At 71.4% G+C, this 92683-nt stretch carries 78 protein-coding genes and 2 pseudogenes; 52 read left to right on the top strand and 28 right to left on the bottom strand.

Going from position 1 to position 92683, the window contains the following annotated elements; genetic code table 11:
- Together ACTOQ1_RS36590 and ACTOQ1_RS36595 are read left to right on the top strand one after the other, a co-directional pair.
- Positions 1–99: pseudogene (locus tag ACTOQ1_RS36590) on the top strand (succinate--CoA ligase subunit alpha); the annotation flags it as partial.
- A gap of 256 nt (positions 100–355) precedes the next feature.
- The gene (locus ACTOQ1_RS36595; protein WP_440072558.1) at positions 356–2017 is read left to right on the top strand and encodes a cell division protein PerM; all 1662 of its coding nucleotides are present in this window, start codon (positions 356–358) and stop codon (positions 2015–2017) included.
- 87 nt (positions 2018–2104) lie between these two features.
- On the opposite strand, the gene ACTOQ1_RS36600 is transcribed toward ACTOQ1_RS36595, so the two are convergent.
- Positions 2105–2515, bottom strand: coding sequence for a hypothetical protein (locus ACTOQ1_RS36600; protein ID WP_440072559.1), 411 nt, complete (start codon positions 2513–2515; stop codon positions 2105–2107).
- A 79-nt stretch (positions 2516–2594) separates the two neighbouring features.
- On the opposite strand from ACTOQ1_RS36600, the gene purN reads away from it, so the two are divergent.
- From purN to ACTOQ1_RS36620, 4 genes are all read left to right on the top strand, one after another.
- Positions 2595–3215, top strand: coding sequence for a phosphoribosylglycinamide formyltransferase (purN, locus tag ACTOQ1_RS36605; RefSeq protein WP_440072560.1), 621 nt, complete (start codon positions 2595–2597; stop codon positions 3213–3215).
- 46 nt (positions 3216–3261) lie between these two features.
- A complete protein-coding gene (purH, locus tag ACTOQ1_RS36610; RefSeq protein ID WP_440072561.1) occupies positions 3262–4806 on the top strand; it encodes a bifunctional phosphoribosylaminoimidazolecarboxamide formyltransferase/IMP cyclohydrolase in 1545 nt (514 codons plus the stop codon).
- Positions 4807–4956: 150 nt separating this feature from the next.
- On the top strand, positions 4957–5139 hold the full coding sequence (locus ACTOQ1_RS36615) for a hypothetical protein (protein ID WP_362678706.1): 183 nt from the start codon (positions 4957–4959) through the stop codon (positions 5137–5139).
- A gap of 66 nt (positions 5140–5205) precedes the next feature.
- Positions 5206–6066: a bifunctional methylenetetrahydrofolate dehydrogenase/methenyltetrahydrofolate cyclohydrolase gene (locus ACTOQ1_RS36620; RefSeq protein WP_440072562.1), complete on the top strand. Its 861-nt coding sequence runs from the start codon at positions 5206–5208 to the stop codon at positions 6064–6066.
- A gap of 26 nt (positions 6067–6092) precedes the next feature.
- On the opposite strand, the gene ACTOQ1_RS36625 is transcribed toward ACTOQ1_RS36620, so the two are convergent.
- A complete protein-coding gene (locus ACTOQ1_RS36625) occupies positions 6093–6749 on the bottom strand; it encodes an FHA domain-containing protein (protein WP_344749230.1) in 657 nt (218 codons plus the stop codon).
- Positions 6750–6930: 181 nt separating this feature from the next.
- On the opposite strand from ACTOQ1_RS36625, the gene ACTOQ1_RS36630 reads away from it, so the two are divergent.
- The 3 genes from ACTOQ1_RS36630 to ACTOQ1_RS36640 all read left to right on the top strand — a co-directional run bounded on the left by ACTOQ1_RS36630 (position 6931) and on the right by ACTOQ1_RS36640 (position 9708).
- Positions 6931–8052, top strand: coding sequence for a citrate/2-methylcitrate synthase (locus tag ACTOQ1_RS36630; protein WP_440072563.1), 1122 nt, complete (start codon positions 6931–6933; stop codon positions 8050–8052).
- Positions 8053–8086: 34 nt separating this feature from the next.
- Entirely contained in the window at positions 8087–8374 is a 288-nt protein-coding gene (locus ACTOQ1_RS36635; RefSeq protein WP_440072564.1) for a hypothetical protein, read from the top strand.
- Between the two features lie 116 nt (positions 8375–8490).
- Positions 8491–9708 carry an NADP-dependent isocitrate dehydrogenase gene (locus ACTOQ1_RS36640; protein ID WP_440072565.1) on the top strand — a complete coding sequence of 406 codons (1218 nt, stop codon included), beginning with the start codon at positions 8491–8493 and terminating at the stop codon, positions 9706–9708.
- Positions 9709–9974: 266 nt separating this feature from the next.
- Here ACTOQ1_RS36640 and ACTOQ1_RS36645 read toward each other — a convergent pair whose 3' ends face one another.
- Positions 9975–11525, bottom strand: coding sequence for an RNA polymerase sigma factor (locus ACTOQ1_RS36645; RefSeq protein WP_440072566.1), 1551 nt, complete (start codon positions 11523–11525; stop codon positions 9975–9977).
- A 275-nt stretch (positions 11526–11800) separates the two neighbouring features.
- On the opposite strand from ACTOQ1_RS36645, the gene ACTOQ1_RS36650 reads away from it, so the two are divergent.
- The 3 genes from ACTOQ1_RS36650 to ACTOQ1_RS36660 all read left to right on the top strand — a co-directional run bounded on the left by ACTOQ1_RS36650 (position 11801) and on the right by ACTOQ1_RS36660 (position 16608).
- On the top strand, positions 11801–14266 hold the full coding sequence (locus tag ACTOQ1_RS36650) for a protein kinase domain-containing protein (protein WP_440072637.1): 2466 nt from the start codon (positions 11801–11803) through the stop codon (positions 14264–14266).
- A gap of 220 nt (positions 14267–14486) precedes the next feature.
- On the top strand, positions 14487–15464 hold the full coding sequence (locus ACTOQ1_RS36655) for a malate dehydrogenase (protein WP_440072567.1): 978 nt from the start codon (positions 14487–14489) through the stop codon (positions 15462–15464).
- A 304-nt stretch (positions 15465–15768) separates the two neighbouring features.
- Complete coding sequence (locus ACTOQ1_RS36660; RefSeq protein WP_440072568.1) at positions 15769–16608, top strand: hypothetical protein; 840 nt, start codon at positions 15769–15771, stop codon at positions 16606–16608.
- A gap of 87 nt (positions 16609–16695) precedes the next feature.
- Here ACTOQ1_RS36660 and galE read toward each other — a convergent pair whose 3' ends face one another.
- Positions 16696–17655 carry a UDP-glucose 4-epimerase GalE gene (gene galE, locus ACTOQ1_RS36665; RefSeq protein WP_440072569.1) on the bottom strand — a complete coding sequence of 320 codons (960 nt, stop codon included), beginning with the start codon at positions 17653–17655 and terminating at the stop codon, positions 16696–16698.
- A gap of 122 nt (positions 17656–17777) precedes the next feature.
- On the opposite strand from galE, the gene ACTOQ1_RS36670 reads away from it, so the two are divergent.
- The 5 genes from ACTOQ1_RS36670 (at position 17778) to ACTOQ1_RS36690 (ending at position 22958) form a co-directional block, all read left to right on the top strand.
- On the top strand, positions 17778–19091 hold the full coding sequence (locus ACTOQ1_RS36670; RefSeq protein WP_440072570.1) for a hemolysin family protein: 1314 nt from the start codon (positions 17778–17780) through the stop codon (positions 19089–19091).
- A 165-nt stretch (positions 19092–19256) separates the two neighbouring features.
- Complete coding sequence (trpS, locus tag ACTOQ1_RS36675) at positions 19257–20261, top strand: tryptophan--tRNA ligase (protein WP_440072571.1); 1005 nt, start codon at positions 19257–19259, stop codon at positions 20259–20261.
- A 184-nt stretch (positions 20262–20445) separates the two neighbouring features.
- Positions 20446–21378: a YihY/virulence factor BrkB family protein gene (locus ACTOQ1_RS36680; RefSeq protein ID WP_440072572.1), complete on the top strand. Its 933-nt coding sequence runs from the start codon at positions 20446–20448 to the stop codon at positions 21376–21378.
- A gap of 64 nt (positions 21379–21442) precedes the next feature.
- Positions 21443–21796 (top strand): PadR family transcriptional regulator, encoded by a 354-nt coding sequence (locus ACTOQ1_RS36685; protein WP_440072573.1) that lies wholly within the window; start codon positions 21443–21445, stop codon positions 21794–21796.
- Positions 21797–21905: 109 nt separating this feature from the next.
- Complete coding sequence (locus tag ACTOQ1_RS36690; RefSeq protein WP_440072574.1) at positions 21906–22958, top strand: hypothetical protein; 1053 nt, start codon at positions 21906–21908, stop codon at positions 22956–22958.
- 87 nt (positions 22959–23045) lie between these two features.
- Here the strand turns inward: ACTOQ1_RS36690 and ACTOQ1_RS36695 are convergent, their stop codons facing one another.
- Positions 23046–24317, bottom strand: a complete 1272-nt coding sequence (locus tag ACTOQ1_RS36695) for a D-alanyl-D-alanine carboxypeptidase family protein (protein WP_440072575.1) — start codon at positions 24315–24317, stop codon at positions 23046–23048.
- 87 nt (positions 24318–24404) lie between these two features.
- Here ACTOQ1_RS36695 and ACTOQ1_RS36700 point away from each other — a divergent pair, with 87 nt between their 5' ends.
- The gene (locus tag ACTOQ1_RS36700; protein ID WP_362678763.1) at positions 24405–24623 is read left to right on the top strand and encodes an SCO4848 family membrane protein; all 219 of its coding nucleotides are present in this window, start codon (positions 24405–24407) and stop codon (positions 24621–24623) included.
- Here ACTOQ1_RS36700 and ACTOQ1_RS36705 read toward each other — a convergent pair.
- Entirely contained in the window at positions 24582–26024 is a 1443-nt protein-coding gene (locus ACTOQ1_RS36705) for a peptide ligase PGM1-related protein (protein ID WP_440072576.1), read from the bottom strand. The two genes, ACTOQ1_RS36700 and ACTOQ1_RS36705, sit on opposite strands and share 42 nt — an antisense overlap.
- 536 nt (positions 26025–26560) lie before the next feature.
- On the opposite strand from ACTOQ1_RS36705, the gene ACTOQ1_RS36710 reads away from it, so the two are divergent.
- From ACTOQ1_RS36710 to ACTOQ1_RS36740, 7 genes are all read left to right on the top strand, one after another.
- Positions 26561–27802 carry a M20 family metallopeptidase gene (locus tag ACTOQ1_RS36710; protein WP_440072577.1) on the top strand — a complete coding sequence of 414 codons (1242 nt, stop codon included), beginning with the start codon at positions 26561–26563 and terminating at the stop codon, positions 27800–27802.
- 300 nt (positions 27803–28102) lie between these two features.
- Positions 28103–29182 (top strand): BMP family lipoprotein, encoded by a 1080-nt coding sequence (locus ACTOQ1_RS36715; protein WP_440072578.1) that lies wholly within the window; start codon positions 28103–28105, stop codon positions 29180–29182.
- Between the two features lie 100 nt (positions 29183–29282).
- Positions 29283–30806 carry an ABC transporter ATP-binding protein gene (locus ACTOQ1_RS36720; RefSeq protein WP_440072639.1) on the top strand — a complete coding sequence of 508 codons (1524 nt, stop codon included), beginning with the start codon at positions 29283–29285 and terminating at the stop codon, positions 30804–30806.
- A 79-nt stretch (positions 30807–30885) separates the two neighbouring features.
- Entirely contained in the window at positions 30886–32034 is a 1149-nt protein-coding gene (locus ACTOQ1_RS36725) for an ABC transporter permease (protein WP_440072579.1), read from the top strand.
- Positions 32031–33311 carry an ABC transporter permease gene (locus tag ACTOQ1_RS36730; protein WP_440072580.1) on the top strand — a complete coding sequence of 427 codons (1281 nt, stop codon included), beginning with the start codon at positions 32031–32033 and terminating at the stop codon, positions 33309–33311. The genes ACTOQ1_RS36725 and ACTOQ1_RS36730 overlap by 4 nt, the downstream gene beginning before the upstream one ends.
- A gap of 95 nt (positions 33312–33406) precedes the next feature.
- Positions 33407–33814, top strand: a complete 408-nt coding sequence (locus ACTOQ1_RS36735; protein ID WP_362849937.1) for a cytidine deaminase — start codon at positions 33407–33409, stop codon at positions 33812–33814.
- A 2-nt stretch (positions 33815–33816) separates the two neighbouring features.
- Positions 33817–35097 carry a thymidine phosphorylase gene (locus tag ACTOQ1_RS36740; RefSeq protein ID WP_440072581.1) on the top strand — a complete coding sequence of 427 codons (1281 nt, stop codon included), beginning with the start codon at positions 33817–33819 and terminating at the stop codon, positions 35095–35097.
- 68 nt (positions 35098–35165) lie between these two features.
- Here ACTOQ1_RS36740 and ACTOQ1_RS36745 read toward each other — a convergent pair whose 3' ends face one another.
- Entirely contained in the window at positions 35166–35603 is a 438-nt protein-coding gene (locus ACTOQ1_RS36745; protein WP_440072582.1) for a MarR family winged helix-turn-helix transcriptional regulator, read from the bottom strand.
- Positions 35604–35690: 87 nt separating this feature from the next.
- On the opposite strand from ACTOQ1_RS36745, the gene ACTOQ1_RS36750 reads away from it, so the two are divergent.
- The 5 genes from ACTOQ1_RS36750 (at position 35691) to ACTOQ1_RS36770 (ending at position 40633) form a co-directional block, all read left to right on the top strand.
- Positions 35691–37226, top strand: a complete 1536-nt coding sequence (locus ACTOQ1_RS36750; protein WP_440072583.1) for an MFS transporter — start codon at positions 35691–35693, stop codon at positions 37224–37226.
- Positions 37227–37485: 259 nt separating this feature from the next.
- Positions 37486–38097 (top strand): AMIN-like domain-containing (lipo)protein, encoded by a 612-nt coding sequence (locus ACTOQ1_RS36755; RefSeq protein ID WP_440072584.1) that lies wholly within the window; start codon positions 37486–37488, stop codon positions 38095–38097.
- Between the two features lie 120 nt (positions 38098–38217).
- Positions 38218–38574: a cupin domain-containing protein gene (locus ACTOQ1_RS36760; protein ID WP_440072585.1), complete on the top strand. Its 357-nt coding sequence runs from the start codon at positions 38218–38220 to the stop codon at positions 38572–38574.
- 203 nt (positions 38575–38777) lie between these two features.
- Positions 38778–39857 carry an adenosine deaminase gene (locus ACTOQ1_RS36765; protein WP_440072586.1) on the top strand — a complete coding sequence of 360 codons (1080 nt, stop codon included), beginning with the start codon at positions 38778–38780 and terminating at the stop codon, positions 39855–39857.
- Between the two features lie 32 nt (positions 39858–39889).
- A complete protein-coding gene (locus ACTOQ1_RS36770; RefSeq protein WP_440072587.1) occupies positions 39890–40633 on the top strand; it encodes a PH domain-containing protein in 744 nt (247 codons plus the stop codon).
- Between the two features lie 153 nt (positions 40634–40786).
- On the opposite strand, the gene ACTOQ1_RS36775 is transcribed toward ACTOQ1_RS36770, so the two are convergent.
- The 3 genes from ACTOQ1_RS36775 to ACTOQ1_RS36785 form a co-directional block, all read right to left on the bottom strand.
- On the bottom strand, positions 40787–42430 hold the full coding sequence (locus ACTOQ1_RS36775; protein ID WP_440072588.1) for a phospho-sugar mutase: 1644 nt from the start codon (positions 42428–42430) through the stop codon (positions 40787–40789).
- Positions 42431–42505: 75 nt separating this feature from the next.
- The gene (locus tag ACTOQ1_RS36780; RefSeq protein WP_440072589.1) at positions 42506–43309 is read right to left on the bottom strand and encodes a purine-nucleoside phosphorylase; all 804 of its coding nucleotides are present in this window, start codon (positions 43307–43309) and stop codon (positions 42506–42508) included.
- Between the two features lie 251 nt (positions 43310–43560).
- On the bottom strand, positions 43561–44013 hold the full coding sequence (locus tag ACTOQ1_RS36785; RefSeq protein WP_440072590.1) for a gamma-glutamylcyclotransferase: 453 nt from the start codon (positions 44011–44013) through the stop codon (positions 43561–43563).
- Positions 44014–44166: 153 nt separating this feature from the next.
- Here ACTOQ1_RS36785 and ACTOQ1_RS36790 point away from each other — a divergent pair, with 153 nt between their 5' ends.
- Positions 44167–45561: an NAD(P)H-quinone dehydrogenase gene (locus ACTOQ1_RS36790; RefSeq protein WP_440072591.1), complete on the top strand. Its 1395-nt coding sequence runs from the start codon at positions 44167–44169 to the stop codon at positions 45559–45561.
- Positions 45562–45573: 12 nt separating this feature from the next.
- Here the strand turns inward: ACTOQ1_RS36790 and ACTOQ1_RS36795 are convergent, their stop codons facing one another.
- On the bottom strand, positions 45574–45906 hold the full coding sequence (locus ACTOQ1_RS36795) for a nuclear transport factor 2 family protein (protein WP_440072592.1): 333 nt from the start codon (positions 45904–45906) through the stop codon (positions 45574–45576).
- A 155-nt stretch (positions 45907–46061) separates the two neighbouring features.
- Positions 46062–46349, bottom strand: a pseudogene (locus ACTOQ1_RS36800) (SDR family NAD(P)-dependent oxidoreductase); the annotation flags it as partial.
- A gap of 83 nt (positions 46350–46432) precedes the next feature.
- Here ACTOQ1_RS36800 and ACTOQ1_RS36805 point away from each other — a divergent pair.
- Positions 46433–46951 (top strand): winged helix-turn-helix transcriptional regulator, encoded by a 519-nt coding sequence (locus tag ACTOQ1_RS36805; RefSeq protein WP_440072593.1) that lies wholly within the window; start codon positions 46433–46435, stop codon positions 46949–46951.
- 62 nt (positions 46952–47013) lie between these two features.
- Here the strand turns inward: ACTOQ1_RS36805 and ACTOQ1_RS36810 are convergent, their stop codons facing one another.
- Positions 47014–48282, bottom strand: coding sequence for a M20 metallopeptidase family protein (locus tag ACTOQ1_RS36810; RefSeq protein WP_440072594.1), 1269 nt, complete (start codon positions 48280–48282; stop codon positions 47014–47016).
- Between the two features lie 82 nt (positions 48283–48364).
- Complete coding sequence (locus ACTOQ1_RS36815; RefSeq protein ID WP_440072595.1) at positions 48365–49156, bottom strand: alpha/beta fold hydrolase; 792 nt, start codon at positions 49154–49156, stop codon at positions 48365–48367.
- 164 nt (positions 49157–49320) lie between these two features.
- Here ACTOQ1_RS36815 and ACTOQ1_RS36820 point away from each other — a divergent pair, with 164 nt between their 5' ends.
- Together ACTOQ1_RS36820 and ACTOQ1_RS36825 are read left to right on the top strand one after the other, a co-directional pair.
- Complete coding sequence (locus tag ACTOQ1_RS36820) at positions 49321–51609, top strand: AAA family ATPase (protein WP_440072596.1); 2289 nt, start codon at positions 49321–49323, stop codon at positions 51607–51609.
- 75 nt (positions 51610–51684) lie between these two features.
- Complete coding sequence (locus ACTOQ1_RS36825) at positions 51685–51885, top strand: alpha/beta fold hydrolase (protein WP_440072597.1); 201 nt, start codon at positions 51685–51687, stop codon at positions 51883–51885.
- Positions 51886–51959: 74 nt separating this feature from the next.
- Here ACTOQ1_RS36825 and ACTOQ1_RS36830 read toward each other — a convergent pair whose 3' ends face one another.
- Entirely contained in the window at positions 51960–53156 is a 1197-nt protein-coding gene (locus ACTOQ1_RS36830; protein ID WP_440072598.1) for a pentapeptide repeat-containing protein, read from the bottom strand.
- Between the two features lie 93 nt (positions 53157–53249).
- Positions 53250–54449, bottom strand: a complete 1200-nt coding sequence (locus ACTOQ1_RS36835) for a cytochrome P450 (RefSeq protein WP_440072599.1) — start codon at positions 54447–54449, stop codon at positions 53250–53252.
- Between the two features lie 298 nt (positions 54450–54747).
- On the opposite strand from ACTOQ1_RS36835, the gene ACTOQ1_RS36840 reads away from it, so the two are divergent.
- From ACTOQ1_RS36840 to ACTOQ1_RS36855, 4 genes are all read left to right on the top strand, one after another.
- Positions 54748–57909: a BTAD domain-containing putative transcriptional regulator gene (locus ACTOQ1_RS36840; RefSeq protein WP_440072600.1), complete on the top strand. Its 3162-nt coding sequence runs from the start codon at positions 54748–54750 to the stop codon at positions 57907–57909.
- Positions 57910–58145: 236 nt separating this feature from the next.
- Positions 58146–58559 (top strand): SgcJ/EcaC family oxidoreductase, encoded by a 414-nt coding sequence (locus ACTOQ1_RS36845; RefSeq protein ID WP_440072601.1) that lies wholly within the window; start codon positions 58146–58148, stop codon positions 58557–58559.
- Between the two features lie 15 nt (positions 58560–58574).
- Entirely contained in the window at positions 58575–59477 is a 903-nt protein-coding gene (locus ACTOQ1_RS36850) for an alpha/beta hydrolase (RefSeq protein ID WP_440072602.1), read from the top strand.
- Positions 59478–59506: 29 nt separating this feature from the next.
- Positions 59507–60502 carry an RNA polymerase subunit sigma-70 gene (locus ACTOQ1_RS36855; RefSeq protein WP_440072603.1) on the top strand — a complete coding sequence of 332 codons (996 nt, stop codon included), beginning with the start codon at positions 59507–59509 and terminating at the stop codon, positions 60500–60502.
- 189 nt (positions 60503–60691) lie between these two features.
- On the opposite strand, the gene ACTOQ1_RS36860 is transcribed toward ACTOQ1_RS36855, so the two are convergent.
- Positions 60692–62698, bottom strand: a complete 2007-nt coding sequence (locus ACTOQ1_RS36860; protein ID WP_440072604.1) for a beta-galactosidase — start codon at positions 62696–62698, stop codon at positions 60692–60694.
- A 240-nt stretch (positions 62699–62938) separates the two neighbouring features.
- Here ACTOQ1_RS36860 and ACTOQ1_RS36865 point away from each other — a divergent pair, with 240 nt between their 5' ends.
- The 7 genes from ACTOQ1_RS36865 to ACTOQ1_RS36895 all read left to right on the top strand — a co-directional run bounded on the left by ACTOQ1_RS36865 (position 62939) and on the right by ACTOQ1_RS36895 (position 73088).
- Positions 62939–63643: an RNA polymerase sigma factor gene (locus tag ACTOQ1_RS36865; protein ID WP_440072605.1), complete on the top strand. Its 705-nt coding sequence runs from the start codon at positions 62939–62941 to the stop codon at positions 63641–63643.
- Entirely contained in the window at positions 63636–64493 is an 858-nt protein-coding gene (locus ACTOQ1_RS36870; protein WP_440072606.1) for a permease-like cell division protein FtsX, read from the top strand. The genes ACTOQ1_RS36865 and ACTOQ1_RS36870 overlap by 8 nt, the downstream gene beginning before the upstream one ends.
- Before the next feature lie 124 nt (positions 64494–64617).
- Positions 64618–66948 carry a TIM-barrel domain-containing protein gene (locus tag ACTOQ1_RS36875; RefSeq protein WP_440072607.1) on the top strand — a complete coding sequence of 777 codons (2331 nt, stop codon included), beginning with the start codon at positions 64618–64620 and terminating at the stop codon, positions 66946–66948.
- A gap of 10 nt (positions 66949–66958) precedes the next feature.
- Positions 66959–68263 carry an ABC transporter substrate-binding protein gene (locus ACTOQ1_RS36880; protein WP_440072608.1) on the top strand — a complete coding sequence of 435 codons (1305 nt, stop codon included), beginning with the start codon at positions 66959–66961 and terminating at the stop codon, positions 68261–68263.
- Between the two features lie 84 nt (positions 68264–68347).
- Entirely contained in the window at positions 68348–69232 is an 885-nt protein-coding gene (locus ACTOQ1_RS36885) for a carbohydrate ABC transporter permease (RefSeq protein ID WP_440072609.1), read from the top strand.
- Positions 69229–70044 carry a carbohydrate ABC transporter permease gene (locus ACTOQ1_RS36890; RefSeq protein WP_440072610.1) on the top strand — a complete coding sequence of 272 codons (816 nt, stop codon included), beginning with the start codon at positions 69229–69231 and terminating at the stop codon, positions 70042–70044. The genes ACTOQ1_RS36885 and ACTOQ1_RS36890 overlap by 4 nt, the downstream gene beginning before the upstream one ends.
- Positions 70045–70136: 92 nt before the next feature.
- A complete protein-coding gene (locus ACTOQ1_RS36895) occupies positions 70137–73088 on the top strand; it encodes a glycoside hydrolase family 3 C-terminal domain-containing protein (protein ID WP_440072611.1) in 2952 nt (983 codons plus the stop codon).
- A gap of 57 nt (positions 73089–73145) precedes the next feature.
- On the opposite strand, the gene ACTOQ1_RS36900 is transcribed toward ACTOQ1_RS36895, so the two are convergent.
- Positions 73146–74267 (bottom strand): FAD-dependent monooxygenase, encoded by a 1122-nt coding sequence (locus ACTOQ1_RS36900; protein WP_440072613.1) that lies wholly within the window; start codon positions 74265–74267, stop codon positions 73146–73148.
- Positions 74268–74393: 126 nt separating this feature from the next.
- Here ACTOQ1_RS36900 and ACTOQ1_RS36905 point away from each other — a divergent pair, with 126 nt between their 5' ends.
- Positions 74394–75032, top strand: a complete 639-nt coding sequence (locus ACTOQ1_RS36905) for a TetR/AcrR family transcriptional regulator (protein ID WP_440072614.1) — start codon at positions 74394–74396, stop codon at positions 75030–75032.
- A 56-nt stretch (positions 75033–75088) separates the two neighbouring features.
- On the opposite strand, the gene ACTOQ1_RS36910 is transcribed toward ACTOQ1_RS36905, so the two are convergent.
- The 3 genes from ACTOQ1_RS36910 to ACTOQ1_RS36920 form a co-directional block, all read right to left on the bottom strand.
- The gene (locus ACTOQ1_RS36910; RefSeq protein WP_362678882.1) at positions 75089–75373 is read right to left on the bottom strand and encodes a MoaD/ThiS family protein; all 285 of its coding nucleotides are present in this window, start codon (positions 75371–75373) and stop codon (positions 75089–75091) included.
- 8 nt (positions 75374–75381) lie between these two features.
- A complete protein-coding gene (locus ACTOQ1_RS36915; RefSeq protein WP_362678885.1) occupies positions 75382–76497 on the bottom strand; it encodes a WD40/YVTN/BNR-like repeat-containing protein in 1116 nt (371 codons plus the stop codon).
- Positions 76498–76890: 393 nt separating this feature from the next.
- Complete coding sequence (locus tag ACTOQ1_RS36920; protein ID WP_440072616.1) at positions 76891–77292, bottom strand: hypothetical protein; 402 nt, start codon at positions 77290–77292, stop codon at positions 76891–76893.
- 306 nt (positions 77293–77598) lie between these two features.
- On the opposite strand from ACTOQ1_RS36920, the gene ACTOQ1_RS36925 reads away from it, so the two are divergent.
- A complete protein-coding gene (locus ACTOQ1_RS36925) occupies positions 77599–78465 on the top strand; it encodes an aldo/keto reductase (protein WP_440072617.1) in 867 nt (288 codons plus the stop codon).
- Between the two features lie 96 nt (positions 78466–78561).
- Here the strand turns inward: ACTOQ1_RS36925 and ACTOQ1_RS36930 are convergent, their stop codons facing one another.
- Together ACTOQ1_RS36930 and ACTOQ1_RS36935 are read right to left on the bottom strand one after the other, a co-directional pair.
- Entirely contained in the window at positions 78562–79131 is a 570-nt protein-coding gene (locus ACTOQ1_RS36930; RefSeq protein WP_440072618.1) for a protein-tyrosine phosphatase family protein, read from the bottom strand.
- Positions 79132–79167: 36 nt separating this feature from the next.
- Complete coding sequence (locus ACTOQ1_RS36935; RefSeq protein WP_440072619.1) at positions 79168–79752, bottom strand: CGNR zinc finger domain-containing protein; 585 nt, start codon at positions 79750–79752, stop codon at positions 79168–79170.
- A gap of 304 nt (positions 79753–80056) precedes the next feature.
- Between ACTOQ1_RS36935 and ACTOQ1_RS36940 the strand changes: the two genes are divergently transcribed.
- Together ACTOQ1_RS36940 and ACTOQ1_RS36945 are read left to right on the top strand one after the other, a co-directional pair.
- Positions 80057–80512, top strand: coding sequence for an Hsp20/alpha crystallin family protein (locus ACTOQ1_RS36940; RefSeq protein WP_440072620.1), 456 nt, complete (start codon positions 80057–80059; stop codon positions 80510–80512).
- A 144-nt stretch (positions 80513–80656) separates the two neighbouring features.
- Positions 80657–80983 carry a MerR family transcriptional regulator gene (locus ACTOQ1_RS36945; protein ID WP_440072622.1) on the top strand — a complete coding sequence of 109 codons (327 nt, stop codon included), beginning with the start codon at positions 80657–80659 and terminating at the stop codon, positions 80981–80983.
- A 4-nt stretch (positions 80984–80987) separates the two neighbouring features.
- Here the strand turns inward: ACTOQ1_RS36945 and ACTOQ1_RS36950 are convergent, their stop codons facing one another.
- From ACTOQ1_RS36950 to ACTOQ1_RS36960, 3 genes are read right to left on the bottom strand one after another with little or no spacing between them, the layout of a single operon-like run.
- Complete coding sequence (locus ACTOQ1_RS36950) at positions 80988–81887, bottom strand: carbohydrate ABC transporter permease (RefSeq protein ID WP_440072624.1); 900 nt, start codon at positions 81885–81887, stop codon at positions 80988–80990.
- On the bottom strand, positions 81884–82918 hold the full coding sequence (locus ACTOQ1_RS36955; RefSeq protein ID WP_440072625.1) for an ABC transporter permease: 1035 nt from the start codon (positions 82916–82918) through the stop codon (positions 81884–81886). Before ACTOQ1_RS36955 ends, ACTOQ1_RS36950 begins: the two co-directional genes overlap by 4 nt.
- Positions 82911–84605: an extracellular solute-binding protein gene (locus ACTOQ1_RS36960; RefSeq protein WP_440072626.1), complete on the bottom strand. Its 1695-nt coding sequence runs from the start codon at positions 84603–84605 to the stop codon at positions 82911–82913. The genes ACTOQ1_RS36955 and ACTOQ1_RS36960 overlap by 8 nt, the downstream gene beginning before the upstream one ends.
- A gap of 212 nt (positions 84606–84817) precedes the next feature.
- On the opposite strand from ACTOQ1_RS36960, the gene ACTOQ1_RS36965 reads away from it, so the two are divergent.
- The 3 genes from ACTOQ1_RS36965 to ACTOQ1_RS36975 all read left to right on the top strand — a co-directional run bounded on the left by ACTOQ1_RS36965 (position 84818) and on the right by ACTOQ1_RS36975 (position 90257).
- A complete protein-coding gene (locus tag ACTOQ1_RS36965; protein ID WP_440072628.1) occupies positions 84818–86023 on the top strand; it encodes an ROK family transcriptional regulator in 1206 nt (401 codons plus the stop codon).
- Positions 86024–86442: 419 nt separating this feature from the next.
- Positions 86443–89256, top strand: a complete 2814-nt coding sequence (locus tag ACTOQ1_RS36970) for a glycoside hydrolase family 3 C-terminal domain-containing protein (RefSeq protein ID WP_440072630.1) — start codon at positions 86443–86445, stop codon at positions 89254–89256.
- 11 nt (positions 89257–89267) lie between these two features.
- A complete protein-coding gene (locus tag ACTOQ1_RS36975; protein ID WP_440072631.1) occupies positions 89268–90257 on the top strand; it encodes a LacI family DNA-binding transcriptional regulator in 990 nt (329 codons plus the stop codon).
- A gap of 172 nt (positions 90258–90429) precedes the next feature.
- Here the strand turns inward: ACTOQ1_RS36975 and ACTOQ1_RS36980 are convergent, their stop codons facing one another.
- Together ACTOQ1_RS36980 and ACTOQ1_RS36985 are read right to left on the bottom strand one after the other, a co-directional pair.
- Positions 90430–91767, bottom strand: coding sequence for a hypothetical protein (locus ACTOQ1_RS36980; protein WP_440072633.1), 1338 nt, complete (start codon positions 91765–91767; stop codon positions 90430–90432).
- Positions 91768–91912: 145 nt separating this feature from the next.
- On the bottom strand, positions 91913–92683 hold a 771-nt coding region (locus tag ACTOQ1_RS36985; protein ID WP_440072635.1), incomplete at its 5' end, for a biotin/lipoyl-containing protein.

The raw sequence follows: 92683 nt of genomic DNA on the forward strand, positions 1-92683 counted from the left end.
CAGGCCAAGAAGGACGCCCTGGAGAAGGTCGGCGTCCGCGTCGGCAGGACCCCGAGCGAGACCGCCCGCCTGATGCGCGAGGTCGTCAAGTCGCTCTAGCGCACGGCGCCGGGGCCATGGCCCCGGGAACGGGCGAACGCGGCGCGTCACCCCGGAGCACGCTCCGGGGTGACGCGCCGTCGCGGTTTCCCACCGGTGGTCGTCCGATGGTCGCATGTCCTTCTCCGGGGAGGGGACGCGAGCGGTTCCCGTTCCGGCGCGGCCCGGATACCACAGGGGACTCCTGTCACACGGTGCGCGACACGCGGGCGCGGGAGTCCCTTCCGCACCGAAGATCCTGAGACCATCGACTACTGTGACGGCCCTTTTCGATCAGCTACGGACGGCTCCCCGCAACGTCCTCAGCCGTATCCCCCTGCCCGGCCTCACGGGTGACGACGATGACGTCCGCCGGCCGCTTCCCGTCTCCGGGATGCTCGCCGCCGCGTGGACCCTCGGCGTGGGGCTGGCGGTGCTCACCACGCTCACCCTGGTCGGCTGGATCGCCGCCCCCCGCGGCGCGCTCGGCGCGGGCCTGCCCGCGGTGTTCCGCACCGCGTCGCAGCTCTGGCTGGCCGCGCACCACGCGGGCTTCGCGATACCCGGCGGCTCGGTGGGGCTGCTCCCGCTCGGGCTGACGGTCCTGCCCGCCTTCCTGCTGTACCGCGCCGGGATGTGGATGGCCCGCGACGCGGACCTGCGGCTCCGGCTGCCCGCCCGGCTGCCCAAGAACACCCCGAAGGAGGTGTCCAACGCCCGCCGCAGGGCGCAGCTGGTCCTGATCGCGCAGGCGGGCATCTCGCTGGCGGCGCCGTACGCGCTGCTGGCCGGGCTGATCGCGCTGGTCACCAGGAACGAGATCACCCAGCCCTTCCTCGGCGACGTGCTGGTCAGCCATCTGGCGCTGGCCTTCATCGCGGGCTCCGTGGCCGTCGCCAGGACGATCGGGCCCTGGCGGTCGATGCTGCGCCTGCTGCCCGAGCGGCTGCGCTCGGTCGTGGTCGGGACGTCCGCCGCACTGGCGATCATGCTCATGGCGGGTGCCGTCATGGTGCTCGGGGCCGTCGTGGTCAACTTCGGGCAGGTCCAGGAGCTGTCCGGGATCCTGGCACCGGGGTTCGTCGGCGGGATGCTGCTCCTGCTGGTCCAGGGGCTCTACCTGCTCAACGCCGTCATCTGGGGGCTGGCCTACATCGCGGGTCCCGGTTTCGCGGTCGGCACCGGCACGCTGGTCGCGCCGACGGGCGTGCAGCTGGGCACGGTGCCGAGCCTGCCGATCCTGGGCGCGCTGCCCGAGGCGGGCCCGACCCCGGCCTGGGTGATGATCGTGATCGCGGTGCCGTTCGTGGCGGGGGCCGTGGCGGGCATCCTGGTCGTCCGGATCTCGCCCTCCCCCTCGTACGAGGGGGCGCCGCTGTGGGGGTTCGTCTGCGGGCTGGCGACCGGGGCGACGGCGGGCCTGCTCGCGGCGCTCTCCGGCGGCTCGCTCGGCGGCGCGCGGCTGTCCGCGCTGGGCCCCGCGGGGTGGGAGGTGATGCTCTCGGTGACCCTGGAGGTGGGTGTCGCGGCGGGGATCTCCGCCGGGCTGGCCAACTGGTGGCTGATCTTCCGTGGACACAACACGGCCGTCACCAAGGCGGCGGCCAAGGTCGGCACGGCCACCGCGCCGGTGCGCAAGGCGGGTGTCAAGATCGCCAAGGCGGCGGCCTCGGCGGCCGGCAAGGTCGGCTTCGCCGAGCCGGAGGAGCTCCAGAAGCTCCCCGGCTACTGGCTGGACGCCACGGAGTGCGACACCCAGCCGATCCCGGTCATCAGGGACGACTGGGAGGACGAGCACGCCTCGGCCGCGGCGGAGAGCTCGCAGAAGGCCCGCCGCCCCGACCCGCCGCGCCCGCCCCGGCGCGACATCGTCGACGAGACCGACGACAAGGGCGGCCACGTCATCTACGTCGACCCCTACGCCTGGGACCGCGACTGAGAACCGGGCCTCTGCGTTCCGCGCACCCGAGGCTGTGACATCGCCACCGGCGGCCGGTCATGGCGGGGAGGGGAGGGGAGGGGCCGGTCAGGGCGGGAAGGGGAACTGCACCTGGCCCGGCTGGAGGAAGGGCATCTTCTGCTCCATGGCCCGTTCGAGCTGCTCCACGCACTCGTTCTGCGACGCGATGGTGCCCGCGCCCCTGCCGCACTCGGTGTAGGCGGCCAGCTCGTCACCGAAGTAGAACTGCAGCGCCGTCACCGCGATCGAGATCAGCAACGCCCCGGCCGACAGCACGACGCCCACCACGGCGGTGCCGGCCGGCTTGGGGATGGCGCGGAGCGTCCGGATCGCGCGGATCGAGGTGATGAGGGCGAAGATCGCCATGACGATTCCCGCGAGGGGGAGCACCAGCGTCATCACCGCCGCGGCGACCGCGAGCCACAGCGCCCTCCGACCGGCGCTCTCAGCGGGCCGGACCTCGACCGGTAGTGTCACCTGACCTCCTTGCATCGTTCGTACGGACAGGCCGATACCCTTGCAGCGGCGTGAGTCCCCGTCCGAATGGAGTGCGTCGGTGTCATCCCAGGCCGTTCGGCTTGTGGTTCTCGTGTCCGGTTCTGGAACCAACCTACAGGCCCTGCTGGACGCTGTGGCAGACGAAACCTACGGTGCCCGGATCGTGGCCGTGGGTGCCGACCGCGCCGGTGTCGAGGGCCTGGCCCGCGCGCAGCGCGCGGGGGTGCCGACCTTCGTGGAGAGGCTCGCCGACCACCCCACCCGCGAGGAGTGGGACGACAGGCTCGCCGCCCGCATCGCCGAGCACCGGCCGGATCTCGTGGTCTGCGCGGGGTTCATGAAGATCCTCGGCGCGCCGACGCTGGAGGCCTTCCCGGTCCTCAACACCCACCCCGCCCTGCTGCCCTCCTTCCCCGGCGCGCACGGCGTCCGCGACGCGCTCGCGTACGGCGTGCGCGTCACCGGCTGCACCGTGATGCTCGCCGACGCGGGTGTCGACACCGGGCCGATCATCGCCCAGGAGGCCGTGCCCGTGCTGGACGGCGACGACGAGGCGGCCCTGCACGAGCGCATCAAGACCGTCGAGCGTCACCTGCTCGTCGACACCGTCGGCCGGATGGCCCGCGAGGGCTGGACCGTGACCGGCAGGACTGTCCGATTCGGACGACCCGGTGAATGAGCCGGGCGCCTCGGAGAAAACCGGAACCAACCAGGAGGAGCACGAAGTGACCCGCATCGCCATCCGGCGCGCGTTGATCGCGGTGTATGACAAGAGCGGGCTGGAGGAACTGGCCCGCGGGCTCGACGCCGCGGGCGTGGAGATCGTCTCCACGGGGGGCACCGCCGCGAAGATCGCCTCCTTCGGCGTCCCCGTCACTCCTGTCGAGTCACTGACCGGCTTCCCCGAGTGCCTCGACGGCCGGGTCAAGACGCTGCACCCGCGCGTGCACGCCGGGCTGCTGGCCGACAGCGGCAACCCGTCCCACGTCAAGCAGCTCGAAGAGCTGGAGATCGAAGCGTTCGAGCTGGTGGTGGTCAACCTCTACCCGTTCCAGGAGACCGTGGCCTCCGGCGCCTCCGACGCCGAGTGCGTGGAGCAGATCGACATCGGCGGCCCCGCCATGATCCGGGCCGGTGCCAAGAACCACGGCACCGCCGCGGTCGTGGTCGACCCCGCCTCCTACGGCGACGTGCTCGCCGCGGTCGCCGCGGGCGGCTTCACCCTCGTCGAGCGCCGCCGCCTGGCCGCCGCCGCGTACGCCCACACCGCCTCGTACGACACCGCGGTGGCCTCCTGGTTCGCGAGCGTCTACGCCGCCGAGGACGGCGCGTGGCCGCGTTACATGGGCGCGGCCTGGGAGCTGCGGGCGCCGCTGCGCTACGGCGAGAACCCGCACCAGGGCGCCGCCCTGTACTCGGGGCAGAAGGACGGCCTGGCCAACGCCGAGCAGCTGCACGGCAAGGAGATGTCCTACAACAACTACCTCGACGCCGACGCCGCCTGGCGGGCAGCCTGGGACTTCGACGGGCCCGCCGTGGCGATCATCAAGCACCAGAACCCGTGCGGCATCGCGGTCGGCGCCGACGTCGCCGAGGCGCACCGCAAGGCACACGCCTGCGACCCCGTCTCGGCGTACGGCGGCGTGATCGCGGTCAACGCGGAGGTGACCGGGGAGCTGGCGCGGCAGATCGCCGAGGTGTTCACCGAGGTCGTGGTGGCCCCCTCCTTCACGGAGGAGGCGCTGGAGGTGCTCACCGCCAAGAAGAACATCCGGCTGCTGTCCTGCCCCGCGGGGCCGTCCAACCCGGCGGAGTTCCGCCGGATCGACGGCGGCCTGCTGGTGCAGACCGCCGACCGGGTCGACGCCCCGGGCGACGACCCGTCCGCCTGGGAGCTGAAGGCCGGGCCCGCCGCCTCCGCCGAGGTCCTCGCCGACCTCGCCTTCGCCTGGAAGGCGTGCCGCTCGGTGAAGTCCAACGCGATCCTGCTGGCCTCGGACGGCGCGAGCGTGGGCGTCGGCATGGGCCAGGTCAACCGGGTCGACTCGGCGCGGCTCGCGGTCTCCCGGGCGGGCGAGCGCGCCTCGGGGGCCGTGGCGGCCTCCGACGCGTTCTTCCCCTTCGCCGACGGCCCGCAGATCCTCATCGACGCGGGAGTGAGGGCGATCGTGGAGCCGGGCGGTTCGATCCGGGACGAGGAGGTCGTCGCGGCGGCCGAGGCGGCCGGGGTGACCCTCTACTTCACCGGCACCCGTCACTTCTTCCACTGACCCGTTCCCGGTGTGCGGCCGCCGTACGGCTGTGGCGGCCGCACACGGGAGATAAGAAAGTGGCGGATTAGACAGGACTCCCTGGGTGAAAAAGGTTTGACCTGCGGTTAGTCTGAAGCATCCCTTTCGTCCCAGTCGTGGAGCTCCCCTATGCCCCTGCTCGACCACGCCCTGTACGCCTTCGTGATCATGCATGGTTTCTGGATCAGCCCCTGGATGATGATCATCATCGCGCTCGGCGCGGCCTACCTCAGCGGGCGGGCCATGGAGTGGATTCCCTTCACCCGCAGGATCATCGAGCGAAGGGAAGCGAGGGAGGCGGAGCGCGGCTGATCTCAGAGGGGCGGCCGATCCCGGCGGGCCCGCCGCTCCCGCCGATCCCGTGAGAGGGTTGTCCGCATGAGCGCGCGGATTCTCGACGGCAAGGCCACGGCGGCGAAGATCAAGGCAGACCTCACGGCGCGGGTGGCCGCGCTGAGGGAGCGGGGCGTCGTCCCCGGGCTCGGCACCGTCCTGGTGGGCGGTGATCCCGGCAGCCAGATCTACGTGGCCGGCAAGCACCGCGACTGCGCGGAGGTGGGCATCTCCTCCATCCGCAGGGACCTGCCGGAAAGTGCCACCCAGGCCGACGTCGAGGCGGTCGTCGACGAGCTCGACGCCTCCGCCGAGTGCACCGGCTACATCGTCCAGCTCCCGCTGCCCCGCCACCTCGACACGCAGGCGCTGATCGAGCGGATGGACCCGGCGAAGGACGCCGACGGCCTCCACCCGGTCAACCTGGGCCGCCTGGTCCACATGGTCGACGCGCCGCTGCCCTGCACGCCGTACGGCATCGTCACGCTCCTGCAGGCGTACGGGGTGCCGGTCAAGGGGACCGAGGTCGTCGTGGTCGGCCGCGGCATCACCGTGGGCCGCTCCCTCGGCCTGCTGCTGACCCGCCGCTCGGAGAACGCCACCGTCACCCTCTGCCACACCGGCACCCAGGACCTCGCGGCCCACACCCGGCGCGCCGACATCGTCGTCGCCGCGGCCGGGGTGCCGCACCTGATCACCGCGGAGATGGTGAAGCCGGGCGCCGCCGTGCTCGACGTCGGCGTCTCCCGGGTCGACGGGAAGATCGCCGGTGACGTGGCCCCGGGCGTCGAGGACGTCGCGGGCTTCCTCACTCCCAACCCCGGCGGCGTGGGCCCGATGACCCGGGCCATGCTGCTCACCAACGTGGTCGAGGCCGCCGAGCGGCGCGCCCGCGAGCGGGGCTGATCCCGCTCGCGGGGGCCCGCGGTCCTCTACGAGGCCCTGCGGTTGGCGGTGGTGGACGACGCCGTCTGAGGCTCCGGGGAACCGGCCGCGCGCTGCGGCGGCACCACGGGGGTGGGCCTGACCAGCCCCAGGGCGACGACCTCGTTCGCCAGCCTGGTGCGCCGGTTGGTCCCCTCGGGGATGCGGAACTTCTGGTAGAGGCGCAGGAGATGCTGCTTGACAGCCGCCTCCGTCACCACCAGATCGTCGGCTATCTCCCTGGCCGTGGCCGGTGCGACGAACGCCTCGTCCGACAGCGCCGGACGGCACAGCGACGTCAGGACATCAACCTCCCGCCTGGTCAGCTCCGGTGCCGCGGCGCGGCGGAGCTCGACCTCCGGTGCGAAGTCCTCGCGAGGCACTCCGCCGATCCTGCCTCGTGCCGCGCCGAAGGACACCACGTCGCCGTCGTCAAGCACCCTCCGGGCGATCGGCCGGCCGTTGACCCGAGTGCCGTTGCGGGACAGGCCCAGGTCAACGACGTACAGGTAGGGTCCGCGCCGGACGAATTCCGCGTGCAGCCGGGAAACACTCGGATCGGTGAGCCGGATGTCCACTCCCCGGCCACGTCCGATCGTCGTGATCTCGGGGCGCAACGGGACCACCTCGCCAGTGTCCTCGATGCGTATGAACGGCCCCTCCACGGCAGTTCCTCCCCAGGTAGCCCGCCGTAACTATTCCTACAGCTCCGGCTTACCCAAACGAGGTGATGGGGAATCGCCTTTGCCAGAAGGAGAATCCTTCGTGAAATTGGTCTGTACCTCTCGGGAGGGTTTCCGCTGCTCACAGGTAGACTTCGGGCACAGATAAGCGGAGGAAACACTCATGGCGGACAAGCCCACCAAAGGTCTCGCCGATGTCGTAGCCGCGTCCACAGCGCTCAGTGACATCGACGGTCAGGCCGGTCGCCTCTTCTATCGTGGCTACGACATCCACGATCTGGCCGGCCGCACCACCTTCGAAGAGACCGCCCACCTGCTCCAGTACGGCACCCTCCCCACGCGAGAGCAACTGCTGACGTACGGTGAGGAACTGGTCCGAGGGCGCACGCTCGGCACGCTCGCCGAGGCCAACATCCAGGAGATCGCGGAGAAGCAGGCCCCCATGGAGGCGCTGCGCACGCTGGTCTCGCTGGCCGGGGGTGACGATCCGGACAAGGGCACCAACGCTCCCGAGGCGAACCTGCGCAAGGCCGCCAGGCTGACCGCGCAGCAGCCGATCCTCGTGGCCCGCTACCACGCGGCCAGGACCGGGGCCACCGTGCCCGATCCGGACCCCGAGCTGAGCGTGGCGGCGAACTTCCTGCTCCAGATCACCGGCCGTACCCCCGGTGAGCGCGAGGTCGAGATCTTCGACGCCTGCCTGGTCCTGCACGCCGACCACACGATGAACGCCTCCACGTTCGCCGCCCGCGTCTGTGCCGCGACCCTGTCCGACATGCACTCGGCGGTCGTGGCGGCGATCGGCACCCTCAAGGGCCCCCTGCACGGCGGTGCCAATGAGCAGGTCATGCGCACCCTGGAGTCGCTCGACGCGGGTTCGGTGGCCCAGGCCGTCCGGGACAGGCTCGCCGCAGGCGAGAAGATCATGGGTTTCGGGCACCGCGTCTACAAGACCGAGGACCCGCGCGCCACGCACCTGCGCAAGATGTCGCAGGAACTCGGCGAGGCCTCCGGCGACGACACGTACTACCGGATGTCCAAGGAGATGGAGGAGGTCGTCTTCGAGACGAAGGGCCTCTACCCGAACGTCGACTTCTACGCGGCGACCGTCTACCACTATCTCGGCATCCCGACGGATCTGTTCACTCCGGTCTTCTCGGTCAGCCGCATGTCAGGATGGACCGCACACGTCATCGAGCAGCACGCCGACAACCGGCTGATCCGCCCGGACAGCGAGTACATCGGCGAGCGCGACCAGAAGTGGAAGCCGATCTCCGAGCGATGAGCCGACGTCAGGGGCGAGAGCGGGTGGTGGGCCGGTGAACGCGCGAGCGGTCGAGGCGAACAGGGAACGTTGGGGGGCCTACCCCCTGGTGGTGGGCGGCGCGCTCGTCGCGCTGGTCCTCGCCGTGCTGCTTGGCCTGCCCTACTGGGGCGGAATCGCCATGGGCGCCGTCATGATGCTGGGGGCGCTCGCCCGGCTGGCCGGGGGCGGGCGGCTCGCCGTCCGCCGCAAGGCCACCGACGTCGTCACGCTGGGAGGTCTCGGCGTCGTGCTGGCGGTGGCCGGGATCATCCTTGAGTTCAAGGACCACATACCGATGTGACGGGTCGGATGACCGGGTGCGCCGCGAGGGGATCGACCACGTCCGATAGCCTCAACGGCCAGTGAGCCTCAAAAAGGACTGTCTGGCCAATTTAGTTCAGAAGGGGAACCACACGCATGCCCAAGATCAAGGTAGAGGGCCCCGTCGTCGAGCTTGACGGCGACGAGATGACCCGGATCATCTGGCAGTTCATCAAGGACCAGCTGATCCTTCCCTACCTCGACGTCGACCTGAAGTACTACGACCTCGGGATCGAGCACCGCGACGCCACCGACGACCAGGTGACGATCGACGCCGCGAACGCGATCAAGCAGTACGGCGTCGGCGTCAAGTGCGCCACGATCACCCCTGACGAGGCTCGGGTGGAGGAGTTCGGCCTCAAGAAGATGTGGAAGTCCCCGAACGGGACCATCCGTAACATCCTCGGCGGTGTCATCTTCCGTGAGCCGATCATCATGTCCAACGTGCCGAGGCTCGTCCCCGGCTGGACCAAGCCGATCATCATCGGCCGTCACGCGTTCGGCGACCAGTACCGCGCCACCGACCTGAAGATCCCCGGCGAGGGCAGCCTCACCCTCACCTACACCCCCAAGGACGGCTCGGAGCCGATCGAGCTCGACGTCTACGACTTCCCCGGCCCCGGCGTCGCGATGGCGATGTACAACCTGGACGAATCGATCCGCGACTTCGCCCGCTCCTCCATGCGGTACGGCCTGTCGCGCGGCTACCCGGTCTACCTCTCCACGAAGAACACGATCATGAAGGTCTACGACGGCCGCTTCAAGGACATCTTCGCGGAGGTCTTCGAGACCGAGTTCAAGGCCGACTTCGACGCCGCCGGGATCACCTACGAGCACCGTCTCATCGACGACATGGTCGCCGCGGCGCTCAAGTGGGAGGGCGGATACGTCTGGGCCGCCAAGAACTACGACGGCGACGTCCAGTCCGACACCGTCGCGCAGGGCTTCGGCTCGCTCGGCCTGATGACCTCGGTCCTGCTCACCCCCGACGGCCGGACCGTCGAGGCCGAGGCCGCCCACGGCACGGTGACCCGCCACTACCGCGAGCACCAGAAGGGCAACCCCACCTCCACGAACCCGATCGCCTCGATCTTCGCGTGGACCCGGGGCCTGCAGCACCGCGGCAAGCTCGACAACACCCCCGCGCTGATCGACTTCGCCGACAAGCTGGAGCAGGTCTGCGTCGAGACCGTCGAGGGCGGCCAGATGACCAAGGACCTCGCCCTGCTGGTCGGCGGCGACGCCAAGTGGCTGACCACCCAGGACTTCCTGGCGGCCCTGGACGAGAACCTGAAGAAGAAGATGAGCCTGTAAGGCCGTCCGTCGAATTCGGCCTCCGCCCGCACTCGCCGTGCCAGGCGGAGGCTGTTTCCTCGGACGATCCGCCGTTGGACGTCCCGGGGTGAGGGCCGCGGCCGGGAAACGCCCCCATGGCGCGCCGGTGACCGAAGACGGGGCCGCGAAGACGGGGCGGTGCGATCTCGCGCGGAAGGCGGGCGGTCCCTCACCGCGCTCGTGGAGCCCCGGCCCGGCCGCGGCCCGGCCACTTCCGGGTCGTCGTCACGGCGCCGGGCGGCCGGTCACGGTGCCGCCACGGCCCCCAGGACGAGGGGGGCGTCCGCCGGGAGGCCGGGCACGCGGTGCGACCGCCCGGTGACGGCGTCCACCCGGTAGAAGCCGAGAAGGCCGCCCCCGGCCTTGGCGTTCATCCGCACGACCACCTCGCGGTTGCTCAGCCAGCCCACGACCTCGGCCGTGGCGGGCCGCCTCGTCTCGGGGAGCGGGAGCCGCCTGAAGACCCGTCGCGACGCGGCGTCGATGACGTGGAGGCTGTGGAGGTCCTCGCCCTTCCCGGCGACGACCGCGGCGGAGTGTCTTCCGCCGGGAGAGTCGGCCCAGGTCCCGTACCTCTTCTGGAGCCAGGTGGCGATCCGCTGCGCCGGAGGCATCTGTCCTGCGGGCACAGATGTCAGGGCGCCGGTCGTGAAGTCGGTCCGCAGCCGCCGCTCGCCGAGGGCGACGGTGAAGTGGCGGCCGTTGGCGGAGACGCTCACCAGCGTGCCGTTCTCGGTGTCGGCGGGGGCGAGGACCGGTGACAGGTAGCGCTTCACGCCGCTGCCGAGGTCGTGGGCCACGTACCGTCGCTCCGCCGCGCTCAGGTAGGCGATGCGGCGCCCGTCGCGGCTGATGGCGGGGGCGAGCCGCGGACGCTCCCCCCCGTCGCCGTGCGCGAGGCGCTGGGCGGCGTCGGGGACGCGCAGCGTCGCCTCGCAGGGTTCGCGGCCCTCGCACCCGGCGAGGCCGGGAGCGGGGCTCTCGGGGCCGCCGGAGGCCATCGTCAGCGTCCAGCCCGCGCAGGTGACGTCTCCGGCGCGCGCGGGAGGTGTCCCGACGGGGGCGTCGGGACACGGCCCGGGGACCGCGTAGCGGATCACCGAGGAGGTCCGCGGGGCCTGCCACGGTGCCGGGACGGCGCCGGGTTCCTCGCCGCCCGGCCCCGAGCCGCCCGGTTCCGGGCTGGAGACCGCTCGTACGGGCTCCTGGGCCTGTGCGGCGTGCGGCCGGCTGCGCTCGCCCAGCGCCGAGTTCCACACCTCGCCCTGCTGGGACACGACGAAGGCGGCGATCAGGCCGACCGGCACGAGCGCCGCCGCCACGGCCAGGAGGGCACCCCTGGCGCGACGCCGCCTGAGCGTGCGCATGGACCGGACGGTGAGATCGGGGACCGAGGCCTCACCCGCGGCCGTGGCCATCCTGGTGATCAGACGGCTCTCGCTGCCCTTGGTGAGGGTGTCGACCGCCGCGGCGATCTCCGACTTCACGGTCTCCTCCGGGAGCCCGAGAAGGGAGGCCATCTCCGCGCGGGACCTGCCGTCGTGCAGGCAGGCGACCACGAGGAGCCGCTGCCGGGGTGGGATCCGTACCAGGGCCGTCGGGCCGGCGGCGCTCGGCCGCTGGAGGAAGCGGCGGTAGAGCGCGATCTGGGCGTGCGTGGTGGGGTTCTCCCACAGCGGCGGCGGCCAGGAGAGGGCGACGGTGTGGAAGGAGCGCAGGGTGAGGCGGATGGCCTGCTCGTGGCTGCCGGTGAGGAGAAGGGCGGTGCCGACGAGGGAACGCTGATCGCGCTGCACGAACTCGCGATAACCGATATATCGGCGCATGGAAGTTTTAGCTCCGGCTTGCCTGAGGGACGTACAACGGTAGCGATCTAAGCGGCTGGAGCGCCAGATTGGGGTGAATGTCGGAGATTGGGGGGTGAGGGCGTCTGCCGTTTTTCATCGCGATACGGGCGGGAGGCGGGTCGTCGTCATGAGAGATGTGAGGTCACGTCGGGATAACAGGGGGAGAGGGCGGGTCATGGCGCCGTAAAGTTTGCCACGTCGAAGATTACGAGACCGTGGGGACGATGATGCCGGAGATCGCGCCACTGGAAGCGGGAGAGCCGCGCCAGCTCGGGCCGTTCCGCGTCGTCGGGCGGGTCGGCGAGGGCGGACAGGGCATCGTCTACCTGGGGATCAACGCCGCGGGGGAGCGGGCGGCGATCAAGCTGCTGCACGTGAAGTTCTCCGGCGACGCCGTCGCCAGGTCCCGGTTCGCCAGGGAGGCGAGGGCGGCCCAGCGGGTCGCCTCGTTCTGCACGGCGGGCGTGATGGACGCCGACCTCGAAGGCGACACCCCCTACATCGCGAGCGAGTACATCGAGGGCAGGTCGCTGCGCGAGGTCGTGGAGACCGACGGCCCCCTCAAGGGCGCCCCGCTGCAGCGGCTGGCGATCGGCACGGCCACCGCGCTCACCGCGATCCACCACGCCTCGATCGTGCACCGCGACTTCAAGCCGGACAACGTGCTCATCGCGGCCGACGGCCCGAGGGTCGTCGACTTCGGCATCGCCCGCATCCTCGACTCCACCGGCACGATCACCAGCCGGGCCATCGGCACCCCCGCGTACATGGCGCCGGAGCAGATCTCCGGCTCCGAGGTCGGACCGCACACCGACGTCTTCGCCTGGGGGGCGACCATCGCGTTCGCCGCGACCGGCGAGACGATCTTCGCCGGGAGCTCGATCGCCGTGGTGCTCAACCGCATCCTCAACCACGAGGTCGAGCTCGGCACGCTGCCGGAGCCGTTGCGCGGCGTGGTCGGCTCGGCGCTGGCCAAGTCGCCCGCCACGCGCCCCTCGGCCGACCAGCTCCTGCTCCGGCTGCTCGGCCACCCGGAGACGGTGAACGCCTCGCCCGCGATCCTCACCCAGGGTGCCAAGGTCGCCGTCCCCGAGCCGCCCCGCGACGAATCCCGATTCCGGGAGCGGGACCGTGATCAGGGCCGGGAGCGGGACCGTGATCAGGGCCGTGATCAGGGTCGCGACCGGGGACACGCCGACGACGGCGATCAGGGCCGCGACAACGACGCCACCAGTCCCATGCGCACCCCGAAGCCCCGGACGGGCGGCGTCTCGGGCGAGCTGCCCCTCCCGTCCACGGGATTCCAGGCCCGGCACCCCGTCCACGACCAGGGCTCCCACCCCGTCCACGACCAGGGCTCCCACCTCCTCCACGACCAGGGCTCCCACCCCGGGCGGGGCGATCAGAGCGGCCGGAGCGGCCAGGGGGTTCACCGGGAGACCGGGCCGGGCCAGGGCGAGCGTCGCGCACCCGCCGCCCACGGCGGGCCGTCGCACACCCCCGCCCCTCCTCCCGTGGAGCATCCGTCCTTCCTCGACCAGCGCTTCCCCGACCAGCGTTTCCCGGACCAGCGCTTTCCCGAGTCGCGCCCCGAGGACCGTCGCCTCCCGCGGCAGAGCCCCCCGGATCAGCTCTCTCCGGATCGCCGCTCACCGGTGCATCGCGGCCACCCCTCGTCGCCGGACTACTGGGACCACCCTCCGCCTCCCGCGTACGGCGACGGCACGGGGTACGCGGAGCACGGGGGCGAGGTGCCGCCGCCCAGCTGGCAGGCGTCCACGACCCTCGTCGGGGCCCCGGAAACGCCGCCGCGCCCGCGCAGGGGGCGCTGGATCGCCGCCGCCGTGGCCGTGCTGCTGCTGATCGCCGGCGGGGCCGCCGCGGTCCGCTGGTGGCCGGGGGCCGATCCGGAGAGCGGGCCGGGGGAACCCGTCCCCGCCGCGTTCACCTCCGTGGTGGACAAGGCCGCCAAAACAGGCAGGCTCGTCGTCGGTGTGCGCGACTTCCTGCCCGGTATCGCCCTGCAGAACCAGAGCAGGTGGAGCGGCTTCGAGATCGATCTCGCCCTGGAGATCGCCAAGGCGCTGGGAGTGCCGGCGAGCGGTGTCACCTTCCGGGGCACCGGCCGCCCCGAACGGCCGAAACTGCTGGCGGACGGAGACGTCGACCTCGTCCTGGCGACGTACTCGATCAACGACACCGACGACGTCACCTTCGCCGGGCCGTACTACCTCGCCCACGTCGACGCCCTCGTCAAGGACGGTTCGCCGATCGTGGACCTGAAAGGCCTGGAGGGCGGCCGGATGTGCCAGCCGGCCTCCAGCGCGGCCGTGGCCGTCCTGCAGGGCGCGGTCGAACAGCTCAGGCTGGTCGCCGCCGAGACATACTCCGAGTGCGTCAACATGCTGCAGGCCGGCGAGGTCGACGCGATCCCGGGCGACGACCTGCTGCTGGCCGGTTTCGCCAACCGGGAGAGCATCCGCTACAAGCTGCTCGGCCTGAAGCTCACCGACGAGCGCTACGCGGTGGCCCTCAAGAGGGGCGACGTGCGCACCTGCGAGGCCGTCAAGGGGGCGATCGCCGACCTCTACCGGAGCGGCACGATCCGCACGCTGCTCGACAAGCACTTCTCCAGGGTCGAGTTCCCGGGAAGGGAGAACGACGCCCCCACCATGGCCGCCTGCACCTGACCGTGCCAGGGCCCCCGCGGAGACCTCCGCCGGGATCCTGGCACGGGGCCGGGTGCCAGGGCCGTGCCTCGCCGTCGAGGGGCGTTCGTCCTGCTCGCCCTGCCGGTCGACCGCCGGTCCCGCCGCCCGGCGCGCGGATCGGGGCACTCGCCGGACGGCCGTCCACCGTGGACGGGTAGCATCCGAGCGTCACAATTCATCCTTCGAGTGGGGGAAGGTCATGGCCCAGACTCCCGTAAAGGTCACCGTCACCGGCGCCGCCGGTCAGATCGGCTACGCGCTGCTTTTCCGCATCGCCTCGGGCCAGTTGCTGGGCGCCGACGTCCCGGTCACGCTGAGCCTCCTGGAGATCCCGCAGGCCGTGAAGGCCGCCGAGGGCACCGCGATGGAGCTCGACGACTGCGCGTTCCCGCTGCTGAGCGGCATCGAGATCACCGACGACCCGAACGTGGCCTTCAACGGCGCCAACGTCGCGCTGCTGGTCGGTGCCCGTCCCCGGAGCAAGGGCATGGAGCGCGGCGACCTCCTCCAGGCCAACGGCGGCATCTTCGGCCCGCAGGGCAAGGCGATCAACGACAACGCGGCCGACGACATCCGCGTGCTGGCGGTCGGCAACCCGGCCAACACCAACGCGCTCATCGCCCAGCAGCACGCCCCGGACGTCCCGGCCGAGCGCTTCACCGCGATGACCCGCCTCGACCACAACCGCGCGCTGTCCCAGCTCGCCGCCAAACTGCGGGTACCGGTCACCGAGATCAAGAAGATGACGATCTGGGGCAACCACTCCGCCACTCAGTACCCCGACCTCTTCCACGCCGAGGTCGGTGGCAAGATCGCCGCCGAGCTGGTCGACGAGGCCTGGCTGCGCGACACCTTCATCCCCACCGTCGCCAAGCGCGGCGCCGCGATCATCGAGGCCCGGGGCGCGTCCTCGGCCGCCTCCGCCGCCAACGCGGCGGTCGACCACGTCTTCGACTGGGTCAACGGCACCGCCTGGACCTCGGCCGCGATTCCCTCCGACGGTTCGTACGGCGTGCCGGAGGGGCTCATCTCGTCCTTCCCGGTCACCTCGCGCGACGGCAAGTGGGAGATCATCCAGGGCCTGGAGATCGACGCCTTCTCCCGCGAGCGCATCGACGCCACGGTGCGCGAGCTGGAGGAGGAGCGTGCCGCGGTGCGCGAGCTCGGTCTTATCTGAGCCATCCTGGTCCGAGCCGTCCTGATCCGAGCCGTTTTGATCTGAGCCGTTCTGATCTGGGTCGCCACGCGAAAGGGGCCCCGGAGTGCCGGGGCCCCTTTCGCGTTCCCGGCCTCCCGGGTTCCGGCTCGTTCGGGTTCCCGGGTTCCTGGGATCCCGGGAACCGGCCCTCCCGACCTCCCGGCCTCCCGGTCTTTCGCGGCTCCCCGGCCCTCTCGCCGCGCGGGCGGCGGGGGGAAGACGGAGGAAAAGGCGGCGTGTCGATCATCGCGGAGCGGCGCGACCCGGCGTTCAATGATCACTTGTGGTCGGGGGATCGGTGTTCAGGGAGTACGCCGCGGTGCGGATCGTCGCCGGGATGATCTGTCTCGCGCTCGTGGCGACCCCCCGGGGGGCGCTCGCCTCCCCCGACGACGACGGCTGGGGCGGCGCCGACCTGTCGGTGCGGCTGACGGTCTCCCCGAAGCGCGCGCAGCCCGGGCGGCCGCTGACCTACCGGGCCGAGGTGCGCAACGACGGTCCCGGCGACGCGGTGCTTCCGCTGCTCACCGTACGACTGCCCGAGAAGGTGGCGGTGGTCGGCGTCAACGTCGCCGAGTGCCTTCCCGGCGCCGCGGCCGGAGAGGTGATCTGCCCCTCGCCGACGGACGTCCTGGCCGGTCAGACCGGCGGGGTGACGATCATCGGGATGGTGGGGTCCGACGCGCGGGGCCCGTTGAGGGCGAGCGCCACGCTCTCTTCCGAGGTCGTGGACGACGACGAGACGGACAACTTCTCCGAGACGCTCACCGAGGTGGACGAGGGTGCGGACCTGGCCGTCAGGCTGTCGCGCGCGACGCGTGCGGGCCGCCTGGTCACGGTGGCCGCCGTGGTGCGCAACCGCGGGCCGCGGCGCGTCCACGACGCCGGGGTCCTCTTCGACACCGGCGGGGCGCGTCTCGTGTCGGCGAGGGGCGCGCGGTGCGACTCCCACCCCGCCTACGTCGGGTGCAGGCTTCGTACGGTCGGCGCGGGCCGGCGGGTGAGCTTCACGCTCGCCTTCGTGGCCCGCGCGCACGCGCCACGGGCCGAGGCGACCGTCTACTCCCTCCGGCTGGGCGACCGCCGCCCGGCCGACAACACGGCCCGCTTCAGCCTGGGGTAGGCGCGGCCGGCCGGTTCGCGCCCGGCCCCGGTCGCAGGTTTCCGAGACCGGTGGCGCGGCCGGGGCGGCGGAGCGGAGCGGGTGGTGTCAGCCGAGCATGGCGGCCCAGGCGTCGGCGACGACGTCGCGGACCGACGGGTGCTCGGGCTTCCAGCCGAGCTCGCGCTGGATCTTGTCCGACGAGGCCACCAGCACGGCCGGGTCACCGGCGCGGCGCTCGCGCACGACCGCGGGGATCTCGTGGCCGGTCACCTCGCGGCAGACCGACAGCACCTCCTGGACCGAGAAGCCCGTCCCGTTGCCCAGGTTGTAGATCTTGTGTTCGCCCGGCGAGCAGGCGTCCAGCGCCAGCAGGTGGGCCCTGGCGAGGTCGGCCACGTGGATGTAGTCGCGCACGCATGTGCCGTCGGGAGTGGGGTAGTCCGTGCCGAACACGCTGACCGACTCGCGACCGCCGAGCGCGACGGCGAGGATGTTAGGGATCAGGTGGGTCTCCACGGTGTGACGTTCGCGGTAGACCCTGCCGTCTCCGGCGGTGTAGGCGCCGCCCACGTTGAAGTAGCGCAGGCTCACCGCGGCCAGGCCGTACAGCCCGGCGAACGCGCTCAGCGCGGTGTCGACGGCGAGCTTGGACGCGCCGTAGGGGTTGGTCGGCCGGGTCGGGTCGGTCTCCTCGATCGGGGAGCGCTCCGGCTCGCCGTACGTCGCGGCGGTGGAGGAGAAGACGATCCGGCCCACCCCGGCGCCCCGCATGGCGTCGAGCAGGGCCAGGGTGCCGCCGAGGTTGTGCGTCCAGTAGAGGCCGGGCCGCTCCACGGACTCGCCGACCAGGGACTTCGCCGCGAAGTGGAGCACGGCGTCCGTGCCGGGCAGCAGGCCGGCGGCCTCGGTGATCGACCCCTCGACGAAGCGGGCACCCGGCGGCACCGCGTCGGCGTGGCCGGTGGAGAGGTCGTCCAGCACGGTGACCTCGTGGCCCGCCTCGACGAGTTGCGCCGCCACGACCCCGCCGATGTATCCGGCGCCTCCGGTGACGAGCAGCTTCACGGAGCCTCCTGTTTGATGATGTTTGTACTTGTTTACTTTTGTAAGTCTATCGCCAGCATATGCTGGTACATCAAATATCGGCCACCGCCGGAACAGGCGACCGCCATGACGGAGACGATCTCGTGAACAGCGTCCTGGCGAACATCGCCTTGGTCATGCTCTTCGTACTGATCGGGGGGTTCTTCGCCGCGGCCGAGATGGCCATGGTCTCCCTCAGGGAGAGCCAGGTCGCGCGGCTGAGCACCCAGGGTCGCAGGGGGGCGAGGGCGGCCAAGCTCGCCCGCGACCCCAACCGTTTCCTGTCCGCGGTGCAGATCGGCGTCACCGTGGCGACGATGCTCTCGGCCGCCTTCGGCGCCGACACCCTCGCCCAGGACCTCGTCCCCGTGGTGACCGGCTGGGGGGTGCCGGAGGCCGTGACGGCCCCGCTCTCCCTGGTGCTGGTGACGCTGGCGATCTCGTACGCCTCGCTGGTCTTCGGCGAGCTGGCCCCCAAGCGGATCGCCAGGCAGCGCGCCGAGGGGATCTCCCTGCTGGTCGCGCCGTTCCTCGACCGGATGGCCGCGCTGTCGCGGCCGATCATCTGGGCGCTGTCCAAGTCCACCGACGGGGTCGTCAAGCTGCTCGGCGGCGACCCCGACGCGGACCGCGAGGAGATCTCCACCGAGGAGCTGCGCGACATGGTGGTGGGCCACCAGGAGCTCACCGCCGACGAGCGCCACCTGATCGGGGAGGTGTTCGCGGCGGGCAAGCGGCAACTTCGCGAGGTGATGCTGCCGCGCACCGAGGTGGAGTTCATGTCCGCCGACACGCGGCTGGCCGAGGCGGCGGTCCTGGCCGCGGCCATGCCGCACTCCCGCTTTCCCGTCTACCGTGACTCCTACGATGACATCGTGGGCTTCGTCCACATTCGCGACCTGCTCGACCCGGTGCTGACCGGGTCCATCGAGCCGATCAGCGAGCTGGTGCCGATCCGCCCGGTCAAGCTGGTCCCCACCAGCAAGCGGCTGATGGCCACGCTGTCGGAGATGCGCAGGGAGGGCCACCACCTGGCGATCGTGGTCGACGAGTACGGCGGCACGGCGGGCATCGTCACCCTGGAGGATCTCGTCGAGGAGCTGATCGGCGACATCCGCGACGAGCACGACGTGGCGGACGAGCACGTCGCGCTGCCCGCCGGGGAGGTCGAGCTCGACGGGCTGGCCAACCTCGACGAGGTGGCGACCGAGAGCGGGATCCGCCTGGCCGACGGCCCGTACGAGACCCTCGGGGGGTTCGTCATGTGGGCGCTCGGCCACCTTCCCGCGCTGGGGGAGCGGGTGGAGATCCCGGGGTTCGACCTGACGGTCACCGAGATGGACGGGCGCAGGGTCGCCCGGGTGAGGATCAAACGGAGCACGTCGCGGCCGGAGGCGCCGCCCGCGCCCGAGAGCTGACGGGGAGCGCCCCGTGTGAGCGGGATGCCGTGATCGGGGTTCTTCGGGGAGGCCGTGGGCGGGGTCCGTGATCGGGGTTCTTCGGCGAGACCGCGAGCGGGGCCGTGGGCGAGGTGCCGTGATCGGCGCGCCAACCACTCCCGGTAGCTGACAGAATTGGCTGCTATGGCCAGTCCTCGTGTCCTGTCGGGAATCCAGCCCACCGCAGACTCCTTCCACCTGGGAAACTACCTCGGTGCCATCAGGCAGTACGTCGCCCTGCAGGAGGGGTACGACGCCTTCTACTGCGTCGTCGATCTGCACGCGATCACCGTGGACTACCAGCCGGACGTGCTGCGCAGGCGTTCCAGGGTCGCCGCGGCCCAGCTCTTCGCCGCCGGTCTCGACCCCGAGCTCTCCACGGTCTTCGTGCAGAGCCACGTCCGTGAGCACACCGAGCTTGCCTGGGTGCTGATCTGCCTCACCGGCATGGGCGAGGCCGGGCGGATGACCCAGTTCAAGGACAAGGCGGCCAAGGCCGGTGAGAGCTCGGCGAGTGTCGGGCTGTTCACCTACCCGATCCTGCAGGCGGCCGACATCCTGCTCTACCAGGCCAACCGGGTTCCGGTCGGCGCGGACCAGAAGCAACACCTGGAGCTCACCCGCGACCTCGCGCAGCGCTTCAACCACCGCTTCGGCGAGACCTTCACGCTGCCGGAGCCGCACATCGTCAAGGGGGTCGAGAAGATCACCGACCTCCAGGAGCCCACGGCGAAGATGTCGAAGTCCTCCTCCTCGCCCACAGGGATCATCGACCTGCTGGAGCAGCCGGGGCCGCTCCGCAAGAAGATCATGCGCGCGGTCACCGACACCGGCTCCGAGGTCCTCGCCGACGACGAGAACAAGCCAGGCGTCACCAACCTGCTGCGCATCCAGTCCGCGCTGAGCGGCGTCCCGATCCCCGAGCTGGAGGCCCGCTACGCCGGGCAGGGGTACGGCACGTTCAAGAAGGACGTGGCCGAGCTCGTGGTCGACACCTTCACCCCGATCCGCGAGCGCACCGAGAAGCTGCTCGCCAACGAGGCCGAGCTCGACCGGATGCTCGCCGTCGGGGCCACCCGGGCCCGCGCGGTGGCCGCCGAGACCATGGCCAGGGTGCGCGACCGGGTGGGGTTCCTGCCCACCCCGTGATCCTCCTTCGCGCGGCCCGGGCGGGGTTCCCGCCCGGGCCGCGACGTTCTCCCGTACGGCCGGAGTCTCCTTCGCGGTAGGGCTCCGGCGGTCTCCCGTCCGCTCCGTGGCCCCCCGTGCGCGCACGGCTGCTTTTCCGCCGCCGTCCACGGTCGGGACGGCGGTGATTGGGTAGGGGGCGCACGTGACAAGCGTGCTGGAACGTATCCAAGCGGCCCGTGAGCGGTTCGGAAGGACACTCGGCACGGCCCGGGTCAGGTGGCACTGGCTCGATCACCTGGTCAGGACCTTCCAGCGCTACCAGATCCAGTCCGGCGACCGGCTCGCCGGAGCGGTCAGCTACTTCGCCTTCCTGTCGTTCTTCCCGATCATCGCGCTGGCCTTCGCGGTCTTCGGCTACTTCCTCTCCACCAGGCCCGAAGCCACCCAGGCCCTGCAGACGGCGATCAACCAGTACCTGCCCGGCCTCGCCGACAAGCTGCCGATCAAGCAGATCGCCGACTCCCGGACCAGCGCCGGGATCATCGGCCTGCTCGGGCTCCTCTACGCCGGGCTCGGCGCGATCGACGCCCTGCGCGGCGCGCTGCGCGAGATCTCCATGACGACCGAGGCGCCGCTCAACTTCGCCCTGGCCAAGCTGAGAGACCTGGCCGCACTCGTGACCGTCGGCACGACGATGGTGGCCTCGGCGCTGGTCGCCGGTTTCGCCACCCAGGCCAGCGGGGTCGTGGCCGGATGGCTCGGCCTGTCGGGGTCGGCGGTGGCCACCGCCACGATCTGGCTGGCCGGGCTGGCGGTCAGCGTGCTCACCGACGTCGTCGTCTTCCTGGTCATCCTGCGGGGGCTGGGCCGGTCCAGGCAGCCGTGGCGGGTGCTGCTGCGCGGAGCCCTGCTCGGCGCGGCCGGTTTCGCCGTGCTCAAGCAGCTCGCCGCACTGATCCTCTCGGGCACCCTGAACAACCCCGTCTACGGGGTGTTCGCCGTGGTGGTCGGCCTGCTGGTCTGGATCAACTTCTCGGCCCGGGTGATCATGTACGCCGCCGCCTGGACCGCGACCGCCTCCCTGGGCCCTCCGCCCGACCCCACCCCGGTCCCGGAGACCGCGATCCGCGCCTGAACGCCCGGCGTCACGCGATACCCACCCCTCGGCATATCCTGCTTTCCGATATATGCTGCGAAGCATGACTCCAAGGACGATGACGGAGCCCGCGTTCCTCATCCTCACCGCGCTGGTCGACGAGCCGTGTCACGGCTACGGCATCGTGCGGGAGGTCGAGCGGCTGTCCGGCGGGCGGGTCCAGCTCAAGGTCGGCACGCTCTACGGCGTGCTCGACCGGCTGGCGGGTGACGGGCTGGTGGCCCTCGACCGCGAGGAGGTCCAGCAGGGGCGACTGCGTCGCTACTACCGGCTCACCGACTCCGGTTCGCGGACACTGGAGGCCGAGGCCGTCCGGCTCGCGGAGAACGCCAGGACCGCCGTCGACCGGCTCCGCGCCCGGCACGGCCGGACGGCCGCCGCCGGAGGCCCCGCGTGAGGGCGGATGTGAAGTCCCGTGTGAGGGCGGATGTGAAGTCCCGTGTGAGGGCGGGCGTGAGGTTCCGCGTGATGGCGAGTGAGGGGACGAGCGGGAGGGCGGCGCGCCGATGAGCCTGCTGGAGGAGCGCTACCGCCACTGGCTGCGCCTGCTGCCCGCCTCCTACCGCGCAGAGCGGGAGGAGGAGATGGTCTCCGTGTTCCTGGAGGGCTCGCCGGGCGTCTCCGACGCCGACGGGCCCCGGCCTCGCTGGTCGGAGATCGCCAGCGTCGTCGCGCTGGCGGTCCGGGTCCGTCTCGGGGGAGCGGGGCACACGGCGCCGAGGTTCCTCGCGTGGGGGGAGACGGTCCGCCTGGCGGCCCTGCTGGGGGTGGGCCTGCAGGCGTTCCTCGGAGCCCTGGCCGTCACGAGCACCCTGCGCGCGTACGGGGTGATCGGCGAGGCCGCGCCCCTGCTCGCCCAGGCGGCCGGGCCCCCGGGATCGCCCGAGCGGCTCGCGGCCATCCTGGGAGGCCTCGCGGGCGCCCTCTGGTTCGCCCCGCTCGCGGCGCTCCTCGCCGGGCGTCCGCGCGCCGCCAGGGCGCTCGCGCTCCTCGCGCTCGTGCCGGAGCTGCCGGGCCTGGTCCAGGTGCTCCTGACCGCATTCCCCGGGCCCGCGCCGGTCGGCCTGCTGCCGCCCCTGGTCACGGTGCTGGCCCTGTGGACCGGTTTCCACCGGGACGCGCGGCCCGTGCGCCGGCCGCTGTGGCTCCTGCTGCCTCCCCTCGCCGCCGGTGCCGCTCTCGTCGCGCTGTACGAGGCGGTCGCGTCTCCCACGACCGCCGCCTGGATATGGCCGTGGCTGGACGATCCCGGCCTGGCGAGCGCGCTCATCCTGGGTGCGGGCGTCGCGTACGCCTGCGTGCACGTGTACGCGCCCGCGCGGCGCACCCCGTCGTGGCCGCTGGCCCTGGCGATCCTGGCGCTGCCGGTGCTGTGCGTCCGTCTGGCCGGGCTGAACCACGGCGCCGACCTCGCCGACGAGACGAGCCGGATCATCACACTCGGCATGTTCGGCCAGGCGGCTCTGCTCCTGGCCTTCGCCGCCTGGAGCGCCGTCCTGGGGGTCAGGACACTCCCGGCCGCACCGGCCAGGAGCCGCGGGGGACCGGCCGGGGGGTGACCGGGCCGCCGGGGGCGGGGGAGCCGTCGCGGCGGGGCGTCCACCCGGCCCGGGACGGGCGCCCCGGGCGCGGCGAGGGCGCCCGGATCACCGCTCCCGGCGGGAGCGCCCGCGCAGGCCGTACGCCAGCCAGGTCAGGCCGCCGAGCAGGGCGGCGCCGAGGGCGTAGTAGCCGATCGGGACGCCCTCGTCGGCGGGCCTGGCGGCCGCGGCCGGGTCCTGCGCGGAGACGGGGGCCGGGGCGGCGGGGGTCGCCGAGGCGGCGGGCCCGGTGGGCAGCGGGGCGGGCTCGGGGACCGGGTCGACCAGCTTTCCGACCGGGAGGACCTTGCCGCGGTTGGCGAAGCCCCAGTCGAGCAGGTCGGCGACCTCCTCCCAGAAGTAGCCGTCGTGACGCATGATCGACACGATGACGGTGTGGCCGTTGCGCTTGGCCGCGCCGACGAAGCTGCCCAGGGCCTTGGACGTCCAGCCGTTCTTGACGCCGATCATGCCCTTGTAGCGCCAGAGCAGCTTGTTGTGGTTGCCGATCTCGTAGTAGCCCTTGGGAGCCGGGAATTTGTCAGTCTTTGTGCTGATATATCGCCGAAAATCGGCGTTGGCCAGGCCGGCGCGGGCGATCAGCGCCAGGTCGTAGGCCGAGCTGCTCTGACCCGGCTTGTCCAGCCCGCTCGGGGTCTTGGCCACCGTGTCGAACGCCTGCAGGCGCTTGGCCTCGGCGTTCATGTCCGCCAGGGTCGTGGCCAGCCCGCCGTTGGCCTCGGCCAGCGCCATCGCGCAGTCGTTGCCCGAGACGAGCATCAGCGCCTTGAACAGGTCCTCGACGGTGTAGAGGGGCTTGGGGACCAGGCCGACCGCGCTGCCCTCCTCGTTCACGGCGCGCCTGCTCGGCGTGATCTTCCGGTCCTTGTCCAGCTTCGGGATCAGGGTGAGGGCGGTCAGCGCCTTCAGCGTGCTCGCGGGAAGGTAGCGCCCGTGGGCGTCCTTGGCGGCCAGCACCTCGCCGCTCTCGGCGTCGGCGATCACGTACGCCTTCGCGGCCGTCTTGGGAGGGGCCTTCACACCCGCGGGGACGACGAGGCCCCGCCCCCCGAGCCGGGTGCCGCCGACCGGCTCCCGCTCGCGGCGCGTGCGCGGGCCCGCCGCGGAACCGGCATCCGTGCGCGCGTCCGCCGGACCGGCACCGGTGCGCGAATCCGGTATACCGGCCCTCGTACCCGCGTCCAGCGGACCGGCGCCCGCGCGCAGGTCGAGCCCACCGTGCGCGGGCACGTTCGCGACCCGGGCCTGTGCGGGCGCGCCGAGAAGGGCGGTCGCCGCGAGCAGCACCCCGACGGGCGCGACATGTTTGATCCCCATGATGATCTCAGGGTAGCTTCGTACCGGTTCGCATGGAGTTACAGGTGCCCTGACCAGGTAAGAGCCACTCGGCGGAATACTGACATCATGCAAATAACGCGAAAGACGGCCGTTTTTCTGATCGGCCTTGCCGCTTTCATGATCTTCGAATGGATCACCCTTGGCTTCAACCTCGCGGACGGTCATCCGACGGCCTTCTACGTGGTCCACGGAATCCTGATCGCCGTCAACCTCGTGCTGGCGGCCGTGCTCGGCGTGATCGGCCTACGCTGTCTGGCGCAGCGTGGCCAGCGTCCTCCGGTGTAGCTCGGCGGCCTCCTCCGCGGAGTCGCCGATGCTGGTGAAGCCGAGCTTGCCGTACTTCGGGATCCCGCCCAGCATGTGCAGCACGTTCCCGGTGCGGCGCTCGCGGTCGAAGCCGAGGCCCTCGTCGTGGACCAGCTTGACCACCTCCCCGGGAGTGCGGCCCCGCAGGGCGGGCGCGGCGCAGTTGTCCGTCGCCACGTAGTACTTCGGCCGGCCCGCGTGCACGAGCGTGCCGGTCCCCGGGTCGTACGACGCGCCGGTGGTCAGGACCGCGGCGCCGAACGGGTGGGTGGTGCCGCCGATGCGCAGGTTGATCTCGCACATCAGCGTGCGGTAGCCGCCGTCGGTCTTGACGGCGAAGAAGTCGATGCCGAACAGTCCCACCACGCCGCGGCCCGCGAGGATCCTGGCGATCCGCTCCGCGTGCGCGCCCAGCTCGGCCCGGTACTCCTGCCGGGCGGGGAAGGTGCAGCCCTGGTAGACGTCGCCGTTGGGGCCGCCGAGGATCTGCTCGTGGGTGGCGACCACGTCGTACACGCCGCCGGGGGTGATCCGTGCCAGCGCGCTGGGGGAGTACAGGGGCCGGTCCTCGATGAACTCCTCGATCACCGCTCCCCGCTCGGCGACCTTCTCGGCGAACGTCGTCCAGTTCTCGCCGGACGCGGAGAAGCTCGTGGGGCAGGAGACGAGCGGCCGGTCGTCCTTGGTCACGATGGCGTTGCCGAGTCCCGAGTAGCTGTTGTTGAGCTTGACCATCAGCTTGCTCGTGGGGCCCATCGCGCGGGCGGCGTGCTCCACCTCGATCAGCGAGCGCAGGTCGCCGAAGCCCCTGACCAGCGGCACCCCGGCCTCGTCGCCGATCGTGCGTCCGCCGCTCTTGGAACCCAGGTGGGCCAGGGAGGTGGCGGGGCCGTACACCGGCAGGGAGAGGATCCCGGCGAGGCGCTCCTCGTACTCGCTCACCACGAACGGCACCATCCAGGCGGCCCTGCCGTTGCCGCCGTTGCCGCCGTTGCCGCCGTTGCCGCCGTCCCCGGCGGTGGCGTCGCCCTCCCGGTGGCCGCCGAGGGCGGCGCGGATGCGCGCGATCGCGTCCGGGCGGCGCAGGAGCGCCTCGGTGAGCGGGTGCGTGTCGGGATCATCCAAACTGATCATTTGCAGGCGCGTGCGGGCCTCGTCGGGATCGTCGAGGAAGCCCAGGTAGTAGTCCACGACCGCACTGTCCACCGGCGTCGAGGTGAGGTAGACGACCTCGACTTTCGGCTTCCTCAGGGTGAGGAGGAGAAACAGCAGACGCTCCTCGTAGCAGAGGGGACCGGTGATCCTGCGCAGCTCATCCTGGGGAAGCGACAACGAGGGGAGGACCACCAGGGTGCCCTCGTCCGGTTCAAATATGCTCAAACGCGACTGCCTCTCCCCGAATGGGATGTTAGTGATCATGTGAGGAGTGAAACACGCATTCCTCCCGTTTGCATCACTCCGCCGGGTTCGATGACCGGCACCTGAGGTCACGTAAATTGCCAGGTCGGCGACGTTTGGAAATGGCCCGGGGGCTACCGCCTACCGGATCGTCCGCCCCCCTACCTAACCATCGTCTCATAGTCAATTTGGGCTATCTTTCCTGGTCCTCCCGGGTCGGAAGATGTACGAGTGGGGCATGGGGTGACAAAACATTTGGCCTGGATGTCGGCGAGCTGCTCGGAGGGAGAGATAAAGTCGTTGTCATCGCCAACGCGACGGCTCCGCCGGGTCACCGGCCTGCCGTTTTCGCGTCGGCGACCGACCAGCCCGCGCTGACGCGGCCCGTGAGACCCCACTCCGGCCCGTCGGTGCGGCGATCGCTTTTTTTCGAGACTGCCTCATGGGTTTCGAGATCCTGGGCAGTGGCACGGTGCGTCGAGGATCCAGGCCCGCCGGCGCGGATGGGACGGTGAGCAATGCGGGGGCGTAATTTGCGGGGAGAACTCGACACGTTCCTCGCCGGTCGCGAGCAGGAACTGATCAATTTCCGTCGAGACCTGCACATGCATCCCGAGCTCGCGTTCGCCGAATACCGCACGACGCAGCGTGTCGCCGAGCGCCTGACCGCCGCGGGGCTGGTCCCCTCGGTGCTGCCGCGCGGCACCGGCCTGCTCTGTGACGTCGGCAGCGGCGACGGCCCGACCGTGGCGCTGCGGGCCGACATCGACGCGCTGCCCGTGCCGGACGAGAAGGACGTCTCCTACAGCTCGACGGTCCCCGGCGTGTGCCACGCCTGCGGCCACGACGTGCACACCGCGATCCTGCTCGGCACCTCGCTCTTCCTCGCCCAGCAGGCCGAGGCCGGTCTGCTGCCCGGCCGGGTCCGGCTGATCTTCCAGCCCGCCGAGGAGCTTCCCGGCGGCGCGCTGGAGGTGATGGCCTCGGGCGGCATCAGCGGCGTCGACCGCATCTTCGGCCTGCACTGCGACCCGCGGCTGGACGTCGGCAAGGTCGGCCTCAAGGCCGGTCCCATCACCTCGGCCTGCGACAGGGTCACGATCAGGGTGAGCGGTCCCGGTGGGCACACCGCCCGGCCGCACCTCACCGCCGACCTCGTCTTCGCGCTCGCCAAGATCCTCACCGAGCTGCCCGCCGCGCTCTCGCGCCGGATCGACCCCCGCTCCTCGCTCAGCCTGGTCTGGGGCCGGGTCGAGGCGGGCTCGGTGGCCAACGCCATCCCGGACGACGGCGTCGCCGAGGGCACCGTGCGCTGCCTGGACGAGGCGGCCTGGCACGCTGCCCCCGACATGATCAAGTCGCTCCTGGAGTCGGTCGCCGGCGCGTACGGCGTCGAGGCCGAGATGGAGTACGTGCGCGGCGTGCCGCCGGTGGTCAACGACAAGGTCAGCGTGCAGATGCTGGCCGAGGCCGCGGAGGGCGTGCTCGGCGAGGGCGCTCCGGTGCCGACGGAGCAGAGCCTGGGCGGCGAGGACTTCGGCTGGTACCTGGAGTCCATTCCCGGCGCGTTCGCCAGGCTCGGCACCCGCGAGCCGGGGTCGACGCACCTGGCCGACATCCACCAGGGCACTTTCGACGTGGACGAGACCGCCATCGGCGCCGGGGTGCGTTTCCTGGCGGCGACCGCGCTGACGGCCCTGTGGGAGGGGCAGCGTCCCCTCGCGGGCGAGCCGCTCATGGCCCTGAACGCCGACAACTAGTGAGTCCTGACATCTAGTCAGCCGAAAAGTCCGGACATATCCTGAGGAACCGGTCGATGATCCCCGAAGGCGATCGTCGACCGCCGGACAGGAGTGCCGACGCCAGGCCGTGGCGGCCATCCAGTGCTACCGGCGGGTAGTCCCGCGCCGCCTCCCGGGTCACAAGGTGGCGTGAGCTGGATAACGGACCTGTTGCGGACTTGTGTGCTGGTTTGGTCAACCCTGATGGACCAACTATCTTCCGTGCAGGGTTGCCGTGCGTCTCTTCGCGCGTGCACTGAAACGCGAAGGGAGTCCATCTTGCTTCAGAACCGATTCGGCAAGCTGGCCGCGACCGCACTGGCGGGCAGCATGCTCATGGGAGCTGCCGCGTGTGGTGGAAGCGAGGAACCGGCCACGTCGGCTCAGCCGAGCGGGGCCGCCAGCAGTGCGGCGCCGGCCGCGACGGGACCGAAGGTCGGTCTCGCGTACGACATCGGCGGGCGTGGCGACCAGTCGTTCAACGACTCCGCGGCGGCGGGCATCGACAAGGCCAAGGCCGAGCTGGGCCTGGCCGAGGTCAGCGAGCTGGAGGCCGGTAACGGCGAGACCGAGGCGGCCAAGGAGGAGCGGCTGCGCCTGCTCGCCGACGGCGGCTTCAACCCGATCATCGCCGTGGGCTTCGCGTACTCCAACCCGGTCAAGAAGGTCGCGACCGAGTTCCCCGACGTCAAGTTCGCGATCGTCGACGACGCGGCCGCCGCCGCCCCCAACATCTCGAACCTGCTGTTCGCCGAGCACGAGGGTTCCTTCCTGGTCGGCGCCGCCGCGGCGCTGAAGAGCAAGAAGAACCACGTGGGCTTCGTCGGCGGCGTCCAGGTGCCGCTGATCAACAAGTTCGAGGCCGGATTCGCCGCGGGCGCCAAGGCGGTCAAGTCCGACGTGAAGATCGAGGTCAAGTACCTCACCCAGCCGCCGGACTTCACCGGCTTCAGCGACCCGGCCAAGGGCAAGACCGCGGCCGAGGGCATGTTCGACGCGGGTGCCGACGTGGTCTACCAGGCCGCGGGCGGCTCCGGTGGCGGCGTGTTCGAGGCGGCCAAGGCAGCCAAGGGCCTGGCCATCGGCGTCGACTCCGACCAGGCGAAGACCGCCGCTCCCGAGCTGCAGAGCGTCATCGCGACCTCGATGCTCAAGAAGGTCGACGTCGCCGTCTTCGACTTCCTGAAGAGCTTCACCACCAACTCCGTGAAGTCGGGCAGCACGATCTACGACCTCAAGGCCAATGGTGTCGACTACTCCACCACCGGTGGCCAGGTCGACGACATCAAGGCCAAGCTCGACGAGTACAAGCAGAAGATCATCTCCGGCGAGATCACCGTTCCGGACAAGACCTCCTGACCTGGTACTAATGAGGGGCCCGGTGGACATTTCCCCCGGGCCCTTTGTCCTCTCTGACCACCACGTTCCGTATCGGGGCATCCGTACGGAGGAGGCCGTCATCAGCACCTCGGCACCGGCCGTCGAGCTCGAGGGAATCACCAAACGATTCCCCGGCGTCGTCGCCAACCGCGACATCTCCCTATCCGTACGGCAGGGGCACGTGCACGCCGTCGTCGGCGAGAACGGCGCGGGCAAGTCCACCCTCATGAAGATCCTGTACGGCATGCAGCGCCCGGACGAGGGGCGGATCCGCGTCAACGGCCAGGACGTGAGCTTCCGCTCCCCCGGGGAGGCGATCGCCGTGGGCATCGGCATGGTCCACCAGCACTTCATGCTGGCCGACAACCTGACCGTGCTGGAGAACGTGATCCTCGGCAGCGAGCCCCGCAAGGGCGGGATCGCCCTCGACTTCGGCGCCGCGCGGAAGAGGATCCGGGAGATCTCCGACTCCTACGGCCTCGGCATCGACCCCGACGTCACCGTCGAGGACCTGGGCGTCGGGGCCCGCCAGCGGGTGGAGATCCTCAAGGTCCTCTACCGGGGCGCCCGGATCCTCATCCTGGACGAGCCGACCGCCGTACTCGTGCCGCAGGAGGTCGACGAGCTCTTCGCCAACCTGCGGGAGCTGGTCCGCGAGGGACTGACGATCATCTTCATCTCACACAAGCTGGACGAGGTGCTCTCGGTCGCCGACGCCATCACCGTCATCCGGCGCGGCACGACCGTGGCCAGCGTGAATCCCAAGGACGTGACCGCCAGGCAGCTGGCCGAGCTGATGGTCGGCAGCGAGCTGCCCAGCCCGGAGACCCGCGAGTCCACCGTCACCGACGTGGTGGCGCTGTCGGTGCGCGGCCTGAGCGTCCACTCGGCCGAGGACCGCTGCGTCGTGGACGGCGTCACCTTCGACATCCGCAAGGGCGAGGTGCTCGGCATCGCCGGGGTCGAGGGCAACGGCCAGGCCGAGCTGGTCGAGGCCATCATGGGCATGCGCGCGGCCGAGGGCGAGATCCGCCTCGGCGAGCACGACATCTCCGCCTGGACGACGCTGCGCCGCCGCGAGGCCGGCATCGGCTACATCCCCGAGGACCGTCACCGGCACGGCCTGCTGCTGGAGGCCCCGCTCTGGGAGAACCGGATCCTCGGCCACCAGACCCGGCGGCCCAACGTCAGGGGCCCCTGGATCGACCGCGCGGGAGCGCGCGAGGACACCCGGCGCATCGTCGAGGAGTACGACGTGCGGACCCCGGGCATCGACGTGGACGCCTCGGCTCTGTCCGGCGGCAACCAGCAGAAACTGATCGTCGGCCGGGAGATGAGCGGGGAGCCGGTCTTCCTGATCGCGTCTCACCCGACGCGCGGCGTCGACGTGGGCGCCCAGGCCGCGATCTGGGACCACCTGCGCGCGGCGCGCGCCGCGGGCCTGGCGGTCCTGCTGATCTCGGCCGACCTCGACGAGCTCATCGGCCTGTCGGACACCCTGAAGGTGATCCTGCGCGGCCGGATCGTCGCCGAGGTGGATCCCAAGGACGTGACACCCGAGCAGCTCGGTTCGGCCATGACGGGTGCTGGAGAGGCGGCATGAACACCCACGTAGCGCACACGCCCCCGGGGACGCGCGGCATGAACACCCCCGTAGCGCACACGCCCACCGGGACGCGCGGATGAGCCGGGAAAAGTCCACCTTCGCCGACCGGCTGCTCGGAAGGGTCTCGCCGGCGGGGCTGCTCTCGCTCGCCGCCCCGCTCGTCGCCATCGTGTTCGCGGCGCTGATCACCATGGTCATCCTGTCGATCACCGGTGCCCCGCCGCTCGACACGCTGGTCATCATGGGCGAGTACGGCGTCCGGCCGCGCTCGATCGTGCTCACCCTGAACGCCGCGACGACCTACTACCTGTCCGCGCTCGCGGTGGCGATCGGGTTCAGGATGAACCTCTTCAACATCGGCGTCGACGGCCAGTACCGCCTGGCGGCGCTCACCGCCGCGGCCGTCGGCGGCGCGGTCACCCTGCCCGCCCCGCTGCACGTCGCGCTGATCATCTTCGTCGCCGTGCTGGTCGGCGCCGGATGGGCGGCGATCGCCGGGCTGCTCAAGGTGCGGCGCGGGGTGAGCGAGGTCATCTCCACGATCATGCTGAACGCCATCGCCACCGCGCTCGGTGCCTGGCTGCTCAACAAGGAGCGTCTCGCGGTCGAGGTCGCGGGCAGCAACAACATCGGCACCAAGCCGATCGGCCCCTCCGGCCAGGTGCCGGGGCTGGAGATCGTCGCCGGCACCCAGACGAAGGTGTTCGGCCTGATCATCCTGTCGGTCGTGATGGGCGTCCTCTACCACGTGGTGATCAACCGGACCCGCTTCGGCTTCGACCTGCGCGCCACCGGCCGCTCGGAGTCGGCCGCGGTGGCCAGCGGCGTCAACGTCAAGCGGATGATTCTCGTCTCGATGATCCTGTCCGGCGCGGTGGCGGGCCTGGTCGGCATGCCGCAGCTGCTCGGCGCCTCCTACAGCTACAGCCTGGACTTCCCCACCGGGCTCGGTTTCACCGGCATCGCGATCGCGCTGCTCGGCCGCAACCACCCGGTCGGCATCGCGTTCGGCGCCCTGCTGTGGGCCTTCCTCGACACCTCCGCGGGCATCCTGCAGATCCAGAAGATCTCCCCGGACATCGTCACCATCATGCAGGGAACGATCGTGCTCTCGGTGATCATCGCCTACGAGCTGGTCCACCGCTACCAGATCTCCGCCGAGCAGCGCCGGGTGAGCCGCCAGCTGGCGGGCACCACCCCGACCAGGGAAGGAACGCCGGCATGAGCCAGGGCGCCCTCACCACGCCGGAGGCTCCCTTCGTGGAGCCGAAGACCCCCGCCCGCAGGTTCAGGGTCACCTGGCGGGTCCTGCTGCTCGCCCTCGGCGCGCTCGTCCTGCTGCTCTCCTTCGCGCGGACCGTCACCGGCGCCGTCGACCTCACCTCAGCGGGCGCGATCAACGCCTCCGTCGCGCTGGCCATCCCCATCGGCCTGGCCGGGCTGGGCGGCCTGTGGGCCGAGCGGGCCGGAGTGGTCAACATCGGCCTCGAAGGCATGATGATCCTGGGCACCTGGTGCGGTGCCTGGGGCGCCATCCAGTTCGGCAACCCGTGGGCGGGCGTCGTCGCGGGCGCGATCGGCGGGGCCCTGGGCGGCCTGCTGCACGCGATCGCCACCGTGACGTTCGGCGTCGACCACATCATCTCCGGTGTCGCGATCAACATCCTGGGCCTGGGCGTCACCCAGTTCCTGTCCAAGGTCACCTTCGCCGAGATGCCGGGCGGCGGCGACTCCCAGTCGCCCCCGGTGCCCAAGCCCGGCGTGGTGAGCGTGCCGTGGATCGGGGACCCGCTCAGGACGCTGGAGGCCAAGCAGTGGTTCCTGCTGTCGGACGTCGCGGGCATCCTGCGCGGCCTGACCACGAACGTCTCGCTGCTGACGATCCTGGCGATCCTGCTCGTCCCGCTCTCGTACTACCTGCTGTGGCGTACGGCGTTCGGCCTGCGCCTGCGCTCCTGCGGGGAGAGCCCGGTGGCCGCGGAGTCGCTGGGCGTCAACGTCTACACCTACAAGTACATCGCGGTGCTCGTCTCCGGCGCCCTGGCGGGCCTGGGCGGCGCGTTCCTGGCGCAGGTGGCCTCCAGCGCCTACCGAGAGGGGCAGACCGGCGGGCGCGGCTTCATCGGCCTCGCCGCGATGATCTTCGGTAACTGGCGGCCGGGAGGGCTGGCCGGGGGCGCCGTGCTGTTCGGCTACACCGACGCGCTCCAGCTGCGCAGGGGTGGCGAGTCGGTGCACGCGCTGCTGCTCGTGGTGACGATCCTGCTCGCCGCGGTCGCCGTCTACCAGCTCGTACGGCAGAACCGGACGCGGGCCGCGCTGATCACCGGGGTCGCGGCGGTCGCCGTGTTCGTGGTGTTCGCGCTGACCGACTCCATCCCCTCGGAGTTCACCTCCGTCACCCCGCACATCACCACGCTGCTGGTGTTGTCGCTGGCGGCGCAGCGGCTCCGCCCGCCGGCCGCCGACGGCGTGCCGTACCGCAGGGGACAGGGTAAGTGACCATCACGCGGCACCTCACGAGCGGATCTGATTCGATGGGCACCGAGACGGGCAATGAGACGGGCGCCGAAGCGGGTGCCGAGACGGGTGGTGAGATGAGCACCGGGACGGGCATCGACTGGGCGGCGCTGAAGGCCGAGGCCGTGCGGGCCATGGGCCACGCCTACGCCCCCTACTCCAAGTTCCCGGTCGGTGCCGCCGCGCTGGTGGACGACGGGCGGATCGTGTCCGGCTGCAACGTCGAGAACGCCTCCTACGGCATCGGGCTGTGCGCCGAGTGTGGGCTGGTGTCCTCGCTGCAGGCCACCGGCGGCGGCCGTCTCGTCGCGTTCACCTGCGTCGACGGGCACGAGGAGCTCCTCATGCCGTGCGGCAGGTGCCGCCAGCTCCTGTACGAGTTCGGCGGCCCGGAGCTGCTGCTGGAGACCATCGACGGCCCGAAGCCGATGGCGGAGATCCTTCCCTACGCCTTCGGGCCCGACGACCTGAGCCGGGGGGCCTGAGCATGGACGCGATCGACGTCATCGTCACCAAGAGGGACGGCAGGGAGCTGTCGGCGGAGCAGATCGACTGGGTGATCGACGCCTACACCAGGGGTGTCGTCGCCGACGAGCAGATGTCCGCGCTCGCGATGGCGATCCTGCTCAACGGCATGAACCGGCGGGAGATCGCCGAGTGGACCCAGGCCATGATCCGATCCGGGTCCAGGATGGACTGGTCGTCGCTGCCGGGGGCCACCACCGACAAGCACTCCACCGGCGGCGTCGGTGACAAGATCACGCTGCCGCTGGCGCCGCTGGTCGCCGCGTGCGGGGGGTACGTGCCCCAGCTGTCCGGCAGGGGGCTCGGCCACACCGGCGGCACCCTGGACAAGCTGGAGTCCATCCCCGGCTGGCGGGCGTCCCTGTCCAACGACGGGATGCTCGACGTGCTCGGCAAGGCCGGAGCGGTCATCTGCGCGGCCGGCGACGGCCTCGCCCCCGCCGACAAGAAGCTGTACGCGCTCCGCGACGTCACCGGCACCGTCGAGGCGATCCCGCTGATCGCCTCCTCGATCATGTCGAAGAAGATCGCGGAGGGCACCGGCGCGCTCGTCCTGGACGTCAAGGTCGGCTCCGGGGCCTTCATGAAGAACGTGGAGCAGGCCCGCGAGCTGGCCACGACCATGGTCGAGCTCGGCACCGACGCCGGGGTCAACACCGTCGCGCTGCTGACCGCGATGGACCGGCCGCTGGGCCGGGCCGTGGGCAACGCCCTGGAGGTCACCGAGTCGGTCGAGGTGCTCGCCGGAGGCGGGCCCGCCGACGTGGTCGAGCTGACCGTGCGGCTGGCGCGGGAGATGCTCCAGGCGGCGGGCCTGTCCGGGGGCAAGGACCCCGAGCGCGCCCTTGAGGACGGCTCGGCGATGGACGCCTGGCGCCGGATGATCGCCGCTCAGGGCGGCGACCCCGACGCCCTGCTGCCCAGGGCCGCCGAGACGATGGAGATCACCGTGCCCTCGTCCGGCGTGCTGTCCAGGCTCGACGCGTACGGCGTGGGCCTGGCGGCCTGGCGGCTCGGCGCGGGCCGGGAGCGCAAGGAGGACCCGGTGTCGTTCGGGGCGGGCATCGTGCTGCACGCCAAGCCGGGGGACCTGGTCCGCGCGGGGCAGCCGTTGATGACGCTGCACGCCGACGAGACCGCGCGCTTCGAGCGGGCGCTCGCCGCCCTGGAAGGTGCCTACACCGTCGGCGAGGCCGCCGACCCGGACCTGCTGCCCCTGGTGATCGACCGCGTCACCGCCTGACACCGGCGGCCGGAACACTCTCCCGGTCCGTCTCGCGGGCCGGGGCACCTTCCGCTTCGCCTGGCGGACTAGCGGGCCGGGACGCCCTTTTGCTCCGCATGGCGGGCCGGTGGGCTTTGCTCCGCGTGGCGGGCCGGTGAGCCGAAGATCTCGCCGATCACGGCGCGGTGGGTGGGCAGGGCGGTCGAGTGGCGCTCGCGGCCGTCCTCGGTGATGCCGACGAAGATGCCGCGCCGGTCGTCCTCGCAGATGCGGCGGGTCACCAGGCCCGCCTTCTCCAGGCGGGCGATCAGCCGGGAGCAGGCGCTCTGGCTCAGATGGACCGCGTCGGCGATCTCCTGGACCCGGTATTTGCCCTGGCCGCCCTCGACCATCCGCTCCAGGACCTCGAACTCGCTCATGCCGAGCCGGTGCCGTTCGGAGAGCTCGCGTTCCAGCGCGCAGGCGGTCGTGGCGTACTTGGCGAGCGCCTCACGCCACGCTCGGACCGGGTCCTCCTCGTTCATGCCGCGGATCGTACCATGCGTGAACATTAAATGCACAGGCATTAAATGCTTTTGCATTAGATGCGCTTGCATGTATTGTCGGACGACATGACCTCTTCATCGACCTCGACGGCTCCACCCGATCCGTCGGTCGCACCCGTTCCAACCGCTTCACCTGCCGCTTCTGTTCCCCGGGTTCCGCCGGTTCCGCCGGTTTCGCCGCCCGACGAGCGCTGGGGCGCGGGCCTGTGGGCCGCGCTCACCGTGCTCTGCGCCGTGATCTTCCTCGACGCGCTCGACGTCTCGATGGTGGGGGTCGCCCTGCCGTCCATCCAGGCGGACCTGGGACTGTCCACCTCCTCCCTGCAGTGGGTGGTCAGCGGCTACGTGCTCGGCTACGGCGGGCTGCTCCTCCTCGGCGGCCGGACCGCCGACCTGCTCGGGCGTCGCAGGGTATTCCTGGTCGCCCTCGCGGTCTTCGCCGTGGCCTCGCTCCTCGGCGGCCTCGTCAACGACGGCACGCTGCTGATCGCGGCCCGCTTCGTCAAGGGCGTCAGCGCCGCCTTCACCGCGCCCGCCGCGCTCTCCATCATCACCACGACCTTCGCCGAGGGACCTGCCCGCAACAGGGCTCTCAGCGTCTTCACCGCCTCCGGCGCCAGCGGCTTCTCCCTGGGCCTGGTCATCTCCGGATTCCTGACCGAGCTCGGCTGGCGCTGGACGTTCCTCATGCCCGTCCCCGTCGCGATCATCGCGCTGGTCGCGGCCCTGAAGTTCCTCCCCAAGCATCGGGAGGAGCGCGCCGAGGGCGGCCACGACCTCATCGGCGCCGTCACCATCACCGGCTCCATGCTGCTGCTCGTCTACGCCGTGGTGGAGGCGCCCGACGCGGGCTGGGGCTCGCCGCGCACGATCGCCTCGCTGCTGGGAGCCGCCCTGCTGCTGGCCGTCTTCGTCCTCACCGAGCAGCGCGTCAAGCACCCGCTGGTACGCCTCGGCATCCTGCGCTCCGGCCCGATCGTCCGCGCCAACCTGGGACTCGTGATCCTGTTCGGCTCCTACGTCGGCTTCCAGTTCGTCGCCATGCAGTACTTCCAGAACTTCCTGCACTGGTCGGCCCTGGAGACCGCGCTGGCCTTCCTGCCCGCCGGACTCCTGGTGGCGGTGACCTCCACCAGGATGGGCAAGCTGGCCGACCGGTTCGGCACCGCCCGGCTGATCGTGATCGGCTCGGCCGCGCTGGCCGCCGGGTACGCGTTCTTCCTCCGGATCAACGGCGAGCCCAGCCTGGCCACGCTGATCATCCCCGGCATGGTCCTGCTGGGCATCGCGTTCGCCCTGTCCTTCCCCTCGCTGAACATCCAGGCCACCAACGGGGTGGCCGACGACGAGCAGGGCCTGGCCTCGGGGCTGCTCAACACCTCCGGGCAGGTCGGCGGGGCGGTCGTGCTGGCCGTCGTGACGGCCGTCCTCACCTCGGGTACGGGCGCCGACCCGATCGGCGCCTTCCGTGCCGCGATCACGGTCTCGGGGATCCTCGCCGTGGTCGGCCTGCTGATCGCCCTCACCGGCCTCCGTGCCCGCCGCACGTCCGCCGCGGCCGAGGGGGAGAGGGAGAGGGAGAAGGCGCTGGAGACCGTCTAGGTCCGGTGCGCCACTCGCGTCACCGTCCCGCACGGGGACGGGGACGGGGACGCGAGCCCCGCGGGTCGCGAGGAGGCGCCGCCGCCGGATACCGGGGCCCGGCGGCGGCCCTCCTCGCGACCCGCGGCACTCCCCGCCACGACCGGGGTGCTTGACTCTCCCCTCGACAAGGTGTCACGATCCGGCCAGGGCGCATGTGGACGGCCGGGAGGTGAACCTCTCCGGAGACCTGAGCATCTAACGGGGCAGGAGGCTCACCATGAACCGCACCCTCGTTTCCCTCGCGCTCGTCCCCTCGTTCCTGTTCGCGGCCGGCTGTGGCTCGACCACGCAGACCGCGACCCCGTCCCCGGCGGGCCCGGTGACCACGGCCCCGGCCCCGGTGGATCCGGTGACCACACCGCCCCCCACGCCCTCCGCCGTCGCGGCCGGGCTGCTCCCTCCGACGAGCACCAAGGAGATCGAGGTCGACCGCCCCATCGACACCCAGCCGACCGTCACCGGAGCCCGGTTCGGGGAGCACCGGGGGTTCGACCGGGTGGTGATCGACCTCAAGGGCGATCTGCCCGGCTACACCGCGCGGTGGGTGTCCAAGCTCGTCCAGGACGGCTCGGGAGATCCGGTCGACGTCAAGGGCGGCGCCTACCTGCAACTGACGATCACCCCGGCCGTCGCGCACACCGAGGCGGGCAAGTCCACCTGGACGGGCGGCCCGATCTTCCAGGCCAAGCTGGGCAACGTCCAGAACGTGGTCAAGACAGGTGACTTCGAGGGCGTGGTGAGCGTGGGCGTCGTCCTCGACCACAAGGCGCCGTTCCGGGTGCTGGAGCAGAAGAGCCCGAACCGGCTGGTCATCGACATCGCGCACTAGTCACGTGCCGGGGGCGCACCGAGAGCGCCGAGGGCGCTGAGGGCGCACTGGGGGCGCACTGAGGGCGCTGAGGGTGCGCTGAGGGCGCCATCTCCCCGAGACCGGTGACAGACTGGTCCGATGGTACGCAAAATCGACAGTGCGACACGGATTCCCGTGCCCGGTGGCAAGACGATCGACGAATACGTCGGTCTGGCCAACACCGGTGACGCCGGGATCTCGATCGCGCACATGAAGGCCCCGGCGGGGTGGGACGAGCCCGCCCAGACACCGGAGTTCGCCGAGTACACGCTGGTGCTCAAGGGCACCGTCATCGTGGAGCACGACGGAGGCACGACCGAGGTCGGCGCCGGGCAGGTGTTCGTGTGCGAGCCGGGGGAGCGGATCCGCTACAGCTCCGGCCCCGACGGCGCCGAGTACGTCGCCGTCTGCCTGCCCGCCTTCTCCCCGGAGACCGTCAACCGCGACGGCGGGTGACGGGACGACGCGTGACAGGATGACGAGTCACGACCGGCGACGACCGGTGACGGCTCGTCGCACGCCGATCCCGGCGTCTTCGTGCCGGGGTCGGCGCGACGTCCCCCGGGAGGGGACGCCCGCGTAGAACAATCTTGAGGCCGGGCCGTGGCGGCGTCTCCGTGCGGGCCGGCCGGTCAGGCCCCTGACGGTAAGGTTGCGAAATGAGTCAGCTACCCACTTTCGAGCAGATCCGCCTGGCTCCGAAGGTGTTGCTCCACGACCACCTCGACGGTGGCCTGCGGCCGGAGACCATCATCGATCTGGCCCGCGAGTCGGGCTACGACAGGTTGCCCGCGACCGAGACGGAGAGCCTGCGCGCCTGGTTCAGGGAGTCCGCCGACTCGGGCTCGCTGGAACGCTACCTGGAGACCTTCGACCACACGGTCGGCGTCATGCAGACGCGAGAGGCGCTGGTCAGGGTCGCCGCCGAATGCGCGGAGGACCTGGCGGAGGACGGCGTCGTCTACGCCGAGGTGCGTTACGCGCCCGAGCAGCACACCTCCACGGGCCTGAGCCTCGAAGAGGTCATCGAGGCCGTGCAGGAGGGCTTCGCCGCCGGTTCGGAGGGCCGTGGCATCCGGGTGGGCACCCTGCTCACCGCCATGCGCCACCAGGCCAGGTCCATGGAGATCGCCGAACTCGCGGTCCGCTACCGCGACGCCGGGGTGGTCGGGTTCGACATCGCCGGAGCGGAGGCGGGCTACCCTCCCACCCGCCATCTGGACGCCTTCGAATACCTCCAGCGGGAGAACGCCCATTTCACCATCCACGCGGGCGAGGCGTTCGGCCTGCCGTCGATCTGGCAGGCGATCCAGTGGTGCGGCGCCGACCGGCTCGGCCACGGCGTCCGGATCATCGACGACATCTCCGTCCAGAGTGACGGGGAGCCCAAGCTGGGCCGTCTGGCGGCCTACGTCCGCGACAAGCGCATCCCGCTGGAGATGTGCCCGACGTCCAACCTGCAGACCGGCGCGGCGGCCTCCATCGCCGAGCACCCGATCGGCCTGCTGCGCCGCCTGAACTTCCGGGTCACGGTCAACACCGACAACCGGCTGATGAGCGGTACGTCCGTCTCCGAGGAGTTCGCCAAGCTGTCGGAGGCGTTCGGCTACGGCTGGGACGACATGCTGTGGTTCACCGTCAACGCCATGAAGTCCGCGTTCCTGCCGTTCGACGAGCGCCTGTCGCTCATCAACGGCGTCATCAAGCCCGGTTTCGCGCGCCTCAAGTGGCAGGCGTGACCGGGCTCGTACGAGTGAAGTGAGCTTTCCCGATGAAGCAGGTGTTCCGCTCCACCCTCGCGACGGTCGTCGGCTGGGTCTGGATGGCCTTCGCCGCGTTCAACGCGGTCGACCTGATCGCCCGCTACAGCGGGCAGGCGTCGATGGTCGCCGCGGCGGTGCTGGGGGTGCTGACCGCGCTGGTCTTCGTCACCTGCCTGCGCCCGGCGGTCATCCTGTCCGAGGACGGCGTCCGGGTCCGCAACCCGCTGAGGAACGCCTTCGTGCCCTGGCGGGCCGTGGACGAGGTCACGGTCTCCCACTCGATCACGATCATCTCCGGCGGTGGGAGGGTCCGCTGCTGGGTGCCGCAGGCCTCGGCCCGCGAGCGGGCGGCGGCCGCGCGCAGGGGGCGGTCCGCGTCCGCGCCCGTGCCCGCGCGGGGCCGTTTCAGGACCGAGCCGGTCCGCTCGAAGGGCGAGCGGGCCGCCGCCGAGGCGCTGGCGGGAAAGACCCACGCCGACTGGGTGGCCGAGCAGATCACCGAACGCGCGGAGGCCGCCAGGCGCGCGGCCTCGATGGCCGAGGCCTCGAAGGCGGCCGGGGCCTCGACGGCACCGGGAACTCCTGCGGCGACCGGGACTCCGGCGGAGCCCGGGGCCGGGACCACTGCCGGCGTCGAGGCGGGAACCGGCACCGGGACGGGGGCCGGCGCGCTCAAGGTGACCTGGGCGCCGAGCGCCCTGGCGGCCTTCGCGGTCGCGGCCCTGCCGGTGGTCGCCGCCTTCCTCGCCTGATCGTGGCCGGCCGCTGAGGGCGCCCCCCCGCGACCGTGCCGGTGATCGTGGCCGGCCGCCGACCGGGCACCGGACCCCGCTGGCCGTGCCGGTCGCGGGCCGCGCCTACAGCCGGCCGTGCCGCAGGCGCCTTCTCGCGCCGGTCCCGGCTGGTCAGAGGCCGAGCGCCCCGGTGAGGTCGGCCTTCAGGGCGTCGAGATCCCGTACGGCCAGCGCGCGGGCGGCGGAGACCTCGCCGGTCACCGGGACCACGACCTCCAGGTAGCACTTGAGCTTGGGCTCGGTGCCCGAGGGGCGGACGACGACCCGGGCGCCTCCGGCCAGGTGGTAGCGGACGCCGTCGGTGGGCGGCAGCCCGCCCGCGCCGAGGCTCAGGTCGTCGGCCGCCTCGACCTCGCGACCGCCGAGCCGCGCGGGCGGCGTGGCCCGCAGGCGGGCCATGGCCCCGGTGATCAGCGACAGGTCGGCCACCCGGAACGACAGCTGGGACGTGGCGTGCAGGCCGTGACGGCGTGCCAGGTCGTCCAGGAGGTCGAGCAGGCCGCGACCCTCCAGCTTGGCCCGCGCGGCGATCCCGGCCACGGTCAGCGCCGCGCCGATGCCGTCCTTGTCGTGCACGGGCAGCCCGAGGTCGGAGCCGACGCTGTATCCCAGCGCCTCCTCGTACCCGAACAGCAGGCCATCCCCGGCCTTCATGATCCACTTGAAGCCGGTCAGGGTCTCGGCGTAGCGCACCCCGTACCCGGCGGCGATCTTGCCGAGCAGGGACGAGGACACGATGGTGGTCGCCACCAGGCGGCCGTCGCCCGAGGTCTGCCGGATCACGTGTTCGCCCAGCAGGGCGCCCACCTCGTCGCCGGTCAGCATCCGGTAGCCGCCGCCGGGCAGCGGCACGCCCACCGCGCAACGGTCCGCGTCGGGGTCGTTGGCCAGGATCAGATCGGCGCCGACCCGCTCCGCGAGCTCCAGCGCGAGGTCCATCGCGCCGGGCTCCTCCGGGTTGGGGAAGGCGACGGTGGGGAAGTCGGGATCGGGCTCGGCCTGCGCCCCGACGATCGCGGGCGCGTCGAACCCGGCGGCGACGAAGGCCCTGACCAGGGTGTCGCCGCCCACGCCGTGCAGTGGGGTGTACGCCACCCGCAGGTGCCGTGCGCCGCCGATCGGGAGCGCGGTCACCGCCTCCAGGTAGGCGGCCACGATGCCGTCGTCCAGCTCGCTCCAGGCCGGGTCGCCGGGGGAGCCGAGGGGCAGCTCGGAGACCGGACCTGTCGCGTCGATGGCGGCGGAGATCTCCGCGTCCACCGGCGGCACGATCTGGGAGCCGTCGCCCCAGTAGACCTTGTAGCCGTTGTCGCGGGGCGGGTTGTGGCTGGCGGTGACGGTCACGCCCGCGTCGGCGCCGAGGTGGCGGACGGCGAAGGCCAGCACCGGGGTGGGCAGCGGACCGGGGAGGAGCGAGGCGCGCAGCCCGGCCCCGGTGAGCACGGCCGCGGTGTCGCGGGCGAAGGCGTCCGACTTGTGCCGGGCGTCGTAGCCGATCACGACGTGTCTGCCGGGACCGAGAACGCGGGCCAGCCCGGCGGCGGCGCGCATGACCGTCACCCGGTTCATCCGGTTGGGGCCGGCTCCCAGCTCGCCCCTGAGCCCGGCGGTGCCGAACTCCAGCCTGGAGCCGAACCGCTCGCGCAGCGCGTCGCCGTCGCCGCTCTCCAGCAGCTTCTCCAGCTCCGCGCGCGTGTCGGGGTCGGGGTCCTGGGCCAGCCAGGAACGGGCGAGCCCTGCGAGATCGCTGCTCATCGTCACCTCTCGGGGCCGGGGCCCGTCCGCTCGCCGGGCCCGCCTCCTGTTGATCCCTGAAACCAGTCCGCCGGCTTACAGCTTGCCGACGACGGCGGCCAGCAGGCCGCCCATGCGGGTGGCGGTGGCCCGGCCGACCTCCAGCACCTCCTCGTGGTTGAGCGGCTCGCCCACCAGCCCGGCACCCGGGTTCGTGACCAGGGAGATGCCCAGCACGTCGGCGCCGCCCTCGCGGGCCGCGATGGCCTCCAGCACGGTGGACATGCCCACCATGTCGCCGCCGAGGATGCGGCACATGCGGACCTCGGCCGGGGTCTCGTACGTCGGGCCGCGGAAGGCCACGTAGACGCCCTCGGTCAGCGACGGGTCGGCCTCGCGGGCCAGCTCGCGCAGGCGCGGGGTGTAGACGTCGGTGAGGTCGACGAAGGTGGCGCCGGTGATCGGGCTGGCACCGGTCAGGTTGATGTGGTCACTGATCAGCACCGCCTCGCCGACCTCCTGGGTCTCGGGGCGCAGGCCCCCGGCGGCGTTGGTCAGCACGACCGTGCCCACCCCGGCCTTGATCGCGGTCCGTACGCCGTGCACGACCGGCTCCACGCCGCGGCCCTCGTAGAGGTGGGTGCGGCCGAGGAAGATCAGCGCGTTCTTGCCCGACTCGGTCCTGACGGCGCGGATCCGGCCCGCGTGGCCCTGCACGGCGGGCGGCGCGAAGCCGGGCAGGTCGGTCACCGGGATCTCGGCGACCGTCTCGCCGATCGCGTCGGCGGCCGGGACCCAGCCGGACCCCATCACCAGCGCGACGTCGAAGGAATCCACGCCGACGGCGCTTCTCAGCGCGTCCGCGGCGTCGGTGGCGAGTACGTATGGGTCATTGGTCACGTCACCGAGCGTACCGGTCGTCCGCCTTCGCACCGCGCCGTGTCTCCTGCGAGCGGCGCGCTCGACTCTTCCGGGAGCGGCGCGCTCGACCAGGCCCCGGCCCGATCCGGCCGGTGCTCCCGGTGGGCCCTCCCCGGCGAACGTCCGCCTTCCGCGCGTGCTCGCGCGCGGCCGGTGACGAGCGGCGCCCCCGGCTTCCCGGGAGTTCCCGAAGCCTCCGGCTCCCCGGGAGTTCCCGGGGAAGGTCGCCCTCAGCTCCCCAGGGAGGTGCAGGGACGGCCGCGCAGCTCCCTGACGTAGTCGTCGGGGGCACCCGCGCGCTCGGCGGCCTCGGCCAGGATGCCGAGGTAGCGGGCCGAGGGCAGCCCGCCCTCGTACCCGTCGAGCACGTAGAACCAGGCCACGATCTCGCCCTCCATGGTCTGCACCCGGAGTTTGACCTTGTGGTAGAGGCCGCGGGCCGCGCCCTCCCACTGGTCGAGAGAGCTCTCGTCCCACTCGGGCACGTCGTAGAGGACGACGAAAACCTGGTGGGCGGCGTCCTCGACGATGGAGGCGAGCGCGCCCTCCCAGCCGAGGTCGTTCCCGCCGAAGGTCAGGCGCCAGCCCTGGAGCCAGCCCGTCCCCCTGATCGGGGAGTGAGGGGCCCGCTGGGCCATCTGCTTCGGGTCCATGTTGCTGCCGTAAGCGGCGTAGACAGGCACGGAGACAAACACTAATCCAAGATCCGCGAGACGCTCACCCGGCTTCGAAGCCACGCCGATGTCTCGTGGAATCCCGGTGGTTTTGTGAGGGTTTCGTGGTTTAGGAGGGATGCCGAGCGATGTCCGGTCCCACCATGCGGGAGAATGGGCTATGTGACGAGGATAGTGATCATCGGTGGCGGTCCCGGCGGATACGAGGCGGCACTGGTCGCCGCCCAACTGGGAGCGCAGGTCACCGTGGTCGAACAGGACGGCCCCGGCGGGGCCTGCGTCCTCACCGACTGCGTACCGTCCAAGACGCTGATCGCCACCTCGGTGCGCAAGCAGGCGCTCCTCGACGCCAGCATGCTGGGGGTCCACTACACCGGCGGCCCCGACGGCGACGTCGGCGGTGTCATCGCCGACATGCCGCTGGTGAACAGGCGCGTCAAGGATCTCGCCCGCGCGCAGTCCGCCGACATCGCCGCCCGGCTGGCGGCGGAGGGCGTCGAGGTGATCAAGGCTCCGGGGCGGCTGGTCGACCCGCAGGTGGTCAGGGCCGGAGACCGGACGATCCGCGCGGACGTCGTCATCGTGGCGACCGGCGCGACCCCGCGCATCCTGACCGGCGCCGAGCCCGACGGCGAGCGCATCCTCACCTGGCGCCAGCTGTACGACCTGGAGGAGCTGCCCGAGCACCTCATCGTGGTCGGCTCCGGCGTCACCGGCGCGGAGTTCGCGGGCGCCTACCGCTCGCTGGGCTCGGAGGTCACGCTCGTCTCCTCCCGTGACCGGATGATGCCCAACGAGGACGCCGACGCCGCCGAGGTCCTCGAAGAGGTCTACCGGCGCCGCGGCATGAACGTCATGGGCCGTTCCCGCGCCGAGTCCGTCAAGCGCACCCCGGACGGCGTGGTCGTCACCCTGGAGGACGGCCGGACCGCCGAGGGCAGCCACTGCCTCATGACGGTCGGCATGGTCCCCAACACCGCGGGGATCGGCCTTGAGGAGGCCGGGATCACCCTCGACAGGGGCGGGTTCATCCAGGTCGACAAGGTCTCCCGCACCTCCGCGCCCGGCGTCTACGCGGCCGGGGACTGCACCGGGGTCCTGATGCTCGCCTCGGTCGCCGCCATGCAGGGCCGGATCGCCGTCTGGCACGCCCTCGGCGAGGCCGTGCACCCGCTCCGCCTGGCCACCGTCGCCTCCGCCATCTTCACCGACCCCGAGATCGCCGCCGTGGGCATCGCCGAGCGGGCGATCGAGAACGGGGAGATCGAGGCCAACATCGTCAAGCTGCCGCTGGCCACCAACGCCCGCGCCAAGATGCAGGGGTTCAACGACGGCTTCGTGAAGCTGTTCTGCCGCCCGAACACCGGCATCATCCTGGGCGGCGTCGTGGTCGCCCCCCGCGCGTCGGAGCTGATCCTGGCGGTCTCGGTCGCCGTCCAGCAGCGGCTGACGGTCGACCAGATCGCCCACACCTTCGCGGTCTACCCCTCCCTGTCCGGCTCCGTCACCGAGGCCGCCCGCCGCCTCATGCAGCCGATGACCCCCAGCGGCATCTGACCGCCGCAGGAGTCAGGGACGGATGCGCAGGACGCGGATGCGCCCGTCGTCGCCGTACTCGAAATGGAACCGCAGGGTCACAGGGCTGCCGGGGAAGTCGCCGGAGATGTCCGCGGTGACCAGGGTGGCGCCGTCGCCGGTGAGGTCGACGCCGGTGACGGTGTAGGTGACGGTGGGCACGCTGGTGCGCCAGGCGCGGATCGCGGCGATGCCGTGGTGCTCGGCGCCCTCGTCCTCCACGGTCGCGTCGTCCGCGAACAGCGCGAAGTAGGCGTCCTGGTCGGGCAGGGCGGCCAGCTCGAAGTAGCGGCGGACGGTGCTCGGGACGGTGGGTGCGTCGGACATGTGAGTGTTTCCTTCCGTGTCGGTGAGTGAGATCGGTCGGGCCGGACGGCCGGACCGGTGGGATTGGTTGGGTCAGGCGGCCCGATCGGCGGGTGGGACCGGTCGAGCGCCTCGTCGTCCAGGGAGGCGAAGCCCCCGGAGGGCGCGTCGGAGCCGCCGAGGTTGTGGACCAGGATGTCGACGCCGCCGAGGCGGTCGAGGACCTGCTCGACGACACTGTCGGTGCCCTCGCGGGTGGAGACGTCGGCCGCGACGAACAGCTTGGGGTCGATGTCGTCCGGCCGGGTCCTGGCGGTCACCAGCACCGTGGCCCCGGCCCGCGTGAGCCGCCTGGCGATGGCGGCGCCCGTGCCCTTGGTGCCGCCGGTGACCAGGGCGCGCCTCCCGTCGAGGGAGTCGCTGATGAAGGTCTCCACGGTGTGCTCCGTCCCGGGTGCGGACATGCCGAGGCCCGCACCCCCAGTAACTGCTAAAATAGGAGTGAGTCACTTCGACTTTAGCAGTGACTATTCGAGGAGGGGTAACGGTGGCGAGCCGGATCAGACTGGAAGATCGGGAATGCCCGCTGTCGACGACGGTGGCTCACGTCGGGGAGTGGTGGACGCTGCTGATCCTGCACGACGCCTTCGACGGCTACACCCGCTTCGACGAGTTCCAGGAGAACCTGGGCATCTCCTCCAGCATGCTGACCAGCCGCCTGAAGACCCTCGTCGCCGACGGGTTGCTGGAACGCCGTGCCTACCAGAGCAACCCCACCCGCCACGAGTACGTCCTGACCGAGCTGGGCCGGTCCCTGCGCCCGGTGCTCGTCGCCCTGGCGGCCTGGGGCAACTCCAGGCTCGACCCGTCGCAGCGCGCCATGATCCTCGTCGACGCCGCCACCGGCCAGGAGGTCGAGCCCGCCGTCGTCGACGCCGCCACCGGCCGCCGCCTCGACTCCAGCGAGGAGTTCGTCTTCGCCGCCGGTCCGGTCGCGAGCGAGATCATGCGCGCCCGCTACGCCCGCACGCCCGAGAACGGCGGTGTCAGCCGAAGCCGGGTCTGACGTGGACGGGTTCGTGGTCCGCCGCACCGGTGCGCGCCGTGCTCCCACTTCCCGTAACGCCGTCAGGAGGTGCCACGCGGGGCGGCGGGCGACCGCCGCCCCGCGTGCCGGCGCAGTGCCCGGATCGCCAGCTCCGCGTGAACCAGTGCGCCGTCGGAGAGCACTCCGTCGTCGAACACCGCTCGCGGGCTGTGGTTGCTCGGCGCCGTGGCCGGATCGTCCGCGGCGCTCGCGCCCAGGATGAGATAGCAGCCGGGCACCTTGTCGAGCACCTCGGAGAAGTCCTCCGCGGCGCTCACCGGGGACGCCATCGGGACGAACCGTTCCGTGCCGAGCACCTCGGAGACCACCGTACGGGCGAACTCGTACTGCTCCTCGTCGTTCACCGTCACCGGGTAGCCCTCGACGTAGTCGACCTCGGCGGTCAGCCCGTACGCCTCGGCGATGTGCAGGCACAGCCGGGTGACCTCGCCAGGCAGCCGCGCCTGGTTCGCCGGCGAGAAGGTGCGTACCGTGGCGTCGATCGAGGCCGTGTCGGGAATGGTGTTGGACTTGGTCCCGGCATGGATGGAGCCGACCGTGACGACCACCGGGTCGAAGACGTCGAAGCGCCGGGTGACCAGGGTCTGCAACGAGGTCACGATCTCCGCCGCCACCGTGACCGGGTCGCGGCTCAGGTGCGGCATGGAGGCGTGCCCGCCGACTCCGCGCACGGTCACCCTGAGCTCCGCCGTCGACGCCATCAACGGGCCGGGCCTGCTGCGGAACAGGCCGGCGGGGGTCCCGTACGAGCGCACGTGCATGCCGTACGCCGAGGAGACCCGTGGTCCCGCCGCGTCCAGCACCCCTTCCTCGATCATGCGGGCGGCGCCGTTCCAGCCCTCCTCGCCCGGCTGGAACATGAACACCACGTCGCCGGCCAGCGCGTCGCGGTGCGCGCCGAGCAGCCGGGCCGCGCCGACCAGCATCGCCGTGTGCAGGTCGTGCCCGCAGGCGTGCATGGCGCCGTCCACCTGGCTCGCGTGGTCCAACCCGGTCAGCTCGGTGATCGGCAGGGCGTCCATGTCGGCGCGCAGCAGCACCGCGGGGGCGGTTTCGCCGCCGGGATCCGCCTCGCCCGGTCGCCCGCCGCGCAGCACCGCGGTCACCGAGCTCAGCGACCGGCCCAGGGTGATCTCCAACCCCAGCCCTGACAGCTCGTCCAGCACCGCCAGCTGGGTGCGCGGCAGGTGGAGGCCGATCTCCGGGTACCGATGGAGGTCACGCCGCAGCCGTACCAGGTCGTCCTGCAGGGCTGCGGCGTCGTCGCGCAGCCGGTTCGGTAGCGTCATCAAGCATTCCGATCGTCAGGCCGGCCGGGCGGGCCCGGCCGGCGGGGATGTGGTGAGGAAGGACGTCTTGGAGCGGGCCGGCTCAGCCGGCCAGCATCCCGGCCATCTCGCGCGGGTGCACCAGGTGCGGGAAGTGGCCGCTGCCGGGCAGCACGGTGACGGTGACGTCCGGCAGGGTGGACTTCAGCCATCCCTCGTACGCCGGATCCGGCGAACGGCCGGTCACGTAGCGGTACGGCACCCCGCTGGACCGGATCACGCCCAGCACGTGGGTCTGGCGGCGGCCGAGCTCCTCGGCGGGGGTGACCAGGATCTCGTTCCAGTAGCCGAGGAGCAGGTCCTGCCGCGGATCGGTGGCCGTGGAGACCAGGTCCCGCGCCGCCGGCGGCAACCGGTCGACCTGCATGTTGCCGAGCATCCGGTCCCAGATCTCACCCCAGGACGGGCTGCGCAGCACCGGTTCGGCCTGCCGCAGGACATCGCCGAACCTGCCCACGAGCAACGGCTGGTCGACGTTGACCACGCCACGGGTCGCGTGGGCCGCGGCGTACCTGGTCACCAGCACGCCCCCGAGGGAGTGCCCCACGACGATCGGCGCGGCGAGTCCGGCCTCGGTCACCGCCGCGTGGAGGGCGGCCACGACCTTGTCGAAGTCGTAGCCGTCCCATCGCGCCGACCCCCCGTGCCCGGGCAGGTCGAGTGTGAGCACCCGCCGGTCCGGATCGACGGTCGCCAGTTCGTCCAGCAGCGGTCCCCACTGGCGGCGGTCGTACGTGAGACCGTGCAGGAAGACCAGCGGCGGGCGGTCGTCGTCCGTGCCCCGGATGTCACCGGCCAGGCCACCGGAAAACCGGATGCCACGTGTGTCCGTCATGTCCCCCTCTTTTCGCAAAGGAATCTCACCCGGAGGGCGTAACCGAGGAGTGCACGATTTGTACGTGACGCAGGCCACAGCCATCCGGGACCGGTCAGGCGCACCGGAGGGCAGAGCCTCAGAACCGTTGAGGGGCGGTCGCGGCAAGCCGTTACGCTGCACAGATGGCCTTGATCGGACGCCAAAGGGAGCTCGCCGCAGTGGCGCGGCTGCTCGACCGGGCCGCGGCAGGGGACGGTGGCCGGCTTGTCGTCACCGGTCCGCCCGGCTCGGGCAAGTCAGCGCTGATCGACGCCGCCGTGGATCTGGCCCGCGAACGGAAGATCCCGGTTTTCCGTGCGACCGCGCCCACCGTGTCCTGGCTTCAGTCGCCGGATCGCCTCGCCCAGGCGGCTGACGGCCCCCGCCTGCTCCTCATCGACGACGTCGACCACGCCGACACGTTCGCCGTCGATTTCCCGGCCTTGCTGGCTCGGCTCGTGTCCGGCGCGACGATTCTGGTCGCGACCGCCGCGGGACCCACCGGGCTGAAGCCGGAGCTGCGGTTGCGTGGCCTGACGGAACCGGAGCTCGCCGAGCTGAGCCCGGGCCTGCCCGCCGACGCGGTCCACGCGGTGTGGCTGGCCTCGGGCGGGCTGCCCGGAGCCGCACTCGGCCTCGCCGATGAGCTGGCTCGGCTCGACGTCACCTGCGACCCGGTCCTCCACCTGGCGCTGAACGCGCCGTCGCGGACGGAGTTCCTCGATCTCGACTCCGGTCTCATCCGTCTGCTGGAAGCCGCAGCCGAACGCACGTCGGCTCCTGGCTCCCGGGCCCGTGTGCTGGCCAGGCTCGCGCGTGAACTGCTGGGCGACCCGTCGGCCGGACGGCGCCGGCGTACGCTGATCGACGAGGCGGTGACGCTGGCCCGGGAGGTCGGCACTCCCGGCGCGATCGCCGAGGTCCTCGACTCCGGGCTGCACGCGCTGTGGGATCCCGCGGCCGCCCACGAACGGCTGGCCACCGCGTCGGAGATCGTGACGCAGGCCCGGCGGGCCGGGGACGCCGAGGCCGAGCGGCGCGGACTGTTCTGGCGTTTCGTCGCCCTGGCAGAGCTGGGAGAACTGGAGGCGGCCGAGTCCGCGCTGACGGCCTACGCGCGGGCCGGCTCACTGGCCGGCGACTCCGAGGCGGCGGTGGTGGTGCTGGCGCGTCAGGCGATGCTGGCGACGATCCGGGGACGGTTCGACACGGCGGCCACGCTTGCCGCCGAGGTGGGCGTACTGGGCGGGCGTGCAGGGCTCGCGGACACGGAACGCCTGGTCGGGACGCTGCGCGCCGCCCTGGCCATGATGCGCGGCGAGTACGACTCGCTCGTGACTCCCTGGCACGACCTTGCCCGACGGCTGCCCGGTCACTTCTTCGAGGCCGCCGCCGCCCGGGCACTGGCCGAGTCCGGGCGGAGCGACGAGGCAAGTCTTGAGCTCGAACGACTGCTGCCGGCCGTTCTCGCCGGATCGGGGCCGCGCTGGCTCGGGGTGTGCGCCGACCTGGCAATCGTGGCGGCGCTGGTCGGCGAACCGGCGGCGGCCCAGGCCCTGTACGACGCGCTGGCCCCCTACCACGGGCGTTTGGTCGTTTCGGGCGGCGCTAACATGATCAGCGGCCCGGTCGACGACTACCTGGGCCGGCTCGCCATGCGACTTGGCCGGCTCGACCTCGCGATAACCCACCTGGACGTCGCGGTGACGCTGGAGCGACGGCTCGGAGCGCTGCCTTGGCTCGCCGGCACGCTGGCCGCCCGGGCACGGGCGCTGACCGCCCGCGACGGTGCAGGCGACCAGCTCCGGACGGAGGAAGACCTGGACCAGGCCCGCTCGATCGCGCAGCGCCTCGGCATGGGAGCGTTCCTGACCACCCTGACTCCACCGGCGAACGAGTGGTCTCTGCGCCGCGACGGCGAGGGCTGGCAACTGAACGCCGGCACCGAGGCAGCCCGGTTGCGTGACGGACGCGGCATGGAGTACCTGCGGATCCTGCTGGCCGCACCCAGGCGAGAGATCGCCGCGCTGGACCTCGTCGCAGGAGGAGCCGGCCTCACCGTCCCCCACGGCGCCCCGATTCTCGACGCCGTCGCCCGCGCGGCCTACCGGCGCCGACTGGAGGCGCTCGCCGAGGAACTCGACGCGGCCGACCGGGCCGGCGACGCCGAACGGGCGGGGGTGGTCCAGGAGGAGCGGACCGCCCTGCTGGCCGAGCTGCGCAAGGCCACCGGGCTGGGCGGGCGGGCCCGCGGCCAGTCCAGCGAGGCCGAGCGGGCCCGGGTCAACGCGACCCGGGCGTTGTGGACGGCGGTCAAACGGGTGGAGGCGGCGGCGCCCCTGGCCGGGGCCCACCTGCGGGCTTCACTGCGCACCGGCCATCTCTTCCGGTACCAGCCCGCACCGGGCGGCCCCGCTCGCTGGGTGCTGTGACCCACACCACACAAAAATCGCGCACGGTGAAGTCACGCCTCCCAGAGTGAAACCCCCAGCCTTGGGGAGGCTGACATGTCCGACATCCATCAGCGGTACCACGGCGACCTCGCCGCAGACGGCCACGGCACCGACGGCGACCAGCCCGCGCCGGTCCTCCTGCACGGTCTCGGCGCCGATCGGCATCAGTGGGAATCCGTCATACGTGAGCTCGCACGCCACGATCCGGAGCGGCGGGCGGTGTCCTTGGATTTGCCCGGGCACGGAGAGTCGTAGCGCCGCGACTCCTGCGACTGGGACGAGGTCGCTGCATCATCAACCAGGCGGCCGATCCGAAGTCCGTACAGGCTCTAGTGCACGCGGGAGCGGAGACGGTCCAGGGCGGCGCCGCCGTCCTGGACGGCGCGGGCCACGAAGTGCAGCTCCTCCGGGCGGCGGGCGACCAGAAGAGCCTGCTTGGCCGCCTCGTAGGCGTCGAGGGCGAGGCGCCAGTCGCGGTCGGAGGTCATGCCGCCGCGCCCGCTGACCTGGAACTCGTAGTCGAGCTGGTCGATCCCCTCGCCCAGCCGGGTGATGTCCTCCTCGGCGCCGCGCCGCATCATGACGAACTGGGCGTTGCGCCGGGTCCGCCGCTGGGCGCTGACGCCCCAGGCCACCACGGTCAGCGCCAGGCCCACGGCGCTGAGCACGACCATGACCAGTCCCACGGACGGGCCGCCGCTCGGGGCGGGCTCGTCCCCGGGGGTGTCCCTCTCATCGGTGTTGAAGATGTCGAGATCGGACAGCGAGGTCGGCACCGCGACGGTGAGACCGGTGGGGGTGCCCTTGGAACCGGTGAGGTCGGCGTCGTCGGCCTGGACGAAGGAGGCGTCCTGGACCAGCGCGCCGGTGAAGTCGGCGCCGTCCAGCTCGGCCTGGGTGAACTCGGCCTCGCTCACGTCGGCGTCCTTGAACGTCGCGTTGCGCAGGTTCGCCTGGCTCATCTTGGCCTCGCGGAGCTTGGCCCTGGTGAAGTCGGCCTTGCGCGCCTTGAGCTGGCCGGGGGTGCTCTCCTCCAGGTCGGCGTCGATCAACTTGGCGTTGGTGAAGTCGACCTGGGTCAGCTCGGCCCTGGTCAGGGTCGCCCCGGTCAGGTTCGCGTGCGGGAACTCCGCCTGCCCCGCCTCGGCGTCGATCAGGATCGCGCCCCGCAGGTCGGCGTGGTCGGCGTGCATCTGTCCCAGGTCGGCCTCGGAGAGGTCGGCGCCCCGCAGGTCGGCGTACTTCAGCGTGGCCTGCGTGAGGTTGGCCTGCTTGAGCGAGGCGTCGCGCAGGATCGCTCCGGTGAGGTCCTTCTGGAGCAGCTCCACGCCGTCCAGCTTGGCCTTGGTCAGGTCGGCGCAGCGCAGGACGGCGGGGAGCCGTGCCCCCCGGGTGAAGTCCTTGCCGCGCAGGTCGGCACCCTGACCGGGCTTGCACGGCCCGGTCACGGCCTGGGCGGGAGAGATCACTGTCCCCGACAGCGCGAAGATCGCGGCAATGAGAGCCAGGGGGATGGAACGACGCACGGGAGCCTCCTTCAAAGCAGCCCCGATCGTGTCAGCGGATCATTGCATCACGCTAGACACCCGCTTGCACCCTTTTCTGCCGGGTGCTCGCGGTCACACGTCCCAGGTGACGGGGAGGCTCTTGACCCCGTAGATGTCCGCGGTCTCCGGGCGCAGGGGAACCTCCTCGGCCGGTACGGCCAGGCGCAGCGTGGGGAAGCGGTCGAACAGCGCGGGGAAGGCGACCCGCATCTCGACGCGGGCCAGCTGCTGACCCAGGCACTGGTGGATGCCGTGGCCGAAGGCCAGGTGCCCGCCGTCCTGCCTGCGCAGGTCGAGCGCGTGGGGATCGGCGAAGCGCTCGGGGTCGCGGTTGGCGGTGTTGTAGGACAGGATGACCGTCGCGCCGGCCTTGATGGTCCGGCCGCCCAGCTCGACGTCCTCCAGCGCGACCCGCGGGAACTGCTTGGCGACGCTCAGATACCGCAGCAGCTCTTCCACCGCCCCGTCGGTGAGCCCGGGATCGGCGCGCAGCGCGGCCAGCTGCTCCGGGTTCCGCAGCAGCGCGAAGGTGCCCAGCGCCAGCATGTTCGCGGTGGTGTCGAACCCGGCCGCCAGCAGGATCAGGGCGACACCCCGCAGCTCCTCGTCGGTCAGATCGCTGTCGGTGAGGTCGCTGAGCACGTCGTCGGTGGGGTCGGCGCGCTTGGCGGCCACCAGCTCCGCGAGGTACTCCTGGGTCGCCGCGTAGGCCGCGAACAGTTCCTCGTCGCCGGCCTCCCCGCCGAGGAACTTGTCGATGTGCTCCTGGAAGGAGCCCCGGTCCTCGTACGGCACGCCCAGCAGCTCACAGATGATGACGGAGGGGATGGGCCTGGCGAACGCGGTCACCAGGTCCGCCGTCGGCCCGGCCTTCTCCATCGCGTCCAGGTGCTCGGCGGTGACCTGCTCGACGCGCTCGGTGAGCAGCCGCATCCGCCGTACGGTGAACTTGCCCACCAGCGGTTTGCGGTAACGGCTGTGCTGCGGATCGTCCATCAGCAGGAACTCGCCGGGCGGCGCCGGAGGGACCTCGATGTCGCCGTAGTCGATCAGCGGGTGGTGGCGCATGAGCTCCTTGCGCGAGCTGAACCGCGAGTCGGCCAGGACCGACCGGACCAGGTCGTATCCGGTGACCAGCCAGCCCTCGTGCCCGTCGGGGAAGGTGTAGCGGCTGATCGGGCCGTGCTCGCGGGCCTGGACCAGCTCCTTGGGCGGGTCGAAGGGGCAGCCGGGCCGGCGCGCGGTCGGCAGCGTGGTGAGGGTGTGCTCCATGGTCGTTCCTCTCGTCGGCCTGGACGCTATTCGAGATATTACGTGTTTATGGCGGCTCGGAAGCCACGTCGCGTTCAGAAATGCTGTCAACCACGGGAAGCGCGCTCAGGCGAGTACCCGTCGTCGATCGCGGCGATGGCGCCGCGTGAAGACGCGATGACGCGTTTTCACGGCCCCGAGGCCCCGAGGCCGCACCCGCCGGACCGTTCATGGCTTCCACCGTCGCCGACCGCGCTGATACCGGGCCGTCGCCGTGCTGACACGGCCGCTGACACGGCCGCCGACGCGGTTCGGCACAATGCCTGGTGTGCGAGTTGGATTGCTCGGGCCGTTCGAGGTCCGGAACCGCGACGGGGCCGTGGTGGAGGTTCCCGGGATCAGGCTGCGCGCGCTGCTGGCCGCACTCGCCCTCGAACCCGGCCGGATCGTCTCGCGCGGGAGACTGGTGGACTGGATCTGGGGGCGACGGCCGCCCGCGGACGAGGTGAACGCCCTGCAGGCGCTGGTGTCCAGACTGCGCAGGGTGCTGCCCGACGGTGTGATCGAGGCGGAGTCCGGCGGGTACCGGCTGGCGGTGGCTCCCGACGCCGTGGACGTGTGCCGGTTCGAGCACCTGGTCGGTCAGGCCCGTGCCGCCGCCGAGCCCGCGGCGCGGGCGGACCTGCTGCGCTCGGCCCTGGCGTTGTGGCGCGGTACGGCTATGGAGGACGTCGCACTGCGCGACAGCGAGGTGTTCGACGCCGCGGTCGCGCGCCTGGACGAACTCCACGTCGCCGCGCTCGGAGATCGGGTGGACGCGGACGTTCGCCTCGGCCGTGGTTCGGAGCTGGTCTCCGAGCTGACCGAGCTGGTCGCCACGCATCCGCTGCGGGAGGGGTTCGTGGCGGCCCTGATGCGCGCGCTCGCCGAGGCGGGGCGTGGTGCCGAGGCGTTGACCGTGTACCAGCGGACGCGCGAGCGGCTCGCCGAGGAACTGGGCGCCGATCCGTCGGCCGAGCTCTCCGCGCTGCACACCGCGTTGCTGCGGGGCGAGCTGGGCGAGCGGGCGGAGAACCACAGGACGAACCTGCGCGCCGAGCTGACGAGTTTCGTCGGCAAGAACGACGACGTCTCCGAGGTCGCCGGTCTGTCGGCCGGGCACCGGCTGGTCACCTTGACGGGGGCGGGCGGCTCCGGCAAGACGAGGCTGGCCACGGAGACCGCGCGGACGATGCTCTCCGAGCTGCCGGACGGGGCGTGGCTGATCGAACTGGCCTCGGTCCGGGCGGGCGGTGAGCCGGCGCAGGCCGCCCTCGCCGCGATCGGCCTGCGTGACCAGGCGCTGCTCGGCGGCGCGCGGGGTGGGGAGCCGATGGATCGGCTCATCGCCGCGCTCCGGGAGCGCGCGATCCTGCTGATCCTGGACAACTGCGAGCACATGATCGAGGCGGCCGCGGCTTTCGCGGACCGGCTTCTGGGGGAGTGCCGGAGGCTGCGGATCCTGGCCACGAGCAGGGAACCGCTCGGCATCACCGGGGAGGTGCTGTGGCAGGTCGAGCCACTCGCGCTGCCCGCGAAGGGAGCGGACCCCGCCGAGGTCGGGTCCTCGCCCGCGGTGCGGCTGCTGCGGGACCGCGCGGGTCTGCTGCGCAAGGACATCGGCTCCGACGCGCACACCCTGTCGGCCCTGGCGCGGATCTGCCGGGCGCTCGACGGGATGCCGCTGGCGATCGAACTGGCCGCGGCGCGGCTGCGCACCATGTCCGTCGACCAGCTGGCACGCCGGCTCGATGACCGGTTCCGCCTGCTGACCGGCGGCAGCCGTACGGCGCTTCCCCGGCACAAGACGCTGCGCGCGGTCGTGGACTGGAGCTGGGACCTGCTGAGCGAGGCCGAACGCGGCGTGCTGCGGCGGCTCTCGGTGTTCTCCGGCGGGGCGAGCCTGGAGGCGGCCGAACGGGTGTGCGGGGACGAGGCGTTCGCCGGGGAGCAGGTGCTCGACGTGCTGACCGCGTTGATCGAGAAGTCGCTGCTGCTCGCCGACGGCGAGGGCGCGCCGCGCTATCGCATGCTCGACACCATCAGGGAGTACGCGGCGCACCGGCTCGCCGAGGCCGGGGAGACCGAGCCGGTGCGCCGGGCGCACCTCGCCTACTTCACCGAGCTGGCCGAGACGGCCGACCCGCACCTGCGCCGGGCCGGGCAGCTGCAGTGGCTGTCCACGCTCGACGCCGAGCGCGACAACATCGGCGCGGCCCTGCGCGGGGCGATCGCCGAGGGGTGGGCACAGGAGGCGATGCGGCTGGTCGGGGCCGTGGGCTGGTACTGGTATCTCAGCGGGCACAGGGCCGAGGGCACCGAGTTGAGCATCGCGGCGGCCTCGCTGCCCGGTGAGGTGTCCGATGATGTGCGGGCGATGGCGTACACCATCGTGACGGTGTTCGTGACCTCCGGGCCCGGCCGCGATCAGTATCAGGCGCGGGAGTGGATCCACGAGGCGCACCGGCTCATCCGGCGCGGCGGGTATCGCAACTCGCTGCTCGGGTTCATCGGGCCGCTGGAGCGGATGCTGCGGGAGCCGACGGGGTTCCTGCCCGCGTTCGAGCCGCTCATCGCCGACGACGACCCGTGGGTGCGCGCGCAGGCCAGGCTCACCCGTGGCCGGCTGCGGCTCACGCTCGGTGGCGACGAGACCGACGTGGACGCCGACATCGAGATCGCCCTCGCCGGGTTCCGCACGCTGGGCGACCGGTGGGGGATCTCGATGGCGCTGACCTTCCTGGCCGACAGGCTCGCCACGCGCGGCGAGCTCGCACGCGCGTGCGAGCACTACGAGGAGGCGGTCGTGGCGCTGACCGAGGTGGGCGCGACCGAGGACGTGATCGGCCTGCGGGCGCGGCAGTCCCAGCTGTACTGGCTGCTCGGCGACGAGCGGTCCAGCACGTCCGCCATGGCCGAGGCGCAGCGGTGCACGGGCGAGATCGCCTGGCCGGACACGCTCGCCGAGCTGGCGCTCTCGAAGGCGCAGCTGGCGCGCTGGCGCGGCGAGCCGGACGAGGCGCACCAGCACCTGGCCACGGTGCGGACGATGCTGGGCAACGAGGAACTGAGCGACAAGGTTCGCGCCAGGGCCAAGGTCATGGACCTGTACGGCTACCTCACCGAGGATCTCCAGAAGGCCCGCGCGCATCGGACCGAGGCGTTCCACGCGGCCGTGGAGACGATGTACCCGCCGCTGATCGCCGAGGTACTGATCGGGATCGCAGATCTCGCGCTGCGCCAGGGACGGTACGAGCAGGCCGCGCGACTGCTCGCGGCGAGCGACGGCGTGCGCGGCACGCCGGACCGTTCGCAGCCGGACGCTTCCAGGATCGCCGAGGACACGCGGAACCGCCTCGGCGAGACCGCGTTCACCGAGGCGACCCTGGCCGGTGGGCGACGGGACTGGCGCGAGCTGGCCGAGACCACGCTCGCCTCGTGAACGACGCGCGCCCGGCGGGTTCTGACGGGGGCATTGTGCGGAACCCAAGGTGAGATACCTCTGATGGTGGCATGTCAGGTCGTGGGTTCGTGAACGGGAGCCGTTTCTCCGCGACCTCGGGGCGAGCGATTCCTTTTCGGCCGGCGGTGGTCTTCATTGTCGAAGGCTTCGCGGTACGGCGACCATCCGTCAGCCGCGGCGAAGCGATCCGACGCACGACACCGAAAGGGACTGCCATGAGCCACGACAGCGCTTCGCTCGTCGAAGCCGCCCAGGAAGTACACACTGTGCTCGACGAGGTCTACGCCGCCTGGGCCGACAACGACGCGACTGCCTTCGTCGCGCCGTACGCCGAGAATGCCACCGCGATTCTGCCGGGTACGTACCTGCGCGACCGAGACGCGATCCACGCCGCCATGGCGGCGCTCTTTGCCGGTGAGCTCCGGGGCTCCAAGGGCGTCCACGAGGTGCAGAGCATCCGGTTCGTCGGCGCTGACGTCGCCGTCGTGATCAGCAAGGGGGCCGTGCTGCCGACCGGCCAGAGCGAGCCGGACGGCGCGAACCGGGCGCTGGAGACGTGGGTGCTGGCCGAACAGGACGGAACCTGGCGTGTGCAGGCCTTTCACAGCTGTCCCGAACACGCCGCCTGAGGCGAGGAGGCAGACATGGCGATGCCGAGCAAGCAGTCCGAAGCCGTCAAGAGGCACTGGGCGGCGATCCGAGCAGCCGGTGAGCGGCCGGACGCGGAGCAGCCGGACGACGAGTCGTGGGGCAACCTGACAGCCGAACCACGCGACGTGGACTACATCGAGACCGAAGCGGGTGGTTTGCCCGCGATGTGGGCGGTACCGAAACGAGCGGCCGAGGATCGGGTACTGCTGTGCATGCACGGCGGAGGGTTCGTCAGCGGCTCGATCTACACACACCGCAAACTGTTCGGCCACCTGGCCAAGGCGACCGGGGCGCGGGCGCTGATCTTCGACTACCACCTCGCCCCCCGCCATCTCCACCCCACGCAGGTCGATGACGCGACCGCTGTCTACCGGTGGCTGCTGCACGACCGGGGGATCGGCGCCGACCACGTGGCGTTCACCGGCGATTCCTGCGGCGGCGGGCTGTCGATCACCACCCAGCTGCGGGCCCGCGAACAAGGACTGCCCCTGCCGGCTGCGGCGATGCTTTTCTCACCGTGGGTGGACATGCGGGCTACCGGCGAGTCGTACAGGACCAATCGAGACCGGGATGCGTTCTTCTCCGCCGAAGTCGTGCGTGAGTTGGCCGGCACCTTCCTGGGTGAGAGCGGCGACCCCAGCGACCCGCTGGTCAGTCCGCTGTGTGCCGACCTGTCCGGTCTCGGCCCGGTCTACATCCAGGCGGGAGGAGACGAGGTCCTGCTCGACGACGCCCTCCGACTGACCGAACACGCCCGCCGGGCCGGCGTCGACGTCCGGCTCGACGTCTTCCCCGGCATGCAGCACACCTTCCAAATGGCCGCCGGCCGGGCACCGGAGGCCGACGAGGCGATCCGTAGGATGGCCCACTGGGTCTGCCCCAGGATCGGCCTGTGATCGGCTGGGCGGGGGAGCAGGAGGCAGTGATGGCGGACAGAGCGGGTGCTGTCGCCGAGGCCGGCGAGTTCGCCCGCCGAACCGAGCGGTACCGGCGCGAGTTGCTGGCGCACTGCTACCGAATGCTCGGGTCGGCGGACGAGGCCGAGGACCTCGTCCAGGAAACCTACCTGCGGGCGTGGCGGTCCTACGGCACCTTCGAGGGCCGGTCGTCGCTGCGGGTCTGGCTGTACCGCATCGCCACCAATGCCTGCCTGACCGCGCTGCAGCAGGGCGGCCGGCGGGCGTTGCCGTCCGGTCTGGGCGGTCCGGCCGACGACCCCGACGCCGCACCGGATCCGCCCGACACCGGCGTGGCGTGGCTGCAGCCGATCGCGGACACGCTGGTGATCCCGCCGTCAGCAGACCCCGCGACGATCGTCGAGACACGCGAGAGTCTCCGGCTCGCGCTCATCGCGAGCCTGCAGTACCTACCGACACGGCAGCGGGCCGTACTCATCCTTCGAGAGGTCCTCGGTTTCCCCGCCACCGAGGTCGCGGCGATGCTCGGCACCTCGACCGCGGCGGTCAAGAGCGCCCTGCAGCGGGCCCGCGCCCGCCTCGACGAGGTGGCACCGGAACGCAACCACCTCACCGACCCCACCGAGCCGCGCGCCCGGGCCCTGCTCGACCAATACATCACCGGCTTCCAGAACGCCGACACCACAGCCCTGGAACGGGCCCTGCGCGCCGACGCCGCGATAGAAATGGTCGGCACCCGCACCTGGTTCTCCGGCCGCCTGACCTGCCTGCGCCACCTCACCCACGCGGTCGGATCCCCCGGCGACTGGCGGATGACCCCCACCACCGCCAACGCGCAGCCCGCCGCTGCCGCCTACCTCCGCGACGGCCACGGGAACCACCGCGCCTACGGACTCGGCGTCCTCACCGTCACCGACTCAGGCATCGCCCGCATCCTCGTCTTCGACGGCGGCGCCGACCTGGTCGCCGCGTTCGGCCTCCCACCCATGCACCCGGGGTCATGAGACTCCCCGCGCCGAGGCGGGAGCAGGTCTGGTTGAGGCAGCCATCGACCCGGCCGACGCAGGTCCTCACTCACCGACGACGCCGAGTTCGCCGGCTCGACCGGGCACTGGGCGGAGATCCACCGCTACCCGCCACCGCAAGCGGGCCGGAGCCGTCAGCCGGACACGCCCGCACGGGGCCCGGCGGGGTCATGACGATCGAGGCTCCGAATCGCCGTGCACTCGTACGGAGAAACCGCCCGGAGGCAGGCGCAGGCCCTGCGTCTCGTGTTCCTTGTCGCCGTGGTTGATGGCGAAGAGCCACTCGCCGCGTCGTACGAGCTCCACGGGGGCCGGTTTCAGGCCCAGCAGGCGGGCGTACGCGGTGTCGGACAGGCGGGTGGAGACGTAGAGGGCGGTGCCGGAGCCGTAGGAGTGGCGGGTGATGGCGGGTTGTCCGGCGAGCGGGGCGCCGGAGGCGTGCGGGCCGGTGTAGACGGCGAGGGCCTCGGCGCCTTCGAGGTGGACGTGCTCGCTCCAGAACGTTCCCGCCTCCGGCTGCCGGTCGTCGTCGAGGGCGTCCGGGGCGGACAGGGTGAGGGTGACGCCGGGAGGAAGGGGGTGGAATTCCTCGACGCGGATGCCGAGGAGGTCACGCAGGGCGCCGGGGTAGCCGCCGAGGCGGACGCGGGCGTGTTCGTCGGCGACGCCGCTGAGGTAGGAGACCACGAGGGTGCCGCCGCCCGACACGTAGTGGCGCAGGTTGTCGGCGTCGGCGTCGGAGATGAGATACAGGGCCGGGACGAGCACGAGCGGGTACGCCGACAGGTCGGCCGAGGGGTGGACGAGGTCGGCGGTGACGCCGTGCCGGTAGAGGACCCGGTGGGCCTGGCGTACGGTCTCGGCGTAGTCCAGTTCGGTGGAGGGCAGGCCGGGGGACTGGAGCGCCCAGCCTGCCTCGGCGTCCCAGAGGATCGCGGCCCCGGCCTCGACGGGGGCCGCGCAGGCGTCCTTCAGCGTGGGCAGCAGGGCGCCCAGGTCGCAGATCTCGCGGAAGATCCGGGAGTCGGGCCCGGCGTGCGGGACCATGCCGCCGTGCCAGAGTTCGGCGCCGCCCCGGGAGGCTCGCCACTGGAAGAACATGGCCCCCCGTGAGCCGCGCGCGATGTGCGACAGGCTCAGCCTGGCGATCTCACCGGGGCGCTTGGCGAGCATCCGCGGGCCGGTGTAGGTGACCACCGCCTGCTCCATCAGCAGCCAGGGTTTTTCGAAGGGCGGGCCGGGGGCACGCTCCGGGGTACGTGCCGGGCCGGCGGTCGAAGCACACGCCGGGGGCGAGGCCCAGCCGCGGGCCAGGTCGGCGGCGAAGGCGGTCTCGGCGGGCGGGTCGGCCGACGGGTAGTGGTCGATCGCGACGAGGTCGACCTCGGCCGCCCAGTGGCGGTGGTTCACCGGCACCCAGTCGCCGAGGACGAAGTTCGTGGTGACCGGGACGTCCGGGGTGAACTCGCGCAGCACGGCCTTCTGCTCGCGGAAGTGGTCGAGCATCGCGTCGGAGACGAACCGGCGGAAGTCGAGGACCTGGGAGGGGTTGGGCAGGTACTGGGTGGCGCGGGGCGGGGTGACCTGCTCCCACGCGGAGTAGTGCTGGCTCCAGAACGAGGTGGTCCAGGCGTCGTTGAGCGCGTCCAGGGTGCCGTGCCGGGCGCGCAGCCAGGTCCTGAAGGCCGAGGCGGCGTGCTCGCAGTGGCAGGCGGTGCCGTACTCGTTGTGGACGTGCCACATGGCGAGCGCCGGGTGGTCGCGGTAGCGCTCGGCGAGGGCGCCGGCGACGCGGACGGAGGCGGCGCGGTAGGCGGGGGCGTGCACGCAGTAGGTGTCGCGGCTGCCGTGGGCGAGCCGGGTGCCGCCGGGGGTGACGGTGAGCGCGTCGGGGTGGGCCAGGCCGAACCAGGGGGGCGGGGAGGCGGTCGGGGTGGCGAGGTTGACCCCGATCCCGCCGTCGTGCAGCAGGCCGAGGACGCGGTCGAGCCACCCGAAGTCGTGGACGCCGGGCGACGGCTCCAGCCGGGCCCAGGAGAACACCCCGACGCTGACCAGGTTGACCCCGGCCCGCCGCATCAGCGCGACGTCCTCCTTCCAGACCTCCTCGGGCCACTGCTCGGGGTTGTAGTCCCCGCCGTAGCACAGCCCGCCGAACCGCCCAGGCCAGTCCACGGCCACTCCTCTATTTGGCTGGAAACTAAACTAATTATCACGGGCCGCCGGTCCCGTTCAAGGGCGCGGACTCCGGTCCGCCCGCTCATGCCTCCCCGCTCGCGGCTTTCAGGTCACCTCGCCCGCGGACGGCTGACATGGGGAATCGGATACCGGGGCGTCGTGCGAGCCTTCTCGTGAAGACGGCGGCGGGGTGCGGGCAATAACAGCGTCCGTTGCCCCACGAAAGGCATCCTCCATATGAGAGTCAACAGCGATCGTCCCCCTGATCGTGCCCTTCCCGACCTGGTCCTTCCCGCCTCGTTCCGCGCGGGCGACGCGGGCGACGCGGGTGACCTGGCCCGGGGCGCCGTACAGGGGGAGTTCGCCGTCGCGAGTGACGCCGGCGTGATCCGGCTGTCGCTGCGCGATCCGGAACGGTTCGCCGAGATCTTCCACAGGTACTTCGCCGCGATCCATCGGTACGCCTCCGCGAGGCTGGGCGCCGACGCCGCGGACGACGTCGCGGCGGAGACGTTTCTCGTGGCCTTCCGGCGGCGGGAGCGCTACGACCTGTCCCGTCGTGACGCGCGTGCCTGGCTGTTCGGCATCGCGACCAACCTGATCAGACGGCACCGCAGGGACGAGGTGCGCCTGTACCGAGCCCTGGGACGGGCCCGGGACGCTTCCGCCACCGGCGCGGGCGCGGCGGAGGCGGACTTCGCGGACGCCGGCCTCGTTGTCGATGCGCAGCGCCGACTGGCGGGCGCCCTCGCCGTACTGAAGGCCGGCGACCGGGAGGCGCTCCTGCTGGTCGCGTACGGCGAGCTCAGCTACGCGGAGGTGTCCGACGCCCTGGGCATTCCCCCGGGGACCGTCGGGTCCCGCCTCAACCGGGCCCGCAGGCGGGTCAGGGAAGTTCTGGACACGGACGTCGCGAGCAAGGGGAGACGACACGATGGATGAGATGGACCTGCTCCGCGACCGGGCCGAGGCCCAGCCCGCTCCCCGGCCCGAGGCCGTCGCCTCCGCGCTCGACCGTCTCCACGGCGCCGCCCGGGAGGAGTCCGGACACGGCGCCGCCAGGAAGCCCGGGCGGGCGGTCCGGCGCCCGATCCGGCTGCCCGGCTCGCGCCGGGGGCCCGTCGCGGCGGGCCCGCCGTCCGCGCCGGGGCGATGGTCCGGCCCGGTCCCGCGCCTCGTGGCCGCGGTCCTCGTCGCGGCCGGCGTCGTCGGGGTGGTGGTGACGACGACGGTGATCGCACGAGGGCCCGGCGGGGAGAGGCCGCCCACGCTCGCGGCCACCGGCAACCCGGCGTTGTGGCACGAAGGGGACCCCGAGCTCGTGCTGTTCCTCTGCGATGACGACTCGCCTTTCGTCGGGTGCGGTGGCGGCGGCTTCGCCGTGAAAGACGGTGGTCTGGGTGCTCCGCCGGACCCCATCCTGGGGGGCAAGGCCACCACGCCACGGGACAAGGTGGTGATCGAGCAGACGCTCAGGGCCATGCCACAGGTGGAGGCGATCTCCTTCGTGAGCAGGCAGGAGGCTTACGCCAACCTGCTCCGCCAGGAACAGGAGCAGCCCATCCCGGGCCACAACCAACGGAAGCTGTCCGAAATCCTCAAGGCGGAGAACATGAGGGAGTCGTACGCCCTGAAGATGAAACCCGGCACCGACTGGAACGCGGTGATCGAGACGGCCGAGGCGTTGCGGGGTGTGTCCCACGTACTCAACCGCAAGTGCCTCACCGAGAACCTCCAGGAGCTCGTCGAGAGGGACAACACCCTGTGCGCTCCCGGTGGTTCCGACGACTGACCGAACCCGGAAGGCGGGAGGCGGGTAGGGGGCGGGCGGCCCGCGGCGGGGCGAGGGCGTTGACGTTTGTTGGTTGGGGCGTAAAACTAACTCAGCACACGGAAGCCCGAGCGCTGGAGTTCCCATGCCTTACCGCCCTCCCCTGGTCGCGCACGAGTACTTCGTCGCCGATCCGCCGGAGCTGCCCGTCCGTTCGCACGGCGAGGGCGGCCTGTCGGCGCTGATCTCGGCGGAGCCGGTGGCCTCCGACGCGGCCGGGGTGATCCTGAAGGCGGTGACCTCGGCGGAGGAGACGCTCCTGGTCCAGGTGGGTGTGGCGGGCGAGGGCGTGATCCGGGTCAGGCTCGGGCAGGACGCGGACGCGCGGACCAGGTCGGCCGCCGCGATCTCCATGGTCACGCCGGGTGAGTTCGCCGGGGCACGGGTGGAGAGCCGCGACGGGACGATCGTGCTCGACGCGGGCTCGCTCCGCGCGGAGATCACCTTGGCGCCCTGGCACCTGAGGTTCACCGACGCGAGCGGGGCGCCGCTGCTGGAGCAGGACCGGGGGCACACCGACATCAGCGGCCGGTTGCGCACGCTGCCGTTCGGCCGCTCCAGCGCGGACGGCGCGGTGGTCGGCTACCACGAGAGCTTCGTGGCCCCCGCCGACGAGGCGTTCGGCGGTTTCGGCGAGTCGTTCACCCGGCTCGACAAGCGCGGCCAGCGGCCGGTGATGTGGAACTTCGACGCGTTCGGCGCCGAGTCGCAGCGGGCGTACAAGAACATCCCGTTCTACCTGTCCAGCAGGGGCTACGGGGTGCTGGTGGACAGCGGGACGCCGGTGGAGTTCGACGTGTGCCAGTCCACGCACAGCTGCGTGCAGATCGTGGTCCCCGACGACCTGATCGACTACTACGTGATCGCCGGGCCCACCCCGCCGGAGGTGCTCGGCCGGTACGACCTGCTGACCTGCCGCCCGCTGCTCCCGCCGAAGTGGGCGTTCGGCACCTGGATCTCCTCGGGGTTCTTCGTCGACACCCAGGAGCGGGTGATGGCCAGGGCGCGGCGGATCCGCGAGCGGGGGATCCCGTGCGACGTGCTGCACCTGGACACGTACTGGCAGACGGACGGGCACTGGTCGGACATGCGCTGGGACGCGGAGGGCTTTCCCGACCCGGCGGGGATGCTGGCCGAGCTGGACGCGATGGGCTTCAAGGTCTGCCTGTGGATGAACCCGTACGTCTCCCACCTCAGCCCGGCCTTCCCACAAGCGGCCGAAAGCGGATATTTCCTTAAAAAGCCGGATGGTGAGGTCTACGTGGCCGACTGCTGGCACGGCTCCTACCCGGCCTGCGGCATCGTCGACTTCACCAACCCCGCCGCCACCGAGTGGTTCAAGGGGCTGCTCCGCCCGCTGCTGGAGCAGGGCGTCCAGGTCTTCAAGACCGACTTCGCCGAGGGCGTGCCGCACGACGCGGTCGCGGCCAACGGCATGTCCGGCACCGACCTGCACAACGTCTACACGCTGCTGTTCAACGACGCCGTCTCCGAGGTGACCCGGGAGATCGCCGGGCACGGCATGGTGTGGGCGCGCTCGTCGTTCCTCGGCGGGCAGCGGCACTCGGCGCAGTGGAGCGGCGACACCTACACCAGCTACGCCGCGATGGGCAGCACGCTGCGCGGCGGGCTGGCGCACGGCATGTCCGGAGTCCCGTTCTGGAGCCACGACGCGGGCGGGTTCACCGGCCGGCCCACCGACGACCTGTACGTCAGGTGGACCCAGTTCGGCGCGCTCTCCCCGCTGCTGCGCCTGCACGGCACCACCAGCCGGGAGCCGTGGGAGTTCCCCGAGGTCGAGGCGGAGGCGGTCGAGGCGCTGAGGCTGCGCTACCGGCTCATGCCGTACATCTACACGGCGGCCGTCGAGGCCGCCAGGACCGGGGCGCCGATGATGCGGGCGCTGTGCGTCGACCACCCGGACGACCCGGTGGCCTGGCAGGCCGACCTGCAGTATCTCCTCGGCCGCGACCTGCTGGTGGCGCCGATGACCTCGCCGGAGCAGGTCAGGAAGGTCTACCTGCCGCAAGGGGAGTGGGTGGACCACTGGACGGGCGAGATCCTGCCCGGCGGCCGGTACGTCACGGTCGCCCCGCCGCTGGACCGCATCCCCCTCTTCGCCCGGCGCGGTGCGATCGTCCCCGTCCTCGCCGACCCGGGCGGGACCGTCGGGGACGGGACGTTCGGGGAGATCACCCTGGTCGCGTACGGCGTCGGCGGCGGTTCCGGCCTGTACACCGGCCCGGGCTCCGGTGCCGGAGAGAGGAGCACGGTCGTCTCCGACCTCGACGGGGACACCACGATCACCGCGGTTCCCGAGGGGGAGGGCCTGCGGATGACCGTCTCGGGGAGCGCGCGGATCGCGGGCGTCGAGCTGGTGGGCCCGGGCGTCCCGATCGTCATCACCACCATCTAGGAGAAGAACCATGGTCAACCTCAAGGCGGGTGTCGCCCTGGTGGCCGCGCTCGCGGTGCTCGTCGCCTGCGGCGGCACCGAGAAGGCGGCGGAGACGCCCGCCGCGGACGGTCCCCGCGTCCTGAAGCTCTGGTACTACGAGGGCGCCGACAGCGCGATGGGCAAGGCCTGGACCGAGGCCGTCAAGCGGTTCCAGGCAACGCACCCCGGCGTGACGGTGAAGTTCGAGGAGAAGGCGTTCGAGCAGATCCGCCAGTCGGCGGGGATGATCCTCAACTCGGACGAGGTCCCCGACGTGATGGAGTACAACAAGGGCAACGCCTCGGCCGGCCTGCTGTCGAAGCAGGGCCTGCTCACCGACCTCACCCCGGAGGTGACCGAGCGGGGCTGGGACAAGCTGCTCAGCCCTTCCATCCAGACGACCGCGCGATACGACGAGCGCGGCGTCATGGGCGCGGGCAAGTGGTACGGCGTCCCCAACTACGCCGAGTACGTGATGGTCTACTACAACAAGGACGCGTTCGAGAAGGCGGGCGTGAAGGTGCCCACGACCTTCGAGGAGTTCACCGCCGCGCTCGACACGTTCGCCAAGGCCGGGACCACCCCCCTCGCCGTCGGCGGCGCCGAGTACCCCGCGCAGCAGATCTTCTACCAGCTCGCGCTGAGCAAGGCGCAGCGGCCGTGGGTGGACGCCTTCCAGCTCTACAAGGGCAAGGTCGACTTCAAGGGCCCGGAGTTCAAATACGCAGCCGACACCCTCGCCGACTGGGTGAAGAAGGGCTACATCGGCAAGGACTCCGCCGGTATCAAGGCCGAGGACATGGGCGTGTCCTTCATCGGCGGCAAGTACCCGGTCATGGTCACGGGCAGCTGGTGGTACGGCCGCCTCGCGAGCGAGATCAAGGACTTCGAGTGGGGCTCGTTCCTGTGGCCGGGCAACACGATGAGCGCCGGGTCCAGCGGCAACATGTGGGTCGTCCCGGAGAACGCGAAGAACAAGGACCTGGCCTACGACTTCATCGACATCACGATGAGCAAGGACATCCAGAACCTGCTCGGCAACTCCGGCGGCATCCCGGTGGCCGCCGACACCGCCGCGATCACCGACGAGAAGAGCAAGGAGCTGATCGAGAACTTCAACACGCTCTCGACCTCCGACGGGCTGGCCTTCTACCCCGACTGGCCGGCGCCCGGCTACTACGACGTGCTCGTGTCGGGCGTGCAGAACATCATCAACGGCACCAAGACCTCCGACCAGGTCCTGGACGAGATCGCCGCGCCGTACGAGGAGAACCTCGCCGACCTCGGCAACTGACCCCCCTTCGCGCCCCGTGCCGTGACGCCGTCATGTCAGGTCACGGCACGGGCGTACGTACGGAAGACAGAGAGGAGACCTCCGATGCAGAGGTCTCGCGACCGCGGGTACTGGGTGTTCCTGCTGCCGAGCACCGTGCTGTTCATCGCGGTCGTCGCGGTGCCGTTCCTGATGAACGTCGGGATCGGATTCACCCGGTGGCAGGGGATCGGCGACCCGCGGTGGATCGGGCTGGACAACTACGCGAGGCTCGTGGCCGACGCGCGGTTCTGGACCTCCTTCCGCAACAACTTCGCGCTGATCGTCGCGATGGCGATCGTCCCCACGCTCATCGGCCTGCTCCTCGCGGCGACCCTGTTCGACCACGTGAGCAGGAGGTTCGGCCCCCGCACCGCCGGGGCGCTGCGGGCCGCGTACTACCTGCCGCAGGTGCTGCCGGTCGCGGTCGCCGGGATCGTCTGGGGCTGGATCATGCACCCGCGCTTCGGGGCGCTCAACGAGCTGCTCGGGCTGCTGGGGATGGAGCCGAGGAACTGGCTCGGCGACCCGGCCTGGGCGCTGCCGAGCGTGATGGCGATCATGGTGTGGTTCCAGATCGGCTACCCGGTCGTCATCTTCATGGCCGGGCTGCAGCGGGTCGACCCCGCCCTGTACGAGGCCGCCGAGATGGACGGCGCGTCGTGGTGGCGCAGGTTCTGGCACATCACGATCCCGCAGATCCGGCCGGAGATCTACGTGGTCCTGCTGACCTGCACGATCGCCGCGCTCAAGGTCTTCGGGCCGATCTTCGTGCTCACCAGGGGCGGACCTGGCGGGGCCACGCTCGTGCCTTCCTACTTCAGCTACCAGAACTTCTTCGAGAAGGCCAACGTCGGGTACGGCGCGGCGATCGCCACCGTGCTCACCCTCGTGATCATCGCGGTGACGGTGTTCTTCCTGCGGATTCAGGACCAGGACGGGGAAACATGATCCGGAAATACTCGGTCCTGGTCTCGCTGGTCGTGCTGGCCGTCGCGATGCTGGTGCCGTTCGCCATCGTCACGCTCAACGCGGTGAAGTCCCCGGCCGACTACTCCTCGGGCGGGCCCCTCGGCCTGCCCTCGGAGTTCTACCTCGACGGGATCGTCGAGTTCTGGAACCGGGTCGACTTCGGCGGCAAGCTGTGGAACAGCCTGCTGATCAGCGGCTCGGTCGCGGTGCTCGCCACGGTGCTGTCGGTGCTCAACGCCTACGCGCTCGGCATCGGCAGGGTGCGCGGCCGGATGTGGATCCTGGTCCTCTTCCTGGTGGCCAACACGCTGCCGCAGGAGGCGCTGGTCTACCCCCTGTACTACCTGGCCAAGCAGGTCGGCCTCTACGACACCCGGCTCGGGGTGATCATCATCTTCACGGTCATCCAGAGCGCCTTCGGGACGTACCTGCTCGCCTCGGTGCTCGGCCGCTTCCCGCGCGAGATCCTGGAGGCCGCGGCCCTCGACGGAGCGGGCAAGTGGCGGGCCCTGTGGCAGGTCGTCGTGCCGATCAGCAGGCCGACGCTGAGCGTGCTGCTCGTCTTCTTCTTCATCTGGACCTGGAACGAGTTCTTCCTGCCGCTGGTCTTCCTCATCTCGAACGAGAACCAGACCGTCCCGGTCGCGCTGGGCGTCCTGCAGGGCGACAAGATGATGGACGCGACGATGTCCAGCGCCTCGGCGCTGCTCGGCATCCTCCCGGCCGTCGTCTTCTTCCTCATCTTCCAGCGCACGCTGACCCGCGGCGTGACCGTCGGCGCCGTCAAGTGACCCCTCTCGACATTCCTCGACACTCCCTCGACGCCGTACGCCGCTCGGGGGCGGACGGCGTCCCGTTCGACTCCCCCTGACCTGGAGGCGAAATGTCGTTATCCACCACGTCCGTCGCGGTGATGGCCGCGACGGTCCTGACCCTGGGGTTGTGCGCGGCCCCCGCCCACGCGGCCCACGAGCGATCCCCCGCCCGTACGGCCCCCGAGTACCCCTTCCGCGACCCCTCGCTCCCGCTGGAGGCGCGCGTCGACGACCTGCTCGGCCGCCTCACCACGGCCGAGAAGGTCTCCTGGCTCCACCAGTACCAGCCCGCGGTGGAGCGGCTCGGCATCGGGCTGTTCAAGACCGGCACCGAGGCGCTGCACGGCGTCGCCTGGTCCACCGACGTCGACAACGGCGGGAACGTCGTGACGGCGGAGGGCACCGTGTTCCCGCAGGCCGTCGGCCTGGCCAGCACGTGGAACCCCGACCTGGTCAAGAAGGTCGGCACGGTCGTCGGGGAGGAGGCCAGGGGCTACCACGCGGAGAACCCCCGCCTGTGGGGCCTGCAGCTGTGGGCGCCGGTCGTCAACCCGCTGCGCGACCCCCGCTGGGGCCGCAACGAGGAGGGCTACTCCGAGGACCCGCTGCTCACCGGCGCGATCTCCACCGCGTACGGCTCGGGCATCCAGGGCGACGACCCCGACCACCTGCGGGCGGCCCCGGTGCTCAAGCACTTCCTGGGCAACAACAACGAGGTCCGCCGCGACACGACCTCCTCCAGCCTGCGCCCGCGCGTCCTGAACGAGTACGAGTACCCGGCGTTCAGAACGGCGCTGGAGGCGGGCGCGGCCACCGGCGTGATGACCGCGTACAACCTGGTCAACGGGCGGCCCGCCACGGTCACCGACCTGAACTCCACCGTCAGGGCCTGGACGGACCGGCCGCTGTTCAACGTCTCCGACGCCGGGGGGCCCAACAACCTGACCGGCTCCCAGGGCTACTTCGCCACCAAGGCCGAGGGCGCCGCCGCCATGCTCAAGGCGGGCGTCGAGAGCTTCACGGTGGACAACACCGACGGCGCCCCGACGGTGGCCGCGGTGAACGAGGCGCTGGCGCGGGGGCTGCTCACCCAGGCCGACCTCGACACCGCCGTCCGCCGCATCCTCGTCCTCCGGTTCCGGCTCGGCGAGTTCGACCCGGACGGCGGCCCGTACGGGAAGATCACCAAGGACGTGGTCGACAGTCCCGCGCACCGCGCGCTGGCCCGGCGGACCGCGGCCGAGGCGGCGGTGCTGCTGAAGAACTCAGGGAAGACCCTGCCGCTGCGTCCCTCGCAGAAGGTCGCGGTGGTCGGCCCGCTGGCCGACACCCTCTACACCGACTGGTACTCGGGCAGGCTCCCGTACCGGGTCACCCCGCTCGACGGGATCGGGGAGCGGGCCGCCACGGTCACCTCCGAGGGCGTCGACAGGATCGCGCTCAAGTCCGGCGGCAGATACCTCACCGCGGGCACAGGGGCGGGCGCGGACCTGCGGCTCTCGGGAACCTCGGCGGGCGCGACCGAGCAGTTCGACGTCTTCGACTGGGGCCAGGGGATCGTCACCCTGCGCAGCGTCGCCAACGGAAAGTACGTCAGCCGCGCCAACTGGTCCACCCTGGTCAACAACCAGGAGCAGCCCGCCGGCTGGTTCGTGCAGGAGCAGTTCAAGCTGGAGGCGCAGGCCGACGGCACGACGCTGCTGCGCTACGCGGGCTACGAGACCGCCTACGACTGGTTCGGCCAGAACAAGTACGTCAAGGCGGCGGACGACGGCACGCTCGGCCTGACCGTCGCCGAGGACGCCACCCGCTTCGAGAAGGAGACCGTGCGCAGCGGCGTCGCCGAGGCCGTCGCGGCGGCGAGGAGCGCCGACGTGGCGGTGGTCGTGGTCGGCAGCATGCCGTTCATCAACGGCCGCGAGGACCACGACCGGACCGACCTCGGCCTCGCCGAGGGGCAGCGGGCGCTCGTGGAGGCGGTGCACGCCGCCAACCCGAACACCGTGGTCGTGCTGGAGAACAGCTACCCGACCACGATCGACCGGCTGCAGGAGAAGGTCCCGGCGATCCTGTGGACCACCCACGCCGGAGCCGAGACCGGCCACGCCCTGGCCGACCTGCTGTACGGCGACGCCAACCCGGCCGGACGCCTCACCCAGACCTGGCCCAAGGCCGGCACGCCCCTGCCGGACATCCTCGACTACGACATCGTCAAGACCGGCTCGACCTACCTGTACTCGAAGCGGAGCCCGCTGTACGCCTTCGGCCACGGGCTGAGCTACACCACCTTCGGCTACCAGGGGCTCAAGGCCGTGGCGAAGGGGGACGGGCACGAGGTGAGCGTCCGCGTCACCAACACCGGCTCCCGGGCGGGTGACGAGGTCGTCCAGCTCTACACCCACCAGCACGCGTCCCGGGTGGAGCAACCGGTCAGGCAGCTGCGCGGCTTCCAGCGGGTGAGTCTCGCCCCCGGGGAGTCGAAGGTCGTGAGGTTCACGCTCAGGACCGCGGACCTGGCCCTGTGGGACGTGACCAGGGGCCGCTTCGCGGTGGAGCCGTCCACTCACGACGTCATGGTCGGCTCGTCGTCCGACCGGATCCGGCAGCGCGCGACCGTACGGGTGGACGGCGAGCGCATCCCGGCCCGCGACCTCACCCGCGTCACGCGCGCCGCCGACTTCGACGACTACGCGGGCGTCGAACTGGTCGACGAGACCAAGGCCCGCGGCGACGCGGTCGGGGCCTCGGCGGGTGAGTGGATCTCCTTCGAGGACGCCGACTTCCGCGCCGGGGTCACCGGCGTGCGGCTCGGGGTCGCGGCCACCGCGGCCTCCTCCGTCGAGATCCGCCTCGGCTCCCCGACCGGCAGGCTCGCCGGGACCGTGCCGGTGACCGCCACCGGCGGGACCTACTCGTGGGCCACGGCCACCGCCCCCGTCTCGGGCGTACGCGGCGGGCAGGACGTCTACCTGGTCTTCCGGGGCGCCCTGCGGATCAAGGACGTGACCTTCACCCGCTGACCGCTCCTTTCACGCGGCCCGCCTCCTCCCACGGGGGCGGGCCGTGCGGCGCGGGGGTCACCGCCGGCCGGGCCAGGCCCGGGCGGCGAGGTTGCGGGCGGCGAGCCCGAGCCGTGTCCTGGGGACGAGCAGTGCCGTGGCCCGGCCGACGTTGCGCTGCTTCGGGCCGACCAGGGTGCGGTGCTCGGCCTCGTAGCGGCGGAACGCCCCCGCGTGGTCGGCCGGGTGCGTGGCGAGCGCCTTGGCGAGGGTGTGGGCGCCGGCGATGGCGAGGCTGGAGCCGTCGCCGAACAACGACACGCACGACGCCGCGTCGCCGAGCAGCGCGACGCGGCCCCGCGCCCAGGTGGGCAGGCGCACGTGGCTGACCGAGTCGAAGTACAGGTCCTCGGTCTTCCGGAGCCGTTCGAGCAGTTCCGGCACCCGCCAGCCGACGCCCGCGTAGGCGTCGGCGACGATCCGCCGGTGCTGCTCGGTGTCGCGGTGGTCGAAGCCGCCGATCGCCGGCCCGCGGAAGATGAAGGCGCCCACGGCGTGGCCCCGTGACGGGTGGATGGAGACCAGCCTGCCGGGGGTGTTGTACATGAGCACGTCGTGCGGGTGGTCGACCGGGCCGTCGAGGGGCAGGGTCGCGACGTAGACGCCCATGTGCCGTACGAAGCCGGACTCCGGGCCGAACGCCAGCCGCCGTACCGTGGAGTGGAGCCCGTCGGTGCCGATGACCAGGTCGAAGCGGCGCGGTCCGGCGCGGTCGAAGGTGACGTCGACGCCGTGCTCGTCCTGCCGCAGGGTGACGATCGTGTCGTCGAACAGGAACTCGGCGTCGTCGCGGGCGGTCTCGTAGAGGGCGGCGGCCAGGTCGCCGCGCGGGAGCTCGACCTCCCGGTTGCCGGCGGCGCTGCGGGTGGCGGGCATGGCCACGCGGGCGATCTGCCGTCCGGAGGCGTCGACGACGCTCATCGCGGTCGTCCGGGTGGCGAGCTCGCGCAGGCGGGGCATGATGCCCATCTCCTCGGCCACGGACAGGGCGGGGCCGCGCACGTCGACGGGGTTGCCACTGGAACGCAGGCCCTGCGCCCGCTCCACGACGGTGGGCCGGAACCCGTGGCGGGCCAGCCAGTAGGACAGGGTCGGGCCGGCGATGCCGCCGCCGGAGATCAGCACGCTGCGAGGGGACATGCCCACACCATAACCGCACTCAGTGCAGGTTTGCAATGAGTGCCAACTCGCGCTGAATGCTTATCGACATCGAGTGCCTATCTGCGCCGAATGCGTATCCGCGTCGGGTGCCGTACGCTGGGCCGCGTGTCTCTTCGCGACCGCAAGCGGGCTCGCACCCGCCAGATCCTCGTCGACGCCGCGACGGACCTGTTCGAGCGCGACGGCTACGACGAGACGACCATCGCCGACATCGCCGCCGCGGCCGACATCGGCACGCGCACGTTCTTCAGCTACTTCGCCAGCAAGGAGGAGCTGCTCTTCCCGGAGAGCGACGCGCGGGTGCGGGCGGCGATCGAGGCCATCGCGTCACGCGGCCCGGACGACGGACCGGCCGAGGTGCTGCTGCGCGCGCTGCGCAAGGTCGGCGACGACAGCGACGACCTGACGGGCCGGCTCGCGGCGCTGCGGCTGAGGCTGGTGCGGACCGTGCCGGTGGTACGCGGGCGTGCGCTCCAGATGCAGTTCGACGCGCAGCGCGAGATCGCCAGGCATCTGGCCGCGGCGTTCCCCGAGCGACTCGACGAGGTGAGCGCGGCGGCGCTCACCGGAGCGTTCGTCGGCGCGGTCACGAGCGCGCTGCAGGTGCTGCTCGAGGACCCCGACCGGATGAGGGACCCGGCCGAGGTGCAGGCGGCCGTCCGGCGGGCGACCGACGTGGCGCTCACCCCGTGGCTGCGGGCGTCGGCCGAGCGGCCGGACCACCCGACGCGCGATACGGCCTGAGCCGTTCGCGTGCGCCCGGGCCCCCGTCGCCCGGGCCGCTCATCCCCGTTCGGGGGCTACCCGCCCGCCATCGCCCCCACGACCATGAACGGCTCGGCCCCCGTCGCGACCGGCTCGGGCAACGGGGTGTCGGGCGGCTCGTGGGACAGGTCCTGCTCGCAGGCGAAGAACCGCACGAACGGGCGGCGCCGCTGCGTGGCGTGATCGCGGATCGTCCCGCGCAGCATCGGGTATCGATCCTCGAGAGCGTCGAGGACCGAGCGCTGCGTGGCCTGCCCCCGAACGTGGAGCTCCACCTCGCCCTCGACGCTCGCGAGGTTGCGCAGATGTGCCGGAAGCACCACGCGGATCATGGCAGCGTCTGGACTTCGACGGACAGCACGGCCGGAAGGTCCCGGGCGATGGGCGCCCAGCTGTCGCCGGCGTCGGCCGACGCGTACACCTGCCCGCCGGTGGTGCCGAAGTAGACGCCGCACGAATCCAGCGTGTCGACGGCCATCGCGTCCCGCAGCACGTTGACGTAGCAGTGGCTCTGAGGCAGCCCCCTGGTGAGCGGCTCCCACTCGTTTCCGCCCGTCCGGCTGCGGTACACCCGCAGCTTTCCCTCCGGCGGGTAGTGCTCCGAGTCGCTCTTGATCGGCACGACGTAGACGGTGTCCGGCTCGTGCGCGTGCACGGCGATCGGGAAACCGAAGTCGCTGGGCAGGTCACCGCTGATCTCGTACCACGAATCGCCGGCGTCGTCGCTGCGCATGACGTCCCAGTGCTTCTGCATGAAGAGCACCTCGGGACGCGACGGGTGCATCGCGATGTGGTGGACGCAGTGGCCGACCTCGGCGTCCTGGTCGGGGATGCCCTCGGACCGCAGGCCGCGGTTCGCGGGCTGCCAGCTCTTGCCGGAGTCCTCCGTCCTGAACACGCCCGCCGCCGAGATCGCCACGGTGATGCGGGCGGGGTCGCGCGGGTCGGGAACGATCGTGTGCAGGCACATCCCCCCGGCACCCGGCTGCCAGGAGGGCCCGGAGGGGTGCTCGCGCAGCCCGGGCAGCTCCTGCCAGCTCTGCCCGCCGTCCACCGTGCGGAACAGGGCGGCGTCCTCGACCCCGGCGTACACCGTGTCCGGGTCGGTCGGCGACGGCTCCAGATGCCAGACCCGGGCGAACTCCCACGGGTGCGGCGTGCCGTCGTACCACTGGTGGGTGCCGGGGACACCGTCGTACTGGAACCGGTTGCCGACCGCCTCCCACGTCGCGCCGCCGTCGTCGGACCGCTGGATCACCTGCCCGAACCAGCCGCCGGACTGCGACATGTAGAGACGGGACGGGTCGGCGGGAGATCCGGCGACGTGGTAGACCTCCCAGCCCCCGAAGTGGGGACCGCTGATGTCCCACCGCTCGCGCCTGCCGTCCGACGTGAGGATGAACGCGCCCTTGCGCGTGCCAACCAGCACCCGTACACCACTCATCGGCGTTCCTTTCCGAGCCGGTGCCGATCTGGGTCGACACTGCGGCCACGCTCCTGATCGTTCGACCGGGCTCGGAACCGATTTCGTCCACGACATGTCCGCCACGGCCGTGGACACCGACGCTACGACAGCCCACCGACAAATTCGCCGTACGCCGCGGCGACCATGGGAGGGGCTTACCGTGGCGAGGTACGGGCGCCAGGGTCGCCTGTACTGTTTCCCCGCCGGGAACAGCGCTCCTCAGGGACCGGCGAAGAACGACTCGGCCGCCCGCCGAGGATGTCGCTGGAGCATCCGGGCAACGCCGTCATTCCACTCCATGGCCATCTCGTCGAGCGTCTCCGCCAACTTGCGAAGGAAGAATCACTCGAGGCCGAACGGGAGTGCGACGGCTCAGCGTCGGAGGAGTAGTGTCACCGACCACCGGATGCCCGCTCCGGCGATCGTCAGGCCGATGAGCGACGTCAAGACCGTTTCCATCACGCCGGCGGCGTTGAAGGGATACGGATAGACGTCACTCCCGTGTTCGACGTCGATCGCCTGCCGCTGCCCTCCGACGGTGAAGTCGTCCCAGCGGCTTCCTGTCAGCCAGACGTCGCCGCGGAAGCGGCGCCCGTCGTACGAACGGAACTCACCCCGCCAGCAAGGTCCCGGCTGGGATCGGCCAACCCCGTCGCAACCGATCTTCCGCTTCGCGACGGCGGTGAAAGTGCCGATGTGGCCCTCTGCCCGGGAGGCCCGCAACTCGGGGCCAAACCACGAGACGGACCACGCGACGAGAAAGGCGCCCGCCACAACGCAGAGGGCGGCGCAGATGAGACGTCCCCACCATTGAGCTTTCGGCATCGTCCGCAATCGTCGATCGATGACCCCGCTTGAGGTGACAACGACCGTGAGCCGGACTTCGGTTCCTGCGGCGGTGTCCGGCGAGCAGGAAGATCCCGAGGTTCCGCCGTACGGTCCGCCGCCCGCCCCCACCCGGGCCGCTTTGCGAGTACATGTCGCAAGGTTTACGCGTATGGGCCTCGGAGGAGGGAATCGGCCCCGTCGCCGTGCTGTTTCGAATCATGAACGTCAGGCCGAGTCCTTGGGAGGACAACCATGACGACCACGACTCGTCCCGCCGAGGCGTCGGGCCAGTTCGCCATCGGGGGAGATCTCACCGTCAACCGCCTGGGTTACGGGACGATGCAGCTCACCGGCGAGGGCGTGTGGGGGGATCCGCGCGATCCCGAGGAGGCGGTCCGCGTCCTGCGCAGGGCCGTCGAGCTCGGGGTGAACTTCTTCGACACCGCCGACTCCTACGGCCCGTTCGTCGCCGAGCTGCTCATCAAGAAGGCGCTGCACCCCTACGCCGACGACCTGGTCATCGCGACCAAGGCGGGGTTCACCCGGCAGGGTCCCGGGCTCTGGACGCCGGTGGGCCGCCCCGAGTACCTGCGCCAGCAGGTCGAGCTGAGCCTGCGCCATCTGGGCGTCGAGCGGATCGACCTGTTGCAGCTGCACCGCATCGACCCGGCCGTCCCCGTCGCCGACCAGGTCGGGGAGCTCGCGCTGATGCAGCGGGAGGGCAAGATCCGGCACATCGGCCTCAGCGAGGTCAGCGTCGAGGACGTCGAGGAGGCGGGCAGGTCCGCGACGATCGTCTCGGTGCAGAACCTCTACAACCTCGCGCACCGCGACGCCGAGCCCCTGCTCGACTACTCCGAGGCCAACGACATCGCCTTCATCCCCTGGTTCCCGCTCGCGACCGGCGAACTCGCGGCGGAGGGCGGCCCGCTCGCCGCGGCGGCCAAGGAGCACGGCGCCACCCCGTCGCAGCTCGCGCTGGCGTGGCTGCTGCGCCGTTCCCCGGTGATGCTGCCCATCCCCGGCACCTCGACGGTCGCCCACCTGGAGGACAACGTCGCCGCCGCGACCGTCCAGCTGACCGACGCCGAGTTCGACGCCCTGACCAGGGCGGCCTGAGGGGAGACGGCCCGTCACGGGGGCCTCGCGGGAGTCCGGGGGAGCGCCCGTCGAGGAGGCCGTGGACGCTTGATCCCGTGCCGGCCGCGACGCGGCTCAGCGCGATGTGCCGGCACCGTGGTCGCGCGGATCCGAGTGAGGGGGCGGCGGGAAGCGCAGTACCCAGCGGCGCTGCCACGGGGTCTCGACGGCCCGGGGGTGGTGGTGCTCGCGCGCCCAGGCGACGGCGTCGGCCGGGGCCAGGCCTGCCAGGACGGCGAGGCAGGCGACGACCGTGCCGGTGCGCCCGACGCCGCCCCCGCAGGCGACCTCCACCGCGGTGCCCGCCCGAGCCCGCTCGTGCAGCGCGCGGATCCGCCGCACGGCCAGATCGTGGTCGCGGGGCAGCAGGAAGTCGGGCCACCGGATCCACTCGTGCGGCCACCGCAGCCCGCTCTCCTGGCGGCGGCGGAGCCGGTCGGAGCCGAGGTACAGGCCGAAGCCGGGCAGCGGCCCTTCCGGCGGCGGACGCCGCAGGCCGCGGCCGCGGATCCAGGAGCCGTCCGGCAGCTGGACGGCGCCCACGAGCGGCGGCCCGCTCACCGGCCCGCCGGTCGGTCCGCTCACCGGCACGCTCACAGGCTCGCCGGCCGGGCCGGTCGCCGCGTCGTCCCTGGGATCCTGCATCGTGTTCTCCCTGTTCCTCTCACTGGGCGGTGTCTCTCACCGGACGCTGCCAAGTCGATGCCGCGCGCGGTGATTGGCGACATTGAGCCGGTTGCCGCACAGGTCGGGCATGCAGTAGACGCGGCGCCCCCCGCGGCTGGTGTCGACGAACACGCCGCGGCAGCCCGGGGCGACGCAGGCGCGGAACCGGCCGTGGCCGAGGGCGCGGACGGCGCCGAGCAGCCCGACGCCGATGAGCGCGGCCAGTTCCTCGGCGAGCGACGCGCCCGGCGCGGTCGGGACGTACCACTGCCACCGCCCGCCGGGATCGCGGTCCAGCGCCGGGCTGAGACCGGCCCGCCCGGCCAGCACGGTGGCGCCCGCGACGGCCTGGTCCTCCGTCTCGGTCTCCACGACGCCACGCGCCTCCCGGCGCAGCAGGTGGACCTCGCGGACGTCGTCGCCGGTCGGCGGCCGCCCGTCGGCCAGGGCGTCGAGTCGCAGCCCGTGCTCCGAGAGGAAGCGCGTCAACGCCTCCGGGGTCGGCAGGGCGTCCCCGGCCGCCCGCACGGTGGGAGAGGTGTTGGCCAGGTCGCCGGCCACGGTCGCTCCCACCACGTAGTCGGCAAGGGGGATCCGCATGTCTCACCGCCTTCACGTAACCGATAAAAAGAAAATATACCCCTTACATCGTGGCGAAGTCACGGACCGAGCCCGAGTCGGAGCGAAGGCCCCCTCGCCCCCTCGCCCCCTCGCCCTCTCGCCCGCGAACTCGCCGGCGCCGAGATCCGTCCCACCCGGCGCCGCGACCTCCTACAGAGGAAGCTTGGAAATTTTCCGTGAGGCTACTTGCGAACCCTCCTGCCGATAACCTATAACTGAACTAAGAGGTTTTCGAGAAGGCAGGCTTGAGGATACCTGCCAGTTCATCCGGAGGTGGTTACCGATGCTGCTGACGTCGATCGACCCGTTCATCCAGGAGTTCGACCGCCAGTTCGACCGGCTCGCGCGCCAGGCCCTGGGGTCCGGTGACGCCGCCGCCCGCGGGGCCATGCCGCTGGACGGTGTGCGGCGCAAGGACGACGTCCTCCTGAAGTTCGACCTCCCGGGCATCGACCCCGACACCATCGAGGTGACCGTCGACCGCGGGGTGCTCTCGGTGAGCGCCGGTCGCGAGGAGGAGTACGGGGAGGAAGACCGCCTGTTCGTCCGGGAGCGTCCGATGGGCACCTTCACCCGCCGCGTCTACCTGTCCGAGCACCTCGACAGCGACAAGATCGACGCCGCCTACTCCAACGGCGTCCTGGCGGTGCGCATCCCGGTCATCGAGCGGGCCAAGCCCCGCAAGGTCGAGATCCAGAAGGCCGAGAACGCGTCCGAGCAGAGATCCATCAAGCCGTGAGGTCCAGGGTCTGACCGACGAACCTCCTCGGGGTGGGTGCCGGGTTCCGGCGCCCACCCCCGCGCGTTTCCCGCCCTGCCACCGTCACGGAACTCCCATGAACTCCAGCGAACCCCCACGAACCCGTACGGGAAAGGAGCGGTGATGGCCCGGTTGCCCTTCGACGACGAGCACGCCCCGCTGTACTCCGTCGGCCAGGTCGCCGACATGCTCGACGTCGAGCAGGCGTTCCTGCGCCGGCTCGACGAGCACGACGTGGTCAGCCCCGCCCGCTCCACCGGCGGCCAGCGACGCTACACCCGCCACGAGATCGGCGACCTCCAGGACGCCATCCGGCTCGTGGGCGAGGGCATGACCCTCGCCGCCGTACGCCGGATCTTCACCCTGCAGCAGCAGGTCCGCGACCTGCAGGAGGAGCTCGCCAGGGAACGCGCCGCCCGGCGGGAGGACGGCTCCTCCGGGCGGCCGTGACCGCTCACCCCTTGACGGCGCCGATGATCACCCCCTTGGTGAAGTGCCGCTGGACGAACGGGTAGAGGAACAGCACCGGGAGCAGCGCGACGACGATGATGGCCATCTGGATGGCCAGGCTAGGCGGCGGGGCCTGCCCGGTGACGGTGCCGACGCCGGTCTGGCCGGCGATCAGCGACTGGCCCTGGAGCACGTACTGGCGCAGCACCACCTGCAGCGGCCACTTGGCGTTGTCGTTCAGGTAGAGGACGGCGTTGAAGAACGAGTTCCAGTAGCCGACCGCGTAGAACATGCCGATGACGGCCGTGACGCCCTTCGACATGGGCAGCACGATGGTGCGCAGGATGCGGAACTCGCTCGCGCCGTCGATGCGGGCGCTGTCGGTCACCTCCTCGGGGATGTTCATGAAGAACGCCCGCATCACCACGAGGTTGAACGCGGTGACCGCCCCGGGCAGGATCAGCGACCAGTACGTGTCGATCAGCCCCAGCGAGCTGACCAGCAGGTAGTTGGGGATCAGCCCCGGGCCGAACAGGAAGGTCAGCAGGATCAGGAACAGCATCGGCCGGTGCAGCAGCGACCCCGGCCGCGACAGCCCGTAGGCGGCCAGCACGGTGACGGTCAGGCTGATCGCCGTGCCGACGAGGGTCACGCCGAGGCTGACCCCGACCGCCCGGGTCACCACGCCGCCGGAGAACAGCTCCTCGTACGCGGACAGGGACAGCCCGCCCGGCACGGTGACCAGGCCGCCGGCCTCCGTCACCGCCTCCTGGGTGGACAGGCTGGTCAGCACGACCATGTAGATGGGGAAGAGCACGCACGCGACGATGAGCGTCAGGACGAGCCCCTTGAGGAGCCCGCCGGCGCGGCTGGGCCGCTCGGCCCAGGGGGGAAGAGTCGTCATGATCGTTTGTAGATCCCCTGCTCGCCGAATCGGTGGGCGACCTTGTTGGCCACCAGGATCAGCACCAGCCCCACGAGGCCCTTCACCAGGCCGGCCGCCGCGCCGTAGCTCCACTCGCCGGTCAGCAGCGTGCGCCAGTACACGAACGTGTCCAGCACCTCGGCGGCGTCCCGGCCGACCGCGTCGCGCTGCAGGAAGAACTGCTCGAACCCGACGTTCAGCGCCTCGCCGAGGCGCAGGATCAGCAGCAGCACGATGACCGGGCGCAGGCCCGGCAGGGTGATGTGCCACAGCCGCCGCCAGCGGCTCGCGCCGTCGACGGCGGCGGCCTCGTAGAGGTTCTGGTTGATGGCCGCCAGCGCGGCCAGGAAGATGATCGTCCCCCAGCCGGCGTCCTTCCAGACCGTCTCCGCCGTCACCAGCACGATGAACGTATCCGGATTTGTCATGATGTCGATGCCGTCGTACCCGTGGTCGCGCAGCACCTGCGAGAGCAGGCCCGCACCCCCGAACATCTGCTGGAACAGCGTGACCACCAGCACCCACGAGAAGAAGTGCGGCATGTAGACGATGCCCTGGATGAACACGCGCAGCCGGGGCCGCACCACGCTGTCCAGGAGCACGGCCAGCATGATCGGTACGGGGAAGTAGAAGGCCAGCTGGAACGCGGTGATCGTCAGGGTGTTGAGCGTCGCGTCCCAGAAGCTCGCGTCGAACACCAGCCAGTGGAAGTTGGCGAGCCCCACCCACGGGCTGTCCCCGATGCCCACGTACGGCGAGTAGTCCTGGAACGCGATCACGTTGCCGAGCAGCGGGACGTAGTGGAACAGGACCAGCAGCCCGATCGCGGGAAGGGCCATGAGCAGCAGCTGCCAGTCACGTCTCAGACGCGCGCCGAAGGATCGTGGGCGCGCCCGGCTTGTCCTCGGGCCCCTTTTACGGACATCCTTGGAGGTGCCGGCGCCGGCGGGTGAGGTCAGGTCACCCGCCGGCCCGGTCTTCTCACTGTCCCCGGGCGTCGTCCTAAGCACGGCCGTTGTCCCGCAGGACCTTCATGTAGAAGTCGCGGGCCTCGTCCCCGCCGTCCCGCCGCCACTCCGTGGCGATCTGCCCGGCGTCGCTCACCGGCCGCCGGCCGCGCATGATGTCGGTGAACTTGTCCTCGGTGGGGACCTGCAGCCCGGACATCTTCGACGGCCGCTGGATCCTGATCCCGTCGAACGGGCCCTTCTCCAGATACTGGAAGCTCGCGTTCTGCCACTCCATGTTGAGCTTGACCGCGTCGGGGAAGGGCCAGTCCACGTAGATCGGGCGCCCGCCCAGGAAGCCGTAGGTGTAGGCGACCTCCTTGCGGCCGAGGTCGGTCGTCTGCGGGACGTCGTTCTCGCCCCGGGTGAAGTGCTTGCCCTCCACCCCGAAGTTGGAGAGCTCGTACTCCTTGGTCCCGTACGGCGCCGCGCACCAGTTGAGGATGGAGAGGATCTCCTCCACCTTCTCCTTCGGCAGGCCCTTCTTGACGAAGGTGAACAGGCCGGCCGCGTTGCCGTGGTACATCAGCGGTGTGCCGCCGTCGTGGGCGAAGACCGGGAAGGCGCCCAGGCTGAAGTCGGGGTTCTTGCCGCGGTGCTGCTGCAGGAGCTCCTTCCAGCCGCCCAGCCCGTCGCGGTAGATCAGGATCTGCCCGCTTCCGATCAGCTCCTTCTCGTTGGCGCCCTTGCTGCCCGCGACGCTCGGGTGGACCAGCCCCTCCTTGAAGACCTTCCGCATGAACTCCAGCATCAGCTCGAACTCGGGGGTCTCGTACTTGTGGACGAGCTTGCCGCCCTCGTACCGCCACTCCTGCGGGATGCGGAAGGTCGGCCACATCATCTCGTGGATGCTGCCGAACGCCCAGCGCTTGGCCTTGGCGTCGGTGATCTCCTTGCCGAGCTCGAACAGCTCGTCGGCGGTCTTGGGGTTGGTGTTCCAGCCGTTCTCGTCGAACAGGTCCTTGCGGTAGAGCAGCGCGAAGGGGTACGGCTCGGTCGGGAACGGCACCGCCATGAGCTTGTCGTTCCAGACCGACCACTGCCACGCGGCGGTCGGCAGGTTGGCCAGCAGCGGGTAGGGCTTGACCTTGTCGCCCTGCAGGTACGGGGTGAGGTCCTCGAAGGTCTTGTCGACGGCGGTGTTGAAGTCCGCCATCTTGTCGATCTCCCAGCTCGGGATGACCATGATCTCCGGGATGTCCCCGGAGGCGAGCCTGGCGATGGCCTTGTCGGCGTAGACGTTGCCGTCGGTGATCTGGAACTCCACGGTCGCGCCGATGTCGGCGTTGACGGCCTGGAAGTAGGAGTTGCTCGCCAGGCCGGGCGGCGGCGGGCCCCACAGCGGGGTCATGGCCTTGTAGGTGCCCCCTTTGCCCGCCTTCTGGGTGAGCGCGGCGGTGGGGCTGGCCGGGTAGGAGGTGAAGCCGCCGCTGACGTCGGGGACCCCCGGAAGGGTGGAGATCGTGCCGGGAATGTCAGGCTTGATACCGGGGAAGGCGGTGTAGGTGGGGGTGAGGGACGTCAGCTTGTCCGCCGCGGCGGCCGTGGCGCCCCCGCTACCGGGCCGGGGGCCGGTCGGCGCGGAACACGCGCCCAGCAGGCCGCCGCCCGCGACCATCGCGGCGCTCAGTCCCACCAGCCCGAGGAATCCACGGCGGCTGGTCATCGCGCCCGGGGGAAGATCCTTCACGGGGCGCTCCCTTCGTTGTTTCGAGATGGATCCGGGGTGTCGTGGGGGACGGCTCCGGGGTAGAATTAGTTAGTCTTTCGACCAAACAAATTAGTCGAGGGTGGCCGCCGCCACAAGGGACCGCCGATCGCGGGGCGCCGGGGAGCGGTCACGGATTGGTGAACGATGGGGCATGATGGGGCCAGCCTGGCCGAGCGGGAGCGGGACTCATTTTGATCACATCTACGACTGACCCGCGGCCGGCCGACTTCGCCGACGTGCGGGCCACCAACCTCGCCGTCGTGCTGAGGTTCGTGCGGGAGCACGCGCCGTGCTCGCGGGCCGACATCGCGGCGTCCACCGGTCTCAACAAGGCGACCGTGTCGAGCCTGGTCGCCGATCTGATCGACCGCCGCCTGGTCAGGGAGACCGGCCTGACCGAGAACCGCGTCGGCCGTCCCGCCACGATGCTCGTGCTCGACGGCTCGCCGTACGCGGCGATCGGCATCGAGGTCAACGTCGACTACGTCACCGCGGTCGCGGTGGACCTGTCGGGGGAGAGGCTGCTTTCCTGGCGCAGGTCCTTTCCCGGTGCGGCCGGCACGGCGGGCCAGGCCATGGCCACCGTCGCGGGGATCGTCCGCCGCGTCGTGACCCGGATGGCGAAGGAGGAGCGCCAGGTCCTGGGGCTGACCGTGGGCGTGCCGGGACTGATCGGCGCCGACGGCACCGTGCGCATCGCGCCCAACCTCGGCTGGCGCGACGCCGACCTCTGCGGCGACCTCACCAAGGCCCTGCGCGACCCGGGCTTCCCCGTCCAGGTCGACAACGACGCCAACCTGGCGGCCCTGGCCGAGTACCGCTTCGGCCCGCACGCCGGGACGGCCAACCTGGTCTACCTCACCGGCGAGATCGGCGTCGGGGCCGGGGTCATCCTCGACGGGCGACTGCGCCGCGGCGGCCAGGGGTACGGCGGCGAGATCGGCCACATCCAGCTCGATCCCTTCGGCGCCGAGTGCCGCTGCGGGCGCCTGGGCTGCCTGGAGGCCGTCGCCGGGATCGGCGCGGTGCTGGAACACGCCGCGATCTCGCCCGCCGAGGTCGAGATCGAGCTCGAAGAGGTGGTGCGGCTGGCCCGCGCGGGCGACGCGCGCACGCTCGCCCTCCTGAGCTCCGTGGGCCACAACCTCGGCAAGGGCGTGGCCCTGATGACCAACCTGCTCAACCCCGAGGTGGTCATCCTGGGCGGTTACTACGTGCCGCTCGCGCCGTGGCTGCTGCCCTCGGTGGAGGCCGAGACCCGGGGGCGGACGATCGCCCCGGACGCCGGGGGCTGCCGGGTCGTGGCCTCCACGCTCGGGTACGGGGCGGCCGCGCTGGGAGGCGCCGCCCGGGTGCTCGACTCGGTGGACTCCGGACGCCTGCCGCGGATCTCGTGATCCGCCGTCCCGTGTCCAGCTGACGCCGTGACGGACGCCGTGGTGGACGCCGCCCGGGATCCACGCTGGTTTCAGTTGGTTTCACGGTGCTCCCGGCGGATCTCCCGACCCGGATCCCGGGGCCCGGGTCGCTCGCAGGCGGTCTTGCGCTCCGGTTTCCCGGTGGAACGCAACCGTTTGCCGTCCGCCTCTTGACCTTGGCCGCACAGGAGTGCACCCTTCAGGGAAGCTCCGTTCGAAACACGCGCGTAACGGATGCCGGAGCGCGCGGGTGGCGACGGAGTTTTCCCTGACCGATTGTCGAAGCGCTTCGACTGAGGCGCCCTTCCAGGTCGGAACCCTGTCGGAACCCTGCTCGAACCCTGCTGGAACCACGTCGGAATCGAAGCGCTTCGACGCTCTCAAAGGGATGGTCCCCGATGAACGAACCGTTCCGTGATCCGGAACTCCCCCTCGCGCGGCGCGTCGCGGACCTGCGGGGCCGGCTGACCCTGGAGGAGAAGATCGGGCTGCTGCACCAGTACCAGCGGCCGGTGGAGCGCCTCGGGGTCGGTCCGTTCCGTACCGGCACCGAGGCGCTGCACGGCCTCGCCTGGCTCGGCCCGGCGACGGTGTTCCCGCAGGCGGTCGGGCTGGCCAGCACCTGGGACCCCGACCTCGTCCGGAGGGTCGGCGAGGCGACGAGCGACGAGGTCCTGGCCTTCCACCACAAGGATCCGGCGGGGGCGGGACTCAACGTCTGGGCCCCGGTCGTCAACCCGCTGCGCGACCCCCGCTGGGGCCGCAACGAGGAGGGCTACTCCGAGGACCCGTGGCTGACCGGTGTCATGGCGACGGCGTACGCCTCCGGCCTTCGTGGGAGCGATCCCACGGTGCTGAAGACCGCGCCCACCCTCAAGCACTTCCTCGGCTACAACAACGAGACCGACCGCTGCGTCACCTCCAGCGACCTGCCGCCCCGGGTGCTGCGCGAGTACGAGCTCCCGGCCTACCGGCCCGCCCTGGAGAGCGGCGCCGCGGTCGCCGTGATGCCCTCCTACAACCTGGTCAACGGCCGCCCGGCCCACCTCAGCCCGCTGATCGGCGAGGTGCTGCGGGCCTGGGCGCCCGACGACCTCCTCGTGGTCAGCGACGCGTACGCGCCCGCCAACCTCACCGGCCTGCAGGGCTACCACGACGACCTCCCCGAGGCGTACGCCCACGCGATCAGGGCGGGGCTCGACAGCTTCACCCAGGACGACGACCGGCCCGAGGCCACCCTCGGCCACCTCCGCGCCGCGCTGGAGCGCGGCCTGCTCACCGAGGCGGACGTCGACGCCGCCGTCCGGCACACGCTGTCCGTCCGCTTCCGGCTGGGCGAGTTCGACCCCTCCACCCCGTACGACGACATCACCGAGGCGGTCGTCAACTGCCCCGAGCACCAGAGCCTGGCCCGCGAGGCCGCCCGGCGCTCGATCGTGCTGCTGAGCAACGACGGCGTCCTGCCGCTGGACGCCTCGGTGCGCAGGATCGCGGTCATCGGCCAGCTCGGCGACACGCTCATGGAGGACTGGTACTCCGGGACCCTCCCGTACGCCGTCACCGCCCGCGCCGGGCTCGCCGAGCGGTGCGAGACCGTCTTCTGCGAGGCCGTGGACCGGATCACCCTCTCGGTGGACGGCGGCGCGGAGGGTGTGAACGGCCGTCACGTCGTCGCCGACCCCGACGGGGGGCCGCTCGGGGTCGGCGACGAGCCCGGCCTGTTCGACCTGTTCGACTGGGGCGGCGGCTGCTACGCCCTGCGGGCCGTGGCGACCGGGCGCCACCTGTCCGTCGACGACGACGGGGTGCTGGTCAACGACCAGCCGGGTCCCAACGGCTGGGAGGTGCGCCAGACCTTCCGCACCGAGGACCGTCCCCGTGGCGCGCTCGCGCTCCGGCACATCTCCACCGGCCGCTACCTCGCCCTGGACGGCGAGGTCTTCCGCCTGGCCGCCGACGCCGACGCCGCCGCCTGGTTCACCGTGGAGCGGGTCGTGAACGGCGCCGAGGCCGCCGCCGCGCTCGCCGCGACCGCGGACGTGGCCGTGGTGGTCGTCGGCGACCACCCGCTGGTCAACGGCAGGGAGACCGAGGACCGCCTCGACCTCGCGCTGCCCGCCGCGCAGCAGGCCGTGGTCGCGGCGGTGCGCGAGGCCAACCCGAGAACCGTCATGGTGATCAGCAGCGGCTACCCGGTGACCTGGGACATCGACGACCCGCCCGCGGTGCTGTGGTCCTCGCACGGGGGCCAGGAGTACGGGCACGCGCTGGCCGAGGTGCTGTTCGGCGACGCCGCCCCCGAGGGGAGGCTCACCCAGACCTGGTACCGCTCTGCGCGCGAGCTGCCCGACCTGCTCGACTACGACATCATCGCCTCGGACGCGACCTACCAGTACTTCAGGGGAACCCCGCTCTACCCCTTCGGCCACGGCCTCGGCTACACCACCTTCGACTACGCCGACCTGGCCGTCTCGGTGGAGGGCGGCGCCGACGGCGACGGCGGCAGGGTCACCGCCTCGGTCACCGTCACCAACACCGGTTCCCGCGAGGGGGTGGAGGTCGTCCAGATCTACACCCGCCAGCGGCGCTCCCGGGTCAAGCAGCCGCTGCGCCGCCTGCGCGGCTTCGTCAAGGTGCGCCTCGCCCCCGGAGAGAGCACCCGGGTCGACTGGGGCCTCGACGTCGCGGAACTCGCCTTCTGGGACGTCACCAGGGGCCGGTTCGTCGTCGAGGACGCCCCCCACAAGATCATGGTCGGCCGCTCCTCGCGGGACATCCGGCTGTGCGCACCCTTCCACGTCGACGGCGAGCGGATCCCGCCGCGCGACGCCCTCGCGGGCCCGATCGCCGCCGTGGACCACGACGAGTACGACTCGGTGACGTTCGTGGACGCGGCCAGGGTCTCCGGCGACGCCGTACGGTCCGTCGCCGAGGGGGCCTGGATCGTGTTCCGCGCGGTCGACCTGGGGGAGGGGGCCGCCTCCTGCGCCGCCGTCGCCGCCGGAGAGGAGGGCGGGGTGATCACCGTGCGCCTGGAAGACCCCCTCTACGGGCCCGTCGTCGGCGACCTCCCCGTCCCCCGCGCGGGCCGCCACGACCTCGTCGAGGTGCGCACCGGGCTTGCGGAGGCGAGGGGAGTCCACGATCTTTATGTGGTGTTCGAGAACGCGGGGATCACCGTCGCCTCCCTGAGCTTCGGCGAGGCCGGGTGAGCGGGCGGGCGGTGACCATCAGCGAGGTCGCCAGGCACGCGGGGGTCGCGGTGAGCACGGTGTCGTACGTGCTCAGCGGGAAGCGCGCGATCTCGGCCGACACCCGGCGCCGGGTGCTCGACAGCGTGCGGGTCCTGGGATACCACCCCAACGCCGGGGCGAGGGCCCTGGCCAGCAAGCGCGCCAACGTCATCGCGCTGGTCCTGCCCCTGCGGGCCGGGGTGCACGTCCCGGTGCTGATGCAGTTCGCCACCTCGGTGGTCACCGCCGCGCGGCGCTACGACCACGACGTGCTGCTGCTCACCGCGGACGAGGGCTCCGACGGGCTCCGCAGGGCGGCGGCGAGCGCGCTGGTCGACGGGCTGGTGCTGATGGACGTGGAGCTCCACGACAGCCGGGTACCGCTGCTGCGGGAACTCGCCGAACCCAGCGTGCTGATCGGGTTCCCCGCCGACTCGGCCGGTCTGACCTGCGTCGACCTCGACTTCGCGCGGGCGGGCGCGCTCTGCGTGGAGCACCTGGCCGAGCGCGGGCACCGGGAGGTCGCGCTGCTCGGCGCGCCCTCGGTCGTCTACGAGCGGGGCACCGGCTTCGCCCGCCGCACCCGGGAGGGCTTCGCCGCGGCCGTGGCCGAGACCGGCCTGACCGGGGTGGCCCTGCCGTGCGAGGAGAACTTCGACCAGGTGTCCACCGCGATCGCCGGGCTCCTCGACGTCAGGCCGGGCCTGTCCGGGCTGGTCGTGCACAACGAGGCCGCGGTCGGCCACGTGCTGGGGGCGCTGCGCCAGTACGGCAGGCGGGTACCCGGCGACATCGCCGTGGTGGCGATCTGCCCCGACGACATCGCGGAACGCGCCAGCCCGCCGCTCACCTCGGTGCTGATCCCGGCCGAGGAGGTGGGCCGCCAGGCGGTCCGGCTGCTCATGGAGAAGCTCGAAGGCCGCGCCGTCCCCGACGGCACCCTGCTCCAGCCGAGACTCACCGTTCGCGACAGCACCTGACCGGCCGTTCCCGACGGGATCCTGCTCCAGCCGAGACTCACCGTTCGCGACAGCACCCGACCGGGAGTCCTCCGTGACGCCGACGGGCGCGCTCCCCGGGAGGGGAGACGCGCCCGTCGGCGTCACGTTCGTTCCGTCCTACCTGTCCTGCCGGTCGTTCCGCCGTGGACGGCTACCAGTCGCCCCCGCCGAAGTCTCCGCCGCCGAAGTCGCCTCCGCCGCCGAAGTCCCCCCAGCCTCCGCCGCCGAAGTCGCCTCCGCCGCCGAAGTCGGTGCCGCTCTCGGCGCCGCCGCCGTAGCCGCCGTAGCCGAAGCCGCCGCTCATCATGCTGCCCATCATCGTGCCGACGAGCATGCCGGTCATCACGTCGCCGAAGCCGCCGTAGTAGCCGTAGGCGTAGGGCTGGTAGGCCGGTCCCGCGTCGTAGTACGGGCGGCGCTGGCCGTTGACCATGACCTCGCGCGTCTGCGGCTCGAAGCCGCGCTCGACGGCCTCGGCGTCGGCCGCGCAGGCGGGCACGTCGCGCAGCGCGCCGCCGGGCGGGGCCCAGCGCACGTCGCGGGCGGAGGGACCGTGCTGCGGGTTGAAGAAGCACGGGGAGCGCCGCTCGGGCACCGGCTGGTGGTTGACGCGCGCCTTCACGCAGGCGAGGGCGTAGCGGCCCTCCTCCAGTGCGGTGGTCACGCCGCGGAACTCGTCGGGGCGCTTGACCGCCGCGAGCTCCACCTTGGCCCGCTCGTAGGAGTCGAGGGCGCGCTGCCAGTCCTGCTGGTGGTCGCCGCCGTCGTTGAGCAGCTTCACGTCGGTGTCGAGGTCGGTGATCTCCTCACCGAACTTGGTGACGTCCTCGTCCACGGTCTGCTTGACCGCGGCCAGCTCGGCGGCCTCGCGCTCCTCGCGCTGCTTCTTCTTCTTGCGCGAGTAGAGGAAGATGCCCGCGCCGCCGGCCAGGGCCAGCACCAGGATGCCGACCAGCACGCCCCCGCTGGAGCCGCCGGAGGAGCCGGAGGAACCGGACGGGGCACCGGCACCGACGGCCGCCTCGTCGGCGAGCTTGACGAAGTTGATCACGTTGTCGGTGGGGCTGCCGGTGGTCTTGGCCCGCCCGAGCAGCTCGTCGACGTCGACGCCCCTGATGTTGGTGACGCCGAACGGGGTCTTACCGCTCATCACCAGGACGGTGGACTTCGACCCGACGCCCTTGAGGAGCGAGCTCAGCAGGGTCCTCGCCTGGGACTGGCTGCTGATCGAGCCCTCGGGCAGCATCGCCACGTAGACGGAGGAAGTCTGGTCGGCCGCGCCGCGCATGGCGTCGACGGCGTTGGGGGGCAGCCCCGCCGCGGGATCAACGTAGAAGTTGTCCCCGTCCTTCAGCTCCGAGACGATCGCACTCGGGTCCGGCGCCGCGGCATTGGCCGCCGGGGCGATCATGAACATGGCCAGTAGCCCGGCGAACAGTGCCATGATCGTGGCACCGAAACGACCTGGCGCGGCTTTTGTGATGGTCACGGCAGAAAGCCTCCTTCGTCCTGAAGACGAATGAGCGGGCGACAGAGTTCCCTACCCCTCGACCGTATCCCCTCACGGCCCACGCCAGGCATCTCTCGGGGACCCAGTATCCGATCGTCGTGCCGGTCCCGGCCCGCGGGCGCGCTCAGGCGTCCTTGATCTCGCAGATCGTGGCGCCCGAGGTGATGCTCTGGCCGACCGACGCGGCCAGTCCCGTGACGGTGCCCGCCTTGTGGGCGGCGAGGGGCTGCTCCATCTTCATCGCCTCCAGCACGACGATCGTGTCACCGGCCGCGACGGTGTCGCCGTCGGCGGCCACGACCTTGACGATCGTGCCCTGCATCGGGCTGACCAGCGAGTCCCCGCTCGCGGCCTTTTTGGCCACCCCGCCGCCCCGGCGCGGCGCCTTCGAGGCGCGGCCCGCGGCTGTGCTCCCGGCGCTCCCGGCGCTCCCGGCGTTTCCCGCGGCGAACCCCGGGGGAAGCACCACCTCCAGCCGCTTGCCGCCCACCTCGACGGTGATCCGCTCCCGCTCGCCCGGCTCCTCGGACGTGTCCGGCTCTCCCTCGTACGGCGTGATCGTGTTGTCGAACTCGGTCTCGATCCACCGGGTGTGCACCGAGAACGGGTCGCCGGTGAACGCGGGATCGGCCACCACGGCCCGGTGGAAGGGCAGCACGGTCGGCATGCCGCCGATCTCGAACTCGGCCAGGGCCCTGCGCGAGCGCTCCAGGGCCTGCGTCCGGGTGGCCCCGGTCACCACCAGCTTGGCGATCAGGGAGTCGAAGGACTGCGGGACGGTCATGCCCGCCTCGTAACCGGCGTCCAGGCGCACCCCTGGCCCCGACGGGGTGCGCATGGCGGTGAGCGTGCCGGGTGCGGGCAGGAAGTTGCGGCCGGCGTCCTCGGCGTTGAT

It is taken from the genome of Streptosporangium sp. OZ121 (assembly GCF_051918885.1).
GTDB lineage: Bacteria > Actinomycetota > Actinomycetes > Streptosporangiales > Streptosporangiaceae > Streptosporangium.

What these genes read in the sequence shown, in the direction of transcription:
- ACTOQ1_RS36615 (WP_362678706.1), top strand. Translation starts at nt 4,957, where the DNA reads ATGCCCCTGCTCGACCACGCCCTGTACGCCTTCGTGATCATGCATGGT.
- ACTOQ1_RS36620 (WP_440072562.1), top strand. Translation starts at nt 5,206, where the DNA reads ATGAGCGCGCGGATTCTCGACGGCAAGGCCACGGCGGCGAAGATCAAG.
- ACTOQ1_RS36630 (WP_440072563.1), top strand. Translation starts at nt 6,931, where the DNA reads ATGGCGGACAAGCCCACCAAAGGTCTCGCCGATGTCGTAGCCGCGTCC.
- ACTOQ1_RS36640 (WP_440072565.1), top strand. Translation starts at nt 8,491, where the DNA reads ATGCCCAAGATCAAGGTAGAGGGCCCCGTCGTCGAGCTTGACGGCGAC.
- ACTOQ1_RS36650 (WP_440072637.1), top strand. Translation starts at nt 11,801, where the DNA reads ATGATGCCGGAGATCGCGCCACTGGAAGCGGGAGAGCCGCGCCAGCTC.
- ACTOQ1_RS36655 (WP_440072567.1), top strand. Translation starts at nt 14,487, where the DNA reads ATGGCCCAGACTCCCGTAAAGGTCACCGTCACCGGCGCCGCCGGTCAG.
- trpS (WP_440072571.1), top strand. Translation starts at nt 19,257, where the DNA reads ATGGCCAGTCCTCGTGTCCTGTCGGGAATCCAGCCCACCGCAGACTCC.
- ACTOQ1_RS36685 (WP_440072573.1), top strand. Translation starts at nt 21,443, where the DNA reads ATGACTCCAAGGACGATGACGGAGCCCGCGTTCCTCATCCTCACCGCG.
- ACTOQ1_RS36690 (WP_440072574.1), top strand. Translation starts at nt 21,906, where the DNA reads ATGAGCCTGCTGGAGGAGCGCTACCGCCACTGGCTGCGCCTGCTGCCC.
- ACTOQ1_RS36695 (WP_440072575.1), bottom strand. Translation starts at nt 24,317, where the DNA reads ATGGGGATCAAACATGTCGCGCCCGTCGGGGTGCTGCTCGCGGCGACC.
- ACTOQ1_RS36700 (WP_362678763.1), top strand. Translation starts at nt 24,405, where the DNA reads ATGCAAATAACGCGAAAGACGGCCGTTTTTCTGATCGGCCTTGCCGCT.
- ACTOQ1_RS36710 (WP_440072577.1), top strand. Translation starts at nt 26,561, where the DNA reads ATGCGGGGGCGTAATTTGCGGGGAGAACTCGACACGTTCCTCGCCGGT.
- ACTOQ1_RS36725 (WP_440072579.1), top strand. Translation starts at nt 30,886, where the DNA reads ATGAGCCGGGAAAAGTCCACCTTCGCCGACCGGCTGCTCGGAAGGGTC.
- ACTOQ1_RS36730 (WP_440072580.1), top strand. Translation starts at nt 32,031, where the DNA reads ATGAGCCAGGGCGCCCTCACCACGCCGGAGGCTCCCTTCGTGGAGCCG.
- ACTOQ1_RS36735 (WP_362849937.1), top strand. Translation starts at nt 33,407, where the DNA reads ATGAGCACCGGGACGGGCATCGACTGGGCGGCGCTGAAGGCCGAGGCC.
- ACTOQ1_RS36740 (WP_440072581.1), top strand. Translation starts at nt 33,817, where the DNA reads ATGGACGCGATCGACGTCATCGTCACCAAGAGGGACGGCAGGGAGCTG.
- ACTOQ1_RS36745 (WP_440072582.1), bottom strand. Translation starts at nt 35,603, where the DNA reads ATGAACGAGGAGGACCCGGTCCGAGCGTGGCGTGAGGCGCTCGCCAAG.
- ACTOQ1_RS36750 (WP_440072583.1), top strand. Translation starts at nt 35,691, where the DNA reads ATGACCTCTTCATCGACCTCGACGGCTCCACCCGATCCGTCGGTCGCA.
- ACTOQ1_RS36755 (WP_440072584.1), top strand. Translation starts at nt 37,486, where the DNA reads ATGAACCGCACCCTCGTTTCCCTCGCGCTCGTCCCCTCGTTCCTGTTC.
- ACTOQ1_RS36760 (WP_440072585.1), top strand. Translation starts at nt 38,218, where the DNA reads ATGGTACGCAAAATCGACAGTGCGACACGGATTCCCGTGCCCGGTGGC.
- ACTOQ1_RS36765 (WP_440072586.1), top strand. Translation starts at nt 38,778, where the DNA reads ATGAGTCAGCTACCCACTTTCGAGCAGATCCGCCTGGCTCCGAAGGTG.
- ACTOQ1_RS36770 (WP_440072587.1), top strand. Translation starts at nt 39,890, where the DNA reads ATGAAGCAGGTGTTCCGCTCCACCCTCGCGACGGTCGTCGGCTGGGTC.
- ACTOQ1_RS36775 (WP_440072588.1), bottom strand. Translation starts at nt 42,430, where the DNA reads ATGAGCAGCGATCTCGCAGGGCTCGCCCGTTCCTGGCTGGCCCAGGAC.
- ACTOQ1_RS36795 (WP_440072592.1), bottom strand. Translation starts at nt 45,906, where the DNA reads ATGTCCGACGCACCCACCGTCCCGAGCACCGTCCGCCGCTACTTCGAG.
- ACTOQ1_RS36810 (WP_440072594.1), bottom strand. Translation starts at nt 48,282, where the DNA reads ATGACGCTACCGAACCGGCTGCGCGACGACGCCGCAGCCCTGCAGGAC.
- ACTOQ1_RS36815 (WP_440072595.1), bottom strand. Translation starts at nt 49,156, where the DNA reads ATGACGGACACACGTGGCATCCGGTTTTCCGGTGGCCTGGCCGGTGAC.
- ACTOQ1_RS36820 (WP_440072596.1), top strand. Translation starts at nt 49,321, where the DNA reads ATGGCCTTGATCGGACGCCAAAGGGAGCTCGCCGCAGTGGCGCGGCTG.
- ACTOQ1_RS36825 (WP_440072597.1), top strand. Translation starts at nt 51,685, where the DNA reads ATGTCCGACATCCATCAGCGGTACCACGGCGACCTCGCCGCAGACGGC.
- ACTOQ1_RS36835 (WP_440072599.1), bottom strand. Translation starts at nt 54,449, where the DNA reads ATGGAGCACACCCTCACCACGCTGCCGACCGCGCGCCGGCCCGGCTGC.
- ACTOQ1_RS36840 (WP_440072600.1), top strand. Translation starts at nt 54,748, where the DNA reads ATGCCTGGTGTGCGAGTTGGATTGCTCGGGCCGTTCGAGGTCCGGAAC.
- ACTOQ1_RS36845 (WP_440072601.1), top strand. Translation starts at nt 58,146, where the DNA reads ATGAGCCACGACAGCGCTTCGCTCGTCGAAGCCGCCCAGGAAGTACAC.
- ACTOQ1_RS36850 (WP_440072602.1), top strand. Translation starts at nt 58,575, where the DNA reads ATGGCGATGCCGAGCAAGCAGTCCGAAGCCGTCAAGAGGCACTGGGCG.
- ACTOQ1_RS36855 (WP_440072603.1), top strand. Translation starts at nt 59,507, where the DNA reads ATGGCGGACAGAGCGGGTGCTGTCGCCGAGGCCGGCGAGTTCGCCCGC.
- ACTOQ1_RS36865 (WP_440072605.1), top strand. Translation starts at nt 62,939, where the DNA reads ATGAGAGTCAACAGCGATCGTCCCCCTGATCGTGCCCTTCCCGACCTG.
- ACTOQ1_RS36870 (WP_440072606.1), top strand. Translation starts at nt 63,636, where the DNA reads ATGGATGAGATGGACCTGCTCCGCGACCGGGCCGAGGCCCAGCCCGCT.
- ACTOQ1_RS36875 (WP_440072607.1), top strand. Translation starts at nt 64,618, where the DNA reads ATGCCTTACCGCCCTCCCCTGGTCGCGCACGAGTACTTCGTCGCCGAT.
- ACTOQ1_RS36880 (WP_440072608.1), top strand. Translation starts at nt 66,959, where the DNA reads ATGGTCAACCTCAAGGCGGGTGTCGCCCTGGTGGCCGCGCTCGCGGTG.
- ACTOQ1_RS36885 (WP_440072609.1), top strand. Translation starts at nt 68,348, where the DNA reads ATGCAGAGGTCTCGCGACCGCGGGTACTGGGTGTTCCTGCTGCCGAGC.
- ACTOQ1_RS36890 (WP_440072610.1), top strand. Translation starts at nt 69,229, where the DNA reads ATGATCCGGAAATACTCGGTCCTGGTCTCGCTGGTCGTGCTGGCCGTC.
- ACTOQ1_RS36895 (WP_440072611.1), top strand. Translation starts at nt 70,137, where the DNA reads ATGTCGTTATCCACCACGTCCGTCGCGGTGATGGCCGCGACGGTCCTG.
- ACTOQ1_RS36900 (WP_440072613.1), bottom strand. Translation starts at nt 74,267, where the DNA reads ATGTCCCCTCGCAGCGTGCTGATCTCCGGCGGCGGCATCGCCGGCCCG.
- ACTOQ1_RS36915 (WP_362678885.1), bottom strand. Translation starts at nt 76,497, where the DNA reads ATGAGTGGTGTACGGGTGCTGGTTGGCACGCGCAAGGGCGCGTTCATC.
- ACTOQ1_RS36925 (WP_440072617.1), top strand. Translation starts at nt 77,599, where the DNA reads ATGACGACCACGACTCGTCCCGCCGAGGCGTCGGGCCAGTTCGCCATC.
- ACTOQ1_RS36930 (WP_440072618.1), bottom strand. Translation starts at nt 79,131, where the DNA reads ATGCAGGATCCCAGGGACGACGCGGCGACCGGCCCGGCCGGCGAGCCT.
- ACTOQ1_RS36935 (WP_440072619.1), bottom strand. Translation starts at nt 79,752, where the DNA reads ATGCGGATCCCCCTTGCCGACTACGTGGTGGGAGCGACCGTGGCCGGC.
- ACTOQ1_RS36940 (WP_440072620.1), top strand. Translation starts at nt 80,057, where the DNA reads ATGCTGCTGACGTCGATCGACCCGTTCATCCAGGAGTTCGACCGCCAG.
- ACTOQ1_RS36945 (WP_440072622.1), top strand. Translation starts at nt 80,657, where the DNA reads ATGGCCCGGTTGCCCTTCGACGACGAGCACGCCCCGCTGTACTCCGTC.
- ACTOQ1_RS36950 (WP_440072624.1), bottom strand. Translation starts at nt 81,887, where the DNA reads ATGACGACTCTTCCCCCCTGGGCCGAGCGGCCCAGCCGCGCCGGCGGG.
- ACTOQ1_RS36970 (WP_440072630.1), top strand. Translation starts at nt 86,443, where the DNA reads ATGAACGAACCGTTCCGTGATCCGGAACTCCCCCTCGCGCGGCGCGTC.